Origin of the sequence: Microbacterium sp. Root280D1 (genome assembly GCF_001428975.1) — a bacterium.
GTDB lineage: Bacteria > Actinomycetota > Actinomycetes > Actinomycetales > Microbacteriaceae > Microbacterium.
In genome coordinates, this window is the sequence record NZ_LMJK01000001.1 from 1 (window position 1) to 110064 (window position 110064).

115 protein-coding genes and 1 tRNA gene (1 of these 116 only partly in view) are annotated in these 110064 nt (G+C 69.0%); 40 read left to right on the forward strand and 76 right to left on the reverse strand.

Translation table 11 applies throughout. The annotated features are described in order from the left end of the window. The coding region (locus ASE34_RS18065) for a hypothetical protein (RefSeq protein WP_235567387.1) at positions 1–187 on the reverse strand (187 nt) is incomplete at its 3' end. Positions 188–236: 49 nt separating this feature from the next. Between ASE34_RS18065 and ASE34_RS00010 the strand changes: the two genes are divergently transcribed. Next, positions 237–782 (forward strand): MarR family winged helix-turn-helix transcriptional regulator, encoded by a 546-nt coding sequence (locus ASE34_RS00010; protein ID WP_082586439.1) that lies wholly within the window; start codon positions 237–239, stop codon positions 780–782. Beyond that, on the forward strand, positions 779–1435 hold the full coding sequence (locus ASE34_RS00015) for a hypothetical protein (protein ID WP_056275225.1): 657 nt from the start codon (positions 779–781) through the stop codon (positions 1433–1435). The genes ASE34_RS00010 and ASE34_RS00015 overlap by 4 nt, the downstream gene beginning before the upstream one ends. Before the next feature lie 22 nt (positions 1436–1457). Here ASE34_RS00015 and ASE34_RS00020 read toward each other — a convergent pair whose 3' ends face one another. From ASE34_RS00020 to ASE34_RS00030, 3 genes are all read right to left on the reverse strand, one after another. Continuing rightward, on the reverse strand, positions 1458–1868 hold the full coding sequence (locus tag ASE34_RS00020) for an MmcQ/YjbR family DNA-binding protein (protein WP_056275229.1): 411 nt from the start codon (positions 1866–1868) through the stop codon (positions 1458–1460). A gap of 69 nt (positions 1869–1937) precedes the next feature. After that, positions 1938–2432 carry a hypothetical protein gene (locus tag ASE34_RS00025; RefSeq protein ID WP_056275232.1) on the reverse strand — a complete coding sequence of 165 codons (495 nt, stop codon included), beginning with the start codon at positions 2430–2432 and terminating at the stop codon, positions 1938–1940. A gap of 125 nt (positions 2433–2557) precedes the next feature. Beyond that, entirely contained in the window at positions 2558–5551 is a 2994-nt protein-coding gene (locus ASE34_RS00030; RefSeq protein ID WP_056275235.1) for an alpha-mannosidase, read from the reverse strand. Between the two features lie 189 nt (positions 5552–5740). On the opposite strand from ASE34_RS00030, the gene ASE34_RS00035 reads away from it, so the two are divergent. Then, the gene (locus ASE34_RS00035; RefSeq protein WP_053098044.1) at positions 5741–6772 is read left to right on the forward strand and encodes a LacI family DNA-binding transcriptional regulator; all 1032 of its coding nucleotides are present in this window, start codon (positions 5741–5743) and stop codon (positions 6770–6772) included. 30 nt (positions 6773–6802) lie between these two features. Here the strand turns inward: ASE34_RS00035 and ASE34_RS00040 are convergent, their stop codons facing one another. After that, complete coding sequence (locus ASE34_RS00040) at positions 6803–8113, reverse strand: glycoside hydrolase 5 family protein (protein ID WP_056275238.1); 1311 nt, start codon at positions 8111–8113, stop codon at positions 6803–6805. 212 nt (positions 8114–8325) lie between these two features. Here ASE34_RS00040 and ASE34_RS00045 point away from each other — a divergent pair, with 212 nt between their 5' ends. From ASE34_RS00045 to ASE34_RS00060, 4 genes are read left to right on the forward strand one after another with little or no spacing between them, the layout of a single operon-like run. Then, positions 8326–9627 carry an ABC transporter substrate-binding protein gene (locus tag ASE34_RS00045; RefSeq protein ID WP_072592042.1) on the forward strand — a complete coding sequence of 434 codons (1302 nt, stop codon included), beginning with the start codon at positions 8326–8328 and terminating at the stop codon, positions 9625–9627. Positions 9628–9669: 42 nt separating this feature from the next. Then, positions 9670–10557 carry a carbohydrate ABC transporter permease gene (locus tag ASE34_RS00050; protein WP_056275245.1) on the forward strand — a complete coding sequence of 296 codons (888 nt, stop codon included), beginning with the start codon at positions 9670–9672 and terminating at the stop codon, positions 10555–10557. After that, positions 10554–11489 carry a carbohydrate ABC transporter permease gene (locus ASE34_RS00055; protein ID WP_198032348.1) on the forward strand — a complete coding sequence of 312 codons (936 nt, stop codon included), beginning with the start codon at positions 10554–10556 and terminating at the stop codon, positions 11487–11489. The genes ASE34_RS00050 and ASE34_RS00055 overlap by 4 nt, the downstream gene beginning before the upstream one ends. Next, a complete protein-coding gene (locus ASE34_RS00060) occupies positions 11486–14797 on the forward strand; it encodes a GH92 family glycosyl hydrolase (RefSeq protein ID WP_056275248.1) in 3312 nt (1103 codons plus the stop codon). The genes ASE34_RS00055 and ASE34_RS00060 overlap by 4 nt, the downstream gene beginning before the upstream one ends. Positions 14798–14816: 19 nt before the next feature. Here the strand turns inward: ASE34_RS00060 and ASE34_RS18070 are convergent, their stop codons facing one another. The 8 genes from ASE34_RS18070 to ASE34_RS00100 all read right to left on the reverse strand — a co-directional run bounded on the left by ASE34_RS18070 (position 14817) and on the right by ASE34_RS00100 (position 24811). Then, positions 14817–16025: an endo-beta-N-acetylglucosaminidase H gene (locus tag ASE34_RS18070; protein ID WP_235567390.1), complete on the reverse strand. Its 1209-nt coding sequence runs from the start codon at positions 16023–16025 to the stop codon at positions 14817–14819. Positions 16026–16178: 153 nt separating this feature from the next. Further along, a complete protein-coding gene (locus ASE34_RS00070) occupies positions 16179–17810 on the reverse strand; it encodes a fucose isomerase (RefSeq protein ID WP_056275251.1) in 1632 nt (543 codons plus the stop codon). Between the two features lie 89 nt (positions 17811–17899). Then, the gene (locus ASE34_RS00075; protein WP_056275254.1) at positions 17900–18895 is read right to left on the reverse strand and encodes a LacI family DNA-binding transcriptional regulator; all 996 of its coding nucleotides are present in this window, start codon (positions 18893–18895) and stop codon (positions 17900–17902) included. Positions 18896–18950: 55 nt separating this feature from the next. After that, entirely contained in the window at positions 18951–20648 is a 1698-nt protein-coding gene (locus ASE34_RS00080; RefSeq protein WP_056275257.1) for a long-chain-fatty-acid--CoA ligase, read from the reverse strand. Positions 20649–20711: 63 nt separating this feature from the next. Further along, positions 20712–21581 carry a dihydrodipicolinate synthase family protein gene (locus ASE34_RS00085; protein ID WP_053098052.1) on the reverse strand — a complete coding sequence of 290 codons (870 nt, stop codon included), beginning with the start codon at positions 21579–21581 and terminating at the stop codon, positions 20712–20714. Beyond that, positions 21578–23233, reverse strand: a complete 1656-nt coding sequence (locus ASE34_RS00090) for a tripartite tricarboxylate transporter permease (protein WP_053098053.1) — start codon at positions 23231–23233, stop codon at positions 21578–21580. Before ASE34_RS00090 ends, ASE34_RS00085 begins: the two co-directional genes overlap by 4 nt. Then, complete coding sequence (locus ASE34_RS00095) at positions 23230–23766, reverse strand: tripartite tricarboxylate transporter TctB family protein (protein ID WP_056275260.1); 537 nt, start codon at positions 23764–23766, stop codon at positions 23230–23232. The genes ASE34_RS00090 and ASE34_RS00095 overlap by 4 nt, the downstream gene beginning before the upstream one ends. Before the next feature lie 76 nt (positions 23767–23842). Further along, entirely contained in the window at positions 23843–24811 is a 969-nt protein-coding gene (locus ASE34_RS00100; protein WP_056275261.1) for a tripartite tricarboxylate transporter substrate binding protein, read from the reverse strand. 163 nt (positions 24812–24974) lie between these two features. Between ASE34_RS00100 and ASE34_RS18300 the strand changes: the two genes are divergently transcribed. From ASE34_RS18300 to ASE34_RS00120, 4 genes are read left to right on the forward strand one after another with little or no spacing between them, the layout of a single operon-like run. After that, a complete protein-coding gene (locus ASE34_RS18300) occupies positions 24975–26135 on the forward strand; it encodes a PP2C family protein-serine/threonine phosphatase (RefSeq protein WP_082586440.1) in 1161 nt (386 codons plus the stop codon). Next, positions 26132–28093, forward strand: coding sequence for a glycosyltransferase family 2 protein (locus ASE34_RS00110; RefSeq protein ID WP_056275263.1), 1962 nt, complete (start codon positions 26132–26134; stop codon positions 28091–28093). Before ASE34_RS18300 ends, ASE34_RS00110 begins: the two co-directional genes overlap by 4 nt. Further along, positions 28077–28409, forward strand: a complete 333-nt coding sequence (locus tag ASE34_RS00115; RefSeq protein ID WP_053098057.1) for an STAS domain-containing protein — start codon at positions 28077–28079, stop codon at positions 28407–28409. The genes ASE34_RS00110 and ASE34_RS00115 overlap by 17 nt, the downstream gene beginning before the upstream one ends. Then, a complete protein-coding gene (locus tag ASE34_RS00120; protein WP_056275267.1) occupies positions 28399–28836 on the forward strand; it encodes an ATP-binding protein in 438 nt (145 codons plus the stop codon). Before ASE34_RS00115 ends, ASE34_RS00120 begins: the two co-directional genes overlap by 11 nt. A gap of 51 nt (positions 28837–28887) precedes the next feature. Here the strand turns inward: ASE34_RS00120 and ASE34_RS00125 are convergent, their stop codons facing one another. Together ASE34_RS00125 and ASE34_RS00130 are read right to left on the reverse strand one after the other, a co-directional pair. Next, positions 28888–29553, reverse strand: a complete 666-nt coding sequence (locus ASE34_RS00125; RefSeq protein WP_053098059.1) for a GntR family transcriptional regulator — start codon at positions 29551–29553, stop codon at positions 28888–28890. Between the two features lie 73 nt (positions 29554–29626). Continuing rightward, positions 29627–30067 (reverse strand): DoxX family protein, encoded by a 441-nt coding sequence (locus ASE34_RS00130; RefSeq protein WP_056275271.1) that lies wholly within the window; start codon positions 30065–30067, stop codon positions 29627–29629. 207 nt (positions 30068–30274) lie between these two features. On the opposite strand from ASE34_RS00130, the gene ASE34_RS00135 reads away from it, so the two are divergent. After that, a complete protein-coding gene (locus tag ASE34_RS00135) occupies positions 30275–30919 on the forward strand; it encodes a Pr6Pr family membrane protein (RefSeq protein WP_230100937.1) in 645 nt (214 codons plus the stop codon). Positions 30920–30982: 63 nt separating this feature from the next. Here the strand turns inward: ASE34_RS00135 and ASE34_RS00140 are convergent, their stop codons facing one another. The 5 genes from ASE34_RS00140 to dnaK form a co-directional block, all read right to left on the reverse strand. Next, entirely contained in the window at positions 30983–32404 is a 1422-nt protein-coding gene (locus tag ASE34_RS00140; protein WP_235567392.1) for an FAD-dependent oxidoreductase, read from the reverse strand. Between the two features lie 73 nt (positions 32405–32477). Next, positions 32478–32909, reverse strand: coding sequence for a heat shock protein transcriptional repressor HspR (locus ASE34_RS00145; RefSeq protein WP_053098063.1), 432 nt, complete (start codon positions 32907–32909; stop codon positions 32478–32480). A 56-nt stretch (positions 32910–32965) separates the two neighbouring features. After that, a complete protein-coding gene (locus tag ASE34_RS00150; protein WP_053098064.1) occupies positions 32966–33955 on the reverse strand; it encodes a DnaJ C-terminal domain-containing protein in 990 nt (329 codons plus the stop codon). A 7-nt stretch (positions 33956–33962) separates the two neighbouring features. Continuing rightward, positions 33963–34604, reverse strand: a complete 642-nt coding sequence (locus ASE34_RS00155; RefSeq protein ID WP_056275277.1) for a nucleotide exchange factor GrpE — start codon at positions 34602–34604, stop codon at positions 33963–33965. A gap of 2 nt (positions 34605–34606) precedes the next feature. After that, complete coding sequence (dnaK, locus tag ASE34_RS00160; protein ID WP_056275280.1) at positions 34607–36469, reverse strand: molecular chaperone DnaK; 1863 nt, start codon at positions 36467–36469, stop codon at positions 34607–34609. Positions 36470–36689: 220 nt separating this feature from the next. Here dnaK and ASE34_RS00165 point away from each other — a divergent pair, with 220 nt between their 5' ends. The 4 genes from ASE34_RS00165 to ASE34_RS00180 are packed head-to-tail and all read left to right on the forward strand — an operon-like array spanning position 36690 to position 39885. After that, a complete protein-coding gene (locus tag ASE34_RS00165) occupies positions 36690–37415 on the forward strand; it encodes a sirohydrochlorin chelatase (protein WP_056275282.1) in 726 nt (241 codons plus the stop codon). Then, on the forward strand, positions 37412–38170 hold the full coding sequence (cobA, locus tag ASE34_RS00170; protein WP_056275285.1) for a uroporphyrinogen-III C-methyltransferase: 759 nt from the start codon (positions 37412–37414) through the stop codon (positions 38168–38170). Before ASE34_RS00165 ends, cobA begins: the two co-directional genes overlap by 4 nt. Before the next feature lie 34 nt (positions 38171–38204). Beyond that, positions 38205–39164, forward strand: coding sequence for an NAD(P)/FAD-dependent oxidoreductase (locus ASE34_RS00175; RefSeq protein WP_230100933.1), 960 nt, complete (start codon positions 38205–38207; stop codon positions 39162–39164). 34 nt (positions 39165–39198) lie between these two features. Then, positions 39199–39885 (forward strand): hypothetical protein, encoded by a 687-nt coding sequence (locus ASE34_RS00180; RefSeq protein ID WP_056275289.1) that lies wholly within the window; start codon positions 39199–39201, stop codon positions 39883–39885. A gap of 13 nt (positions 39886–39898) precedes the next feature. On the opposite strand, the gene ASE34_RS00185 is transcribed toward ASE34_RS00180, so the two are convergent. Next, entirely contained in the window at positions 39899–40360 is a 462-nt protein-coding gene (locus tag ASE34_RS00185) for a DUF3817 domain-containing protein (protein WP_056275292.1), read from the reverse strand. A gap of 73 nt (positions 40361–40433) precedes the next feature. Between ASE34_RS00185 and ASE34_RS00190 the strand changes: the two genes are divergently transcribed. Next, positions 40434–41351 carry a helix-turn-helix domain-containing protein gene (locus ASE34_RS00190; RefSeq protein WP_056275293.1) on the forward strand — a complete coding sequence of 306 codons (918 nt, stop codon included), beginning with the start codon at positions 40434–40436 and terminating at the stop codon, positions 41349–41351. Between the two features lie 36 nt (positions 41352–41387). Here the strand turns inward: ASE34_RS00190 and ASE34_RS00195 are convergent, their stop codons facing one another. Next, a complete protein-coding gene (locus ASE34_RS00195) occupies positions 41388–42590 on the reverse strand; it encodes an MFS transporter (RefSeq protein WP_056275296.1) in 1203 nt (400 codons plus the stop codon). Between the two features lie 257 nt (positions 42591–42847). Here ASE34_RS00195 and ASE34_RS00200 point away from each other — a divergent pair, with 257 nt between their 5' ends. From ASE34_RS00200 to ASE34_RS00210, 3 genes are all read left to right on the forward strand, one after another. Continuing rightward, entirely contained in the window at positions 42848–43738 is an 891-nt protein-coding gene (locus tag ASE34_RS00200) for a serine protein kinase RIO (RefSeq protein WP_056275302.1), read from the forward strand. Between the two features lie 72 nt (positions 43739–43810). Further along, positions 43811–45223 (forward strand): MFS transporter, encoded by a 1413-nt coding sequence (locus tag ASE34_RS00205; protein WP_056275305.1) that lies wholly within the window; start codon positions 43811–43813, stop codon positions 45221–45223. 45 nt (positions 45224–45268) lie between these two features. Then, on the forward strand, positions 45269–46189 hold the full coding sequence (locus ASE34_RS00210; RefSeq protein WP_056275310.1) for a cation diffusion facilitator family transporter: 921 nt from the start codon (positions 45269–45271) through the stop codon (positions 46187–46189). Between the two features lie 24 nt (positions 46190–46213). Here the strand turns inward: ASE34_RS00210 and ASE34_RS00215 are convergent, their stop codons facing one another. Then, a complete protein-coding gene (locus tag ASE34_RS00215) occupies positions 46214–47692 on the reverse strand; it encodes an HNH endonuclease signature motif containing protein (RefSeq protein ID WP_056275313.1) in 1479 nt (492 codons plus the stop codon). Between the two features lie 151 nt (positions 47693–47843). Then, the gene (locus ASE34_RS18085; RefSeq protein WP_230100932.1) at positions 47844–48404 is read right to left on the reverse strand and encodes a MarR family winged helix-turn-helix transcriptional regulator; all 561 of its coding nucleotides are present in this window, start codon (positions 48402–48404) and stop codon (positions 47844–47846) included. A gap of 529 nt (positions 48405–48933) precedes the next feature. Here ASE34_RS18085 and ASE34_RS18315 point away from each other — a divergent pair. After that, positions 48934–49491 (forward strand): hypothetical protein, encoded by a 558-nt coding sequence (locus ASE34_RS18315; RefSeq protein ID WP_162253837.1) that lies wholly within the window; start codon positions 48934–48936, stop codon positions 49489–49491. A 99-nt stretch (positions 49492–49590) separates the two neighbouring features. Here ASE34_RS18315 and ASE34_RS00230 read toward each other — a convergent pair whose 3' ends face one another. The 3 genes from ASE34_RS00230 to dcd are packed head-to-tail and all read right to left on the reverse strand — an operon-like array spanning position 49591 to position 50840. Next, positions 49591–49806: a DUF2283 domain-containing protein gene (locus tag ASE34_RS00230; RefSeq protein WP_230100931.1), complete on the reverse strand. Its 216-nt coding sequence runs from the start codon at positions 49804–49806 to the stop codon at positions 49591–49593. After that, positions 49799–50233: a hypothetical protein gene (locus ASE34_RS00235; RefSeq protein ID WP_056275320.1), complete on the reverse strand. Its 435-nt coding sequence runs from the start codon at positions 50231–50233 to the stop codon at positions 49799–49801. The genes ASE34_RS00230 and ASE34_RS00235 overlap by 8 nt, the downstream gene beginning before the upstream one ends. A 1-nt stretch (position 50234) precedes the next feature. Further along, positions 50235–50840 carry a dCTP deaminase gene (dcd, locus tag ASE34_RS00240; protein WP_042536862.1) on the reverse strand — a complete coding sequence of 202 codons (606 nt, stop codon included), beginning with the start codon at positions 50838–50840 and terminating at the stop codon, positions 50235–50237. Positions 50841–50933: 93 nt separating this feature from the next. On the opposite strand from dcd, the gene ASE34_RS00245 reads away from it, so the two are divergent. The 3 genes from ASE34_RS00245 (at position 50934) to ASE34_RS00255 (ending at position 53882) form a co-directional block, all read left to right on the forward strand. After that, a tRNA-Gly gene (locus tag ASE34_RS00245) sits at positions 50934–51007 on the forward strand. A gap of 104 nt (positions 51008–51111) precedes the next feature. Next, the gene (locus ASE34_RS00250; RefSeq protein WP_056275323.1) at positions 51112–52941 is read left to right on the forward strand and encodes an AMP-dependent synthetase/ligase; all 1830 of its coding nucleotides are present in this window, start codon (positions 51112–51114) and stop codon (positions 52939–52941) included. A gap of 17 nt (positions 52942–52958) precedes the next feature. Continuing rightward, positions 52959–53882 (forward strand): DUF1295 domain-containing protein, encoded by a 924-nt coding sequence (locus ASE34_RS00255; RefSeq protein ID WP_056275326.1) that lies wholly within the window; start codon positions 52959–52961, stop codon positions 53880–53882. A gap of 36 nt (positions 53883–53918) precedes the next feature. Here ASE34_RS00255 and ASE34_RS00260 read toward each other — a convergent pair whose 3' ends face one another. The 5 genes from ASE34_RS00260 to ASE34_RS00280 all read right to left on the reverse strand — a co-directional run bounded on the left by ASE34_RS00260 (position 53919) and on the right by ASE34_RS00280 (position 57571). Next, on the reverse strand, positions 53919–54752 hold the full coding sequence (locus ASE34_RS00260; protein WP_056275329.1) for an anti-sigma factor: 834 nt from the start codon (positions 54750–54752) through the stop codon (positions 53919–53921). Then, positions 54736–55296: an RNA polymerase sigma factor gene (locus tag ASE34_RS00265; protein WP_150115128.1), complete on the reverse strand. Its 561-nt coding sequence runs from the start codon at positions 55294–55296 to the stop codon at positions 54736–54738. Before ASE34_RS00265 ends, ASE34_RS00260 begins: the two co-directional genes overlap by 17 nt. A gap of 33 nt (positions 55297–55329) precedes the next feature. After that, positions 55330–55995 carry a class F sortase gene (locus ASE34_RS00270; RefSeq protein WP_230100930.1) on the reverse strand — a complete coding sequence of 222 codons (666 nt, stop codon included), beginning with the start codon at positions 55993–55995 and terminating at the stop codon, positions 55330–55332. Further along, entirely contained in the window at positions 55995–56822 is an 828-nt protein-coding gene (locus ASE34_RS00275) for a DUF4397 domain-containing protein (protein ID WP_053098083.1), read from the reverse strand. The genes ASE34_RS00270 and ASE34_RS00275 overlap by 1 nt, the downstream gene beginning before the upstream one ends. Before the next feature lie 122 nt (positions 56823–56944). Beyond that, the gene (locus ASE34_RS00280) at positions 56945–57571 is read right to left on the reverse strand and encodes a stage II sporulation protein M (RefSeq protein WP_082586442.1); all 627 of its coding nucleotides are present in this window, start codon (positions 57569–57571) and stop codon (positions 56945–56947) included. A 94-nt stretch (positions 57572–57665) separates the two neighbouring features. Between ASE34_RS00280 and ASE34_RS00285 the strand changes: the two genes are divergently transcribed. After that, positions 57666–58268, forward strand: coding sequence for a TetR/AcrR family transcriptional regulator (locus tag ASE34_RS00285; RefSeq protein WP_053099284.1), 603 nt, complete (start codon positions 57666–57668; stop codon positions 58266–58268). 7 nt (positions 58269–58275) lie between these two features. Here ASE34_RS00285 and ASE34_RS00290 read toward each other — a convergent pair whose 3' ends face one another. Both ASE34_RS00290 and ASE34_RS00295 read right to left on the reverse strand, forming a co-directional pair. Further along, positions 58276–58593: a DUF2277 domain-containing protein gene (locus tag ASE34_RS00290; RefSeq protein ID WP_053098085.1), complete on the reverse strand. Its 318-nt coding sequence runs from the start codon at positions 58591–58593 to the stop codon at positions 58276–58278. A 102-nt stretch (positions 58594–58695) separates the two neighbouring features. Further along, positions 58696–59523, reverse strand: coding sequence for a helix-turn-helix transcriptional regulator (locus tag ASE34_RS00295; RefSeq protein ID WP_053099285.1), 828 nt, complete (start codon positions 59521–59523; stop codon positions 58696–58698). Positions 59524–59617: 94 nt separating this feature from the next. Here ASE34_RS00295 and hxlB point away from each other — a divergent pair, with 94 nt between their 5' ends. Together hxlB and hxlA are read left to right on the forward strand one after the other, a co-directional pair. Beyond that, positions 59618–60199 (forward strand): 6-phospho-3-hexuloisomerase, encoded by a 582-nt coding sequence (gene hxlB, locus ASE34_RS00300; protein ID WP_053098087.1) that lies wholly within the window; start codon positions 59618–59620, stop codon positions 60197–60199. A gap of 46 nt (positions 60200–60245) precedes the next feature. After that, on the forward strand, positions 60246–60869 hold the full coding sequence (hxlA, locus tag ASE34_RS00305) for a 3-hexulose-6-phosphate synthase (RefSeq protein ID WP_053098088.1): 624 nt from the start codon (positions 60246–60248) through the stop codon (positions 60867–60869). Between the two features lie 75 nt (positions 60870–60944). Here hxlA and ASE34_RS00310 read toward each other — a convergent pair whose 3' ends face one another. Next, the gene (locus tag ASE34_RS00310; protein ID WP_056275336.1) at positions 60945–61778 is read right to left on the reverse strand and encodes a class I SAM-dependent methyltransferase; all 834 of its coding nucleotides are present in this window, start codon (positions 61776–61778) and stop codon (positions 60945–60947) included. Positions 61779–61868: 90 nt separating this feature from the next. On the opposite strand from ASE34_RS00310, the gene ASE34_RS00315 reads away from it, so the two are divergent. Then, positions 61869–62570, forward strand: a complete 702-nt coding sequence (locus ASE34_RS00315) for a winged helix-turn-helix transcriptional regulator (protein ID WP_056275339.1) — start codon at positions 61869–61871, stop codon at positions 62568–62570. Here ASE34_RS00315 and ASE34_RS17695 read toward each other — a convergent pair. Next, positions 62567–62923 (reverse strand): hypothetical protein, encoded by a 357-nt coding sequence (locus tag ASE34_RS17695; RefSeq protein WP_157538026.1) that lies wholly within the window; start codon positions 62921–62923, stop codon positions 62567–62569. The two genes, ASE34_RS00315 and ASE34_RS17695, sit on opposite strands and share 4 nt — an antisense overlap. On the opposite strand from ASE34_RS17695, the gene ASE34_RS00325 reads away from it, so the two are divergent. After that, positions 62816–63712: an SDR family NAD(P)-dependent oxidoreductase gene (locus ASE34_RS00325; RefSeq protein WP_056275344.1), complete on the forward strand. Its 897-nt coding sequence runs from the start codon at positions 62816–62818 to the stop codon at positions 63710–63712. The genes ASE34_RS17695 and ASE34_RS00325 overlap by 108 nt on opposite strands. Positions 63713–63716: 4 nt before the next feature. On the opposite strand, the gene ASE34_RS00330 is transcribed toward ASE34_RS00325, so the two are convergent. The 8 genes from ASE34_RS00330 to ASE34_RS00365 form a co-directional block, all read right to left on the reverse strand. After that, a complete protein-coding gene (locus ASE34_RS00330; RefSeq protein WP_056275347.1) occupies positions 63717–64580 on the reverse strand; it encodes a hypothetical protein in 864 nt (287 codons plus the stop codon). Between the two features lie 87 nt (positions 64581–64667). Beyond that, positions 64668–64841 carry a CsbD family protein gene (locus ASE34_RS00335; protein ID WP_053098095.1) on the reverse strand — a complete coding sequence of 58 codons (174 nt, stop codon included), beginning with the start codon at positions 64839–64841 and terminating at the stop codon, positions 64668–64670. Between the two features lie 99 nt (positions 64842–64940). Then, complete coding sequence (locus ASE34_RS00340) at positions 64941–65153, reverse strand: hypothetical protein (RefSeq protein WP_053098096.1); 213 nt, start codon at positions 65151–65153, stop codon at positions 64941–64943. 44 nt (positions 65154–65197) lie between these two features. After that, the gene (locus ASE34_RS00345; RefSeq protein ID WP_056275349.1) at positions 65198–65812 is read right to left on the reverse strand and encodes a hypothetical protein; all 615 of its coding nucleotides are present in this window, start codon (positions 65810–65812) and stop codon (positions 65198–65200) included. Next, positions 65809–66393, reverse strand: a complete 585-nt coding sequence (locus ASE34_RS00350; RefSeq protein WP_056275352.1) for a DUF6286 domain-containing protein — start codon at positions 66391–66393, stop codon at positions 65809–65811. The genes ASE34_RS00345 and ASE34_RS00350 overlap by 4 nt, the downstream gene beginning before the upstream one ends. Further along, the gene (locus tag ASE34_RS00355; RefSeq protein WP_056275353.1) at positions 66390–66785 is read right to left on the reverse strand and encodes a hypothetical protein; all 396 of its coding nucleotides are present in this window, start codon (positions 66783–66785) and stop codon (positions 66390–66392) included. Before ASE34_RS00355 ends, ASE34_RS00350 begins: the two co-directional genes overlap by 4 nt. Further along, on the reverse strand, positions 66785–66973 hold the full coding sequence (locus ASE34_RS00360) for a DUF2273 domain-containing protein (protein ID WP_053098100.1): 189 nt from the start codon (positions 66971–66973) through the stop codon (positions 66785–66787). Before ASE34_RS00360 ends, ASE34_RS00355 begins: the two co-directional genes overlap by 1 nt. Next, on the reverse strand, positions 66970–67494 hold the full coding sequence (locus ASE34_RS00365; RefSeq protein ID WP_053099288.1) for an Asp23/Gls24 family envelope stress response protein: 525 nt from the start codon (positions 67492–67494) through the stop codon (positions 66970–66972). The genes ASE34_RS00360 and ASE34_RS00365 overlap by 4 nt, the downstream gene beginning before the upstream one ends. A gap of 222 nt (positions 67495–67716) precedes the next feature. On the opposite strand from ASE34_RS00365, the gene ASE34_RS00370 reads away from it, so the two are divergent. Both ASE34_RS00370 and ASE34_RS00375 read left to right on the forward strand, forming a co-directional pair. Beyond that, positions 67717–68292 (forward strand): isochorismatase family protein, encoded by a 576-nt coding sequence (locus ASE34_RS00370; protein WP_056275356.1) that lies wholly within the window; start codon positions 67717–67719, stop codon positions 68290–68292. A 10-nt stretch (positions 68293–68302) separates the two neighbouring features. Beyond that, entirely contained in the window at positions 68303–69205 is a 903-nt protein-coding gene (locus ASE34_RS00375) for an SDR family NAD(P)-dependent oxidoreductase (protein WP_056275359.1), read from the forward strand. Positions 69206–69220: 15 nt separating this feature from the next. On the opposite strand, the gene ASE34_RS00380 is transcribed toward ASE34_RS00375, so the two are convergent. Then, the gene (locus tag ASE34_RS00380; protein WP_053098103.1) at positions 69221–69586 is read right to left on the reverse strand and encodes a cupin domain-containing protein; all 366 of its coding nucleotides are present in this window, start codon (positions 69584–69586) and stop codon (positions 69221–69223) included. Between the two features lie 52 nt (positions 69587–69638). Beyond that, entirely contained in the window at positions 69639–70010 is a 372-nt protein-coding gene (locus ASE34_RS00385) for a DUF4406 domain-containing protein (protein WP_200955140.1), read from the reverse strand. 68 nt (positions 70011–70078) lie between these two features. On the opposite strand from ASE34_RS00385, the gene ASE34_RS00390 reads away from it, so the two are divergent. After that, positions 70079–70828, forward strand: a complete 750-nt coding sequence (locus ASE34_RS00390) for a DeoR/GlpR family DNA-binding transcription regulator (RefSeq protein WP_056275362.1) — start codon at positions 70079–70081, stop codon at positions 70826–70828. A gap of 6 nt (positions 70829–70834) precedes the next feature. On the opposite strand, the gene ASE34_RS00395 is transcribed toward ASE34_RS00390, so the two are convergent. Together ASE34_RS00395 and ASE34_RS00400 are read right to left on the reverse strand one after the other, a co-directional pair. Beyond that, the gene (locus ASE34_RS00395) at positions 70835–71506 is read right to left on the reverse strand and encodes a GOLPH3/VPS74 family protein (protein WP_056275365.1); all 672 of its coding nucleotides are present in this window, start codon (positions 71504–71506) and stop codon (positions 70835–70837) included. 121 nt (positions 71507–71627) lie between these two features. Continuing rightward, a complete protein-coding gene (locus ASE34_RS00400; RefSeq protein WP_056275368.1) occupies positions 71628–72272 on the reverse strand; it encodes an MIP/aquaporin family protein in 645 nt (214 codons plus the stop codon). A 211-nt stretch (positions 72273–72483) separates the two neighbouring features. Here ASE34_RS00400 and ASE34_RS00405 point away from each other — a divergent pair, with 211 nt between their 5' ends. The 3 genes from ASE34_RS00405 (at position 72484) to ASE34_RS18250 (ending at position 76054) form a co-directional block, all read left to right on the forward strand. Continuing rightward, positions 72484–73866, forward strand: coding sequence for an APC family permease (locus ASE34_RS00405; protein ID WP_053098106.1), 1383 nt, complete (start codon positions 72484–72486; stop codon positions 73864–73866). Next, positions 73853–74077: a hypothetical protein gene (locus ASE34_RS00410; RefSeq protein WP_053098107.1), complete on the forward strand. Its 225-nt coding sequence runs from the start codon at positions 73853–73855 to the stop codon at positions 74075–74077. Before ASE34_RS00405 ends, ASE34_RS00410 begins: the two co-directional genes overlap by 14 nt. A 171-nt stretch (positions 74078–74248) precedes the next feature. Then, positions 74249–76054, forward strand: a complete 1806-nt coding sequence (locus tag ASE34_RS18250; protein WP_056275371.1) for a sigma-70 family RNA polymerase sigma factor — start codon at positions 74249–74251, stop codon at positions 76052–76054. 205 nt (positions 76055–76259) lie between these two features. On the opposite strand, the gene ASE34_RS00420 is transcribed toward ASE34_RS18250, so the two are convergent. Both ASE34_RS00420 and ASE34_RS00425 read right to left on the reverse strand, forming a co-directional pair. Beyond that, the gene (locus ASE34_RS00420) at positions 76260–77276 is read right to left on the reverse strand and encodes a magnesium and cobalt transport protein CorA (RefSeq protein ID WP_053098117.1); all 1017 of its coding nucleotides are present in this window, start codon (positions 77274–77276) and stop codon (positions 76260–76262) included. 45 nt (positions 77277–77321) lie between these two features. Beyond that, positions 77322–78605 carry a serine hydrolase domain-containing protein gene (locus tag ASE34_RS00425; protein ID WP_056275374.1) on the reverse strand — a complete coding sequence of 428 codons (1284 nt, stop codon included), beginning with the start codon at positions 78603–78605 and terminating at the stop codon, positions 77322–77324. A 90-nt stretch (positions 78606–78695) separates the two neighbouring features. Here ASE34_RS00425 and ASE34_RS00430 point away from each other — a divergent pair, with 90 nt between their 5' ends. Further along, positions 78696–79019, forward strand: coding sequence for a DUF2470 domain-containing protein (locus ASE34_RS00430; protein ID WP_056277548.1), 324 nt, complete (start codon positions 78696–78698; stop codon positions 79017–79019). 55 nt (positions 79020–79074) lie between these two features. Continuing rightward, positions 79075–79722 carry a heme oxygenase (biliverdin-producing) gene (locus ASE34_RS00435; protein WP_056275377.1) on the forward strand — a complete coding sequence of 216 codons (648 nt, stop codon included), beginning with the start codon at positions 79075–79077 and terminating at the stop codon, positions 79720–79722. A 12-nt stretch (positions 79723–79734) separates the two neighbouring features. On the opposite strand, the gene ASE34_RS00440 is transcribed toward ASE34_RS00435, so the two are convergent. After that, positions 79735–81129, reverse strand: coding sequence for an ATP-dependent DNA helicase (locus ASE34_RS00440; protein ID WP_053098120.1), 1395 nt, complete (start codon positions 81127–81129; stop codon positions 79735–79737). Positions 81130–81288: 159 nt separating this feature from the next. Between ASE34_RS00440 and ASE34_RS00445 the strand changes: the two genes are divergently transcribed. Beyond that, a complete protein-coding gene (locus ASE34_RS00445; protein ID WP_056275381.1) occupies positions 81289–82362 on the forward strand; it encodes a hypothetical protein in 1074 nt (357 codons plus the stop codon). A gap of 18 nt (positions 82363–82380) precedes the next feature. On the opposite strand, the gene ASE34_RS00450 is transcribed toward ASE34_RS00445, so the two are convergent. From ASE34_RS00450 to ASE34_RS00465, 4 genes are all read right to left on the reverse strand, one after another. Beyond that, positions 82381–84390 (reverse strand): cytochrome c oxidase assembly protein, encoded by a 2010-nt coding sequence (locus ASE34_RS00450; RefSeq protein ID WP_082297919.1) that lies wholly within the window; start codon positions 84388–84390, stop codon positions 82381–82383. 85 nt (positions 84391–84475) lie between these two features. Continuing rightward, a complete protein-coding gene (locus ASE34_RS00455; RefSeq protein WP_042541574.1) occupies positions 84476–84763 on the reverse strand; it encodes an HU family DNA-binding protein in 288 nt (95 codons plus the stop codon). A 321-nt stretch (positions 84764–85084) separates the two neighbouring features. Continuing rightward, entirely contained in the window at positions 85085–85630 is a 546-nt protein-coding gene (locus ASE34_RS00460) for a helix-turn-helix domain-containing protein (RefSeq protein ID WP_082586520.1), read from the reverse strand. A 111-nt stretch (positions 85631–85741) separates the two neighbouring features. Then, a complete protein-coding gene (locus ASE34_RS00465; RefSeq protein WP_056277551.1) occupies positions 85742–86350 on the reverse strand; it encodes a TetR/AcrR family transcriptional regulator in 609 nt (202 codons plus the stop codon). Between the two features lie 125 nt (positions 86351–86475). On the opposite strand from ASE34_RS00465, the gene ASE34_RS00470 reads away from it, so the two are divergent. Further along, entirely contained in the window at positions 86476–87303 is an 828-nt protein-coding gene (locus ASE34_RS00470) for an alpha/beta hydrolase (RefSeq protein ID WP_056275384.1), read from the forward strand. 141 nt (positions 87304–87444) lie between these two features. Here the strand turns inward: ASE34_RS00470 and ASE34_RS00475 are convergent, their stop codons facing one another. The 9 genes from ASE34_RS00475 to ASE34_RS00515 all read right to left on the reverse strand — a co-directional run bounded on the left by ASE34_RS00475 (position 87445) and on the right by ASE34_RS00515 (position 96874). Beyond that, positions 87445–88269, reverse strand: a complete 825-nt coding sequence (locus ASE34_RS00475; protein ID WP_056275388.1) for an endonuclease domain-containing protein — start codon at positions 88267–88269, stop codon at positions 87445–87447. Positions 88270–88556: 287 nt separating this feature from the next. Beyond that, positions 88557–88862, reverse strand: a complete 306-nt coding sequence (gene rpsN, locus ASE34_RS00480; RefSeq protein WP_042540535.1) for a 30S ribosomal protein S14 — start codon at positions 88860–88862, stop codon at positions 88557–88559. Between the two features lie 3 nt (positions 88863–88865). After that, positions 88866–89036: a 50S ribosomal protein L33 gene (gene rpmG, locus ASE34_RS00485; RefSeq protein WP_017203558.1), complete on the reverse strand. Its 171-nt coding sequence runs from the start codon at positions 89034–89036 to the stop codon at positions 88866–88868. Next, a complete protein-coding gene (rpmB, locus tag ASE34_RS00490; RefSeq protein ID WP_042540533.1) occupies positions 89036–89272 on the reverse strand; it encodes a 50S ribosomal protein L28 in 237 nt (78 codons plus the stop codon). The genes rpmG and rpmB overlap by 1 nt, the downstream gene beginning before the upstream one ends. A 160-nt stretch (positions 89273–89432) precedes the next feature. Next, positions 89433–91553, reverse strand: coding sequence for an alpha-galactosidase (locus ASE34_RS00495; RefSeq protein ID WP_056275391.1), 2121 nt, complete (start codon positions 91551–91553; stop codon positions 89433–89435). A 63-nt stretch (positions 91554–91616) separates the two neighbouring features. Continuing rightward, positions 91617–92948 (reverse strand): ABC transporter substrate-binding protein, encoded by a 1332-nt coding sequence (locus tag ASE34_RS00500; protein WP_056275394.1) that lies wholly within the window; start codon positions 92946–92948, stop codon positions 91617–91619. Positions 92949–93036: 88 nt separating this feature from the next. Further along, complete coding sequence (locus tag ASE34_RS00505) at positions 93037–93942, reverse strand: carbohydrate ABC transporter permease (RefSeq protein WP_372984668.1); 906 nt, start codon at positions 93940–93942, stop codon at positions 93037–93039. After that, the gene (locus ASE34_RS00510; protein ID WP_053098126.1) at positions 93939–94868 is read right to left on the reverse strand and encodes a carbohydrate ABC transporter permease; all 930 of its coding nucleotides are present in this window, start codon (positions 94866–94868) and stop codon (positions 93939–93941) included. Before ASE34_RS00510 ends, ASE34_RS00505 begins: the two co-directional genes overlap by 4 nt. Beyond that, positions 94865–96874 carry a beta-galactosidase gene (locus tag ASE34_RS00515; RefSeq protein WP_056275397.1) on the reverse strand — a complete coding sequence of 670 codons (2010 nt, stop codon included), beginning with the start codon at positions 96872–96874 and terminating at the stop codon, positions 94865–94867. The genes ASE34_RS00510 and ASE34_RS00515 overlap by 4 nt, the downstream gene beginning before the upstream one ends. A 140-nt stretch (positions 96875–97014) precedes the next feature. Here ASE34_RS00515 and ASE34_RS00520 point away from each other — a divergent pair, with 140 nt between their 5' ends. Beyond that, positions 97015–98025 carry a LacI family DNA-binding transcriptional regulator gene (locus tag ASE34_RS00520; RefSeq protein WP_056275400.1) on the forward strand — a complete coding sequence of 337 codons (1011 nt, stop codon included), beginning with the start codon at positions 97015–97017 and terminating at the stop codon, positions 98023–98025. Here the strand turns inward: ASE34_RS00520 and ASE34_RS00525 are convergent. The 12 genes from ASE34_RS00525 to ASE34_RS00580 form a co-directional block, all read right to left on the reverse strand. Then, complete coding sequence (locus ASE34_RS00525; RefSeq protein ID WP_056275403.1) at positions 97965–98693, reverse strand: DNA-3-methyladenine glycosylase; 729 nt, start codon at positions 98691–98693, stop codon at positions 97965–97967. The genes ASE34_RS00520 and ASE34_RS00525 overlap by 61 nt on opposite strands. 4 nt (positions 98694–98697) lie before the next feature. Further along, positions 98698–100557 (reverse strand): Ig-like domain-containing protein, encoded by a 1860-nt coding sequence (locus ASE34_RS00530; protein ID WP_056275406.1) that lies wholly within the window; start codon positions 100555–100557, stop codon positions 98698–98700. Beyond that, complete coding sequence (locus ASE34_RS00535; RefSeq protein WP_235567394.1) at positions 100547–101338, reverse strand: TIGR03943 family putative permease subunit; 792 nt, start codon at positions 101336–101338, stop codon at positions 100547–100549. The genes ASE34_RS00530 and ASE34_RS00535 overlap by 11 nt, the downstream gene beginning before the upstream one ends. Continuing rightward, a complete protein-coding gene (locus ASE34_RS00540; RefSeq protein ID WP_150115130.1) occupies positions 101331–102365 on the reverse strand; it encodes a permease in 1035 nt (344 codons plus the stop codon). Before ASE34_RS00540 ends, ASE34_RS00535 begins: the two co-directional genes overlap by 8 nt. Then, complete coding sequence (locus tag ASE34_RS00545; protein WP_042540517.1) at positions 102362–102778, reverse strand: Fur family transcriptional regulator; 417 nt, start codon at positions 102776–102778, stop codon at positions 102362–102364. Before ASE34_RS00545 ends, ASE34_RS00540 begins: the two co-directional genes overlap by 4 nt. Positions 102779–102822: 44 nt before the next feature. Beyond that, complete coding sequence (locus tag ASE34_RS00550) at positions 102823–103701, reverse strand: metal ABC transporter permease (RefSeq protein WP_187249213.1); 879 nt, start codon at positions 103699–103701, stop codon at positions 102823–102825. Then, positions 103698–104552 carry a metal ABC transporter ATP-binding protein gene (locus ASE34_RS00555; RefSeq protein WP_056275410.1) on the reverse strand — a complete coding sequence of 285 codons (855 nt, stop codon included), beginning with the start codon at positions 104550–104552 and terminating at the stop codon, positions 103698–103700. The genes ASE34_RS00550 and ASE34_RS00555 overlap by 4 nt, the downstream gene beginning before the upstream one ends. Continuing rightward, positions 104549–105544, reverse strand: a complete 996-nt coding sequence (locus ASE34_RS00560; protein WP_056275413.1) for a metal ABC transporter solute-binding protein, Zn/Mn family — start codon at positions 105542–105544, stop codon at positions 104549–104551. The genes ASE34_RS00555 and ASE34_RS00560 overlap by 4 nt, the downstream gene beginning before the upstream one ends. Before the next feature lie 152 nt (positions 105545–105696). After that, the gene (locus tag ASE34_RS00565; protein WP_056275416.1) at positions 105697–107376 is read right to left on the reverse strand and encodes a glycoside hydrolase family 13 protein; all 1680 of its coding nucleotides are present in this window, start codon (positions 107374–107376) and stop codon (positions 105697–105699) included. A gap of 45 nt (positions 107377–107421) precedes the next feature. Further along, the gene (locus ASE34_RS00570) at positions 107422–108300 is read right to left on the reverse strand and encodes a carbohydrate ABC transporter permease (protein WP_053098134.1); all 879 of its coding nucleotides are present in this window, start codon (positions 108298–108300) and stop codon (positions 107422–107424) included. Continuing rightward, the gene (locus tag ASE34_RS00575) at positions 108300–109301 is read right to left on the reverse strand and encodes a carbohydrate ABC transporter permease (protein ID WP_235567395.1); all 1002 of its coding nucleotides are present in this window, start codon (positions 109299–109301) and stop codon (positions 108300–108302) included. Before ASE34_RS00575 ends, ASE34_RS00570 begins: the two co-directional genes overlap by 1 nt. Continuing rightward, positions 109298–110064: the 3' portion of an ABC transporter substrate-binding protein gene (locus tag ASE34_RS00580; protein ID WP_056275420.1), read on the reverse strand. The gene runs 577 nt beyond the window's last position; the window shows 767 of its 1344 coding nt (coding positions 578–1344); its start codon lies beyond the right edge, outside the window; it ends in the stop codon at positions 109298–109300. The genes ASE34_RS00575 and ASE34_RS00580 overlap by 4 nt, the downstream gene beginning before the upstream one ends.

The window sequence follows — 110064 nt, forward strand, 5'->3', positions numbered from 1 at the left end:
CCAGCGCGTCATCGGACAGCACCGTGTCGAGGTCGGCGATGACCCGATCCAGAAGCTCCGCAGTGCTGTTCATACCCCCAGTCAACCCCGGGCCACCGACATCCGAGACCCGAAACGACCTCGAATTACCCCAGATCAGATCCGTATTCCAATCTCCCAGAATGGCACAGAGCAGGGTGCATGCCATCAGGCGACGCCTATTGTGAACAGAGGTAACAATGTAATAGGGTAACCACATGGAACCCCTCTTCGTCGACCGCCTCCTTCAGATCGCCGACCTGTTCCAGAAGGACATGGCCCGCGCGTTCGCCGGCACGGATCTCACACCGACCCGTGTGCACCTCCTGTGGGTCCTGCAGCACACCGGTCCGTCGACGCAGCAGACCCTCGCCACCCTCTGCGGGGTGACACCTCGCAACATCACCGCTCTCGTGGACGCACTCGAGGGCTCAGGTCACGTCCGTCGCACCCCCCATCCCTCCGACCGCCGCGCCGTGCTGGTCGAGCTCACCTCGACCGCCCTCGAGACCATGTCGCAGATGCAGGAGGAGCACGCGCAGCTCAATGAGACGCTGCTGAACGCGATCGCCCCCGACGACCGCGCCGCGGTCGAGCGTGGCCTGACAGCTGTCGCCACGCATCTCGAGAACCTCGTCACCTCCGCGGCGAGCGCACCCGCACCCGCACCCACACCCGCACCCGTACCCACACCGGTGCCGACACCGGCCCCGGCACCGGCACCGGCACCGGCACCGACACCGACACCGGAGGGCACGCCATGACCGAGCATCTGCAGACGACCGCTCCGAGCCCGACCCCGATCGCGCGCATCCTCACCTTCCTCCATCGCGCATGGGTCGCCGAGCTTCGCGTCTACTCGAGCATCGCGCGGGCGATCGCCCGCCGTCCCGCAGTCCCGAAGGGCGGCACAGGGATCGGCTATCACCGTCCCGTGCTCACCGTGCTGTTCATCTTCATCGGCCTCTCCGCTGTCGAGATCCCGATCCTCGACCTGATCGTGCATCAGTGGCCCGTCGTGCGGATCACTCTGCTGGTGCTCGGGATCTGGGGCGTCACCTGGATGGTCGGTCTGCTGTGCGCGATGCTCATGCGCCCGCACGCCGTGGGGCCCGACGGCGTCCGGGTGCGCAGCGGACTCGAGCTGGACGTGCCGATCGGCTGGGCCGACATCGCGTCGATCGCGATCAGTCGTCGCGTCGATGAGCCCAAGCAGCCGCGGGTCATCGGTTCGGAGTACGCCGAGCGGATGCAGGACGAGACCAACATCGAGATCGAACTCGAACGCCCCGTCGCGATCCGGCTCCCCGGCCTCGCGCCGAAGGGCGGGACTCATCAGGTCGACCGCATCCGCCTGTGGGCCGACGACCCGCGCGCGTTCCTCGACGCCGCCCGCCCGTTCCTCGTCGCGGCCTGAACGAGGCCTGATCGCGGAGTGGTCAGTCCAACCCGCGGTCCGCGAGCCACTGCTTCGCGACGAGCACCGGAGCCCGCACCAGCCAGGCGTCCGCGATGATCTCCGCCAGCCGGTCGCGCTCGATCGCATCGAGCTGCACCAGCACACCGGGGTACCCGTCGAAGTGCGGAATGGAGAACAGTCCTTCGGGCTCTGCGGCGAGCAATGCCGCCTTCTCATCGAGGCTGCCGACTCGCACGCCCAGCACCGGTCCCTCCGGCCAGTCGAGCCCGAGGTCGGCGAGCTGCCGCAGATCGACCTTGCTCGGCCCGCGCACCCAGGCGATCTGACCGCTCGCCAGGCGCCAGGAGGGCTCGCCGGTGTGTCCGCCCACACGCTCGCTCACACCGGGCAGCGCGAGAGCGATCTCACGGACATCATCGACGGTCGCCATCCGCCCATCGTCCTCCCGTGAGGCGGCCGCCACAATGGCCGCATCCGCTCGCCGCCCCTCGGGTGGCGTTCAGCGCGAGTCGCGCTTCGCCTGTCGACGCGCACCCTGGGCGCGGCTCGAGGCGTCTCGTTTCACGCCACCGGTGGTCTGCTGATGCTCCCGCATCCGTCCCGCTCCTGCGCCCTCATCGAAGGGCGCCTCGGAGCCCGGTCCACTCCATCTGCCCTCACGGGCGCGGGCCAGCCTCTCGTCCTTGAGCTCCTCCGCCTGCTCATGAGCCACGCGGGCGAGTTCTGCGCTGATGATCGAGAGCGCCTCCTCGAACACATAGGCCCGGCCGCGGGCCTTGTCCGACCCGGCGGCTGCGGCACCTCGACCGCCCGCCTGCTCGACGCGCTCCGCCGCACCGCGCCGATAGTTCGTCGTGTGCTTGTTGCGGGCCCGCCTGACCCGTTTGTGCAGGGCGAGCAGGCCGTCCTCGTCGAGTTCCGCCAGTCGCTCAGGCTCGAGCTCGCGGATGAGGTCGCGCTCCTTGTCCTTCAGAACCCACAGGTACTGATCCATGTCGTACTCCTTCGGTCGGGGCTCCCCATCGGCCACTCGTGTAACCGAGTATCCGCTCGGGGATCCCCGCCCGCCATGGGTTCTTGCGCGGAGGATGCCGGTCGGAGGACATCCTCACGGCTGCCTCACCGCACGATGCGCAGCGTCCGCACCTCGAACGGCCGCAGGCGCAGCTCTCCGCCGACGCGCGGGTCGTCGATCGCATCCTCGATCAGCGAGACCTCACGGATCTCCCTGTGCTCGAAGTCGGCGACCAGCGAACCGACGGCGCGGCGACCGAGCGCCTCGTAGAGACGGACGATGACGTCACCGGAGCCATCGTCCGCGAGCTTCACGCCCGACACCACGATGCCGTCGCCGTCGACGGACACGAGAGGCGCGACTTCGCGCTCGCCGTGCACGACCGTCGGCGCGGTGTTGAGTCGGATCCCCTCGGTCGTCGCGATCGCCGCATCGGCTCCGATCACGAAGCCGATCGTGATCTCGTGGTGCCCGTGATCGGTGTCGGGATCGGGGAACCGCGGTGCGCGCAGCAGCGAGAGCCGCACGGTGGTCGCGACCGCGTCGTCCGAGACCTCGCGCGAGGTGTCGTACCCGTAGATCGAGTCATTGACGAGCGCTACACCGAAGTCCTGCTCGCGCACCAGCACGAAACGGTGCATCGAGGTCTCGAACTTCGCAGCCTCCCAGCTGGTGTTCGTGTGCGTCACCCGCGACTGGTAGCCGAACTGCGTCTCGGCCTCGGTGTGCGTGGCCTGGATGTCGAGCGGGAACGCCAGCTTGAGCAGCTTCTCGGTCTCGTGCCAGTCCACGTCGTTGCGCAACAGCACGGTGCGCTCGCCCGGCGCGAGCGTGATGGTCTGCTCGATCGTCGACTCCGAGAACGCCCGGGTCACGATGACGGTCGCGACCCCGTCGATGACGGATGCCGAGATCGATGCGACCGTGGTGAGGTCGTCGACGCTGTTGCGGTAGTAGCGATCGATGTCCCAGGCGTCCCACATGTTCGGGAAGTCCTGGTGCAGCTGGAACAGGTTCGCCGCCCGCCCCTCGGCCACCGCCTCTCGGCCGGACGCCTTGTCCACCGCCGAGACGACGAGTCCCTCGGCGGAGATCAGCACGGAGACCAGCTCGTTCTCGAGCCGCCAGCCGCCGTCTTCTCCTGCGAGCAGGACGGATGCCGGGGCCGGCGCCTCGACGAAGCCGGCGCCGAGGGCACGACCGCCGCCGACCGAGGTCGGCACGAACCGCAGCTCGCGCTCGCCTTCTCCGGCGAGGGAGCGGCGCGCGGCGTCGGCGAGCGCCTGCGCATCGGCGAGCACGCGCGAGAGGACCTCGACGGCCTCACGATGCACCCAGGCGATCGAGGTGCCGGGCAGGATGTCGTGGAACTCGTGCAGCAGCACCGTCTCCCACAGGCGGTCGAATTCGGCCTGGGGATATGCGGCGCCGGTGCGCACGGCATCCGTCGCCGCCCACAGCTCCGCCTCGACGAGTGCGTGCTCGCACCACCGGTGCAGCGCCTTGGTGGCGTGCTGGCTGGTGAGCGTTCCGCGGTGGAGTTCGAGATAGAGCTCGCCGACCCACACGGCCGGGTTCGGCAGCTCGGCCCTGGCCGCCTCGAAGAAGGTGTCCGGGTGCTCCCAGACGACCCGCGCGCTGCCCTCGAGGTTCTCGAGGCGCTTCGCCTTGCCGGTCATCTCGCGCGTGGTGCCACCGCCCCCATCGCCCCAGCCCACCGGTGCGATCGACCGCGACGTCACGCGGTTCTCCTTGAACTGACGAGATGCCTTGGCGACTTCCATGCCGCTCAGCTGCGAGTTGTACGTGTCCATCGACGGGAAGTGCGTGAACACCTGCGAGCCGTCGATGCCCTCCCAGAGGAAGCTGTGGTGCGGGAACACGTTCTGCTGATTCCACGAGATCTTCTGCGTGAAGAACCACTCGAACCCGGCCCGGCGCATGAGCTGCGGCAGCGCGGGCGAGTATCCGAAGCTGTCCGGCAGCCAGACGCCCTTCGAGCGGATGCCGAACTCGCGTTCGAAGAACCGCTGACCGAACGAGAACTGGCGCACGAGCGACTCGCCGGACGGCATCACGGTGTCGGATTCGACCCACATGCCGCCGAGCGGCAGGAATCGCCCGTCCGCGACCGCGGCCTTGACCCGGGAGTAGACCTCGGGCCGGTGCTCCTTGAGCCACGCGTACTGCTGCGCGCTCGACATCCCGTACAGGAAATCGGGCTGCTCGTCGATCAGCGTCGCCATCGACGACGTGGTACGGGCGACCTTGCGGATCGTCTCGCGCACCGGCCACAGCCAGGCCGAGTCGATGTGCGCATGTCCGATCGCCGAGATGCGGTGGGCGCTGGCCTCGGCGGGCGCCGCGAGCGCCGGCGCCAGTCGAGCTCGGGCATCGGCAGCGGTCTCGACGATGTGCTGCAGGTCGAGCACGTCGAGGGCATCGTCCATCGCCTGCAGGATCTGCATCCGTCGCGGCGAGGTCGCCGGCAGCTCGGCCTGGAGCTCGAACAGGACCTCGAGGTCGAGGGACAGCTCGAACACCTCCTGCTCGAAGACGGCGAGGTCGATGCGGCGGGTGCGATAGAGCGGTTCGCGGGAGGACGTGCGGATGTCGCCCTCCTGCGTCGGCAGGAAGGGGTGGTAGTCGAGCAGAACCGGGTTGGCGGCCGCCTCGAGGTAGAGCTCGACCGGCTCGTCGCCGTGCGCGGTCTCGGTGATCGGCAGCCACTGATTGCGTGGGTTGATGCTCTTCACCGGTGTTCCGTCCGGCCGGTAGACGAGCGCCTCGCACTGGAAGCCGGGCATGTTGATGTCGAACCCGAGGTCGATGACGGCCTCGACCCGACGGCCCGCCCAGTCGGCGGGCACTGCGCCGGTGATCTTGAACCAGGTCGTCGACCAGGCAGGACCCCACATGCTCGGCACGGATGCCGGGGCGAAGTCCAGTGCGAGCCCGTCAGCGGGACTGATCGGCTCGCCGGGGATCTGGTTGACCTCGACGGTGAGGGGGACGGCGGCCGAGTGGACGGCCGGGCGGATGCGCTCGTCGAGCACCCTCTTGACGCGGCCGACGGTGAGCGAGGTGTCGTCATGCATGTATCTGGTTCTCCGGGCTCGACGGTGAGTGGTGCATATGCGTTGTGCGCGACTGGAGCCCGATTCTCGGGCAGGTGCCGACAATGCTATCGGATTTACTAAAGCGATCTAGTGAATCTCGCACCGAGCGTGTCAGACCCCTGTCGTGCGGCTACCGAGCGGCTAAACCGATCAAGTAGTGTGAGGCCCATGACCTCGGCCAAACGCGTCACCATCGCGGACATCGCGCGCATGGCCGGAGTCTCGCCCGGAGCAGTCTCGTTCGCGCTCAACGGACGCCCGGGGGTGAGCGACGAGACGCGCCAGCGGATCCTCGCGATCGTCGAGGAGAACCACTGGCAGCCGAGCTCGGCGGCACGCGCCCTCGTGGGAGCCCGTGCCAACACGGTCGGCTTCGCGCTCGCACGCCCCGCCCGTTCGCTGGGCTCCGAGGCCTTCTTCACCGACCTCATCGCGGGCATCGAATCCCGGCTGTCGGAGAGCAAGGTCAGCCTGCAGCTGCGGCTGGTCACCGACATCGCCGAGGAGATGGAGGTGCATCGGCAGTGGCGCTCGTCGAACCAGGTCGACGGCATCATCCTCATCGACCCCCGCGACGACGACCCGCGCAGCGACCGGATCGCAGCCCTCGACGCCCGCGCCGTGTTGATCGGCTCCAAGCCCTCACCCGACGGAGCGGTGCCGAGCGTCTGGATCGCCGACGACGAGGTGGCCGAGACCCTCTTCTCGTACCTCGCCGCGCTCGGACACACCCGCATCGCCTACGTGGCGGGTCCCGCCGAACTCGAGCACACCCGGCTGCGTGCCGAGGTGCTCGATCGCATGGCTGCGGACGGCGTCTCGAGCGAAGTGATCACGACGGACTTCTCCCCCGCACGCGCATCCGCGGTCACGCGATCGCTGCTCTCCGCGAGGCCCCGCCCGACGGCGATCGTGTACGACAACGATGTGATGGCCGTCGCCGGCCTCCGCGTCGCTCAGGAGATGGGCCGCGCGGTGCCCCGCGACGTGTCGATCGCCTCCTTCGACGACTCCGTCATCGCCGGCCTGATCAATCCGTCGATCACCGCGATGACCCGCGACACGTTCGAGCTCGGCGAGCAGGCCGCGACACTGCTGCTGCAGCAGATCGTCGCCGGGACCAACCTCCCGAGCGCGCAGGGCCCGACGCCGACGCTCACCGCCCGCGAGAGCACCGCCCCGCCGACGGCCGCGTCCTGACGGAGCCCTTCGGCCGCTACGGCGTCGCGCTCAGCCGCTGACGACGGTGTTGACGGAGCCGTAGGGGTCGACACCGCTCGTCGACAGATCAGGACGGATGAGGTGACGGATGCCGCGCGCGGCGAGCGCCGCGTCGTCGCGCACCGTCTGAGACGTCACGAAGGCGGGGTCGAGCCCGCGCTCGCAGGCATCCACCCACGCCTGGAACACGGCACCGCCGGGGCTCAGCGCCGCCCGGCTCACCGGCACCTCGCGCTCGTCGACCTCGACGACGATGGCCGTGTCCCGCTCCGGCGTGGCCGCCCGTTCGCGCAGTTCGGGGATCAGCTCGGCGAACCGGCGGCCGATCGGCTTGGCCGCACCGCTCTGATCGACCAGGCCCAGCGAGTACTCCAGTTCGGGGAAGTCGCCGAGCTCGCGGCTCACATCGTGCGAGCACCACCAGGTCACGCCCCAGAGGTTCTCGGTGCGCACCGCGGATCGCAGGGTCGCCTCGAGGAATCCGGGCATCTCGCTCTCGTCGAGGCAGTTCGACGGAGCGCCGACCTCCTGCAGCCAGACCGGTCGATCCCGATCCGTCGCGAAGGCGCGCGAGAGCTCGATGAGGTACTCGGCGTGGCGGTCGGAGGCGACCGAACGGCCGCCGTAGCGCTGAGCCGTGCCGTTGAAGATCCAGGAGTGGATGGTGGTCATCTCGCCCAGCCGAGACGCGTGCGCGGGGGTGAAGCCGTGCCCGTCCATGTACCAGACCGCGTCGTACTCGCTGTGCACGTGCGAGAGACCGGGGGCCGCGCCCTCGGCCGCGGAGAGCAGCGACTCGATCCAGTGCCCTGCCTCGTCGATCGTCACGGGCCACGGGGACGGGTGCGTGTGCGCCGAGAACTGATTCGTCTCGTTGCCCAGCGTCAGGCCGAGGAAGTTCGGCGCATCGCGCAGCGCACCGGCCAGCGTCTGAACGAGGTCGACCTGCCCGCTGAGCGCCTTCGGATCGGTGAACATGTTGCGGTCGTGCCAGGTGTACAACCATGACGGGACGAAGTCGAAGCTCGACAGGTGCCCCTGGATCACGTCGACGCTGACGTCGAGCCCGAACTCGGCGCCGATGTCGACCATCGAGCGGACGTCGTCGATCGCCTTCGGGCGGATCAGAGTACGGTTCGGCTGCAGCACCGTCCACAACGGGAAGACCCGGACGTGATCGAGACCGAGCTCGGCGAGCGCCGCGAAGTCCCTGCGCACATCGTCGGGGGTGAAGTCGAACCAGGAGTGCATCCAGTCCTTCGACGGCGTGTAGTTCGCCCCGAATCTCAGGCGAGCATCGAGAGCGCGGCGCTGCGTCATGTGTCCGGACCTTTCCGACAGAGCCCTCCGACGAGGACGTGGTCGCACCACTATAACGCTTGAGCAACGGACCGCTACCCGGAATACCGCGGCCCGCCGATGCACGCAGCCTCGAGACCTTGACAGCGACGGGATCGGATGGTTTCATCTGCTAAAGCGTTGTAGTCCGTTGGACGGATACCGCCAATCGCCCGCCTCGAGGAAGAAGCACGATGAAAGTTCCCGCACGCATTGTCGCTCTGGCAACATTCACGATCGGCGCCATGGCGCTCGCCGGCTGCACCGGAGGCGGTGCCACATCCGGTGCCGACGGACCGATCGACACCTCCGGCGAGCTGAGCGGGACGATCCAGTTCCAGACCTGGTCGCTGAAGAACGAGAAGTTCACGCCCTACTTCGAAGACCTGATCGACGCGTTCGAGAAGGAGCACCCGGAGGTCACGGTCGAGTGGCTCGACCAGCCGGGCGACGGCTACCAGGAGAAGATCCTGAGCCAGGCGAACGCCGACACGCTGCCCGACGTGCTGAACCTGCCGCCCGACATCGCCTACCCGCTCGTCGCCGCCGGCAAGCTCGTCGACCTCGAGACAGCCGACCCCGACCTGAAGTCGGCATACAACACCGGCGCATGGGATGCCTACAGCCAGTACCCGGGTGTCGACGGCACGTACGGTCTGCCCTGGTACCTGTCCAGCGACGCATCATGGTGGAACCTCGCTCAGCTCGCCCCCTACGGCGTCACCGAGGACAACCTCCCGACGACGGTCGACGAGCTGCTCACCCTCGCGAAGGACGTCGCGACCGAGTCCGGCGGCAAGGTCCAGCTGCTGTCATCGATCCCGGCACTCGACACGTTCACGTCGGCGGGCATGGAGGTCATCAACGACGACGGCGAGTTCGACTTCAACACCGACGAGGCCGCGGCCATCATCGAGAAGTACGCCGACGCGTACGCGGCCGGAGCCATGCCGGCCGAGGCGCTGACCGGCGACTACGGCGGAAACGCCGAGGCGTACATCCAGGAGAAGGTGGCCTTCACGACCGGTGGCACTGGTTTCACGACCGACCTCGCGAAGGACGCGCCCGCGCTGCTCGAGAACACGGTCGCCACGCAGCGACTGGGCATCCCGCCGCTCTACGTGCAGGGACTGAACGTCTCGGCCGACTCCGACAACAAGGAGGCCGCCCTCGCGTTCGCCGAGTTCGCGACGAACGAGGAGAACCAGGTCGCGTTCTCATCGCTCGCCGTCGGCACCGCTCCCGGCACCTCCGCGGGCGGCGACGCCGTCGTCGAGAACATCTCCTCGTCGATCACCGACGAGAAGCAGCTCTCCGCGATCGACACCGTGTTCACAGCCATGGAAGACGCCAAGGCGATCCCGTTCCAGTGGACCTCCGACATGGCGACGTACATGACCCAGCAGATCGCGCTCGCCGTCAACGGCGAGGCCGACGCGCAGGAGCAGCTCGACAAGATCGTCGAGTACGCCAACGCGAACCGCGTGGACCAGTAAGCCATGAGCGCGCACACCAGCATCCGGAGCCGGAGGACGACCATGCGATCGCACCGGTGGTTCACCCCCTGGCTGCTCCTCGGCCCCGCCGTCGTCTGGGTGCTGGTGTTCGCGCTCTGGCCGTTCCTCAACACCGTCTTCCTGAGCTTCACGGACGCACGTCCTCTGCGGACTCCCGAGTTCGTCGGCGCCGCGAACTACGAGCGGATGTTCGGCGACGAGATGTTCTGGAACGCCCTCACCACGTGCATCATCTACGTGGTCGTCTGCGTGCCGTTGCTCACGATCCTTCCCCTGCTGCTCGCCCTGCTCGTGCAGAAGAAGCTGCCGGGCATCGCGTTCTTCCGCACCACCTTCTACTTCCCCGTCATCGCCTCGGTCGTCGTCGTCGCCCTGATCTGGACCTGGCTGTTCGACAGCCGCGGCATCATCAACCAGACGCTCGAGTTCCTCGGCCTCGTCGACAAGCCCATGGCGTTCCTCGTCGACCGGTGGCTGCTGCTCGGCTGCGCGATCCTGCTCACGGTGTGGAAGGGTCTCGGCTACTACATGGTCGTGTACCTCGCCGCGCTCGGCAATGTCGGCAAGGAGCTGCACGAGGCCGCCATGCTCGACGGCGCCGGCTCGTTCCGTCGCTTCCTGTCGGTGACGATCCCATCGGTGCGCGGAGCGATGCTCCTCATCGCGGTGCTCATCGCCGTCTCGGCGATGAGAGTGTTCGCCGAGCTCGACGTGCTCTCCAAGAGCACCGGAGGTCCCGGTGGATACGACATGTCGCTGGTCATGCTGATCCGCCAGGTCGGCTCCGGCCTGAACGGCAACATCGGCTACGCCTCGGCGATCAGCGTCGCGCTGTTCCTCCTCACCCTCATCCCGCTGGCCGCGATCGCCGTCATGAATCGCGAGAAGAAGGCGAAGGTCTCCGCATGAGCACCCTCACTCCGCCCCGCATCGACGACGACCGTCGCCCTGACGATCAGCCGGCTGCGACCACGCGCGAACCCATCTTCCGCCGCCGCGGTTCCGGCGACTTCAGCAAGCCGACGCTCGGCGGGCTCATCGGCCGCTATGCGCTGCTGCTGCTCGTGCTGGTGCTCGTCATCGGCCCGTTCCTCTGGCAGCTCTCGACGTCGTTCAAGGGTCCGCAGGAGAACATCTACTCGTTCCCGCCCAACCTGATCCCCCGCGAGCCGACGCTGCAGAACTACGCCACGGTCGCCGAGATCGTGCCGGTGTACCTCTACGCCTGGCACTCGCTGCTCGTCTCGGTGGGCACCGTCGTCAGCAACGTGGTGCTCGCGACCTTCGCGGGCTACGCTCTCGGATGCATGCGGTTCCGCGGCAAGTGGATCGTCATGGCCATCCTGCTCTCGACCCTGCTCTTCCCCGGCGAGGTCACGGTGACGAGCAACTTCCTCACCATCCGCTCGCTCGGCCTCGCCGACACCCTGTGGGGCGTGTTCCTGCCCGGCGCCATCAGCGCGATGAACGTGCTGCTCGTGGCCACCGCCTGCCGCATGATCCCGAAGGACGTGCTGGACGCCGCGACGGTCGACGGAGCGACGACCTGGCAGCGCATCCGTCACATCGTGTGGCCCAACATCCGCGGCATGGTCTCGGTGGTCGCGATCTTCGCCTTCATCGGCGCCTGGGACGACTACCTCTGGCCCCTCATCGTGCTCTCCGATCCGTCGAAGTACACGCTCACCGTCGGCATGGCCTACCTCAACAGCAGCTTCTCGGTCGACCCGCGCCTGATCGCGGCGGGCACCATGATCGCCCTCGTGCCGATCGTCATCATGTTCTCGTTCACGCAGCGGTTCTTCTTCAAGGGCGTGCAGGAGGGCGCGGTCAAGGGGTGAGCGACGCCCAGCTCACGCCCGCCGACGGACCCGCCGATCCTCCGTCGTCCCGCCCTCACTCCGGCGTGCTCCGCGGTGAGGTGTTCGCCTACTCGTTCGATCCGTCAGCGGGCGAACAGCGGATCGATGTTCCCGGACTCGCGGACGTCGCGATCAGCCCAGACACTCTGCTGCACTGGGCGTTCTACGCAGACGGCGACGCGGCGACCCTGGCTCCGCATGCCGCCCTCGCGGTGACCGTCGATGTCCGCGGAGACGGCGCGCGGCTCGGCGAGACAGCCGCCGTGCGTGACCGGTACGACTTCGCCATGACCGCCGATGCCCAGTTCGCGGCGCGCTGGAGCATGCCCGAGCAGTGGAACGCCGACACCGTGTCGCTGGCGCCGATGCTCTCCGGCTCGGCCCCGCGCACCTCCGCCACCGTCGAGCTGGTGCTCGGCAGCGGATCGCTGGCGGGGATGAGCGGACTGCCGCCGCGCGTCACGGGATTCGTGCAGGTCCTGGTCGAGGAGCAGGTCGAGCAGCAGCATGCCGTCGCCGACCCGCCACCGGTCGAGCGAGTGGACACTCGTCGCGGCAGCCACTCGGGCCCGCGCTTCTCGCGGGGCAACACCATCCCCGCCGTCGCCGTGCCGCACGGCTTCACCTTCGTCACCGCGGCGACCGATGCCTCGGACACGCGCTGGCCGTATCGGCCGAGCATCCACGACGATCCACCCGGGCGACGCCTCGAGGCCCTGCAGTTCTCGCACCAGCCGAGTCCGTGGATCGGCGACCGCTCGGTGCTCCAGCTCATGCCGTTCGACGGGCATCCGGCCTCCGAGCGCGCCGCGCGCCGCCGGTGGATCGCCCCGGGCACCGAGCGAGCACGCCCCCACGAGTACGCCGCCGATCTCGGTGATGGTCTGCGCGTGGAGATGACCGCGACGTCGCACACCGCCGCCTTCCGCGTGCATGGCGCAGACACTGACGCGATCGTCGGCTTCGTGATCGATCAGCCCACCGATGACGGCGAACTGCACTGGACCGACGGCGGTGGCTTCGAGGGGTGGACGCCCGAGGGATCCGAGGACTGGGGCAACTCCCCCCGCTGCTACTTCGCGGGCGCCGTGCTGCATGGCGAGGGCGACCCTGCGACGAGTCTGCACGGCGCCCTCGACGACGACGGACGGGCGCGGGTCGCGGGCTACGTCGCCGGCGACGGGTCGCTCGAGGTGCGCGTGGCCGTGTCATTCCTGTCGGTGGAGCAGGCCAGACTCAGTCTCGAGATCGAGTGCCCTCCGGGCATCGCATATGACGAGTTGCGAGCGGAAGCCGCAGCCTCCTGGAACCGGGTGCTGGGCCGCGTGACGATCCCGCCGCTCGACGCATCCGAGACCCCGTATCGCCGATTGGCCGACGAGGAGAATCGGAACCGGATCGCCGCCGCATTGCATCGGATGCACCTGTATCCGAACTCCGCCGCCGAGAATGCCGGCACTGCAGAGGCGCCGCGGCATCGCTTCGCCGACGTGTTCGCCCCACGCGCGCCGTTCGGGGAGAGTGAGACGAGCGCGCCGATCGTCGACGGCGAGCTCATCGTGAACAACGGCTATTGGGACACCTATCGCACCGAGTGGCCGGCGCTCGCGCTGCTCGATCCCTGGCTGACCGGCAGACTGCTCGACGGCCAGCTCGAGCAGTACCGTCGCGGAGGGTGGATGGCGCGGTGGAGCGCGCCCGGATATGTCGACAGCATGGTCGGCACCTCCAGCGACCAGATCTTCGCCGATGCCGCCCGGTGGGGCGTGGCGTTCGACCGGGCGGAGGCGTTCGAGAGCGGATGGCGCAACGCCTGCGAACCCGGGCCCGATGCTCGGCGCGGCCGCAAGGGCATCGCACGCGGACGCTTCACCGGCTACATCTCGTCCGAGGTGCCGGAGGGCATGAGCTGGACCGTCGAGAACGCGGTGAGCGACGCGGCGCTGGGCCGGTTCGCCGAGCAGCTGGCCCTCGAGGCCGAACGCGCAGCCGCTCCCGGCTCCGACCGCGATGCCGCTCGCTACCGCTCGTTCGCCCGCTATTTCGCCAACCGCGCACGGTCGTATCGCACACTCTTCGACTCGGAATCCGGGTTCCTCCGCGGCAGGGATGCCGACGGCGACCACGCCCCCGAGTTCGACCCGCGCACCTGGGGAGGCGACAACGTCGAGACGAACGCCTGGGGCATGTCGGTGGGCGCCGTGCACGACGGCGCCGGCCTCGCCGCGCTGCACGGCGGACGTGGGGCCTTCGGACAGCACCTCGACGCGCTCTTCGCCGAGCCGGAGACCGCCGACGAGCGATTCGGCGGGGCGTACGGCACCGTCATCCACGAGCAGCGCGAGGCGCGGGCCCTGCGCTCGGGCATGTGCGCGATCTCGAATCAGCCCGCCCATCACATCCCCTTCATGTACGCGTTCAGCGACCGGCCGTGGCGAGCCGGCGCGATCGTGCACGAGCTGGCCGGGCGTCTCTTCGCAGGCGCCCACATCGGACAGGGCTTCCCCGGCGACGAGGACAACGGCGAGATGAGCGCCTGGTGGCTGTGGGCCGCGCTCGGTCTCTACCCGCTCGAGCTCGCGTCCGGCGTGCTGCGGATCGGCTCGCCCCTCTTCGACGACATCCGCGTCGATCGCGCGGACGGCCGCCCGCTGCGCATCCGCTCTCATCGCCGAGAGCCGGGAGCGCACGTGCTGCAGCGTGCCCGGCTCGACGGGGTCGACCTGCCCAGGGCCGAACTTCCCGTCGACGCCCTCGTCGGGGATGCGCTCGCCGGGGATGCTCTCGTCGGGGACGTCGAGCTCGAACTGGTCTTCGGAACCGAGCCCGCGGATGCTCTCGAGACGGGTGAGCGGATGACGGATGAGATCGCGCCCTGGTGCCGCGATCTCACGGCAGACACAGGAGGCGTCATCGCGTCCGCATCCGTCATCGATGCGGACCGCCTGTTCGACGACGGCGACCCGAGCGACCGGAGCGACCCGAGCGGTTCGAGCGGCGTCGTCCTGGCGGCGGGCGAATGGGCAGGATGGCGTTTCGCCGAGCCGCGCGCGGTCTCCGATCTCACAGTGACGATGGCCACCGGCGCCCCGTCGTCTCGGCTGCGATGGGAGATCCTCGACGCGGACGGATGCTGGGCGGCGGCTCCGACCACCTACGACGCGGAACTCCCGGCCGATCGCACGACCCCGTTCGAGCTGGTGTCGCGCGTCGTGACCCCGGCGATCCGCCTGCGAGCGGATGCCGAGGTCACGATCCGTCAGATCGAGGTCTTCGACCTCGGGTGATGGCCTCGAGCGCGCGTCGTCACTTCGACAGGACGAACGAGAGCTCGGTGACGTTGCCGGCGACGTCGACCACCTGCAGAGTGTTCTCCCCCACGACCGCACCGAAGACACCGGGCTTCACGAAGTTCAGGTCGCTCCACGCGTTGTCCGCGAGGTCCTTGACGACCCCGTTCACGGAGAGCCGGTCGATCTTGCCTTCGTCGAAGAGCTTGTAGCTCACGCGCTGGTAGCTGCCGTCGGTCTCGACCTTGGTGAATCGCGCGCCGTCCTTGATCGTGACGGTCGGCGAGGTGGTGTCGCGAGGCGCTGCCCGGTACTCCGTCGCCTCGCCCTTCAGCGCCTCGGTGATGCCCGAGAGATAGGCCGACTGATCGGTCGCGGTGAGGTTGTAGGCGACATAGACGCCGTAGCCGTCGGCGACCGTGCGGGTCGCGAAGTCCTCCGCCGTCGCGGCGCTCGTGTTCGAGAGGTCGATCGCCGCTGCCCCGAGTCGGGTGCGGTCCTCCAGCCCCGGAACGGTGGGCGCGTCATAGGTCGGGTAGTACGGGTTCCAGGCGTAGTCGAGCACGCCGGCCGCGTCGAACAGCGTGAAGTCGGTCGTCGTGTAGCTCGGACCGATCGCATACAGACTGATGATCTTGTCGGGTCCGAGACGGTCGCGCAGCGCCGTGGCCAGCCATCCGAACGACTGCGGGTTGGGCTGCGGGGTGCCGTTCGCCCCGTATTCGGTCCACTCGTCGTCGAAGTCGATGCCGTCGAGACCATAGGTCGTCACGGCGTCGGCGAGCTGCGCGGCGAACGCATCCGCCTGCGCATAGGAGGTGAAGTTCGCGAATCCCGCACCCTGATGGTTGCCGAGCACCGAGAGCAGCACCTTGGTGCCGTTCTCCTGCACCGGACGGATCTGCGTCTCGGCGTCGTCGAGCGTCTCGGTGACCCGCTCGTTGAAGTGCAGGTACGCCTTCTCGCCGTCGTAGTTGATGTTGGCGGCGAAGATCATGGCCATGTCGATGGCGGCGTCTCCGGACTCGGCAAGGGTGTAGTCGGCGACGTTGGCTAAATCGTTCGAGTTCACCTCGACGTACACGGCGAGCTGCGGGTCGACCGGCTCGGTCGTGTCGGCGGCGGCACCCGTGGTTCCGGCGAGCATGCCGGCAGCAGCGGTGGCGAGCACTCCGAGACCGGCGATGCCCTTTCGGAACCGGTGATTCCTGACGTTCTGGCTCATGACTGATCGTCTCCTTCGGCGTCGTTGTCGAATCCGGTCGCGCCGTCGCGACCTGTCGCCGACTATAGCGCTTAAGTGATAGGACGGGAAGGCAGAGAAGAAGGGGCGGATGCCGCAGCATCCGCCCCTTCTCGACCGCCTGGATCCCTCCGCTCAGATGGTCACATCTCCGACGAGATTGACCTGGATGCCCATGCCCGCGAACATCGCGGCCTTCGCGATCAATGCCTTGTCGGCCGTCTCGGCGTCGGGCGCATAGACGAGCTGCGCGTGGTTGGCCTTGTGGCGGGCCATGAACTGGTCGCGCGAGATGCCGTGCAGCACGACGTGCGCGATCGGCCACTCCGGGTTCGTGGCATCCTTGCGTCGCTGCGTCTCCTCCGCAGGCAGCTCCACCACGGAGGCGCGGAAGATGTCGGCCTGCAGGATGCCGTCGGCGATGAACACGCGCGACAGCACGATCTCGCCCGGCTTCGAGACGCCGTTGATCGTGGCGCCGCCCGCAGGGAAGAAGACGTGACCCTGTCGCCAGCCCTCGGCGTTCTGCCATCCGCCGAGATGCGAGGCGGGCACCGAGCCCGAGATCTCGTAGACCCAGACGAACTCTCCGTCGAAGTCCTCGCCCCAGCGCACGTCGTGCAGGGTGTTGTCGGGCACCAGACCCATGGCGCGCCAGACGCGGTCGGTGACGAGGGCGTCGACCGCCACCCCTTCGTCAGCCTCGTTGAAGTGCGGGAAGGCCCGGCCGTCGTGCAGCACGCGCGAACCGTCGCGAGAGGTGACGGGAGGGCGCTCGGTCGAATTCAGGATGCCCTCGGCGAGGTCCGATGCAGGGACGAGGTCCTTCAGGCCCTGCTGGTACTGGATGCCGACAGCGTCGAGCCCGAAATCGTCGGCGATGCGGAGTGCGGCGATATACATCTTCAGCTGCCACTGCACCTGCTCACGGGTCAGCTCGGTGGCGGCATCCTCGCCGTAGCGGAAGGTCATGCCGGCGTCGATCAGCCAGTCGTAGGCGGCATCCGCCTCATCCTCGCCGACCTCGAGCATCTCGGCGTACAGCGCGGACTGCGAGAGGCGCTCCTTGTAGATGCCCGTCTGGTTGAGCAGCTCGTCGTCGAAGATCGCGTTGTACATGCCCATGCAGCCCTCGTCGAAGACGCCGATGATGGCCTTCTCGGCGCGCAGCTCGGCGGCGAGCGCCTCACCCAGCTGCTTCTCGGGGCTGTCCGGCAGCTCGGGCAGAGGACGCACATGCGAGGCGTCATGGGTGATCGACCCGATCTCCGTCCACTCCCTGATGCCGCTCGTGAACCAGTCGTCGGTGAAGTCGACCGACCAGATCGTGGAATAGGGCTTGCCCATCTTGGTGAGGCCGGCGTTGAGGCCGAGGAGTCCGACCAGGCCGGGCCAGTCCCCGGCGAAGTTCGCGACCGTGAGGATCGGCCCCTCGTGGGTGCGCAGTCCTGCGAGCACGTGGTGCGAGTACTGCCACACGGCCTCGGCGACGATCAGCGGAGCATCCGTCGGGATGCTCTTGAAGACCTCGAGGCCCATGCGCTGGCTCGAGATGAAGCCGTGGCCGGTCTCGGGATCGACGTCGTTGGCTCGGACGACGCTCCAGCCGAGCTGTTCGAAGACGCCGGTGACGCCCGCTTCGAGTTCGACCTGCACGGGCCAGCCGCCCGTGTTCGCGGCTTCGCGCAGGTCGCCGGAGGCGATCAGGTACGCGGTCTTCGGCGCGGACACCGGTCGGGATGCCGTCGTCGGCAGGGTATAGGTCATGACTCGCGTCCTCCTTGATCGCACGTGTCCTGCAACTGTACGTGAAATCGGTTTCAGCACGCAAGCAGTAGGACAGAGCGTCGTCTGCGTCAGTGCGTGGCGGTCGCGCCCGCGCGGGCGGGCTGGACCTCGGCCGGCAGCACCACGGTGCGCGACGGACCACCGGCCCCACCGATGCGCTCGAGCAGCATCCGCGCCGCCCGGACTCCCATCTCGCGTGCCGGGAGGCGCACGACGGTCACCGCTGTGGGCGAGAGGGTGGTGAACGGCAGCGAGCCGATCACCGCCACGCCGACCCGCGGCGGGGTCAGGCCGTGCTCCGTCAGCACCTGGATCGCACCGACGCCGATCAGGTTGTTCCCCGCCACCACCGCGTCCGGCGGCTCCGGGAGCGCGAGCAGCTCTTCCATGGCGCCCCTGCCTCCGTCGACGCGGAAGGTCGCGAAGCGCAGCAGCTCATCGGCATCGACCTCGGGGGCGCGCGCCGCGAGCGCAGACCGCCAGCCGGCAGCGCGCTCTGCGGCCGTGTCGATCCCCTCCGGACCGCCGATGTACGCGACCCTCCGGAATCCGGCGGCGAGCAGCGCTTCGGTGGCCGATGCCCCGGCCTCGCGATTGGCCATGACCACACCGTCGACGTCGTAGACCGTATGCCGATCGACGGCGACGACGGGGCGCCCCGTGTCGAGGATGCCGTCGAGCCTCGTGCGTTCGGACGCGGGGGCGATGATCACACCCGACATGTGCTCGGATACCGCGATCTGGAGGTAGGTCGTCTCCTTCTCGGGCTGCGAGTCGGAGTTGCAGAGCACGACCGAGTATCCGGCCTCGGACGCGACGTCCTCGACGCCTCTGGCCATCTCGGTGAAGTAGGGGTTCTCGATGTCGGGGATCACCAGCCCGATGACCTCGGACCTCTGCCGCCGCAGATTGCGAGCCGTGCGGTTGGGCGTGAAACGCAGCTGCTCGGCGGCCCGGCGCACCGCCTCGACCTTCGCGGCGGAGACGCTGGTGCCGTTGAACACCCGCGAGACGGTGGCGGGCGAGACCTGCGCGAGTCGAGCGACATCGTAGATCGTGGCCATCGGCACACTGTAACCGGTTTCAGGTCGCCACGGAGAGTTCGTCTGCGCCGGCGCGTCAGTCGGCCAGCATCCGATCCCGCACCTGCCTGCGCAGGACCTTTCCGATGAGCGAGCGGGGCAGCTCGTCGACGACCGTGATGCGCTTGGGCACCTTGTAGGGCGTCAGCCGCGTGCGGCAGAAGTCGCGCAGCGCACCGGTGTCGAGCACAGCTCCCTCGCGGAGCACGACCGCAGCGGCGATCTCCTCTCCCCCGCTCGACCGCGGAAGGCCGACGACCGCGGCCGCGACCACGTCCGGGTGCGCCTCGAGCGCGTCCTCGACCTCACTGGGCGACACGTTGAAGCCGCCCGTGATGATGAGCTCCTTGAGGCGGTCGACGATCGTGACGAAGCCGTCGACCGAGACCTCGGCGATGTCGCCTGTGCGCAGCCATCCGTCAGACAGCAGGACATCGGCGGTGTCGCCGGGACGGCGCCAGTACCCCTGGAAGACCTGCGGGCCGCGGATGAGCAGCTCGCCTCGTTCGCCGACGGGCAGGTCGACGTCGGTGTCGGCGGGGTCGACGACGCGGATCTCGGTGCTCGGGAAGGGCACTCCGACCGTGCCAGGGCGCCTGCTCCTGCCCATCGGGTTGCCGAGCGCGACGGGCGAGCTCTCGGTCATGCCATAGCCCTCGACGAGCAGACCGCCGGTGGCCTCCTCCCACCGCTGCACTGTCGCGACGGGAAGGCTCATCGCCCCGGAGATGGCGAATCGGACGGTCGAGAGGTCGATGGTCCCCCGCGATGCGGCTCGGGCGAGCTGGTCATAGATCGGCGGGACCGCGGGCAGGAACGTGGGCGGACTGGTGCGGGCCGCCTTCGTGACCAGGCCGAGGTCGAACGTCGGGAAGAGCACCAGCTTCGCGCCGATGCTCATCGCGAAGGTCAGGCACAGCGTCATGCCGTAGGCGTGGAACAGCGGCAGCACGCCGTAGAACGTCTCCTCGCCGTCGACCAGACCGGGCACCCATGCCTGGCCCTGCATCGCGTTGGCGCGCAGGTTCGCGTGAGTGAGGATCGCGCCTTTGGGCGTGCCCGTGGTTCCGCTCGTGTACTGCAGCAGGGCGGTGTCGTCGAGCCTCGGGCCGGCGACCTTGCGCGAGAGCGGCCGATGGTCGACCAGCTTCCTCCAGGCCACTGCTCGCCGTGTCCGCGGGGTGGCCGTCAGCTTCGCGCGCGCCGCGCGCGCCTTCGGGATGGGCAGGCGCAGCAGCATCCGCTGAGCGGCGGGCATCGCCTCGGTGAGGTCGACGCTCACGATGTGCTCGACTCGCAGATCGGAGGGGAACTCGGCGATCGTGTCGACCGTCTTGTCCCAGACGATCGCGACCTTCGCTCCGTGATCCTCGAACTGGTGCCGCAGCTCCCTCGCCGTGTAGAGCGGGTTGTGCTCGACGACGATCGCTCCCAGGCGCAGCGCCGCGTAGAACGCCACGACGTGCTGCGGGCAGTTCGGCAGCACGAGGGCGACCCGGTCGCCCTTGTGCACGCCCAGGCGCCTCAGCCCCTCGGCAGCGCGTGCGATCTGGTCGCCGAGCTCGCGGTAGGTCGTGACCGCACCGAAGAACTCGAGCGCCGGTCGACGAGCGAAAGCGGCGATGCTCGCCGACATCATCTCCGGCAGCGTCTGCGTCGGAGCGTCGATCTCGGCGGGCACACCGTCCGCGTAGGAGTCGAGCCATGGCCGGGATTCATACGGGGAGTCGGACATGGGTCCATCCTGCCCCGACCGGCTGTGAGCCGGCCCGCCCCACGCGGCGCGAGATGCGAGCGGCTAGCTGTGCGCCGCCACCACCTGCGCGACGGCGCGACGCTCGTCGTCCGTCGGTTCGGCGATCGCCATGCGGCAGTGGGTGTCGACCACATCGAGCACGCGGTAGGCCTCTTTCATCCGCGCCATGTCGCCGCCGATGAGCGACACGACATCGTCGACCGCGGCCTGAGCGACCGCGATGGCGTCGGCATCGCCGGAACGGCCGGCGTCGGCCAGGGCACGGAAGGGCTTCGGGGTGACCGAGGAGACGCCCGAGACGACACCCTGGGCACCCACCTGCACGGCCGCGATCAGGTCGCGGTCGGCGCCGGTGTAGAGGTCGAAGTCGGCGGGCACCGCGGCCCTGTAGGCGGCGATGTCGTCGAGCGACAGCTCGCTGATCTTCGCGCCCACGATGTTCGGCAGCGCGGCAAGCCGCGTCAGCAGCTCGACCGACACCGGATTCCCGCTGCGCGCGGGATAGATGTAGACGTAGAGACGACCGTCGCCGATCGCGCTCGACAGCGCCTCGTAGTACTCGAAGATCGACTCGTCCGTGGCCTTGAGGTAGTAAGGGGTGAGGGCGGCGAATTCGGTCGCACCCAGCCCCTTCGCGATCTCGACGAGACGCAGCGCCTCGAAGGTGCTCGGCTGGCCGACGTGCACGACGACGCGCATGCGGTCCTTCAGCTCGGCCAGCGCGGCCTCGACGATCGCCGCGAACTCGGTCGCGTCGACGGCAGGGAACTCGCCCGTGGTGCCGAGGACGAAGGCGCCCTCGTTGCCCGATTCGGCGACGAAGCGGAAGATCGCTCGCGATCCCTCGAGGTCGAGTGCGCCGTCGCTGTGGAAGGCTGTGGGCACGGCGGTGAGGATGTCGTAGCGGGTCACTTCTCGTTCTCCTTGGAGTTCTTGCGGGTCTTGCGCGGGCGCCTCGTGGCGGCCGGGACGCTGCGGACGGTCGACGTGAGCAGGTCGGGGTCGGCGGCGAGCTCGCCGTGCGCCTTCTCGATCTGCTCCCGGCTCTCGGCATCGAGGATCGAGTCCTCGAGTGAGCCGCGCTCGGCACGGGGTGTGCGTGCCGCGCGGATCGCCGGCATGACGATCGAGAGCACGGCGAGCGCGAGCAGCACGATCGCGATGGGACTGACGACCTCGAAGAACGGCCGCGTGGGCAGGATCGCCAGCGTGCGAGCCAGGTTCTCCTCGGCCAGGGGGCCGAGCAGCAGGCCGAGCACGATCGGCCCGGCCGGCACCTGCATCCGCTTGAGCAGCACTCCGATGACACCGAACACGAGCATCGTGACGACGGTCGACAGGCTGTTCGAGGTGGCGTATGTGCCGATGATGCAGAAGATCAGGATGCCGCTCCACAGGTAGGGCTGCGGCACATCGAGCAGCTTCACCATGCCCTTCATGCGCACGAGGCTCAGCCCGAGGGAGAGCAGGGTCGCGACGAGCATGATGCCCACGATCGAGACGACGAGGTCGGGGCGGTTGGTGAACAGCGTGGGTCCGGGGGTGATGCCCCAGATGATCATCGACCCGATCATCACCGCCATCACCGAGTCGCCGGGGATGCCGAGGGCCATCGTGGTCGTGAGGGAGCCGCCGAGCGTGGCGCTGGACGCGGTGTCGGATGCCGCGACGCCCTCGATCGAGCCCTTGCCGAACATCTCGGGGTGCTTCGATGCCTTGCGGGCTCGTTCCCATCCGATCAGACCGGCGATGTCGCCACCGGCTGCCGGGATGAGCCCGACCCCGAGACCGACGGCGCCGCCGACCGCGGTGGCTCGACCGCTCTGCTTCAGCTCGGCGCGATTCGGCCACCAGCGGCCGAGGCTCGAGATCGGGCGCACGTGCGACTTGCGATACGTGAGCAGCTGGTCGAAGAGCTCGGCGATGCCGAAGAGTCCGATGATCACGGCGATGAAGTTGACGCCCTCGACCAGCTCGAGCACTCCGAAGGTGAATCGCTGGTCCGCCGTGGCGGCATACGTTCCGACGGTGCCGAGCATGAGGCCGAAGAGACCCGCGAGGATGCCCTTGAGCATCGACTTCGACGAGATCCCGATCATGATCGCGATGCCGAAGACGACGAGCGCGAACAGCTCGGGCGACTTGAAGTAGTCGCGGGCGAAGCTGGCGATCGGCACGGCGGCGACGGCGAAGAGCACGAGGGAGGCGAGGATGCCGACGGCCGAGACGATCGCCGAGATCGTCAGCGCGAGACCGGCTCGCCCCTGCTTCGCCATCGGATAGCCGTCGAGAGTCGTCGCGATCGACGCGGGAGTGCCGGGGGTGTTGATGAGGATCGACGGCACGCGGTCGCCGAAGTTCGCGGCGACGTAGATCGTCAGCAGCACCGCGAGGCCCTGCACGGGCTCCAGCGTGAGCGTGAATCCTGCGGCGAGAGCGACCGCCATGGTCGCGGTGATGCCGGGGAAGGCGCCGACCATGAAGCCGAGCAGCAGCCCGACGAGCATGTACAGCAGGATCGAGATGTCGAGGAGCGAGTTCAGCCCCTCCATGAGCGCGTTCACAGCGGGATCCTCAGGAGCATGCCGAACACCACGTAGACGAACGCGGTGACGGAGACGGAGTAGATGATCAGGCTCAGCCACCGGCGGTGCCCGTAGAGAAGCATGAGAGCGGCCATCAGCACGGCGGCGGCGATCGGGAAGACCTCGATGCGGTAGCCGAAGAGGATGACGGATCCGAGCGACCACACCGCGATGAAGGCCCCGGCGATCAGCAGGGTGGCGATGACGCGGACCACGCCGCCCGGCTGGATGCGGTCGAGGTCTTCGCGGCCGGGAGCGGGGCGGGTGATCGCCAGAGCCAGGATCACGAGCGAGACGACGACCGCCGTGACCGCGAGGACCATGGGCCAGAAGCGCGCGTCGATCTGTCCGGGCAGTGCCTCTCGGCGCAGCGGGATCTGCGTGGCCAGGAAGAGATAGCCGGCGCTGAACGCCAGGGCGACGGCGCCGAAGACGATCTCGAGCGGTCGCGAGGGCGGTGCCCCCTGGTGCGCGTCCTGCTCGATCGCAGGAGTGACATCGGCGTGGGACATGGTGCTCCTTCCCTGGTCTGACGTGCGGCGACGGACTGCGGGGCCGGCGTGCGGCCGACCCCGCAGTCGGAGCCGGTCAGCCCAGGAGGTCCTTGAACAGGTCGAACTGCTCGTTCACGAACATCGTCCACTCGGCCGAGTCGCGGTAGACCACGAGGTTGCCGGCATCCTTCTGGAACTGCTGGTAGGTGTCGGACTCGACGGCCTCCTTGACGGCGGCCTCGAGCTCGCTCTTCACGTCATCCGGCAGGCCCTTCGGGGCGTAGATGCCGCCCCAGCCGCCGAAGACCACGTCTTCGCCGATTGCCTCGTCGGCTGTCGGCACGTCCTCGGCGTCGGGGTGACGCTCGTCGTTGAGGACTGCGAGGATGCGCACGGCCTCGCCCTGCGCGAGAGCCTCGCCCAGGCCGGACACGGCGGCGACGGTCTCACCGGAGGCGGCGGCGGCGACGGCCGTCGCTCCACCGTCGTAGGGAACCGGCGTGAACGCGGCGCCGGTCGCGTCGCCGAGGCCGATCGTCGCGGCCTCCCAGATGGAACCCGCGCCGGAGTTGGCGACGGTCACGGCGCCGGCCTCGGCCTGGGCGACCAGGTCTTCCAGAGTCTCGATGCCGCTGTTCGCGCCGACCGTGACGACACCGGGGGCGAGCATGATCTGGCCCAGCAGGTCGAAGTCCTCGGGCAGCACGTTCGCGCTCTGCGTGGTGTTGAGCATCGCGATCTCGACCGGGGCGAACCCGATGACGTAGCCGTCCGGATCCTGCGATCCGACGTATTCCATCGCGAGAGCTCCTGCCGCACCCGGCATGTTCTCGGGGATCACGCTGACGCCGAGGATGCCCTCGAGCTCGGTCGCGAGGGCACGCGACGACAGGTCGGATCCACCGCCCGGGTTCGCCTGGATGATCAGACGGATGTCATTCTCGGGAAAGGCGGATTCCGCGTCTTCACCCTCTTCGACCTTCGTGCAGGCCGACAGGACGAGAGCGGTGGCGGCGACGGCCGCGAGAGCGGCGGCGGCCCGGGTGATGCGCTTGCGGGGCATCTTTGCTCCTCTACGTGGGTCGACCTTGTTGTCGACCCCCTGACCGTATCAGTGTTGACTGTTAACAGTCAACACTGATACCGGTATACAACTCTCCGCCACCGCCTGTCATCCGCGCCCCGGCAGGTGCGAGTATGAGAGCAGCTACGAGGGGAGCGGAGCAATGTTCGATGAACGCAGACGCCAGCAGGCACTGGAGGAACTCGGGATCCTGGACACACCACGGGATGAACGAGTGGATCGGGTCGCCAGGCTGGCTCAGCAGATGTTCGGTATGCCGATGGTGAGCGTCTCGCTCCTGGACGGCGACCGCCAGTGGCGCAAGTCGGAGATCGGACTCGGCGGGCGAGAGGCGCCCCGACAGGATTCGTTCTGCGACTACACGGTCGGCCAGGACCGCACGGTGGTGATCGAGGATGCCAGCGCGACCGAGAACTTCGCGGCGAATCCGTTCGTGGTCGGTGATCCGCACCTCCGGTTCTACGCCGGGCACCCGCTGCACGCACCCGGCGGCGAACCGGTGGGAACGCTGTGCGTCCTCGACACCGAGCCGCACACCTTCTCGGAGGCGCAGCGCGACCTGCTGCGCGACCTCGCCTTCTGGGTGCAGACCGAGCTCGCGGCCGACGCCGAGCTCGATCAGGCCACTCTGATCCAGAGCGCGCTGCGACCGCACTCGCTCCCCACCATCGCCGGCTACACGATCGCGGGCGGGGGCGCCTCGCGTGGCCGCCTGGCGGGCGACTTCTACGACCTCCGCCTCCACGGCGGCGCGCTGCGCATCACCCTCGCCGACGCGATGGGCAAGGGCACGGGTCCCGCCATCGTCGCCGCGGGCGTGCGCGCCTCACTGCGCACCGCTCCCGAGCGCAGCATAGCCGAGGCCGTCGCCGACGCCGACCGGCTGCTCGAGGAGGACCTCTCCGATACGACGATGTTCGTGACGGCGGTCCACGCCGAGCTGCAGCCCGAGACCGGCGATCTCGAGGTGATCGACGCCGGGCACAGCCTCGCGTTCATCCTCCGAGCCGACGGCTCGTGGGAGCACCTTCGCTCGACCGGCCTCCCCCTGGGGATGGGCGCCGCCCTTCCGGACCAGGATGCTCGGGAGTCCCGGAGCACGCGCCTCGAACCCGGAGACGCCTTCGTGTGCTGCAGCGACGGCCTGCTCGACGTGCTCGACGCCGATGACCCGTTCGCCCACGTGGCCCGCGTGCTCGACGCGCTCGGTCCCGATGGGGCGATCAACGAGGCGCTGCAGCTCATCTCGGACGATCGAGCGACCGACGACATCACCGTGGTCGTGGTGCGGCGCGACGCATGACCGCCCGCTTCGCCGCGATCCGCATCATCGCGGTGCTGTCGGTGCTGCTCGGTGTGAACTACGTCGCGTGGCGCTGGCTCGAATCGGTGAACTGGTCGGCGTGGTGGATCGCCGTGCCCCTGGTGATCGCAGAGACCTACAGCCTGATCGACACCTTCCTCTTCTGTCTCACGATGTGGCGGGCCAAAGAGCGGCCGGCTCCCGTGTCGCCGCCTCAGGGCACGGTCGACGTGTTCATCGCGACGTACAACGAGCCGATCGAGCTCGTGATGACGACCGCGCGAGCAGCGCGCGGGATCGCCTATCCGCACACCACCTGGATCCTCGACGACGGTGCCCGACCCGAGCTCGAGCGGGCCGCCCGCGACGCCGACATCGGCTACCTCACCCGCTCCGACGACTGGATGGGCAAGCCCCGTCACGCGAAGGCGGGCAACCTCAACAGCGCGCTCTTCGAGACCGACGGGGAGTTCCTCCTCATCCTCGACGCGGATCAGATCCCCGATCCGCTGATCCTGCACCGCACGCTCGGGTACTTCGCCGACGACCCGGAGGTCGCCGTGGTGCAGACCCCGCAGTGGTTCGTCAACGTCGACGAGGCCGATCCGCTCGGCAGCCAGGCGCCGCTGTTCTACGGCCCGATCCAGCAGGGCAAGGACGGCTGGAACGCGGCGTTCTTCTGCGGATCGAACGCCGTGCTCCGTCGCGACGCCCTGATGCAGCTCGGCATCATCGGCTACGTGCGCGAGGTGACGGACACCGCGGCTCGCGCGCTGCGCACCTCCGAGACCCTGGTCGAGAAGGAGATGCGCTCGGCATCCGATCCGGAACTCCGTCGCGAGCTTTTCGCACTGCACGTGACGATCGGCCAGAGCCGTCGTGATCTCGCCGGCGGGGCGCCCGTGCGCGAGGTCGCCGACGCGGTGCGGGCTGCGGTGCACAACGCCTCGGTGATCCTGGTCGCCAAGGATCTCGCCGGCATCAGATCCGACCTCGCGGAGCTGGGCTCCCTGCCGATCGCCCACGATGCGCAACTCGACGCGATCGTCGTCGACGAGGCGGGCCTGACGGCGCTCGCCCAGTCGGATCTGTCGCCGATCACTGCTCTCGACGCCGTACGAGCGCTGCTCGACGCTCTCCGCCTCGACCGCGGCGACGAGGCGCAGCCGATCCTTCCGCTCGCCACGATCTCGGTCACGGAGGACATGGCCACCGCGATGCAGCTGCACTCGCTCGGCTGGCGCAGCGTCTACCACCACGAGATCCTGGCGAAGGGCCTCGCGCCCGAGGATCTGCGGACGATGCTGACGCAGCGCCTGCGCTGGGCACAGGGCACGCTGCAGGTGATGCTGCGCGACAACCCGCTCGCGAAGCGCGGACTGTCGATCGGGCAGCGGCTGATGTACTTCGCCACGATGTGGAGCTATCTCTCGGGGTTCGCCGCCGTGATCTATCTCACGGCGCCGGTCGTCTACCTGGTGTTCGGCGTGCTTCCCGTGACCGCCTGGTCGGTCGACTTCTTCGTGCGGTTCCTGCCCTACTTCCTCGTCAACCAGCTGCTGTTCCTCGTGGTCGCCAAGGGGCTGAGAACCTGGCGCGGGCAGCAGTATTCGCTCGCGCTGTTCCCGGTCGGGATCCGCGCATGCTGGACGGCGTTCGCGAACGTGGTCTTCGGCCGCCCCCTGTCGTTCGCCGTGACGCGCAAAGACGGACGGGATCCGCGAGGAGTGCCGTGGCGCGAGATCTGGCCGCAGCTGACCGCGATGGTCGTGCTCAGCGTGGCGCTCGTGATCGGCATCACCCGCGTCGTCATCGGAACGGGCGACGGCACCGGCACCCTGGTCAACACGGTGTGGGTGCTGTACGACCTCGTCGTGCTCAGCGTCATCATCCAAGCCGCCCGCTACCGCGGACCGGCCCGAACCCTCGAGGAGGAGAACCATGGATCTCAGCACTGACATCAGGGACGGCTTCGCCGTGATCTCCCTGTCCGGACGCCTCACGGCGACGGGAGCACCGCTGCTCCGCAAGGCGGTGAACGACCTCGTGGCCGGAGGCGAGTCGAGGATCGTGATCGACATGGCCGACCTGCAGTTCGTCGATTCGTCGGGGCTGGGAGCCCTCGTCGGCGGTCTGAAGAGCGCCAGGGTCGCCGGCGGCGATCTGCGCATCGCGGCAGTGCCCGAGGCGGTGCGGACGGTGCTGCACCTGACGAATCTCGACCGCGTGCTGCTCGACCACCCGACACCCGAGACGGCGTTCGATGGGCGTTGAGGAGCGCCGGGCGCACGTCGCGGGCCTCGCCGGCCCCGCCTTCGTCGAGCACGTCCTCGACGCCCTGGACGCCCTCTGGGAGTCCGCCCCGCATGTGGCGCCGGAGGACCGCACGCTGTTCGCACTGGCGGTCAGCGAGGTGTCGACGAACATCGCCACGCACGCTGACGCGCAGGGCGAGCCGGATGTCGGCATCACCGTCGAGGTCGACATCGAGGTCGGCTCCGACGACCTCGTCGCGACCTTCGTCGACACGGCCGATCCGGCCAGGATCGACTGGGATGCGGTCACGATGCCCGGCGTCGACAGCGAGAGCGGACGCGGCCTCGCCCTGTCGAGCGCTGTGCTCGACGATTTCGAGCACAGCGGCGATGCGACCGGCAACACCTGGGTGCTGCGTCGTCGCCTGACGCCTCCTCCCGCCTGATCCGGACGGAGATCTGTCGGAGACCGTCAGAGATCCGACGCGCAGGCGCCGTCAGGCGGGTCGGTCGGCGAGCTCGCTGAGCATCCGGTCGCGTGCGCCGTCGAGGTGGGCCGTGAGCACCGCCGCAGCCTCGTCGGGGCTGCCGGAGCGCATCACCTCCATGAGCTTCATGTGGTCGTCGGACGACTCGTGGAGGTCGTCGTCGTGGTTGATGGTCACCTCGAGGAGCGACGCGAAGGTCGGCAGGTACTGACTCCACGCGCCCTGCAGACGCGGATGGTCGGCGAGGACGTAGATCTCGGAGTGGAACTCGAGGTCGGCGGCGACGAAGGCGGCGTGATCGCCCCTGTCTGCGGCCTGACTCATGCGATCGACCGCAGCCGCCATCGATGCCCAGCGCTCGTCGTCCTCCACCCTCATGGCGCGCGACAGCGCGAGCTGCTCGAGGGCGCCGCGCAGACTGTAGAGCTGATCCACGTCGTCCTGCGAGAGCCCGGTGATGTACACGCCCCGAGGGCGCTGCACTTCGACGAGCTTCTCGAAGCTGAGCTGGGTGAGGGCGTCGCGGATCGGCCCCCTGCTCACCGAGAACTCCTCGGCGAGGGCCTCCTCGGTGATGCGCGCGCCGGGCGAGAGCTCGCCGCGCACGATGCGCTGACGCAGGACCTGCGCCACCTGCGCGCCGAGGGACTCTCCGCGCTTGACGGTCTGTGTCACGGTGACCTCCTGTTAACTGTTGACAGGATACACACCGACGGGGGAACGCCCCGTGGGGCGCTCCCCCGCATGCTCAGCTGAGCCAGGCGGGAACCCGACCGCGCAGGAAGGCGCCGTCGAGCGAGAAGCGGCCCGCGCCGGTGAACGCGAGCGCGAGGGCCGCGACGCCGAGAACCGCTACGAACTCGTAGCCGCCCTCGCCGACCCAGAGGCCCGCCGGAAGGTGCACCGCGAACAGGGCCACGATCATGTCGATCGCGAGCAGGATGCCGACGGGGCGTGTGAAGAGTCCCAGCGCCAGCAGGATGCCGCCGATCAGCTCGATGAAGGCGACGACCGGAGCCGCGATCTCGGGCAGAGGGATGCCCATGCCTGCGAAGCTGCCGATGGTTCCGGGGAGGGTGTACTCGAAGATCTTCTGCGCCCCGTGAGCGGCGAAGACGGCGCCGACCACGACGCGGAGGACGAGCAGTCCCAGCGAGGCGGCGGCAGAGGGGCGGGTGGTGTTCGTCATGAGGAGGTGTTCCTTCGTGGCAGGACACCGCGCGCCAGGCGCGGAGCAGGGGCGATCCCTGCATCCACGCTATGAAGACGACTTTTCCGTCTCCTGTACGAGTCGCGGGGCAGACGCCCGCCCCGTTCTCTTCCGTAGACTCGCCGGATGGCATGATGCGCGATATACGGGAACATCGGGCACAGCCGGAAAGGGGCAGAGGCGAAGGTGAGGGCACGATCGGTGTTCGGCGTGCTGCGCCTGACGACAGCAGCCGTCTGCACCGTCGCCCTCGTGCACCGCCTCTTCTGGGGTCTGAGCTCGCGGACGATCGCCGGCGAGAACTTCTTCGCCTATCTCACCGTGCAGTCCAACTGCGCCCTCGTGGTCGTGCTGCTGATCGGCACGGTGCTCGCCTTCATCCGGGCGACGGACCCCCGCTGGTTCACCGTGGCTCTGGCCCTCGTGCTCACCTGGACCATCACGGCAGGGCTCGCCTTCGCGCTCATCGTCTGGCAGGCGGGTCTGCGCGGCATCCGCGTCGACGTGCCCTGGTCGGACCAGGTGCTGCACTTCTACCTGCCGGCCTGCACCGCCCTCGCCTGGGTGCTCACCCCCGGACACCGCGGGGTGCCGTGGTGGGTGGTGCCGACGGCACTCACCTTCCCGCTCGCCTGGGGCGGCGTCACCATGTGGCGCGGACCGTCGGTGGGCTGGTACCCGTATTACTTCCTCGACCCGCGGCAGGTGTCCGGCCCGCCCGAGTTCCTGATCACCAGCGCAGTGGCCCTGGCGATCTTCGCTCTCGTCGCGACGGTGATCGTGCTCGTCAGCAGGATGCGACGGCGCGGCCACGAGCGGCCGGAGGTCTGAGCACGCTCGAGCCGGCGGGATCAGGCTCGCGTGCTCAGGCAGGGGGCGAGCAGGCTCGTGCGATCAGGCAGGGGCGCTGAGGAACGGCGCGAGCGAGGCGATCGCGGCCTCGACCGCCTTCTGGTCGTTCAGCTCGGCGAATGTGCCCGCCGCTTCTCCGCCGACGATGCCCACCACGACGTTCTCGCCGGTGGCCGGTGCGAGGTTGATCCACGTGCGGATCAGCGCATCGCCGCCGACCACATGCCAGAGCGTGGCGGCGGAGGCATCCGCTGCATCGGCGCCTTCCTCGGGCTCGGGCTCGGGCTCGGGCTCGGGCTCGGCCACGATCAACGGATCCTCGAAGCGCAGCCACACCGTCTCGATGCGCCCCATGCCGAGTTCGGCGATCGCTCCGCGGTGACCGAAGGGCAATGCGGGAGAGAACTGCAGGCCCTCGCTCTTCAGCACACCGAGCGGCACCGTGATCAGCACGCGGTCGAACGACAGCGATTCGCCCGAGGCGATGCCGAGGCTGACTCCCGCTTCGTCGTAGGCGACGCGACTGACCGGCGACGAGAGGCTCAGCTTCGCACCCTCGAGCAGCCCCTCGATCGCCGGGGTGAGGTCGCCGAGTGGCGCCAGCATCTCGTCGACCGGCAGTCGCGGGGGGAACCACGTCGAGACATCGGACGCATCGGCGCCGGCACTGGCGGCCACCGAGGCGAGCAGTGCTGCCAGCGCCGGCTCCTCGAGGTCGGCACCCGCCGCCGCGAGCGCGTCGTCGAGAGACGCGTCGGTCAGGCCCTGCTGGGCAGTCGCTATGGCGGCCTGCACCGGCTCGATCGGCACCGGCTCGACGTCGCCGTCGGTCGACCGCCACAGCGAGCCGGTGACCGGAACCGTGCGGATGTCGAGGGCGTTGAGAGCGTCGAGCAGGACGTCGTCGGAGGACCCGAGCAGCCAGCCGCCCAGCTGAGCGGGGAACGGCCAGGCCTTGTCGTCGACCACGGACTGGACGCGTCCGCCGACGCGGTCGCGGGCCTCGAACACCGTGACCTGCAGCCCCTCGGCGACGAGGCGAGCTGCGGCGGCCGCACCCGCGAGTCCTGCACCGACGATCGCCACACGCTCACCGCTGTCGGCCGCGCGGAGGAGCTGATCGGCGGCCCGGTCTCCAGATCGGAGCGCAGCCGCGATCGTGCCCGGCGCGTCGACATCCGTCGCCTCGCCGGAGATGAACAGGCGGTCGTCGATCGGCTCGGCCAGCGCCTCGCGGGCACTCGCCTGCGTGCCGACGGGAGTGAAGCTCGCGGCGCCCAGCGCGAACGGGTCGGTCGTCCAGGAGCTGCGGGCGAACGCCGCGGGCGTGATCGACCCGGCGGTCGGCTTCGGAGTCGGCGAGCGATCGGGCGTGGGAGACGGCGCCGGCTCGGGCGTGCAGGAGGCCAGCAGGACTCCCAGGACACCGGCTCCGGCGCCGATCAGCAGTGTGCGACGCGTCATCCTCATCGTGTCGCAACGATACCGCGCGCGGGTGGACGACGCGTGCCGGCTGCACCCTGCGAGCCGCGAGCTGTCAGCCCCGGCCGCTGCCCGGATGCCAGAGCACGACCTCGGCCGATCGACGCATGCGGCGACCACTGGGCATCGGGATCACACCGGCGGATCCTGCTGCGAAGACGCGCATGCCCGGGCGGTTCTCGCGCTCGGCGCGCAGAGCGGCGTCGAGTTCGGCGACGCGGCGGCGCAGCATCCGGTTCTCGTCTTCGAGGTCGAGAAGGCGTGCGATCGCAGGAAGGCTGACGCCTTCCGACGACAGCTGAGCGACTTCGCGGAGCTGCTCGATGTTGCGGGTCGAATATCGGCGTGAGCCGCCGGACGTCCGGCCGGGCACGACGAGCCCGATGCGGTCGTACTGTCGCAGGGTCTGCGGGTGCAGCCCCGAGAGCTGGGCGGCGACGGCGATCGCGAACACCGGGGTGTCGGCATCCATGTGCTGGTCAGCCATGTTCCCTCACCTCTTCCTCGGTGTTCGCGTTCGTCATCATCAGGTGTTGCGGTTCTCTAGCGGCGGGCCTTGGCCATCAGGTCGGCCCGCGGATTCTCCGAGGGCTCGAGCGCCTGGAACTTCTCCAGCGCCTCCCGAGCGGCTTCATCGAGGTGCGACGGCACCGCGATCTGCAGCTCGGCGAGCAGGTCGCCGGTGCCCTTCGAGGTCGTGACCCCACGCCCCTTGACGCGCAGAACGCGTCCGGACGGCGTACCGGGCGCGACACGGAGCTTGACCGTGTCGCCGCTCAGAGTGGGAACCTCGATGGTCGCGCCGAGGGCGGCCTCCGTGAAGGTCACCGGCACGATGACGCGCAGGTTCAGCCCCTCACGGGTGAAGACGGGATGCGGTCGCACAGCGATCTGGACCACCACGTCGCCGCTCTCGCCGCCGTCTGGCGAGGGACGCCCGCGGCCGCGCAGCCTGATCTTCTGACCGTCAGCGACGCCCGCGGGGATCTTGACCTTGAACGGCTTGCCGTCTTCGCCCTGCAGGGTGATCGTCTCGCCCTGCACGGCCGTCACGAAGTCGAGCGTGGTGCGCGCCGTGACGTCGGCCCCCTTCTGGGGTCCGCCGAAACCGCGGTATCCGCCGGAGGTCTGCCCGAACCGACCGGAGCCGAACGAGCCGCCCTGACCCTGGTTGAACATCGCGAAGATGTCCTCGAAGTCGGCGGACTGCTGCTGCCCGCGCCCCTGCTGCCCGAACCGGCTGAAGACGTCTTCGAAGCCGCCCGCGCCCGCGCCGCTCGCCGTGAAGCGTGCGCCCGAGCCCATCGCGCGGATCTCGTCGTACTCCTTGCGCTGTTCGGCGTCAGAGAGCACGGAGTACGCCTCGCTGACCTCTTTGAACTTCGCCTCCGCCTTCTCATCACCCTGATTGGAATCGGGGTGATACTTGCGAGCGAGCTTGCGGTACGTCTTCTTGAGATCAGCGTCGCTGACGTCCTTCGTGACCCCGAGGGTCTTGTAGAAGTCCTTGTCGAACCAGTCCTGGCTAGCCATCGATCACCTACTCTGCGGGTACGGCGACGACGACCTTCGCGGGACGCAGCTCGACGTCACCGAGGCGGTAACCCACCTCGACGACCTCGAGCACCGTGGTCTTGTCGGCGCCCGGGGTGGGCTGCTGGAAGATCGCCTCGTGACGCTGCGGGTCGAATTCCTCGCCCTTCTCGCCGTACGAGACGACACCGAGACGCTCGACGACCGCACGCACCTTGCCGGCGATGACGGCGAAGGGAGTCCCCTCGACCAGGTCACCGTGCTGCGCGGCGCGGTCGAGGTCGTCGAGCACGGGGATGAGGCCCTTGGCGGCCTCGCCCTTCGCGCGCTCGATCTCGACCTGGCGCTGCTCTTCGGTGCGGCGGCGGTAGTTGGCGTATTCGGCCTGGAGGCGCTTGAGGTCGTTCAGCAGCGTCGACTCCAGGTCGGCGAGCACAGCATCCTCTGCTGCAGCCTCGCCGGTCTGGGTGGCGCCGAGGATGTCATCGACCGTCAGATCGTCGGGGGCGCCGTCGACCGGCGCCTCGTCGGATCCTTCTGCGGCCGCGGCCTCGCGCGAGTCGGGATTCTGCGGCGCGGGGCCGGATGCCTGAGCATCCGACCCCTCGCTGCGAACCTCGTCGTCACCTTCGAAGTTCTTGTCCGTCATGATTACTTCTTCTCGTCCTCGTCGTCGACGACCTCGGCATCGATGACGTCCTCGTCGGAGGAGGTGTCATCGGCCGGAGCCTCGCCCGCGGCGTCGGCGCTCGGAGCGCCCTCTGCCTGGGACTGTGCGTAGATGGCCTCGCCGATCTTGCCCTGCGACTGGTTCAGCTTGTCGAACGCGGTCTTCACGGCCTCGTCGTCCTCGCCGGCCAGAGCCGTCTTCAGAGCGTCGACGTCGGCCTTGACCTCGGTCTTGACGTCTTCGGGCAGCTTCTCGTCGTTCTCGGTGATCAGCTTGTCGATCGAGTACGCGAGCGTCTCGGCCTGGTTGCGGACCTCGGCGGCCTCGCGGCGCGCCTTGTCCTCAGCCGCGTGCTCCTCGGCCTCGCGCACCATGCGCTCGATGTCCTCCTTCGACAGCGACGAGCCGCCGGAGATGACGATCGACTTCTCCGTGCCCGTGCCCTTGTCCTTGGCGGACACGTGCACGATGCCGTTGGCGTCGATGTCGAACGTGACCTCGATCTGTGGGATGCCGCGGGGAGCCGGGGCGATTCCGGTGAGCTCGAACGTTCCCAGCGGCTTGTTGTCGCGGGTGAAGTCGCGCTCGCCCTGGAAGACCTGGATCGCGACGGACGGCTGGTTGTCGTCTGCCGTGGTGAAGGTCTCGCTGCGCTTGGTCGGGATGGCCGTGTTGCGCTCGATGAGCTTGGTCATCATGCCGCCCTTGGTCTCGATTCCGAGGCTGAGGGGCGTGACGTCGATGAGCAGCACGTCCTTGCGCTCACCCTTGAGGACACCGGCCTGGAGGGCTGCGCCCACGGCGACGACCTCATCGGGGTTGACGCCCTTGTTGGCCTCCTTGCCGGTCTCGCGCTTGACGAGCTCGGCGACGGCGGGCATACGGGTCGATCCACCCACGAGCACGATGTGATCGATGTCGGCGACCTTGATGCCGGCTTCGCGGATGACATCCTCGAACGGCTTCTTGGTGCGGTCGAGGAGGTCCTTGGTGAGGTCCTCGAACTTCGCGCGGGTGATGGTCTCGGAGAGCGAGACGGGGCCCGACTCGGTCAGCGACAGGTACGGCAGGTTGATGCTGGTGCTGGTCGAGGAGGAGAGCTCCTTCTTGGCCTGCTCAGCCGCCTCCTTGAGACGCTGCAGAGCGATCTTGTCGCCCGAGACGTCGACGCCCGTGGTCTCCTTGAACTGCTTGATCAGGTGGTCGACGAGACGCTGGTCCCAGTCGTCACCGCCGAGGCGGTTGTCACCCGCGGTGGAGCGCACCTGGATCGTCGAGAAGTCGTCGTCCTTGCCCACCTCGAGGAGCGAGACGTCGAAGGTTCCGCCACCCAGGTCGAAGACCAGGATGAGCTCGTCTTCCTTGCCTTTGTCGAGGCCGTAGGCGAGGGCTGCGGCGGTCGGCTCGTTGATGATGCGCAGGACGTTGAGGCCCGCGATCTCACCGGCCTCCTTGGTGGCCTGACGCTCGGCGTCGTTGAAGTACGCGGGGACGGTGATGACGGCATCCGTCACCGTGTCGCCCAGGTAGGACTCGGCGTCGCGCTTGAGCTTCTGGAGGATGCGCGCGGAGATCTCCTGCGGCGTCCACTTCTTGCCGTCGACGTCGAACGTCCAGTCGGTGCCGACGTGACGCTTGACGGATGCGATGGTGCGATCGACGTTCGTGACGGCCTGGCGCTTGGCGGTCTCGCCGACGAGCACCTCGCCGTCCTTCGTGAATGCGACGACCGAGGGGGTGGTGCGGAAGCCCTCGGCGTTGGCGATGACCTTGGGCTCGCCACCTTCGAGGACACTGACGACGGAGTTCGTCGTACCGAGGTCGATTCCAACAGCACGTGCCATGTGATTCTCCTTTGTTGCTGAGGTTGATGTGGGTCTGGAAATCCGGGGCGATCAGGGAAACCTGAGTCGCGATGACTCAACTGTACTCCGACCTCCCGAGGCTGTCAAATGAAGTTGATACAACCCGGCTCAACTTTGCGACCAGGCGCGCACATTCGCGCCCGAGGCGCCGCGAGATCCTCGAAACACCGTCGTCACACGGCTCGCCTACAGTCGCACCATGAGCCGCCCCATCCTGCTCGCCGTCTCGCACGGCACCTCGGATGCCGAGGGTGCCCGGGCGATCGCCGACCTGGTCGATGCGGTCGCCGCCGCGCTTCCCGACGTCGAGGTGCGCAGCGCCTTCGTCGACGTGCAGCAGCCCGATGCCGCCGACCTCCTTCCGACGATCGAGGGGCCGGTCGTGATCGTGCCGCTGCTGCTGTCGCGCGGCTTCCACGTGCACCACGACCTGCACGGGATGGCGGCGAAGAAGCCGGACGCCGTCGTCAGCGACGCGATGGGACCCGACCCCCGGCTCGCCGAGGTGCTCGCGGATCGACTCGCGGCAGCAGGTGCGGCCTCCGCCACGTCCGCCGACGCGGCACGGCTCGAGCCGGTGATCCTCGCGGTGGCGGGCTCTCGCGACCCCGCGTCGGTGACGGATGCCGAGGCCATGGCCTCCCTGCTCTCGCTGCGACTCGGCGCGAAGGTCGAGCTCGCCTATCTCGCGGCCCGGCAGCCCGACCTGCCCTCATCGATCGCCGCGCACCCCGACGCGGTCGTCTCGACATATCTGCTCGCGCAGGGCTTCTTCTTCGACCTCACGATCAGGCAGACCGCAGGACGCTCCGTCACCGCGCCCCTGCTCGACGGCGTGACGGTGCCGCAGCCGCTGATCGACCTCGTCATCGCCCGATACGACGAGGCGGCGGCTCGACTGCCCGCCACTGCCGCACGGGCATGACCCCGGACACGCCCTCCCGGGTCGGCACGGTCACGCTGGTCGGTGCCGGACCCGGCGACGCGGGCCTGCTGACTCTGCGCGGTCTGCGTGCGCTGCAGCAGGCCGACGTGATCGTGGCCGACCGTCTCGGAGCCCGGGCCGTGCTCGCGCAGCTCGCCGAGGACGGAGTCCTGCTGGATGCCGAGGTGGTCGACGTCGGCAAGCTCCCCGGTCACCACCCGGTGCCGCAGGACGGCATCAACGCACTGCTCGTCTCGCTGGCCGGGGACGGGCGCCGCGTGGTGCGGCTCAAGGGCGGCGATCCGTTCGTCTTCGGCCGCGGTCGCGAAGAGCAGCTCTTCTGCGAGGCGGCCGGCATTCCCGTCGAGGTGGTCGCCGGGGTGACGAGCGCGGTCGCGGTGCCCGGCCTCGCCGGCATCCCGCTGACGCAGCGCGGAATCGCCGAGACGTTCACCGTCGTCAGCGCACATGATCAGATCGTCGCGCTCGGTGGCGGACGCGACCACACCGTCGTGCTGCTGATGGGCGTGAACACGCTCGGCCATTCGGCGCACGTCCTCGCGGCCGGCGAGCGCGGCGGGGACTGCCCCGTGGCGATCATCGAGGACGGGTTCGGCGCACGGCAGCGCGTCACCGTCGGCACGCTCGCGACGATCGCGCATCTCGCCGCCGAGCGGCAGGTGCGCTCCCCCGCGGTCGTGGTCGTCGGCGACGTCGTCATGCTCAGCCCGCACGCCGAGGCCACCGCGAGTTAGGCGACCCTCAGCTCCGAGATGGCAGACTGAGGACGTGCGAATTGCTGAGGCGGACACCTACGACGTGCTCGTGATCGGCGGCGGCCCCGCCGGCCTCTCCGCCGCCCTGAATCTCGGCCGTTCGCTCATGCGGGTGCTCGTGGTCGACGCCGATCGCCCGCGCAACGCCGCCACGCTGAACTCCCACGGCTTCCTCACCCGTGACGGAGTCGCCCCTCACGAGCTGCGTCGCATGGCCCGCGAAGAGCTCGCCGCGTACCCGAACATCGAGGTGCGCACACGCGTCAGGGTGCTCGAACTCCGCAGAACGGATGCAGATGCGGATGCCGATGCGGCCGGCGGGTTCACGGCATCCGTGGGGCGCAAGGATCCCACCGACGTGGTGACCGCCCGGACCGTGCTGCTCGCGACGGGCCTGCGCGAGACCCTCCCCGACGTCCCCAACCTCCGCGGCTTCTACGGCATCAGCCTGTTCAGCTGCGCCGCCTGCGACGCGTGGGAGCTGCGCGGCCGACGACTCGCGCTCATCGGCGAGACCCCCGACATCGCCGAGCGAGCCCGCCTCATCGCGCGCTGGACCGAGGATCTCACGATCTTCACCCTCGGAGCCGACACCGTCAGCCCCGCCGAAGAAACCGAGCTCGCCGCCTCCGGGGTGGCCGTGCAGCGGCTTCCCATCGCCGAGCTCGTCGGCGACCGCGGCCGCATCGAGGCGATCAGACTGACCGACGGCACCGTCGTCGCGGTCGAGGGCGGCTTCGTGCGCCCCGAGTGGGAGACCGATCTGTCGTTCCTCCGCGGCTTCGCACCTGCCATCGACCACGACGGGCACCTCGTCACCGACCGGTCGGGGCGCACCGACGTCCCGGGGCTCTACGCCGCCGGCGATGCGGCGATCCCCGGCCCTCAGCAGCTGATCGTCGCCGCGGGGGCCGGCGCGAGGGTCGCGTCCGTGATCGTGCACGACGCGGTCGGGATCGCGACAGCGCACTGACTCGGTGCCCGCACCGAGGGCTAGGCTGACCGGCATGACGCGCATCTCGCAGGTCTCGCCGCTCGTCCGCCTCGCCGCCGCCTCGGTGGTCGCGCTGGCCGTGCTGCCGCTCAGCGGGTGCCTGTATGCGCAGATCCCGGTGAACGTCCCCGACGGCGACGGACCCGATCCCTCCCCGACCGCGATTCCGTCCGAGCAGCCCTCCGACGAGCCGTCCGGCGATCTGCCGTCGTCGATGACCTTCGCAGACGGCGCAGACATCCCGGCGAGCGCCTACATCCAGTGGGGAGATGGCTTCGTCGTCGACGACGGCTGGAAGATCGTCAAGCCGGACGACGGCAACGGAGGCTGGACCTACGGCACGGTCGACGACACGTGCACCGCGCAGTTCTGGCAGGGGCTCATCCCCGACGTGCCGACCGTGGCCGGCGATGACAGCGTGAGCTCCGATGCGATGCTCGCCGTCATCCTGGGCGAGGCGGATGCCGCCGCGATCACCCCGCTGTCGACCACCGGAGGCTTCAGCTACCAGGTCGGCGGCAATGCCGAGGTCGAGAACCGGCAGGTCCTCGGGCAGGAGGCCGACCGTCAGTGGGCGATGGCGGCGCGCGCCTTCACCGCGACCGGGGTCGGACTCTACGTCATCGTCGACTGCACCGGCGGCGACATCGACGCGACGATGGCCGAGGTGATCGACAAGAACGCCGTCGTCATCTCGTGAGCCGGGCCTCGGCTCACTTGCCGCCGGGCGGGCCGACCAGCAGCAGGATCACGTACAGCGCGACGATGCCGACGGCGAGCAGGATCGCGAGCACCCACGGGCGACGCAGGAACCAGCGCATGAGGCGGTCGTACCAGCGCGCGTCGCGCGGGTCGTCGGTCTGCTCCAGGCGCCAGTCGCCGGCCAGCCGACCGGTGCGGTGCAGCCAGATCTCCATCGGGATGGTCGCGTAGGGCACGATCGCACTCGCCACGGCGAGGATCGCGACGCCGAGGTGCCAGCGCTGGTTGAGCGCGACGAGCACGGCCGTCGCCGCATAGGCGAGGAACACGAACCCGTGGATGCCACCGCCCACCGTCACGACGACGCCGGGCGCACCGGCGGCACGGGCGATGATCGCCGAGATCAGAAGGGTCCAGGTGATCGCCTCCGCGATCGCGAGAACTCGGAACAGGCGGTCGGGTGTGCGGAACACGGGACTCCTCGGGTGGGGGGGGTTCCTTCAGCGTATCCGGAATAGCTATGAGGGCCCGGGCGTTGCCGAAGGCATGGTGACCGTCGACTCCGCAGCCCTCGGGCAGGTGCTCGACGCCGTCGACCTCCGCGTCGGTGTCGCCCGTCGCGTCGCACTCGCCACCGGCGGCATCCTGCCGATCCCCTCAGGTGCCGCCACCCTCGTGTACATCGCATCGGGTTCGGTGCACGGGCACCCCCCGCTGACCACCGGATGCCGCCTCGACGTAGACGACGCGGCCCAGCTCGTCGCGGTGGACGATCGCCCGCTGAGCGCGAACCTGTTCGCCGGAGACGCGTTCCTGACGCTCGGCCGCGCCGCGATCGCCCTCGAAGCCGACGGGACGGCCGACCTGGTGGTCGTCGACCTGGAGTTCTCGGACAGCGCCTCGATGATCGCCGCGCTTCTTCCCGATCCGATCACCGTCATGTCGTTCGCCGCTCTCGAGCCGGCGGCGGCCGCGCTCGCCGGCAGCATGGGCCCCTCCGACCCCGCCACCTGCCCCTCCCGTCAGGGCGATCCCGTGATCTGCCGGATGATGGCGCAGACCGTTCTGCTCTCGGTCATCCGTGCCTGGGCGGCGAACGGCTGCGCACCGGCCGGCTGGCCCTCGGTGTCGAACGATCCGTTCCTCGACCGGGTGGTCGAGGCGATCCACGAGCAGCCCGGACGCGACTGGACGGTCGAGCGCCTCGCGAACGTCGGCGCGATGTCTCGGTCGGTGTTCGCCGAGCGGTTCCGCAGCGCGATCGGACGCTCACCCGCCGACTACGTCACCGAGGTGCGCGTCGACGCGGCGAAGCGGATGCTGAGCGAGGGCCGCGCGATCAGCGAGATCTCGCGCGAGTTGGGCTACGCCTCGGATGAGGGTTTCAGCCGTGCGTTCCGCCGCCGCACGGGGATGACACCGTCCGCCTGGCGGGCATCGCAGCTCACCGCCGTTCCGGCCTGAGCCCGGCGACCGCCCTGCCGGGCACGGCGAGACGGGTCAGAGCCGCGCCGCCGCGGTGCTCATCCGGTTCGACGCACCGAACAGCACGGCACCGAGCAGCAGAGCCGCCGCGCCCACGACGTAGACGACCTCGACGCTCAGCGTGTCGACGAGCAGGCCGCCGACACCGGCGGCGATCGTGATGGCCCCCTGGAACCCGACGACCACGAGGCTGCCCCCGGCCTCGAGGCGATCGGGGGTGCGGTGGCCCACCCAGGTGTTGATCACGAGCAGCCAGGACGAGAAGAAGAAGCCCCAGACGAGCACGACGATCGCGATGCCGAGGACCGATCCCGACAGGAAGATCATCGACAGCACCGCGGCCGCGATCACGAGCGGCGCCAAGACGGCGAAGAAGGCGAACGTGCGGTCGATGAAGAACCCGAGGCCGAGGTTGCCGGCGAGACCGCCGACGCCGAAGAGCGCGAGCAGCAGGATGATCGTCGAGCCGTCGACCTCGGGGATGCGCTCGAGAGCCAGTCGCACGTACGTGTAGGCGAGGAAGTGCCCGAGCACCACGAGCACGTGTCCGACCATGCCGAGCGCGATGCCGGGGCGGCGCACCGTGTCGACCAGGAGTCGGATGCTGGACGCCTGCTCAGCCGGCACCGAGGGCAGCACGAATCTCAGCGCGACGGCCAGCAGCACCATGAGCACACCGGCGACCGCGAACACCGTCTGCCAGTCGACGATCTCGCTGAGCATCACGCCCAGCGGCACTCCGGCGACGGTCGCGAGCGAGACGCCCGCGGACGTGAACATGACCCCCCTGCCGAGGTGCTCCGGGCCGGCGAGGCGCACGGCGACCGTGATCGACATCGCCCAGAACGCGCTGATCGCGGCCCCGAGCAGGAATCGGGCGAGGAGGACGATGATCAGGTTGGGCGCGACGGCGACGATGAGGTTCGACACCGCCGCGGCGAGCGCCATCCAGACGAGCAGCGATCGACGGTCGAGGCGGGGGAAGATGAGTCCCACCGTCGGTGCGACGATCAGGCCGACGAGAGCGGTCACCGTGACGGTCTGTCCCGCCTGACCGGGGGTCACGCCGAGCGCATCGGCCATCTCGGTGAGCACGCCGTTCGGCAGGAACTCCGCCGTGACGAGCAGGAAGCCCATCAGCATGAGCACGATGAGCCCGCCGTAGCGGATGCTCTCGGTGCGGGCGGTCGTCACGGGCACGGGCGCGGTCGTCGTCATGGTTCCACACTCGCAGCGCTGCGGCCCCTCCGCCCGACGCGGCGTCCACGGCATCCGACCATTCGTCCGGATCGGGTCTGGACACCGGTCGGCTCCGCACCCTAGGCTCGACGACGCACCGGGGTTCTCCCGGAAGGCCAGAGCGAGAGGAGTGGATGACATGACCACCGTCTCTGTCGTGCCCTTCGCCGACATCCTTCCTCTCGAGGCCTCCCGCTCCTGATCCGCGCGTGGCCTCCCTCTTCAGGAGCCACACCGTGTCTGATCTGTTCGCTTCTTCCGAAGCATCCTCTTCCCGTCTCTCCGGTGCGTCGACCTTCGACGCCTCCCCCTTCGAATCGGTCCCGACGTTCGCCGATGTCGAGCCCGGCGACGGCCAGCGCTGGACCACCTGGCCGGCGATCACCCCCTCTGAACGTGGGCCGCTGCCGTGGCCGGCCTGGGTGGTGACGAGCGCGGGCGCGCTCGACACCGAACTCGGCATCCTGAAGACCGGCAAGGAGGCCGACGTGTTCCTGCTCGAACGGGCGGTGCCGGATGACCCCGCCCAGCGCACATTGCTCGCCGCCAAGCGCTACCGCGACACCGATCACAGCAGCTTCCACCGCTCGGGCGTCTATACCGAGGGCCGCAGCACCAGGAACACCCGCGACACCAGGGCGCTCGCGAAGAAGAGCGAGCACGGCCGGGCGGTCGCCGCCCTGCAGTGGTCGTTCGCGGAGTTCGATGCGCTGTGCCGCATGTGGGAGCTCGGCGCGCCGGTCCCCTACCCCGTGCAGGTCAACGGCACCGAGCTGCTGATGGAGTTCATCGGCGACGCGAGCGGGGTCGCGGCACCCCGCCTGGCGGCGGTGCGCAGCGACCGGGACGAGCTGGCCGGTCTGTACGACCAGATCGTCGACCTGATGCGGATCTTCGCTGCGGCGGGCTTCGCCCACGGCGACCTCTCGGCGTACAACCTGCTCGTGCACGACGGCCGGGTGCGGGTGATCGACCTGCCGCAGATCGTGGACATCATCGCGAACCCGCGGGGCCTGGATCTCCTGCACCGCGACTGCGTCAACATCTGCGACTGGTTCACCCGCCGCCGTGTCGAACGCGACCCCGAAGAGCTGTTCGCCGAGCTGCTCGCCGCGTCGTACGCGTGAGGGCGGCGCGCCTCGCACCGGCACCCGGCGCGCCGTCACCGTCCGTTCACCCCGCGCCGCCAGACTTCGAGCATGAGCGATTCCCCGCAGAGCGGCGCGGTGCCCGAGCCCGCTGCGACGGCCAACAGCGGCGCGGTCGGCGTGATCGGCCTCGACCTGCGCGGCGAGACACCGGCCCCGAAGAAGCAGGTCTACTCGTGGGCGCTGTGGGATTGGGCGACGCAGCCTTTCAACACCGTCATCCTGACCTTCATCTTCACGGCCCTGTACCTCACGACCGAGGCTTTCCTGCCGGCGTCGATCGCGGGCCTCGACGCCAAGGATCCGATCCGCGAAGCCGCTGAGGCCGATCTCGCCTCGGGGCTCGGCCTCGGGTCGACGATCGCCGGCATCGCGATCCTCCTGATCGCGCCGGTGCTCGGTCAGCGAGCGGATGCCGCGGGGCGCCAGAAGCTCTGGCTCGGGATCGGCACCGGCGCGCTCGTCGCCTGCATGTTCGGCCTGTGGTTCGTCGAGCCGACGCCCGCGCTGTTCTGGCTGGGCGTCGCATTGATCTCGGCCGGCTCCGTGTTCGGCGAGATCGCTGCCGTGAACTCGAACGCGATGCTCGTCGGCATCGCGAACCCCAAGACCGTGGGCCGCATCTCGGGGCTCGGATGGGGGTTCGGCTACATCGGCGGGATCATCGCTCTCGTCCTGGTCGTCATCTTCTACATGCTCGACTGGTTCGGCCTGCCGGAGGACGGGGGGCTGCCCTTCCGCATCATCGCCGTCGGCTGCGCGATCTGGGCGATCGTCTTCTCGATCCCGATCTTCCTCAACGTGCCGGAGCCGTCGCTCGGGCGCCCCGAGCGCAAGGTCGGCTTCTTCGCCTCCTACGGACTTCTCGTGAGGGACGTCGTCGGCCTCTACCGCAACCCCGAGACCCGTCAGACGTTCTGGTTCCTGCTGTCGAGCGCGGTGTTCCGCGACGGACTCGGCGGCGTCTTCGCCTTCGGGGCCGTCATCGCCAGCCAGGTGTTCGACTTCGCCTTCCTCGATCTCGTGATCTTCGGCATCGCCGCGAACCTCATCGCGGGCGTCTCGACGATCATCGCCGGCCGCTACGACGACCGCTTCGGGCCGAAGCGCATCATCCTCATCTCGCTCGCCTCGATGGTGATCGCGGGGCTCGCCGTCTTCTTCCTCGTGGATGCGGGCACGGTCGTGTTCTGGATCGGCGGCCTGTTGCTCTGCGCATTCGTCGGTCCCGCGCAGGCGGCATCCCGGTCGTTCCTCGCCCGCATCACCCCGGCCGGGCGCGAGGGCGAGATCTTCGGCCTCTACGCCACGACCGGGCGGGCGGCGAGCTGGATGGCATCCGGTGCGTGGACGCTGCTGATCGTGCTCTCGGGGTCGACGTCGTACGGCATCCTGGGCATCGTGCTGGTGCTGATCGCCGGGTTCCTCCTGCTGCTGCCGGTGAAGGCGACACAGCGGGCCTGATCCGATGGCCCGCGGACGTCGCAGCCCCGGGAATAGCCTGACCGCGTGACGGTCATCATCGCTTTCCTCGCCAACATCCTCGTCGCGATCGCGAAGACGGTCGCGGCCGTGATCACCTCTTCCGCGTCGATGGTCGCCGAAGCCGCGCACTCGTGGGCGGATGCCGGCAACGAGATCTTCCTCCTGATCGCCGACCGCCGTGGTGCGCGGGCGAAGGATGCCCGGCATCCGCTGGGCTACGGGCGCGCGGCGTTCGTCTGGTCGTTGATCGCGGCGTTCGGCATCTTCACCGCCGGCTCGATCGTGTCGATCATGCATGGTGTCCAAGAGCTGTCCGAGACCGGCCCGGTCGAGAGCCCGACCGTCGCGTACACCGTGCTCGGCATCGCATTCGTGCTCGAGGGCGCGTCGTTCACGCAGGCGATGGTGAAGTCTCGGCGGTTGGCACGCGAGCGCGGATCGTCGACGTGGGACTACGTGCTCGACACCAGCGACACGACGCTGCGGGCGGTGTTCTTCGAGGACCTGGCGGCTCTGATCGGCCTCGTGATCGCGGCCGGCGCGATCGCGATGCACCAGGTCACCGGCGTCGCCGCATGGGATGCGATCGGGTCGATCCTCGTCGGCATCCTGCTGGGTGTCGTGGCGGTCATCCTCATCGGGCGCAACATCGCGTTTCTGGTGGGCTCCAACGCGTCGCCCGCGCTGCGTGATCGAGTCGGGCGGGCGCTGCTCTCGTCTCCGCAGATCCAGCGGCTCACGTATCTGCACATCGAGTACGTGGGCCCGAACCGCCTGTTCATCGTCGCCGAGGTCGACCTGACCGGTGACGCGCGCGAGCACGATGTGGCTCGAAGCCTGCGCGCGATCGAGCGGCAGATCGAGGCGCACGACGTCGTCGAGACGGTGGTGCTGTCTCTGTCGGTCGACGACGAGGAGTCCCTCGAGTTCGGGGCAGCTGTCTGAGTTCATCCGGCACACGCGAAGAGTTCATCCGGCACGCGCGAAGACGGGCGGCCGCCGCGTTCTGCCCTGCGCCGAGGCGCTGAGTCTTGGGGTGCGCCATTGCTGTGCGGGGTCCCACCACCTCGGCCCTCGCACCTGCGGAATGCCGTCATTCATCCGGATCTCCCACCCGGACGTTCCCAGACTCCGGTGGTGCCACCAGCACAACGGCACCCCGTTGTCGGTGTGCGTCGGCCCGCCCCTGGCGTGTTCGGTGACGTGATGGATCTCGCACCAGGATGCCGGGACATGGCACCCGGGGATGAGGCATTCTCTGTCGCGGGCGATGATCGCGCGACGTTGATGCACGGTGAACACCCGATCGGTCGTCGTGATCCCGACGATCCGACCCTCGTCGAGGAGAACTCGCTGGATGGTGCCGGAGCATCCGACGTGGGAGGCGACACTCAGAGGCAGTTGGCCCCGCGCACCGCTGACGCTCGCACGCCCGGTGCCGTTCACGAGGTCGTTCGCATCCACCGTCACGACCAGCACCGGTGCGGCGCCTCCGAGTGCGGGCATATCTCGATGACGGGCGGCGATCGCCAATGCCGCGGCGAGAGCATCATGACGCTTCTGCGCCGGCGTGCGGTCATCGATGACGGCACGCGGATCGGAGTTGTACGGATCCTCGTCGCCGTCTGCCGCATCGCCGTCTTCCGCGTCACCGCGATCGGCCGCGGGCGTGAACGCGACGCCGGGCATCGGCGGCCCGTCCCCCTTGGGGTTGTTCAGCGCATCGAGGATCAGCTCCAACTGCGCGGCGACCTCGGGCGTCAGGTATCCCTTGATCGACCGCAGCCCGTCTCGCACCCGCCCGAGGGTTATCCCCCGACGCCGGGCAGGCTCATCACCCGGCCCGTCTCCATCAGGGTCGAGCAGCGCGACCAGCGTCTCAGCAAGCAGCTTCAGCTCATCGAGTGTGGGCGCCGGGCCACGGACCTCCCCGTCGGGGCCCGCCTCGGCGTCAGGTCTGATGCCGCGAGCCGCGCGAGCGAGACACGTGTCGGCGTCGAGCCGATCAGCGGCACCGATGCGATGCGACACCTTCTCGATCGGCTCTGTCGCGGCGAGCATCCCCGCGACTCCGATCACCCCATCGAGCAGCGCCTCCCGCAGCGCCGGCCAGCGAGCAGGCAGCCGATCGCCGGACACCAGATTCACGTCCCGGCGGACCAGAGCGACCACCTTGCCGACGCGCGTCGCCTCTCGCACGTCTGTCAGCAGGGTGCGCTGCAGCAGTTCGTTCTGAGTGCGGCACCCCGTGGCATGCGGGAAGTCCACCGCATCCCCTGCGGCGATCGTCTCGACCACCACGGCTTCGACCCGCCGGAACGCCGCGCTCGCAGCCTGCAGCACCTCGACCCGTTCTGCATCCGTAAGCCCCGCGAGCGCGTCGTCGGACAGCACCTGATCGAGGTCGGAGACGACCTGATCGAGAAGGGCACGAGTGCGGGATGACATGACTCCATCACACACGGGGCCACCGACATTCGAGCCCTGAAGTCAGCCTCTTTTCGGCCAGGTCAGAAGCATATTCCGGAACACTGGACATGCATTCCGGAACACCGGCGAGCGCCTACCCACACCGACCGCCAGTACCGCCACGCGCTAGTCAGTTCTCCCAGTTGTCGGCGAGCTTGTTCAGCAGCGTCGCGAGCTGATCGCGCTCCTCATCCGTGAATGCGGCGAGCGCCTTGCCGAGCGCCTCCCGCCGCTCGCCGCGCATGCCCCGAGCGACCTTGCGCCCTTCGTCCGTCAACGCGATGCGCGTGCGCCGCGCGTCGTCGGGGTCGGCCTCGCGGCGCACGAAACCGTGAGCGACCCCCTGTTGCACGAGCCGCGAGGCCCGGGGCTGATCGACTCCGATCGCCGCGCCGAGATCACTGACGCTGAGAGGAGCGGATGCCGCGGCGAGCGCCTCGAGCATCCGCATCCGCGCCGGGCCGCCGAAGCGTCCGGACGGGTCGTTCGCCCACGGCGGCATGCCGGGGTGCACAGGGTGCCCGCGTCCGTGACTCCCCTGCTCGAAGTGGTCAGGGTGGGGTCCGCCGTGCCAGCCGTGCGGCCCGCCCATCCCTCGCGATCCGCGACCACGGTCGCCGGGGCGCCTTCCGCGAAGGCGCGACAGGGCGCGGGCGATGGCCTCGGCGGGGTCGTTCTCTGGGGCGCTCACAGATCGATTTTACATGCGACTTGACATGGATCTGCACTACATGTCACACTACATATACATGCATAGTGACAAGCACATGCTCCATGACATCTAAGGACTCCACCCATGAACACCTCTGACACTCAGAACACAGACAGCACCTCCCGCCCCTTCGGCTACTGGCTGAAGGCCGTCGACCGCCTGATGGCGGCCGAGTTCGACTCCGCTTTCGACGGCGAGCATGCAAGCCGCCGCGACTGGCGGATGCTGAACATCATCGACGGCACCGCGCCGGCCCGCCGCCCCCTCAACGCACACAAGCTGCACAGCCTGGTCGAGCGCGGCTGGGTCGTCGCCGACACCGACAGCGACCGCGGCTGGACGCTCACCGACGACGGCCGCGCGGCGAAAGACCGCCTCAGTGCCGTCGTCGACGGCATCCGCGCCAAGGTCACCGACGCGGTCGGACCCGAAGACCTCGAGACCACACTGGCCACGCTCGAGCAGATCGCTCGCGCGTTCGGCTGGGACGAGCAGACGCCGCTTCCTCGTGGACGCGGCCGTCGCCGCGGCTTCGGCCGCCACGGTTTCGGACCCGGATTCGCCCCGGGGCGCGGTTTCGGCCGCCACCACCGACACCCGTTCGGACGCGATCACGGTGTCGCACCCGACTTCGCGTCCGAGCGCGAGCACGACCACGAATCGGATGCCGAGTTCCGCCGCCGCGAGTGCGGTCACCGCGGACACCCGGGCCACGACCGCTTCGCGGACGCACGCCGCTCACACCACGGCCACCACGGCCACCCGCGTGACATCGCGGAAGACCGTGACCACCGCCATGGTGGTCACGGTCACGGTGGGTTCGGAGACGTGCGCCACGGCGAGCACCGCGTCGCCCGCGCGGCGCAGCACGCCTACGAGCGCGGCTTCGACGCCGGCTTCTCCCGCGGCCGCGACGCCTGAGGCGTCACACCCGCATCCGCTGCACCCAGAACGCCCCGTTCGCTTCGGCGAACGGGGCGTTCCCGCGCGTCGGAACCGCACCCCGAGGCAGCGCATGCCAGGAGAACAGCGCCGACCCCGTCGCGAGCCGCGGAGAGGCGCCTAGCGCAGAGCGGGCAGAACGACCTCGTCGACGAGCTGCACCACCGCATCCGATTCGAGTGCGCGCCGCCGCAGGCTGACGCTGCCGAACGCCGCGCGAAGGTCAGGCGCCCGGTTCTTCCGGGTGGAGCAACCGGGAGGCACCGAGAATCTCGATGCCGAGCAGGTGGCCGTCGCGATCGAAGTCGAGAAACAGCTCACCGGAGATGTCGTCGGGCAGGTTCACCGCGACGGTTCTCGCGACCTCGCCATCCGCGATCGCTGCGCCCACCGTCACGTACGCGGCGTCGACCTCAGGGTCGCGTCGCAGCTCACCCACGCCACAGAGTCGCGGCGGCGGCGGCGACATCCGGGGCACCCGCCGACTGCGCGAACGACACCGTCGTGCCGAGGTAGACCGCACCGGCGATCGCCGCCGCGAGCAGCACGATGAGGAATCCGAAGATCACCGCCGACAGCGCGCGGTATCCCCCGGATGTCGGCACCTCAGGTGCCACCGACGGCTGCGCCCAGTCGTCGGCCACCGGCGCCGGCTGATCGCCCGTGAGGATCGCCGGCTTGGGCCGCGACCGGCGAGTGCTGGGAAGCATCGCCTCGGGCGGAGGCGGCGGAATGACGGCATCCGGAATCTCGGACTCCGCGGGAGGCGGCGGGATCACCGCATCCGGAACCTCGGACTCGGGCGGAGGCGGCGGAATGACAGCATCCTCCGGTCGGATGTACGGATCTCTGCTGTCACTGCTCATCTCAGCCCCCTACGGCTCCGACGTCGGTCGTGCCGACGTCCGTCTTGTGGAAGTTCTGGAACGAGCGGGATGCGGTCGGCCCGCGCTGCCCCTGGTAGCGGTTGCCGTACGGGCCCGAACCGTACGGGTTCTCGGCCGGCGACGTCAGCCGGAAGAAGCACAGCTGACCGATCTTCATTCCGGGCCACAGCTTGATGGGCAGCGTCGCGACATTCGCGAGCTCGAGCGTCACGTGCCCCGTGAACCCGGGGTCGATGAAGCCGGCGGTCGAGTGCGTGATCAGCCCCAGGCGACCGAGCGACGACTTGCCCTCGAGGCGAGCCGCGATGTCATCGGCCAGGGAGACCTGCTCGAACGTGGCACCGAGCGCGAACTCGCCCGGGTGCAGGATGAACGGCTCGTCGGGGTCGACCTCGATCAGCCGAGTCAGCTCCGGCTGATCGACCGACGGGTCGATGAACGGGTACTTGTGATTGTCGAAGAGACGGAAGTACCGGTCCAGCCGCACATCGATGCTCGACGGCTGGATCATCTCCGGCTCGTGCGGATCCAGACCGATGTGGCCGGAGGCGAGTTCTGCTCTGATGTCGCGGTCGCTGAGAAGCACGGCCCCAGCCTAGTTGGCACACGCCGCCGACACTTTGGCCATGACGGATCAGGCGGGTAGGCTTGCGTTCACCTGCTCCTCGGATGCAGGTGCGGGGCTGTAGTTCAATGGCAGAACTTCTGCTTCCCAAGCAGATAGCGCGGGTTCGATTCCCGTCAGCCCCTCCACAGGACCCCCGGCTCGCCCGGGGGTTTTCTCTTGCCATCCGTTTCCTCCTCCGCTCCGAACAGGAGCAGATGGGCCCGTTCTCGTGCGCCCGAGAGGAGTTCCGATGCTCGAATCGTCGACCCCGCCGCTCGCCGACCTCGACGGGTACCGCAATGTCACCGACCTGCTGGTCGCGCGAGTCACCGCAGCTCCCGACCACGTCGCCTTCGAGGTCAAGGGAGCGAATGTCGGTGACGCGTGGCGCCCGATCACGACCCGCGAGTTCCTCGGCCAGGTGCGCGCTCTGGCCAAGGGCTTCATCGCCCAGGGCGTGCGGGCCGGTGATGCCATCGCGATCATGGCTCCGACTCGTTACGAGTGGGCCGTCGCCGACCTCGCCGCCTGGTACGCCGGCGCTGTCGTCGTGCCGATCTACGAGACGTCCTCGCCCACGCAGGTGAACGCGATCATCGCGGACGCGGATGTGCGTCTGGCCATCGGCGGCACCTCGATGCACGCGGTGCTGCTGCAGTCCGCACTCACCCACACGGAGCGGATCACGCTCGGCGCCTGGACGATGGATGCCGCAGTGTCCGGCACGCTCTCCGATCTGGTGGCGCGGGGCACCGCCGTCACCGACGAGGAGCTCGAGGCCCGCAGGGCGTCCGCCACGCAGGACGACCCCGCCACCATCGTCTACACCTCGGGCACCACGGGCGAGCCGAAGGGGGTCGTGCTCACGCACCGGAACTTCCTCGGGCAGGTGCTCAACATCGCCGCCGCCTACCGCGAGATCGTGAACGAGCAGGGCAACACCGTCATCTTCCTGCCCCTGGCCCACGTGCTCGCGCGCGGCCTGCAGCTGATCTGCCTCGCCAGCGGGATGCGCATCGCGCACCTGTCCGACCCGTCGACCGTCGTCGCGACCCTTGACACACTGCGCCCGACGTTCCTCGTCGTCGTGCCGCGCGTGCTGCAGAAGATCGAGGCGGCAGCCGCCGCCAAGGCGTCCGACAAGGGTCTCACCGCCGTGTGGGAGAAGGCTCGGGCGACGGCGATCGCGTGGGGCCGGCGTGCCGAGCGGGTCGACGCGGGCCTCACCCCCGGAACGAGCCTCGGGCTGCGCCTGCGTCACCGCCTCTACGACGCCGTCTTCTACCGCCGCCTCCGCGCTGTGATGGGCGGGCGGGTCGACTACATCCTCTCCGGCGGAGCAGCGCTCGACTCGGAGCTCTCGCTCTTCTTCCGCGGCATCGGCGTCCCTGTCATCGAGGGCTACGGCCTGACCGAGACGACCGCGCCCCTCACCGGCAACCTGCCCGGTCGCATCGCGTCGGGCAGCGTCGGCTCGCCGCTTCCGGGACTCACGGTGCGCATCAGCGACGAAGGAGAGGTGCTGGCCCGCGGGCTCGGTGTCTTCAGCGGCTACCGCAACCCCGCGCACGACGACGGCGCCTTCATCGACGGATTCTTCCGGACGGGCGACCTCGGGCGCCTCGACGACCAGGGCAGGTTGATCCTCGACGGCCGCCTCAAGGACGTGATCGTGACCTCGAACGGCAAGACGGTGGTGCCGACGCGCTGGGAGAGCGCGGTCGAGGCGGATCCGCTCGTCTCGCACGCGGTGATGGTGGGCGAGGGCAAGCCGTATCTCTCGGCGCTTCTCGTGCTCGACCCCGAGCAGACCGTGGCCTGGGCGGCATCCGAAGGCGTCAGCATCCCTCCGACCGCCGAGGCCGACCTCCGCGCCGTGACCGACCCGACCCTGCGCGCTCGCCTGCAGCATGCCGTCGACGCCGCCAACGCGCTCGTCGCTCGCAGCGAGCAGGTGCGCCGTTTCAGCGTCGTGTTCGCCGACCTCGACGACCGCGGACTCGTCACCCCGACCATGAAGCTCAAGCGGAGCGTCGTGCTGCATCGCGCAGCCCTCACCGTCGAAGACCTCTACCTCTGACAACCGGAAAGAACACCATGTCCTCCCCCACCTCCTCCGCACCGAAGTCATCCCGGTCCTCGCTGATCGCGATCATCGTCGCCCTCGTCATCGGCGCCCTCGTCGCACTCGCCGGCAGCCAGGGCGGCGCGACCGTCGGCGGCATCCCGCTGTTCGCCATCGCCGTCGCCGCGGCCTTCGCGATCCAGATCCTCGCCTTCATCCCCGCGATGCTGCTGCGCACCGAGCGGTTCTTCGACCTCACCGGCAGCCTCACCTTCCTCGCCATCTCCGTGGCCCTCGTGCTGATGACGCCCATGCCCGATGCCCGCAGCTGGATTCTCGCGGCGATGGTGATCCTGTGGGCGGCACGCCTCGGATCGTTCCTCGCGATGCGCGTGCACAAGGCCGGATCCGACGGCCGCTTCGACGAGATCAAGGGATCGCCGGTGCGCTTCCTGCAGGTGTGGGTGATCCAGGGCGCGTGGGTGTCGATCACGGCGGCAGCGGCGTGGATCGCGATCAGCACGGATGCCGCCTCGCGAGCGCCCATCGGATGGCTGACCGTCGTGGGCATCATCGTGTGGGTGGCCGGGATGACCGTCGAGATCGTCGCCGACGCGCAGAAGTCCGCTTTCCGCGCCGACCCGCGTCACAAGGACGAGTTCATCCGCACCGGACTGTGGTCGCGTTCGCGCCACCCCAACTACTTCGGCGAGATCGTGATCTGGGTCGGCGTCTTCCTCACCGCCGCGCCCGTGCTCGGCGGATGGCAGTGGGTCGCGATCCTCTCGCCGCTCTTCGTCATCCTGCTGCTCACGCGCGTGAGCGGCATCCCGCTGCTCGAGGCTCGCGCCGAGAAGAAGTGGGGCGACCGCGCCGACTACATCGAGTACCGCGAGAGCACGCCCTCGCTGATCCCGCGGCTCACGCGGCCCGTGGTCCGCGAGCACGCGGCGTAAGATCGCCGTCGCGCGAGGGGCGCTCGCGAGCGCCTCTCACGCGAAGTCGAGCTCGCCGCGCACGATCGAGTCGCCCGAGTGCGCAGGATCGCCGTCGACCGGCTCGAAGGAGATGTCGACCAGGCGGTACTCGTCGAGGTCCACACTGTCGGGGACGCGGAACGTGCCCGAGGACTCGTCGAGCACCCCGAGGCTGATCAGCGCCTGTCCGTCCTCGCGGATCAGCCACACCTCGCGGTAGTCGCCGGCGACGAGCTCGTCGCCGTCGAGGGTCACCGTCAACGTGCGCCGGCCGTCGCCGTCGTCGTCGATCCGGGCCTGTCCCTCCGCATCGGGGTGGTCGGGGAACGCGGCGAGCTCGGCCGAGGCGATCACGGCAGAGGAGGGCGTGAGGGTGCGGGCGATCCAGACGCCGGCGCCGATCGCGACGACGAGCGCCATCGACGCGGCGAGGATCCACGCCGTAGCCGACGAGCGGCGGCGTGGACGGACACGAGACCGGTGTCGCGGCGCAACCGCTTTCGCAGCATCCGCCTCAATCGCTGTCGCCGGACCGGCCGCCGGGACCGGTGCCGATGCAGCCGGTGCCGATGCGGACTCCGACTCCGGCGGGTGGACGTCGGATGCCGGGTCGGCAGCAACCGCCGAGGTCAGCCCGAGTTCGCCGTGGATCCTCGACCAGACGTCGGCGGGCGGGGATTCCAGGTCGCCCTCGACGACGCTGGAGCGCGCCACGAGCGCCACCCGCGACATCGCAGCGACCTCGGCGGCACAGTTCTCGCACTCGACGAGGTGTTCCATGTCGGCGTCGGATCCGGCCGGTTCGCCCATCGCGATCAGGGCGATCTTCTCGTCATCGAGATGTGACACGGTTCACCTCCAATCGGTCGCGCATGCGGGCAAGGCTTCGGCGGATATGGCTCTTCACGGTGCCGAGCGGCATCCCCATTCTGCGTGAGATCTCTTCGTGGGTCAGGTCATCGTAGAAGGCCAGTCGCATGACGGCCTGTGCATCCGGCGCGAGCTGCTGGAGCTCGCTCGAGAGCAGCAGCGTCTCGGACAGATCGATCGATTCGGAGACGAGGGCGTCGGGCGGAGTGAGTCGTTCCATCTCGGCCTGCAGCTGCTGCACCTTGGCGCGCGCCTCGAACGTGTCGGCGATCCGGCGCCGCGCGATCGTGATCAGCCAGGTCGACAGTCGCGCCTTCGACGAGTCGTATCCGGCACGCGAGTTCCACGCCGACACGAAGGTGCGCTGGGTGACATCCTCGGCATCCCCCCGATCGCCGAGCGAGCGCAGCGCCAGGGTGAAGACGACCGGCGACCACCGCCGGTAGAGCTCCGCGAGCGCCTGCTCGTCGCCCGCGACGAAGCGCCTGTCGAGCGCCGCTTCGGCTTCGGTGGTCTCATCCACCCGGAGTCTCCTCTCCATGGTGATCACCCCGCCTCATCGCGGGACCGCCACCGCGACCACGTTATCGCGGTAGTGCCCGGTCTGGCTGTCGAAAGGTCCGCCGCACGTGACCAGCACAAGGGCCGAGGGGCCACCACGCTGGAAGAGCTCGTCGGTCGGCAGTGCCGCCTTCTCGTAGTAGGTCAGCGACTGCACCACGAACTCGCGGCTGGTGCCGTCGGCCGCCGTGATGAGGATGGTCTCGCCGGCGGGCACGTCCCGCAGGCGAGCGAGCGGTCCGATCGGATAGTCGATCGCGTCGACGTGCGCTGCGATCAGAATCCGGCCGCTCGTGCTCGTGGCATCCGCTCCGTATCGATACCAGCCGGCGATGGCCGGGTCGACGGGCAGTTCCATCTGTCCGGTGTCGGCCACCCCGACGTCCGTCACCGGCATGTCGATGGCGAGCGACGGGATGGCCAGACCCACGGGAGCGACGGATGCGGTCGGGGTGGGGAGAGCACCCGGCCGCACGGCGACGTCTCTCGCGGGAGTGGGAGGGACGGGCGATGGAGTCGTGGGGGGCGACTCCGTGGAAGGAGGGAGATCCGCGCCCGCCCCTCCCGGTGTGCATGCCACGAGGCACGCCGCGGTGACCAGGGCGCCGAGCGTCATGATGACGCGGCGCAGACGGGCCGTCCGCAGCGTGCCTCGGAGCATCAGCGCACCGTCTGGCGGCGACGGACGATCAGGCCCGCACCCACGGCGGTCGCGATCGCGAGGGCGACGAGACCCGCCGAGAGGAGGGCGTTCGCCGAGGCATCCTGCTCAGCGAGGTAGCCCGCGGTGCCGGAGGGCACTCCGTCGGGGTTCGAGTGGAGTCCCGAGATCGTCTGAGCGGCGATCGCGAGGTTGCCGTCTTCGGCGCTGCCCCACGCGTAGACGATCGTGTTGACGCCCTCTTCGATCGCGACGTCTGCCGGACCGATGACCGGGTCGGTCGTGCCGGTCAGAGCGACGGCGGCCGACACGGTGCCCGCGGGAAGGTCGAGCTTGGCCTCGTTCGGGTTCGTGAGGTTCTCGATCACGGGCGATCCGCCCGCGAGGATGTCGACCGCGGGCGCCGCGGCGGTGTGACGCACGGTGAGTCGCCCCTGGCCGGGAGCCGTCTGCGAGATGTCGTTGGTGAAGAGGTTGAGACCGGGTTCGCCCGCTTCGGTCAGGTGGGCCACGGCGGTGTAGTTCCCGCCTGCTTCGAGAGCGAGGGTCGCGGGGCCGAGGATGGGCGCGCTGGCGTCGGCGGCATCGGGAGCGGTGAGCGCCACCTCGTACGAACCGGCGGGCAGCTCGAGCGGTCCGGCGAGGTCTCCGGGCGCGAAGTCGTCGAGGGTGAGCTCGCCGTTCACGTACACGTCGACGGGGGTGTCGGGGATCGCGTGCAGCACCGAGAGCTGTGCGGCCTGGGTGGTGGCGGCGCCGGCCGGCATGGCCAGACCGAGAGCGGTGATCATTCCGACGGCGAGGCCGGCGGCGACTGTCTTGCGCATCTGTTCCTCCTGTACCCGGACCGCCCTGTGCGGCCCTTCATAGGAGTTGTTCTCCGGGAGCGCCGGGTTTGGATGCACCTGGATGAAGATTTCTCAGATCGCCATGTCGATGTCCGTTCCGGCTATCCGAGCAGCCACTGCTGCAGGGGGTATACGAAGTAGAGCAGCGAGAAGGCCTCGTAGAGCGCCCCGATGATGAGCAGCGCGAGCGCGGGGAGGCTCAGCCAGCCGATGTGCTGGAGTCCGCGCAGGTAGGCCGTGCGTCGATTCCGCGCACCGATCGCCTGTGGGCGAACCCAGTATCGGCCCAGCAGGAACGCGCCCAGCAGCAGAAGGATGTAGGCCTGCAGCTCGATCACGAGAGTCAGCGAATGCGGGATCAGCGCGACCCACCCCTCCGGCGTCGTCGGCACGAGGGTCACTCCGGTCGTCACCGACCAGACCGCGAACGTCGCGAGTCCGAGGAACGGCACGACGAGCGAGGGCAGCAGGATCGTGAGGGCGCCGAGCCGCAGGGTGTTGACCGCCAGGATCGTCAGCGCGAAGAGCCAGGGACTGCTGAGCAGAGAGGTGACGAGGCTCGCTGTGCCGTCGTCCTCCAGCGCCTGGGCGCGGCCGGCGACCAGGTCGGGGAAGAGCAGCCCGAGGATGAAGCCGATCGCGAAGGTGCCGTAGGCGAGCGCATTGAGAAGCGCGTAGACGCGGAGGTTCGAGCGGATGATCTGGAAAGGCCTGCGGATGAGTGTCATGGGTGCTCCCGTCGATGGACTAACACGGTGTGTTAGTGAGGGACGCACGCCACGCTAACACACTGTGTCACCGGGGGTCGTGGAGAATGGGATGATGACCGCCGACCCGAGCATGCTGCCGACGAAGGACCGCATCCTGCACGCGGCACTCACGATGTTCGGCGAATCACGCGGCGCGAAGCTCAGCGTCCGCGCGGTCGCAGCGCGGGCCGGTGTGAGCACCGGGTCGTTGCGGTTCCATTTCCCGACGCAGCGGGCGCTGCTCGACGAGGTCCTCCGCGTGGTCTACGAGGTGATCGCACCGGACGACCCGATCCATGACGAGTCGCTGACGGCGAAGGGGCGGCTCCTCGCATGTCTGAGGCAGGTGCTCGCTCCGTCCGGAGTCGGGGCGCAGGCACGCGAGGCAGCCACGATCCTGCACCGGACCTTCATCGAACCCGAGCTCACGGACGAACTCCGTGATGCCTACCTGGCCATCGAGCGCGAAGGGCAGCGGAGGGTCGAGCACTGGCTGTCCGTCCTCGAAGACGAAGGCTCGCTCCCGGCAGGAGACAACGCCACGCGCGCGCGTTTTCTCAACTCCGTCCTCGCCGGCCTGGCCCTCGAACGGGCGCTCCCCTCGGACGAGTCGATCCTCGAATCCGAGACGAACACGCTCACGATGGCGGTCGATGCCGTGTTCCGCGACGACTAGCGAGGGCTCAGTCCGCCGCCGCCTTCGCCGCGCGCTTGGCCTCTTGGAAGACCCGGATCGCCTCGTACCGCTCGGCTGAGCGAGCCTGTCGCTTCTCGCGCTGCTCGTCGCGGTCCTTCGGGGGTGCGGTCGTGACGAGGTCATCGAGCAGATGTCGCACCGACTTCTCGATCTCAGCGACAGCACGGTCGAACACCTCCCTGTTGGCGCGGGAGGGGGCGTTGGCACCCGAGATCTTGCGCACGAACTGCACCGCGGCCTCATGGCATTCGTCATCGGTGGCCGGTGGGGCGAGGTTGTTCAGAGGAACGATGTTGCGGCACATGCCTGACAGGGTAGAGCGCTGAGCGCCGGAGTCAAGAGGCATCGGACCGACGACTTCCCCACCTATCCTTCCGAGCAGGCACAGCCCCACCCGAAGGGGTGGTCAGCCGCGCACGATGGCCGCGAGCTCGGCGCGTGACGCCGCCCCGGATTTGCGCAGCAGGTTCGACACGTGGAACTTCACCGTGTTCTCGCTCACGTTCAGCGTCTCGGCTATCTCGCGGTTGCGGCGCCCCGCCGACACCAGTCGCAGCACATCGCGCTCTCGCGGGCTGGCGTCGATCGCATCCGGCAGATCGCCCGGCTCGGCCGGTGGATCGAGAGGAAGGCGGATGCCGACTTCCGACCCCCATCCGGGTGTCGAGGCCACCGACAGGTCGCCTGACAGCGCAGAGACCTGCTCGGCGATCGGGCGAAGTGCGTCGTCGTGCGTCGTCAGGTCTCCTCGGCCGTCGTCGCGGATCGCGATCAGCAGGTTCAATCCGTCGCAGTCCCATTGGATGCGCACGCGTCGCGTCTCTCCGCGGTCGACGATCGCCAGCACGGTGCTTCTCACGATCGAGCGCGCAGAGTGGGCGATCACCCCGGGGAGCGCGCGACCGTTGGCCGGGGGCTCGACGAACTGCACGTCGAGTTCGCTGTATCGCACGAGCGGGCGCAGATCGCCGCGCAGACGCTCGAAGGCGCCCGTCACCGGCTCGAGTCCTGCTCCCTGCTCATCGTTGTGCGTCCGCAGTCCGACCAGTGCACCGGCCGCGACATCGACCGCGATCGTGCGTGCCGCCCGGTCGTCGAGCCGCTGCGAGCGCAGCGTCGCGAGCAGGGATTCGAGGGTGAGGGCGTAGCGGTCCCGCTGCTCGGCGAGGGCGAGCGCGTGGTCTGCGGCCAGTCGGCGTGATCCCGCCGGCCCAGCATGCTCTTCGATGCTCATGATCACCTACTCTATTCGTCCCTCTCCCTTCGGGTAGGTGGAACGGTCCCGAGGCGGGAGCGCCCGAAGGTCGCGCGATCGCAAGAGTGGAGACATGCCTCTCACCGCCACGATGTCGCCCGGCGCCGCCATCTCCCTCATCGCCAACGAGCTGCTCCGCGTCGCGGAGCGCACGAGCGTCGCGAACGCGCATCAGCTCATCGATCTGGCAGACCTCGTCGTAGATGCCCGGCGCGTCTTCGTGCTCGGAGCCGGCCGCTCAGGGCTCGCCCTGCGAATGACCGCGATGCGCCTCATGCACCTGGGACTCGACGTGCATGTGGTGGGCGACACCACCACTCCGGCAATCGAGGCCGACGACCTGCTGCTGACGGCGAGCGGGTCGGGAACGACGGAATCGATCGTGCGAGCCGCGCAGCGCGCCTCGTCGGTCGGGGCGCGCATCGGCGCGCTCACGACCGCAGCGACGTCGCCCCTGTCAGAGCTCGCCGACGTCGTCGTGCGGGTGCCTGCCGCCCAGAAGCTGGACCGCACGGCCGACGCCTCGCACCAGTACGCGGCGAGCCTGTTCGAGCAGGCGGTAGTCGTCATCGGCGACGGGCTCTTCCACGCCCTCTGGCAGCGCCAGGGCACCAGCGCCGACGACCTCTGGCCGCGCCACGCGAACCTCGAATGAGCGGCTGCCGCCCCACCATCCACCCCGCAGAACGAACGGAACACCCATGAAACTGCAGTTCGCCATCGACACGCTCAGCACCGAGAAGGCCCTCGAGCTCGCCGCCGCCGCGGCCGCGCACGTCGACATCCTCGAGCTCGGCACCCCGCTGATCAAGAGCGAGGGCCTCTCGGCGATCACCGCCCTGAAGAGCGCCCACCCCGACAAGGTGATCTTCGCCGACCTCAAGACCATGGATGCCGGTGAACTCGAGGCCGACATCGCCTTCGGCGCGGGTGCGGATCTCGTGACGGTGCTCGGCGTGGCCGACGACAGCACGATCACCGGCGCGGTGAAGGCCGCGAAGAAGCACGGCAAGGGCATCGTCGTGGATCTGATCGGCGTCGCCGACAAGCCCGCCCGCGCGCAGCAGGTCATCGGCCTCGGTGCCGAGTTCGTCGAGATGCACGCGGGTCTCGACGAGCAGGCGCAGGACGGCTACTCGCTCGACAGCCTGCTCACCGACGGCACCGCATCCGGCGTCGCCTTCTCCGTCGCGGGCGGCGTCAACGCCTCGAGCATCGCCGCCGTCCAGGCATCCGGGGCGCAGGTCGCCGTCGCGGGCAGCGCGATCTACAGCGCCGAGAACGTCGGAGACGCCGCCGCCGAGCTGCGCGCCGCGATCAGCTGACGACCGCACAGAGAGGGGCCGACCGGCGATGCCCGGTCGGCCCCTTCGTGCGTCGAACGCCCCGACGGCGCCGCTCTAGACGACCCGCGCCGTCACAAGCAGATACTCCCAGTCCATTCGACCGTCTTCGAGGTGGCGGTCGCCGAGTGCGGCCAGGGCATTTTCCAGCTCTGCTCGCCGCTGTTCGTCGTCGCCGATGCCTCGGTACGCCGCCGCGGTCGGGCCGTAGAAGTCCCGGAAGAAGTCCCGGAACTCCGCACCCGACGCGAACCTGTCGACCGACAGCTGCCGACGCTCCGTCGACAGCTCGGCCACGCGGTCTCCGAGGAGGGCGCGCACGTGCTCCTCGTCACCCCAGAGCGGCGGCGGCTGCACACCGGCAGGCGGCGCGGGGACGAACTGCTTGAGCGTGGCGAACAGCTGTCCGACGAACCCCTCCGGCGTCCAGTTGATCAACGCCAGCCGTCCATCGGCGCGCACCACCCGCGTCAGCTCGCCGGCCGCCACCTCGTGATGCGGCGCGAACATCACGCCGACGCACGAGAGCACGGCATCGAAAGAGTCGTCTGCATAGGGCAGCGCCTCGGCATCCGCCTCCTCGAAGGCGAGTTCGACGCCCTGCCGTGCAGCATCCTGCCTGCCGATCTCGAGCAGCTCGAGCGTGAGGTCGCTCGCGACCACGGATGCGCCGGTGCGCGCAGCTTCGATCGACGCGTTGCCGGTGCCGGCGGCGACGTCGAGCACCCGATCGCCCGGCCCGATGCGGCTCTCGGCGACGAGCACGCGACCGAGTTCGGGGATCACTTCGCGCGCGACGGCCGAATAGTCGCCGAGCGCCCAGACGACTCTGTGCTTCGCCTTCAGCGCGCGGTCGGCGTCGGCCTGGAGGTCGGTGGTGGTGGTGTTCATGGTGGGCTCCTCTGCCTTGTGATCCTCACGCTACGAACCCCGCGCAGACCGCTCTAGTATCCGATCTGTACCGGGTCTATCGTGAGGTCCGTGGGCGCCCCCTACTATCAGTTCTGCCCCGTCGCCAAGGCGATGGAGCTGCTGGACGAGCGGTGGACGATGCTCCTGCTGCGTGAGCTTCTGCTCGGCACCGAGCACTTCAACGAGCTGCGCCGCGGCCTCCCCCGCATGTCGCCGACGCTGCTGTCCCATCGACTCGACCAGCTGCAGCGTGCCGGCCTCATCGAGCGGATCACCCAGGGTGCTGACGTCCGCTACGTGCTCACCGTCGCGGGTGCCGAACTGCGTCCGGTCGTCGAACAGCTCTCGGCGTGGGGGGTGCGCTGGATCGGCGAGCTCGGAGACGCCGACCTCGACCCCAAGCTGCTGCTGTGGGACATGCACCGCAATGTCGATCACGGCACCGTCCCCGATGCGCGCACGGTGATCGCACTGAATTTCACGGATGCGAGTCCGGCGCAGCGCCGGTGGTGGCTGGTGATCCACGACGGCGAGGCCGACGTGTGCGACGCCGACCCCGGGTACGACGTGTCGGTCGAAGTGCGCTGCACGCTCCGAGCGCTGACCCGGTTCTGGCGCGGGGACATCGAATGGACGACGCTGCTGCTCGCCGAAGACGCCACCGCGACCGGCCCGAGCGACCTGCGGCGAGCGCTGCCGTCGTGGTTCATCCGCCCGGGATATGCCGCGGTGCCGCGGGTGGGTGCGCCGGTGGGGGCGGGCCGGGTCTAGACGGTCGGACGGATGCCGGCGAGCATGATGTCGAGGAAGAGCTGCCTGTCTCCGGCCTCCCCGATGCGCACTGCATGCTCGATTCCGCACACGAGATGCTCGATCTGCACGATGGACAGATCGGGTCGGATGATCTTCTCGTCGCGCGCCCTCTGAAGCACCCCGTCGAATGCGGCGAAGATCTCGATCTTCATGTCGCGCACGGACTGTTCCTCATCGTCGGGTGAGAGCAGACCGGACGCACGATCGTCGTCACGGGCGCGACCGCGGGCATCGGCTACTTCGCGGCGGAGCAGCTCGCCGCGGCGGGCGCCGATGTGGTGCTCGCGTCGCGATCCGAATCGAAGCTGCACCTCGCCGAGGCATCCATCCGCGGCCAGGTGCCCGGAGCCTCCGTGCGGAGCGTGCTGATCGACCTCGCCTCGCTCGACTCGGTGTCTCGCGCGGCCGACGAGCTGCGCGAGCTGCCCCGCCTCGACGGAGTCCTCCTCAACGGCGGCGCCATGACGGGCTGGCGCGGTGCCCCCACGGCCGACGGCCTCCCCCCGATTCTGGGAACGCACGTGATCTCGAACGTCCGGCTGCTCGCCGGCATCCTGCCGTCCTTGATCGCCACCGGAGAGGCGGAGGGCGTCGCCAGCCGCATCGTGCACACGTCGACCGGCTTCGTGTCGCAGTTCCGGCTCGACGTGGATGACGTCAGGGCGACCCCGCGCAGCGCCATCGCGGCCTACACGAAGGCCAAGACGGTGACCGAGGTGTTCGCCTTCGAGCTCGACCGCCGCCTGCGCGCCGCTGTCCTTCCCGTCGCCTCGCTCGTGGTGCGTCCCGGAGTGGGCGTGGACGCCAAGACGCCCGAGCGCACCGGCATCCACGACGCCTCGACCCCGGACCGGCGCAACCCCTACACGCCCTGGGCTCAGGGAAAGGACACCGCCGCCTGGGCTGCGGTGCGCGCGCTCGCGGATCCCGCCGCGCAGGGCGGCGAGTACTACGCGCCCGCGGGGCGGCTTCGCGGACTTCCCCTGCGAGTCGAGCCGCTCGCCCGCACCCACACCCCTCCTGCTGAACTCGCGCAGAGCGTATGGGACCAGCTCGAAGAACTCGCGGGCGTCCACTTGTCGCTGCCGATCCGGCGTTGACCCGCTACTCCTCGCCGCTGTCGAGGAATACTCCGACACGGCCGCCGTCGAGCACGAACTGCAGCGCCACGCCTGACAGGAAGCGCTCGGCGAGCTCGTCGGGGGTCTCGGAGTCGAACGGCACCGCGACGGTCGGCGGGAATGCACCCACGCCGCACGCCGCGTACCGTTGGCCCTCGAAACTCCAGGACGTCTCGGTGAAGTCACGCACATCGGGCAGCTGGTCGTTCCTGACGGCATTGAGACAGACGTTCTCCGACGAACGCTCTCCCGAGTCGGCGTACCACCCGGGCGTCAGGAAGACCGTCAGGCCGGAGAACTCGGCCGATGCCGCATCCTTCTCCGCGCCGAACCACCCCGGCGCGATCATTCCGGATCGCGTGAGCTCGAGCGTCTCGATCTGCGGCGCACCCGCAGACGACGACACGGGCGGTACCACGGCGAAGGCGTAGGCGATCGACGCCGCGAGCGCGGCCGACGCCGCCACGGAGGCCACCCACAGCGGTGCTCGCCACCTCGCCAGGCGCCCCGGCCACCCGGTCACCTCGTGCGACGCCGCGGGCGCGACCGGCTCGTCCCACGTGGACTCGTCGTCCAGTCGGTCGAGCAGGTCACCGCTCTCGCGCGATGCATCGGCCGAGGGATGCACCACCCGCAGCTCGGCGCGCTCCGAGTCGGCAACGGAGTCCAGAACGGGCGCTGAGCCAGCGGCCTGGGATGCCGCCGCGCCCCCGGTCGACGCCGCGCTGCGCGAGGATTCGAGCTCCTCGAGTCGGCGGACCGCGGACGGGTCGCTCGCGATGTCAGCACGCGGACCGTAGGCACGAGCCCGTAGCTCGCGAAGCTCGTCATCAGCGGCAGCATGCATCCCCGGCATCGTCTCACGGCATCCTCGCCGCGCACAGCAACGGGCGGATGGAGCGTGACACCGCTCCATCCGCCCGCGCCGGGGGTCTTACTTCTTGAATGCGTCCTTGACGTTCTCGCCGGCCTTCTTCGCGTCGGCCTTGACCTGGTCGGCCTTGCCTTCGGCGGCGAGCTTGTCGTTGTCGGTCGCGTTGCCGATCGCTTCCTTCGCCTTGCCGGCGATGTCCTGAGCGGCGTTCTTGATCTTGTCATCGAGTCCCATGAGGAGCTCCTTTCGTGAGGGTGATCGTGACGGCGGGAGGATTCCCGTCGTCTTATCGCCGTTGCGTGTCGCGACCGACGATAAGTCTGTGGAGGGGTGTCAGCGGCGGACCTTGTCGAGTGCCTTCTCGGCCGCCTTCGCCGCCTTCTTGGCTGCCTTGGCGCGTTCCTTCTTCGCCTTCGGGTCGTTCCACATGCGCACCAGCTGGTGCCGCACGGACTCGCCCTTGTTCACCTGCACGGTCGCTGCCCGACTGCCCACGACGTAGGCGACGAAGGCGATGGCGCCGATGAGGAGGATCTTGTTTCGCATGGTGCTGTCCTGCTTCCTGGGGTGGTGGGGGCGAGGTCCGAGGTTCACGACAGACGTCGCTGGTCGTGCGCGAGCCGCGCCCGGAGGCCGGTGTGGATCGAGACGAAGGTCGCGCTCTCGCGGCCGGTCAGGGTGGCGAGGTTGGTGAGCAGCTTGTCGATGTGGTCGACCAGCTCACGCGGATCGGTGTTCTGCCGGGGCGTGACGGCCACATGCAGCACCGGCTCTCGACGGATGTCGTTCGCGGTGACCTGCGACGACAGGATCTCCGCTCTCCCGGCGAGGGAGTTCTTGACGGCATCCGACACGAACGACTCGGTGACCGTGACACGTCCGAGCGGGTTCTGTGCTCCGCTCGAGCGGAAGGCGGTCTTCGACCGGCGGCCCGAGATGCTGGTGAGGGCGACGATGAGCAGCACGATCACGATGACGATCGCGGCCACTGCGCCGATGCCGATCCACGAGAGGCTGCCGCCGGCGATGGCCGTGGCGGCGATCGCCTGGTCGAGCCATGAGCGGGCGTCCGTGCCGGCCGACGTCCAGATGTCGGTGGCGGTCGGCCAGCTCATGATGGCGATGCCGAGAGCGCCCAGTCCGAGGAAGAGCAGGCCGATGATGAGCAGCAGGGTGCGGTTCAGCGCACGATTGGTGTTGTTCACAGCTCGTCTTCCTTCTCGTGGGGGCGCTCGATGCGCACGCGGGTGCGGACGCTGCGGGTCAGCCGGTAAGTCTGCAGCTCTGCCTCCGTGGCCGACTGCACGGCGCCCTTGTCGAGGGGGATGCCCGCGCCGGGGCGCACGGTGACGTCGACACTGCGGTGGCCGACTCCGACGGTGATGCTCTCGCGAGCCAGGCCCGTCTCCTCCGAGAGGTGCTGGGCGAGCGCGCTGGCGATCACGCCGTTGTCGACGACGACCACCCTGTCGCCCGCCTCGAGGGTGTGCCGTGACAGGCGACCCGGAGTGACAGCCAGCACGACGAGCACGACGCCGATCAGGGCGAGCACGACGCTGCCCGCGATCACGAGTCCGGCCGGCTGTGCGGTGGGCAGGCCGACCAGCCATCCGCCCGCCGCGGCGGGACCCAGCAGGAGAGCGGGCTGCGCCGCGAGGCTCAGCACGATCTCGAGCCCGATGTAGGCGAGGGCGAGGATGAGGAGGATGACCGCGACGAACATCGCGACGGTGCGCGGCGAATGCGTCTCGCGTCGGACGACGCGACGAAGAACCGGGGTGCTCATCGCACTCGTCTCCTCTCTGGGATGGTGGCACCGGTGATGGTGAGGGTGATGCGGGTCACGTCACGTCCGAGAAGACCGCTGAGACTCTCCTGCAGCTGCTCCTGCAGCTGACGAGCTCGGTCGAGGACGGGGACGCTCTGGGAGATCGCGACGGTGTCGTCGAGATCGGGGACGGGAAGCGGGGTCGCTATGCGCACGGCGATCCCGCCCGGGTGCTCGGCGACGTCGACCTTCACGTCACCGCGCGGCACACCGATCAGGGTTGCGGACGCCTTCTCGGTGACCGTGCGGTAGACGCGTTCCTTCACGTCGATGCGCCCAGGGACGGTGGCCTCTGCGGTGGCGGCCCGCGCGGGGCCGCCACCGGCGACGAGGTGCTGGTCGACGCGCATCAGGAGGTGCGCCGCCCTGTGAAGGCGTCGGCGAGACCGCGGACGTCGAGCTTGCCGGAGGCGATCCGGCCGATGACGGCTCCGACGCCGGCGAACAGGGCCATGAGGAGGAATCCCCAGAACCCGAACAGCAGAGCGGCCAGGGCCAGGAGTGCGCCGATCAGGGCGCCTGTGGTGGTGGGGGTCATGAGACTCGCGACTCCTCGTTCTCCTGGTTGTCGTCACCGGGGACGTGCACGTCGTTGACCTCGACGTTGACCTCGACGACCTCGAGACCGACCAGGCGGCTGATCGCACCGGCGACGGCGGCGCGCACGTTGCTCGCGACCTCCTGGATCGGGGCGGGGTACTCGACGACGATGGTCAGGTCTGCGGCGGCCTGCGTCTCGCCGACCTCGACCTTGACGCCCTGCGTCAGGTCGGTGGCGTTGACGGCGTCACGGATGGCGCCGAAGGCACGTGCTCCGCCACCACCGAGCGCGTAGACACCGGCGACCTCACGGGCGGCGATGCCGGCGACCTTGGCGACGACGCCGTCGGCGATGACCGTCTTGCCCGCGGCATCCGAGTCGGCGGGGACGCGCGACGTCGAGAAGGCCGACGTGCGGTCGACGCGCGAACCCGAGGCAGCCGGCTTCGGCGCGGTCGACGTCTGAGCGAGCTCCTTGTCGGCGGGGCTGGTGGGGGTGTTCTGATCCTGAGTTGCCATGACCATTCCTTCGTCTCACGATGTGCCGGCCGGGCCGTGGTGGCTTCGCCGGGAGCGTGTGTGGGTCGCTCACAGATAGGACGAGCGCCGAGCGGGATTCGTCACAGATTCGTCGGGAGAATCTGCGAGACAGCGCCCGAGCGGCGATCGACGGCAGAGAACACGCGGTCGCTGGCCGTGCAGGCACTGGCCGTCGCGGGCCGGGACCGCGAGGATGATCGGATGAGCCACGACTCCCCCGCCACCGCCCTGCTCGTGATCGACGCGCAGGAATCCTTCCGCCAGCGACCCGACGAGTGGGCGGCCACCGCCAACCCGGGCGTCATCGACAACGTCTCCCAGCTCGTCGCGTACGCGCGTCGGTCGGGAGACGCCGTCGTGTGGGTCACGCACTCCGAGCCGGGCAGCGGAGGAGTCTTCGATCCGGCCAACGGCTTCGTCCGGGTGGTCTCCGACCTCGACCCGCAGAGCGACGAGACCGCCGTGACGAAGACCACCGTCAACGCGTTCACATCGACCGATCTCGAAGATCAGCTCCGGCGCCGCGGCGTCGGCCGAGTGGTCGTCTGCGGCATCCGCACCGAGCAGTGCTGCGAGACGACGGCCCGGATGGCGGCCGACCTCGGCTTCACGGTGGAGTTCGTGACGGATGCGACGACGACCTCGGCGATCGAGGCGACGGACGGGCTCGCGGCCGTCTCGGGTGACGAGATCATGCAGCGGACCGAGAGCATCCTGGCGGCGCGCGGATTCGCGACGATCGTCCGCACGGCCGACCGGGTGGGTGTCTCCGCCTAGGTTGGAGGACATGCCCTCGCCGCTCGCGCTCCCCGACCTCACCGGCCACACGATCCTCGTCACCGGGGCGAACGCGGGCATCGGATACTGGTGCGCGGAGATCCTGGCCACGCAGGGTGCCAGGGTGCTGCTCGGATGCCGGTCGGCAGAGCGCGCACAGGTGGCCGTGTCGTCGATCCGCGCGCAGGTTCCGGGTGCCGACCTCGACATCGTGCCGGTCGATCTCGGGTCGTTGGCGAGCGTCGCCTCGGCGACGGCATCGCTCGACGAGCGGCTCGATGCGGTGATCTGCAATGCCGGGGTCAAGGCGGCGGATCGCAGCGCCCGCACCGCGGACGGACTGGACCTCATGGTCGGCACCAACGCGATCGGACACTTCGCCCTGGTCGCCCAGCTCGACCGTCTGCTCGCCGACGACGCTCGGGTCGTGGCCGTCGGATCGCTGGCGCATCGCTTCGCCGAGATCGACCCCGGCACACTCTCTCAGCCGTGGACGGGTGCGTCGCTGCGTCAGTACGGCCGCTCGAAGGCCGCCCTGATGGCCCTCGCCTTCGAGCTGAACCGCCGGTGGCGGGGCACGGCGCGGTCTGCGCTGTGTGCTCACCCCGGTTACGCCGTCGATCCGCTGACTCCGCACCGCGACGGACTCGCCGCGGTCTCACCTCTGACGCGCGCCCTCGCGTCGGTCAGCCGTCCGCTCGTGCAGGGCAAGGATGCCGGGGCCGCGCCGATCCTGCATGCTGCCGTCGCGGCCGATGCCACCGGCGGCGATTATTGGGGTCCGGGCGGGCTGCTCGAGTTCCGCGGGGCGCCGAAGCGGGTCGCCGCGAGCGCCCAGGTGCGGTCGGTCGACGTCGGCGCGGAACTGTGGTCGGTCGCCGAGCACCTCTCGGGCGTGCGCTTCACGATCTGACGATCTGACGGCGGATCAGGCGAGCTCCTGGAGTGTCGCGGTCATGTCGCCTCCGGCGTCCCCGGTGTTGACCGTTCCCTTCGGCTCGAACAGGATCGCGTGCACCTCGTCCGTCGCCTTCGGGCAGTGCTCGACCCCGCGCGGCACGACGAAGACGTCGTTCGGGTGCAGAATCACGTCGCGGTCGCGGAGCTGGATGGTGAGCTGGCCGCTCACCACCATGAACAGCTCATCGGTGTCGGGGTGGGTGTGCCAGACGAATTCGCCCTGGAGCTTGACGACCTTGACGTCGTAGTCGTTGACGCTGGTGAGCCGGTGCGGCTGCCAGTGCTCGGTGATCGCCGAGAGGGCGTCGTGGACGTTGCGCACATCGTCTGTCATGCTCACGAGCCTAGCCACCGGCCGGCCACGGCCCCCTCCCGATGAGCAGCGCTCAGGCGGCTTCGGCATCCCTCGACGGGATCTCGTCGATCGATCGATACACGGGCAGCCCGCGCTCGAGCGCGATCTCGACGTCCTTGTCGGCGCCGGCGGAGTCTCCCGGCAGGCGCAGCACCGCGTCGCAGTGCTGCAGCAGTCGGTGGGCCGTCTCGTACATGACGTCGCCCTCGGCGGCATCCGTCTCGTCCATGCCTCGGAGGATCGGCAGGGCGACCCATTCGCCGATCATCGGCACGTGGCCGAGACGGTGGATGGGGGCCGCGACCTCTTCGAGGGCCTCGAGGTTGCGGGCGATCAAGGCGGGGTCGCCGCCCGTGCCGGAGCGGTAGGGGCCGGCGATGAGAATCAGCAGTGGTGTGTTCATGGAGAAGACTGTAACGTTAACCGTGCAGGAACGTGCAACTTCGTGAATGAACGGGATGGGAGCTTCGGATGCTGAGTGCGCAGCGAAAGGATCATCTGCGCGAGATCCTGCGCAGAGACGGTCGCGTGGTGGCGAAGGACGTCGCCACCGATCTCGGCGTCTCCGAGGACTCGATCCGTCGCGATCTGCGCGAGCTCGCCGACACGGGCGAACTCGTCCGCGTCTATGGCGGCGCTCTGCCGGTTCCGCCGGCCGATCGGCCCGTCGACGAGCGCTCGTCGCTGGCCACCGAGAGCAAGGAGCGGGTCGCCCGCCGCGCCGTCGAGCTGATCCTGCCGGGCTCGACGATCGTGCTGGATGCCGGAACCACGACGCTCGCGATGGCCCGCATGCTGCCGTACGGCGCCGACCTGACCGTCATCACCCCCAGCCCGGCGATCGCCCTCGCCGTCGCCGAGCACTCCGACGCCCGCGTCGTGATCATCGGCGGCGAACTCGCCCGCTTCTCGATGGTCGCGAGCGGCCCCCTCGCCATGGAGGCCGTGCAGCATCTCGCCGCAGACCTGTTCTTCCTGGGCGTGACGGGCGTCGATCCCGTCCACGGCCTGACCACCGGCAACCTCGACGACGCCGCCACCAAACGCGCGATCGCCGCGCGCTGTGCGCAGACCTACGTCCTGGGCAGCGAGGAGAAGATCGGCGCCATCTCGCGCTTCCCGGTTCTGAACGTCGACGCCATCACCGGTCTCGTGGTCGACCCTCAGGACGCGAACCCGGTCATCGGCGATCTCGCAGAGGGCATGCCGGTGCTGCGCTGACCGGTGTCAGGTGATGGTCGCCGCCACGATCGTCGGCGTCATGATCGCCACCATCGCGGCCGTGATCGCATCGTTGACCGCCTTGGCGACGGCATCCCCTGCCCGCGATCCTGCCGTGAGCTGCTCGATCCGCTTCTTGAGGTCGCGCGAGGACAGCCCGCCGCACTCCTCGCGCAGGATCGCGTGCGCCGCGTTGAGATTCTGCAGGATCGCAAGCAGCGCCAGGTCGGCCTGCGTCGGAGCACCCGTTCCGGCGAGCACCGCGGCGAGCCGCGCCCTCAGCGCCTGCTCGGGCGTCGAATCGGATTCGGGAGTGCGTGCCGACCCCCAGCCGAAGAATCCGCGCTCCCCTCTGACGAGCACGCCCTGCACGATGAGCGACTCGACCACGATCTCGAGCGGATCGAGCTTGGGGCGCACCACGAGCGACTGCAGCCGCTTGCCGCGCAACGGCACGAGGCGCTGCAGTGTCGTATCGAGGATCGGGTTGCCCGTCGGGTCGGTCGACACGATCTCGACGACAGGGTTCTTCTCGTCCGACACCGCGATGCGTCCGTGCAGGGCGAGGTCGACGATCACGGCCGCGATCTCGCCGTACAGGCGGTTCACGCTCACCGCGCTCTCGACGCGGCCATCAGGCCGGAGAAGCAGCATGTGGAGTTCCTCGACGATCAGCATGCATCCACGCTATGACGGGCCACCTCACGACGGCATCCCCCGGACGGATGATTCCGGAACACCCCCCACACGCACGAACGCCGCGCCCTCCGGAGAGGACGCGGCGTTCGATGAAGAGTGGTTACGCGCCGATCTTCTTGGCATCGTCCGCGTTGAGCACGCGGAAGAGCAGAGCCGCGATGACCGCGCCGACCACGGGGGCGACGATGTAGAGCCACAGCGAGGCCCAGTCGAAGTACCCGCCGACCGAGAGGCCGAGTGCCACCGCCGGGTTGAAGCCGCCGCCCGAGATCGAACCGACGGTCGCTGCGCCGACGAACACCGTCGCCCCGATCGCGAGGCCGTAGAACGAGTTGCCCTCGGTGTCCTTCGAGGTCGCGGTGTTGAGCACGACCCAGACGAGGATCAGCGTGAACAGCGCCTCGACGAAGAAGGCGGGTCCCACCTCGACGACCAGAGCCTCGCCACCGGCGGGCCACACGGCGAAGCTGACCAGCGCGGCGAGCGCGCCACCGACGAACTGCGCCACGAGGTAGGCGATGAAGTCGACGACGCTGAGGCCGCCACGGAGGAAGACGCCGACGGAGACCGCCGGGTTGAGGTGAGCGCCCGAGATGTGGCCGGTCGAGAAGACGAGCACGGCGAGTGTGAAGCCGATCGCGAGCGGAGTCAGCGGGCTCTCGCTGTTGACCGCCGCGATGATCGTGAGGACGAAGAGGAACGTGGCGATCGCTTCGGCGAGCGCCTTTCGGGGAGTACCTGACATGAGAAGTGCTCTTTTCTGAGAGGTGAGGGAAGGCGACCCCCGTCCGCCTGCGCACTCCAGCCGACGCACCCTCCGATAACGCCCCCGAATCTAGCGACGGCAGTCGGAGTCCGGGCGTACGCCGCGCTGGCGCCTGTGAAATACCTGAATGCGATGCGACGGCATGTCAACCCCGTCGCCACATCGGCACGCTTGTCCGTACTGTTCCGGGATGACTTCCGACACCGCCACGACGCCGGAGGAGCCCACTCGCCTGCGTCGCGCCATCACCGGCCCCCTGCTGTTCGCCTTCATCCTGGGCGACGTGCTCGGCGCCGGCATCTACGCCCTGATGGGTGTGCTGTCCGAGAAGGTCGGCGGGATGCTGTGGGCACCGCTGCTTCTCGCTCTCCTGCTCGCGCTGCTGACCGCGGGGTCGTACGCCGAGCTGGTCACCAAGTACCCGCGCGCCGGCGGGGCATCCGTCTTCGCGGAGCGCGCCTTCCACAGCCCCGTCGTCTCGTTCCTGGTCGGGTTCAGCATGCTCGCGGCCGGCGTGACGAGCGCCGCGGGCCTGGCGATCGCGTTCGCCGGCGACTACCTCGGCACGTTCTTCGACCTGCCGACCATTCCCGTCGCGATCGTCTTCCTCGCGATCGTCGGAGCACTCAACGCCCGCGGCATCCGTGAGTCGCTCGGCGCGAATCTGGTGATGACGGCGATCGAGCTGAGCGGTCTCGTGATCGTGATCGTCGTGGTCGGGATGTTCGTGGTCGGCGGCGGCGGCGACGCCTCGCGGCTGACTCAGACGCCCGAGGGGACGCCCGTCGCCCTGGCGGTCCTGTCGGGAGCGGTGATCGCCTACTACTCCTTCGTCGGCTTCGAGACCTCGGCGAACATGATCGAAGAGGTCAAGAATCCGCGGCGCACCTATCCCCGAGCCCTCTTCGGCGCGCTCTTCACCGCCGGTGCGGTGTACGTGCTCGTGGGGGTCGCGAGTTCCATCGCACTGCCGGCGTCCGAGCTGCAGGAGTCGAGCGGACCGCTGCTGTCGGTCGTCGAGGCCGCGGGTGCCAGCATCCCCTCCTGGCTGTTCAGCCTGATCGCCCTGATCGCGGTGGCGAACGGTGCACTGCTCACGATGATCATGGTGAGCCGCCTGACCTACGGGATGGCCGAGCAGAACCTGCTGCCCGCCGTGCTCGGCCGCGTGCTGCCGAATCGAAAGACCCCGTGGGTGGCGATCCTCACCACGACCCTCGTCGCGATGGGACTCACGCTCGTCGGCGATCTGGCGACGCTCGCCGAGACCGTCGTGCTGCTGCTGCTCTTCGTCTTCCTCAGCGTCAACGTCTCGGTGCTGGTGCTGCGACGTGACCGCGTCGAGCACGATCACTTCCGCATCTGGACGGTCATCCCGGTGCTGGGCATCGCCTCGTGCATCCTGCTGCTCACCCAGCAGCGAGGGGTCGTCTGGCTGTTCGGCGCGATCCTGCTGGCGGTCGGCGCCGTGCTGTACCTGCTCGCCCGCTGGGGCCGCAACCGCTCCGACCGCCGCGACCACGACGGAGCCCCGTCATCCACCACCACGAAGGAGAACGATGAGCACGCCTGACCTCACCCCCGACGCCGACGACGCCATGACGAGCGAGGAGAAGCGCCACGACCAGCTGACCGCGGCCCCTGATGCCACCGAGGCCGATGCCGCCCCGCGCATCGAGGTCTCGGAGCACGACGGGAACACCCGCATCGACATCCTCCCCGATGCCGCCGTGCGGCCGGGACCTGGACCCGGGGTCGAGGTCGACGACGAGCCCGAGCAGTAGCCGGAGCGGCGGCGAGAACGCGCGCGGGATCGCCCCCGCGATACTTCAGCGTTCCGATATATCACGACTCACCCCTCGAAAGCAAGCTCTGAGCGTATGCTGACTCCGAGACCGCCTCCGCGGTCTCGGAGTCGGTGACCCGGACCCCGTCACCACGATCGGGGGGACGCCATGAGCATCACCACAGATCCGAGCACCGACACGCGGTCGGATGCCGAGCTCGCCGACGCGACGCGCAGCGGAGACGCCCGAGCGTTCGCCGTGCTGTGGCAGCGCCATTCCGAGGCGGGGCTCCGCGCGGCCCGGGCAGTGACGCGTTCCATCGACCCTGACGACCTCGTCAGCGAGGCCTTCACGAAGACGTTCAGCGCGATGCAGAACGGCGGCGGACCGACCGATGGCTTCCGGGCGTATCTCTACGCCGCCATCCGCAACGCCGCCGCGACGTGGGGCGGCAAGCAGAAGGACATCCCGATCGAGTTCATCGAGGAGATCCCCGATGAGGCCCCCGACGCGATCGAGCAGCTGTCGGACAAGACGATGCTCGCGGCGGCGTTCAAGAATCTGCCCGAGAACCACCGCACCCTGCTCTGGTACCTCGAGGTCGAGGGCATGAAGCCGCGCGAGATCGCTCCGCTGATGGGACTGACTCCGAATGCCGTGTCGGCGCTGGCTCTCCGCGCTCGCGACGGATTCCGCCATGCCTGGCTGGATGCGCTCATCGCCGACCCTTCCCGTCCCGAGGAGTGTCGCTGGGCGTGCGGGCGGCTCGTGCGCCGCTCTCGCCGCCCGGTGAGTCGGCACGAGCGCCCCCGCCTCGAATCCCATCTCGAAGGGTGCGCCGGCTGCACGATCATCGCGCGAGACATCGACACGGCCTCGTCGAAGCTGCGAGCCGTGCTGCTGCCCCTCGCACTCGGCAGTGCCGGCGCCGCCGCCTACGCCGCTCTCGAGCCCGGCGCGGCAGCGAGCGCCTCCGTCATCGGACCGTCCGCCGCCCTGCGGACCCGCCGCGTGCTCACCATCGGGATCGCCGCGGGAAGCGCGGTCGCCCTTGCGGCGACGGTCGCCGTGGCGATGGTCGGCCCCTGGTCGCAACCCGCGGCAGACGGCGACCGTGGTGAGGCGTCCGGGCCCGCCGCCCGACCAATCGCCCCGACTCCCGGTGCCACACCCGCGACGGACGACGACACGTCACCGACGCCCCCACCTGTCGCACCGCTCATTCCTGCTCCGGTGGAGCCGCCAGTGCAGCCGGTCGTCGAGACGACTCGGCAGGACACACCTGTGCGCGCCGTTCCGGAGCCGCCGAGCGCCCCGGTGGCCGCACCGCCGGCGGCGGGCCCTCCGGCGACCAGACCCCCCGTAGCGACCCCGCCGGTCGAGGTCCCGCCGGTCGAGACCCCGCCCGTGTTCGCGATCGGTCCGGACGGGTGGGACACCAGCAGTCCCCTCGCTGTCTCGGTGAGCGGCACCGGCATCCCCGGCAGCACGGTCGCCGTCATCGACGAGCTCGGCTCCGTCCTCGCCCAGGCGACGGTCGACGGCGACGGTGAGTTCACGCTCTCCGTCGCGGGAGGCGAACTGAGGCAGGGCATGACGCTCACGGCCCAGCACACCTCACCCTCCGGCGACGTGGGCCTCAGCGAGCCGGTCGGACCCCTCGCATTCCCCGTGCCGGTCATCTCTGGCGATCAGCCCCGCCCCCACCTCGAGCGGGGGGATGCTGACGCCGACGGCGAGCAGGACGACGCGCTCGTCACTCTCGAGGGCATCCCGGGCGGCTGGGTGCAGGTCGCCGTCGACGGCGTCGTGGTGCCCCACCTCATCGCCATCGACGAGGTGACCTCCGACGACTACATCCCCGACATCCACCTCGGATTCCACCTGCTCACCCTGCGATACGTCGATGCGGAGTCGGGCGTCACCGGTCCTGGAGCCGACTACGCGGTCGTCGTCACCCCGGGCGGCAAGTGACGTCCGGGCACGGATCCGACCGGAATATTGGTTGCGGCGTCAGGAACGGGCGTCGTCAGCGTCTTGATAGTGGGACGAGAAGCCGGCCCTGGGGACCTGAGTCGACTTCGTGTCCGAGAGCTCGCGTTCCCCTACGGACGCGGCACTAGCGGGTGGGGCTGCTCCCCAGTCCCACCCGCATTCCCTTCCGCACCCGTGTGGGGGCCTACAGCCAGCCCTTGCGCTTGAACGCCCAGTAGAGCCCGACGCCCATCGCCAGCATCAGAGCGACCGCCATGGGGTATCCGAGCGTCCAATGCAGCTCGGGCATGTGGTCGAAGTTCATGCCGTACACCGTGCCGACGAGCGTCGGGGCGAACAGGATCGCCGCCCAGCCCGAGATCTTCTTGACCTCGTCGTTCTGGCGGATGCTCAACTCGGTCATCCGCCGCATCTCCTCGTTCTGCCGCCGCGCCACGATCGTGGACTCGACGGTCAGCGCGTTGTCGAGCACCGTGCGGAAGGTGTTCGCGCGCTCCGACACACGCAGGGTGTGGTCGAGCACGTCGCGCAGGTACCGCTGCAGTTCCTCGTCGACCTCGTACTTCGTCGAACCTCGCAGCAGCGAGTCCAGCATGCCCGCGAGAGGCTGCACCGCGCGCTGGAAGTCGATCACCTCACGACCGAGTTCGTAGATGCGCTGCGTCGCGTCGACCTCGTCCTCGAAGAGCTGGCTCTCGATCTCGTCGATGTCGTTCTCGAGTCCCGACAGCACGGGTGCGTACTCGTCGACGACCTCGTCGAGGATCGCATAGAGCACCGCCTCCGGACCGAGCTTCAGCAGACCGGGGTCGTCTTCGAGTCGGCGTCGCACCCGCCCCAGGTCGGGAGACTCCGCGTGGCGGATCGTCACCACGAAGTCGGGCCCCACGAGCACATGGATCTCGCCGAACTCGACCTCCTCCGCGGCATCCAGATACCGGGCGGATCGCAGCACCATGAACAGCACGTCTCCGTACCGCTCGAGCTTCGACCGCTGGTGACCCGAGAGCGCATCCTCGACGACGAGAGCGTGGATGCCGAACTCGTCGGCGACCTCGCGGATCTCGGCTTCGCTCGGCCGGTACAGACCTATCCAGCTCATGCCGCCGCGCTCGCGCAGCACCTCGAACGTCTCACTGAGGCTCCGCGGATTCTCGGTGCGGACCCCGTCGACGTAGATCGCGTTGTCGATGATCGCCATCGGCGTTCCCTTCGTCGGTATGCCGCGGCGGTCGTGCGCCGGGCCCTAGGCGGCCGGCGGTGCGACGCAGGCGACCGCCGAGTCCGTGATGGCCTGGTGATACTGCTCGGCCGTGAACGGAAGCCCGAACTCGGGAGCGGTCTCACCCGCGGCTGCAGGCACCTTGGAGGCGATCGCCGCGAGCTCCCACGCCAGGTACATCGCGGTCGTCGCGCCGGTCGTCGAGTTGTTCAGCGACACCGCGACCGTGAAGCCCGTCTCGGGGTCGGAGAACGCCGACGTCTGATACCCGGGAGTCCAGCCCGCCTGTCCGACCATCGAGCCGACGAGCAGAGCGCCGCCCGTGGCCTGGAGCCAGGAGGGAGCCTGGGGGCCCTGCGGCAGGGGAGCTCCGAAGCGGTTCGGCTCGTCCTTCGTGCGCAGCTTCTGCGCGGCTTCGGCCTGGGCGTACCGACCGAGATCCTCGATCGTCGACACGACGCCGGAGTCGGTGTAGCCGGTGCTCGACGAGAGCGTGGTGATGTCGACCGGGGCAGCACAGTCGTACCCGCCTTCGACGGGCGTCAGGTAGTGCCCGTTCATGACCGGTCCGTCAGAGGGCGGGGCCGGGGCCGGCGAAGGCAGCGACGTCGCCGAGAGACCGAGCGGCTGGGTCACGTACTCGGCGATCAGCTCGGACGCCGTGCGGCCGGACGCCCGCTCGAGTGCGAGTCCGAGCAGCAGGTAGCCGGCATCCGAGTTCGTGTAGGTCGTCTTCGGAGTGGTGCGTGGGGCGCCGAGGCCGTACGCCGCAAGCTCGAGGGGTGCCCACACGCGCTCGGGGGTGGTGAGCCATGCGGCCTGCGCGGTCGCCTCGGACGAGCCGACGCCGCTCGTGCTGTTGCACAGGTCGAGCAGCGTGATGTCCTTCATGTCAGCGACGCCCGAGACGTGGTCGGGCACGGGGTCGTCGAGATCGACCACGCCGTCATCGGCCAGACCGTAGAGCACGTCGCACGTCATGAGACGCGTCATGTCCGCGATCCGGAAGGACATGTCGGTGCTGATCTCTTCGTCGCCGCCGGGGGTCTGGGCGCCGAGACCGGCGACCCAGCTGCCGCTCCACGGAGCCCACACGCCCACGACGGCGCCCGAGGCACCCGATGCGGCGAGCGCGTTGGTGATGGCCGCCTCCATGGCGGCGACCGTGTCGTCAGGCAGAGGGCCGTCGACCTGGGACGGAGGCTGGTAGCTGAACTCCGGTTCGGCCGTGCAGCCGGTGAGGAAGAGCCCGAGCGCGGCTGCGCCGGCCACTGCTGCGCGGAACGTGCGCGACGAGAGAAGCTGCATGAAAGGGGACCCCCGGAAGACGTGTCTCCCGAGTCTAGAACGCCCATCCTGAAAGAAAGGCATCACCGAACGCCGTTTAGGGTGATCACCATGCCCCACACGTTCGATGCCGACGTCGTCTCCGCGATCCTCCGCCACATGAACGGCGACCACACCGATGACAATCTGCTCATCACGCGCGCCTTCGCGCCGGCCGGAGGGTCTCAGTCGGACGAGATCACCGACGCCGTGATGACGGACCTCGACGGCGACGGCGGAGTCTGGAAGGTCACCCGCTCCGGCGAGGCCTCAGAGCTTCGCATCCCCTGGCCCTCCGGTCCGATCACGGAGCGCCCCGCCGTGCGCCGCGAGGTCGTCGCGCTCTATGATCTCGCCTGCGAGAAGCTCGGGGTCGAGCCGCGTCCGCACGCATGACGCTCGGCTCAGCGAGGGGTTTCCTTTCAGGTTAGGCGACCCTTACACTGGGCACATGTCCGAGATCCTCTCCTTCTCCGCAGCCCTCCGTGAGCGCTCCTCCGGTTCGCACTCGCGCAGCGAGGGTGCCGGCTTCATGTCCGACCTGCTCAAGGGCGAAGGATCGCGCGAGGACTACATCGCGCTCGTCGCGCAGCACTACTTCATCTACGAAGCCCTCGAGGGCGCGGGCGAGCGCATGCGCCAGGACCCCGTGGCATCCGTCTTCCTCAGCGACAAGCTGACCCGCCTGCCCGCGCTCGAGGCCGACCTCGAGTTCCTCCTCGGGGCGCACTGGCGCGATGTGATCGTCGCGCTGCCGACCACGCAGCGCTACGTCGAGCGCATCCGCCAGGTCGGGGCGACCTGGGCCGGTGGCTTCTTCGCGCATCACTACACGCGCTACCTCGGCGATCTGTCGGGCGGCATCTTCATCGGACGCGTCATGGCACGCCGCTTCGGCTTCGAGACCAACGGCATCGGCTTCTATCTGTTCGACGACATCGCCGACCCGTCGGCGTTCAAGGACGTCTACCGCGAGCAGCTCGACTCCGCCCCCTGGGACGACGCCGAGCGCGAGCGCGTGATCGACGAGGTCCTGCTCGCCTACCGGTTCAACACCGAGCTCTTCGAAGACCTCGACCGCGCACGCGTCGCCGCCTGACGACGAACGGGCTCAGCCCTTCCCGACCTCGGGAGTGGATGCCGCGAGCCACGCGTCGCGCATGAAGCGGCGCACATCCTCGTCGACGCGGATGTCGCTCGGGCGCAGCGCCCTCGACAGGTAGAGCCCGTCGAGGGACGTGAGCCGAGACAGCGCCACATAGGTCTGCCCTGGAGCGAAGGCGCCTGAGCCGAGGTCGATGATCGCGCGGTCGTAGGTCTTGCCCTGCGACTTGTGGATCGTGACCGCCCACGCGAGGCGCAGCGGGAACTGGGTGAACTCGGCCACGACGTCACGGCTCAGCTTCTTGGTGCTCGGCTCGTAGGAGTATCGGAACCGCTCCCAGACCGCGGGCTCGACATCGACCTCTTCGCCGTCGATCTCGACGCGCACGGTCTCTCCGAGGATCCGCACGACCGTGCCGATCGTGCCGTTCACCCACCGCGGCGGCTCGCCCGACATCGAGGTGTCGTTGCGGAGGAACATCACCTGCGCGCCGATCTTGAGCTTGAGCTCCGACTCGGCCGGCAGCGACGCCTCGCCCTTCCCGAACTCGCCGCTGACCTCGGCACGCGCCGTCTGCTCCTTGCCGGGCAGCGCTGCGAGGTGGCGGCTGTTGATGGTGTTCACGATGTCGTTGCGGGTGGCGAGGGTGATCATCGGCACCTCTCCCGGCTCCGGGTCCGGTGGTGTGCGCGCGCCCTGCGTGTTCAGCACTCCCGCGATCTCCGCGGTGACCCGCCCGTACCGCACCGCGTTCAGCATCGCCTTGAAACCGTCATCCGACTGCCGGTGGATCTGCACGAGCTCGCGCACGTGCAGCTCGGCCCGGGTGTCGACGGCGAACAGTCCCCCGTCGTCATCGTCACCCTCACCGCCGGCCGGACCCGCCCAGACCTTGGCATCGAAGAACCAGAACGAACGGTAGTGGTCCTTGACGTAGCGCAGCTCGTCGCCGCGCGGCGGCACGGGAGCCAGCTGATACGGATCGCCGAACATCACGATCTGCACTCCGCCGAACGGGATGCCCCGCTTGCCCCGCGCCTGACGGAGCGAACGGTCGATCGCATCCATCAGGTCGGCGTTGACCATCGAGATCTCGTCGATCACGAGCGTCTCGATCGCATTGAGGATCCGTCGCGTGTTGTCGTTCTGATCGATGTCCGAGTCGCCGATCAGTCCGATCGGCAGCCGGAACAGGGAGTGGATCGTCTGACCCTCGACGTTGAGCGCGGCGACGCCGGTCGGCGCGCAGATGGCGATCTGCTTCTTCGTGTTCCACGAGAAGTACTGCAGCAGCGTCGACTTGCCGGTGCCCGCTCGACCGGTGATGAAGACGTGCTCGCTGGTGTCCTCGATCAACCGGAACAGCTCTTGCTGCTCTTCGGACAGGGCGGGAAGCGACACGGTTCTCTCACACGGACGGAGGCGGGAATGCACGGCGAGACCGTGCCTCCCCATGCTACGTGGCGGCGCCGCCCGGCATCCGAGGAACACAGCGATCGCGGCCGACGCACACCGACTCACGCACGGCGTCGTCCCAGGCCACGCTTCTAGACTGACGCCATGCAGCAGGTCGAGACGAAGGCGCCCCGGCGCTCGCGCCTCGCTGCCGATCTCGCGCTCCTCGCGGTCATCGGCCTCGTGCTCGTCGCCGCTCTCGGTGCAGGTGGAGCCACCCTGTACCAGCAGTTCTACGGGCCGTCGGCGTTCGTCGTGCGCTACCTCGACCTGCTCTCGGAAGGACGAGCGGCTGACGCTCTGCGCGTGCCCGGCGTCGCGATCGATCGGGAGACCCTCGAGATCGCCGGCATCGGAGCCACCGCGTCGGAGGCGCTGCTGCGTCACTCGGCACTCGCGCCGCTCACCGACGTCGAGGTGCAGTCGGAACAGGCCGACGAGTCCGGCAAGACCGAGGTGACCGTGTCGTACGAGGCGAGCGGGCACGCCGGCACCACCACCTTCACCGTCGAGCAGGACGGCTGGGCGGGGGTCACCCCCAACTGGCGCTTCACGACGAGCCCGCTGGCCGTGGTCGAGCTCACGGTGCGCGGTGCCGATCAGTTCGCCGTCAACGGCTTCGAGATGGATCGCCGCCAGGTCTCACCCGCCGGGGCGGAGGCCGCACCCCTCGATCCCCTTCCCCTGCTGGTCTTCACGCCGGGGCTGTACTCGGTCACCGTCGACACTGCGATCGCGGAGTCCGAGGGCATCGGCGTCCTCGCCGACACCCCGCTCGCCACCACGCCCGTCGACGTGCAGACCGAGCCCACCTCGGACTTCGTCGCGGTGGTGCAGCAGCGGGTCGAGGAGTTCCTCACCGCCTGCACCACGCAGGAGGTGCTGCAGCCGACCGCCTGCCCGTTCGGCCTCGAGGTCTCCAACCGCCTCGCCTCGCTGCCGAAGTGGTCGATCGCCGCACAACCGCAGGTGAGCGTCGTGCCCGACGGCGGACACTGGAAGATCCCTCCGACGGATGCCGTCGCGCACGTCGACGTCGAGATCCGCTCGCTCTTCGACGGCTCGGTTCAGGAGCGGTCGGAAGACGTCCCGTTCCAGGTGAACGGATCGATCACGATCCTCCCCGACGGCAAGGTGTCGATCCGGGTCGGATCCCCCGACGAGGAGTCCACGGGCTGACGCCCGCCGGGAGCACGGTCACCGCGCGTCGCGCTCCGCCTGACGCAGGTCGCGCTCGGCGAGCGCCGCGAGCTTCTGGTTGTACTCCTCGAGCTCGGCCTCGCCCGTGCGGTCTGCATGACGGTCGCGGCGCTTCTGCAGCTTGGTGTCGCTGCGGCTCCACTGGATCGCCACGGTGATCGCGAGGATCAGGGTCGGGATCTCTCCGATCGACCACGCTATGCCGCCGCCGATGTACTGATCCTCGATGGGCGTCGGGCCCCAGGTGCGCCCCATCGACCCGAACCAGTCGGCGACCATCAACCCCTCCTGCATCATGATCGCGACGCCGAAGAAGGCGTGCATGGCCATGATGGCGATCAGGGTGATGAGGCGCCCCGGGTAGGGCAGACGGTAGGGCACCGGGTCGGCGCCGACCAGGCTCAGCACGAACAGGTAGCCGGAGATGAGGAAATGCGCGACCATCCACTCGTGGCCGAGGTGCTCGAACATCGACCAGCGCACCAGGTCGGTGAAGTAGAACGCCCACAGCGACAGGATGAAGATGCCCGCCGCCACGAACGGGTGGGTGACGACCTTCGAGAACGGCGAGTGCACGGCCCACATGATCCATTCGCGACCACCGCGGGTGCCGTCGTCGCGCTTGTGGATCGCTCGAAGGGCCAGCGTGACCGGCGCCCCCGAGACCAGCAGCAGCGGGATCGCCATCGACAGCATCATGTGCCCCAGCATGTGCACGCTGAAGAGATACTCCTGATACGCGTTGATCGGGCCGCCCGTGACCCAGAGCAGCATCAGCATTCCCAGCACCCAGAACACGGTGCGGTGGATCGGCCAGCGGTCACCACGGAGCCGCAGTCGGCGCACGCCGGCGAGGTAGAGGAAGAGGCCGAACCCGGCGGCCACCAGCCAGAGCACGTCGATGTCCCACGCCGTGAACCAGCGGTCGATCGTGAACTCCGGCGGCAGCGGGGAGCGGGTGAGGTTCTCGGCGGGGGTCTGCACGAACGCCGCCTCCTCGCCGGTGGGCGGGGGCGTGCGCGCGAGCGCGGCGGCAGCTCCCGAGGCCAGACCCATCAGAGCGACCTCGCACAGCACCAGCATCCAGAACCAGCGCGCGGCTCCGTCGTCCTCGAGCCGAGGGATCAGGCGGGTGCGATACCAGGCGCCCAGCATTCCCATACCGACGAGGAGCACGACCTTCGCGAGCAGGATGGTGCCGTACGGCGTCCAGAGCTGCGAGATGTCGCCGAATGAGACGACGGAGCGGGCGAGACCCGAGATCGCGACGACGGCGAACGCGGCGATCGCGAGACTCGAATAGCGGCTCACCAGCTGCGCCGTGCCCACGCCCGAGCGGTCGCGCAGGATCACGACGAGCAGCAGGCCGCCGAGCCACACCGCCGCGCCGATCGTGTGCAGCAGGATCGAGTTCACCGCGATGTTGTGACCGGCGAGCTCCCCGGAGTGACCCTGCGTCGCCAGCGGAAGGAAGGATGCCGCGGCGAGGATCGCCGTGATGAGCGTCGGCGTCCACGTGCGCCACGCGAACGCGAGCACGGTGATCACCGAGCCCATGATGGTGGTGATCAGCCAGGACTGACCGAGCGGCAGCTGCAGCAGGAATCGTCCGAGCTGCTCACCGAACTCGCGCTCGGCGCTCAGCTGCGGGTTGAAGGCCGCCATGAAGGTGAAGAATCCGCTGATGCCGGCGGTGACCGTGAAGACGGCAGCGCCGGCCGAGGCCGTGTTGAGCGCCGTGTCGAATGACTTCTCCTCGCTGCGCAGGGCGAACAGCGCCAGCACGAGCGAGCCCAGCATCGCCGCGGCCGCGATGTTCATCACGAGCTTGACGATGGGGGTGGCCCAGCGCACGAAGGGACCCGGATCCTGCAGAAGCAGCGGAGCCGCGCCTCCGCCGATCACGAGGGCGAAGATCACGCCGATCAGTCCGGTCGCGAGCAGGATGCCGATTCCGGCCGCGCGATACGCGGAGCGGGTCGGGGTCTGCACGGCGCGGGCACTCACCCCTCCAGCCTAAGCCGCGGATCGGGGGAGGACGCACGAAGGCCGCCCCCGACGGATCGGGAGCGGCCTTCGAAGAGGTGCGGTCTTACTTGACGGCAGCCTTGAGCTTGGAACCAGCGGTCACCTTGACGCGGTGGCCGGCCGGGATCTTGATCTCGGCGCCGGTCTGCGGGTTGCGGCCCGTGCGAGCTGCGGTCGCGACCTGCTCGAACGAGATCCAGCCCGGGATCGAGACCTTGCTGCCCTTGGCAACAGCGTCGGAGACCGAGGAGAACAGCGCGTCGAGGACACCCGAGACGGTGGCCTGGCTCTGGCCGGTGGCAGAAGCGATGCTCGCGACGAGCTCGGTCTTGGTGATGGACTTGTCAGCCATGTCATCCTCCAGCGACGAGGTTCCCGTCGCATCGTTGTGGTTCAGAGGGCTGCTGCCCTCCGTTGGTCGAGTGACCGCCTTGAATGTACCAACCACCACCCACATTTCCGCGTCATTTCGCGGGTTTTGGGCTTTTCGGCGGCGTGTCGTGGGGCAGAAGTGACGAATGTGACTCGTGGGGCATCGATTTCAGCGCGCCCGTCGGCCTCATCGTGGGAAGGAGATCTCTTGCCGCGAAGGGGCGGAATCACCGTTCGATCCTTGCGTGAGAGAGATCTCCTTCGCTCGGCGCGCGCAGATCAGCCCGGGCGACGACGCGTCTCAGGTCGGTTCGGCCGTCGTCGTGGCGGTCGGGGATGCGTCGTCGGCCGTGGCGGAGGCCATCGCGGCGCGGCGCTTCGCACGACGGGTGCGGGTCTCCTTCGACAACGGGTACCGGGCGTCCAGCCGGGGCTCGAGGACGATCCGACGCAGCGCAGTGAGGATCACGTACCCGCCCACCCAGTAGGACAGGAACAGCACGAGTCCATACGAGAACGTGAAGCTCAGCAGCGTGCACACGATGCCGATGCCGACATAGAGCCAGGTCCAGGCGTGGGCGATGCGATCACGCGCGGCCTGCTGGTCATCCGTGCGCTGCTGCAGCGAATCGACCCGGCTGCTGAGTGCCTCATCGTCGATCGTGGCGAAGAGGTCCCGCACCGGCACCTGCAGCGCATCCGCGACCAGAGACAGCGTCTCCAGGCTCGCATCCTGTCCGGCTTCCAGGCGCTGCACGGTCCTGAGTCCCACGCCGCTCTCGGTCGCCAGTCGTTCCTGAGTCCACCCCTGCGCCTGGCGCAGTTCCGTGATTCGTGTCGTGTTCATGTCCTCCATGCTCTCCAGCGGCCCCGATCCGCCGCCACGCCACCGAGCCGCCAGTCAGCCGCCAGCTGGCCGCCATCGACCCGCCGCCCCGTCGCCGTCGCCGTCGCCGCGTCAGAGCGGGCGGTGGGCGGCGACCACCGAGCGTGCGGTGCGCTCGAACGCCGGCGTGACCCGCTCGTCTCCGTCGAGGTACCCGCCGACGAGCGCGGCGTCGCGCAGCAGCACGAGGGACGCCGCGACATCGACGGGGCTCTCGAGGCCGGCCTGCTCGGCGACGGCCTGGAGCGTCGAGCGGAACCACTCCCGGTGCTCGTCGATCAGCAGACGGACGGCACCGTCGGCATCCGGATACTCCGCTGCCGCGTTGATGAACGGGCAGCCACGCGTGTGCCGGAGGCGGATGTCGGCGGCGATGCCGTCGATCACGGCGTCGACCAGCTGCGCAGGATCCGTCACCGCCTCGCCCGCGTCGGCGAACATCGCGCGGAGCATCTCGTCTTCGTTGCGCAGGTACGCGAGGACGAGGTTCTCCTTGCCGCCGAACTGGTTGTAGAGCGTCGCCCTGGTGACCGCGGCCTCATCGATGATGCGGTCGACGCCGACCGCATGGATCCCCTCTTCGTAGAAGAGCCTGGTGGCAGTGTCGATCAGCCGGGTGCGGGCTGCGCTGGGCCGCTTCGGAGCCGTCGTCGGAGCGGAGGTGGGAGTCGTGGTCTTCATGATGATCCCTCTCATCGTGTCATCCGATTCGGGTTTTCGGGAATAGGTTGTGCTAGATAGAACGTTCGGTCTACTATCAGCGTAACGCACTCGCACCGGGCGGGGCAGACACAGGAGAAGAAACGATGAACAGCACCGACAAGACCCCGATCGTCCTGATCCACGGACTCTGGATGACGCCGAAGAGCTGGGACACGTGGGCCGAGCGGTTCCGCGCGCAGGGCCACGAGGTGATCATCCCGGGATGGCCCGGGATCGACGACCGCTCCGTCGAGGACATCCGCCGCGACCCGTCGGCCCTCAAGGGGATCGGCCTGAAGCAGATCGCCGACAACTACGAGCGCATCATCCGTGCGCTTCCGGTCAAGCCGATCATCATGGGCCACTCGTTCGGCGGCGTGCTTACCCAGATGCTCGCCGACCGCGGCCTCGGCGCCGTCTACGTGGGCGTGGCCCCGGGACAGACCGCCGGCGTCACCGCACTGCCCCTCTCGACCCTGTGGACCGGAACGCCGATCCTCTCCAACCCCTTCGGCATCAACGGAGCCAAGCCGCTGTCGAAGCGCCACTTCCACTTCACGTTCGGCAACGACCTCCCCCGCGCAGCATCCGACGCCCTCTGGGAGGAGTACGCCGTGAACTCCTACAACAAGGTCTTCTTCGAGGGCGTGACCTCGGTGCTCAACGAGAAGGGCGGAGTCACCCACGTCGACTACGCACGCGCCGACCGCGCCCCGCTGCTCGTCATCACCGGCGAGATCGACCACGTCGTGCCCCCGGCCATCGGACGCGCGATCGTGAAGAAGTATCACTCGTCCGGCAGCACCGCCATCGTCGAGTACAAGGAGTATGCGGGCCGCACCCACCGTCTCGTCAGCCAGGACGGCTGGGAGGAGATCGCCGACTACGCGCTCACCTGGGCGGTGGAGCACGCGACAGCATCCGTCGCCTGATGCGGGGCGCTGCGGCGCCTCGGAGCGCATCCGCGATACGGAGAGCGCCTCGATGTGCGAAGGAGATCTCGCGCAGCGAAGGACTGGATGACGCATTCGGTCCTTCGCTGGGTGAGATCTCCTTCTCTGCAAGCGAGGACATCAGCCGAGATGCCTGCCCTGAGCGACCGCATCCATGATGATCGCCTGCACTTCTGGCCAGCGAGCCATGATCTGCTCGTACCCGAACCGCAGCACGTGATAGCCACGGAGCATGAGCTGTGCGTCATGCTCGATGTCAGCCGTCCGCTGTGCTCCGACGTGTGTCGCTCCGTCGATCTGAATCACCAGGCGCTCGCCGATCAGGAGGTCGACACGGTATCCGTGCAGCCACGCCTGCTGCACCATCGCAAGACCCAACCACCGCAGCCTCGACACGAAGATCGTCTCGAGACCCGAGTCCGAGAAGGGCCTGGCGGATTCGAGCAGCTCCCGGGCGGCGGGCGGCAGCTCGAATCGCGACAGCACACGCTCGTCGACGAGCCCCTTGTTCAGAGCCGACTCCCAGATCACCAGGGCGGTCTCTCTCGGCTGGCAGCGCGCCACCACGACGAGGGTGTTGACGAGCCCGTCGACGGTGGAGTCGGGGTCGCGCTGAACCACCGGGCGCGACCAGTGGACGACGACCTGCGACGGCACCCGCACGCGGGCGGCATTCGGGCGGGCAGCCACGTGGACGGACGATGCGTTCGGCACCCACAACCCCATGCGCTCGGCTGCGGTGACGCAGGTGATGACGACCCCGCGAGTCGCGGCGCCCACGACGATCGGGTCGGCGTCGGGCAGCGCAATCCATCCTCGACGGATCGATCTCACCGCACCGAGCTCCTTCGCACGGCGCAGTGTGTGAGCGCTCACCCCGAGTGACCGAAGTCGCTCGACGCGCGCGACCCCACCCTGACGTTCGAGCTCGGTGACCGCATCCATCAGGCGATACTCCCCCGTGGTCGGCTTCCGAGGAGGCCGCGCACCCGGCCCCTGTAGAGAACCGTGAACTCGGCCCCTCGGTGCAGAGCGACTGCTGCGAAGGAGATCTCATGCAGTGAAGGAGCGAATGGCGCAGCATCCCCTTCTCAGCGAGAGATCCCCTTCGCAGCGAGCGCCGCAACACGAGTCGCGGATGCCGGGATGCGGATGCCGGGACACAGGCTCGGGCATAGCGAAAGGGGCGAGGATCCGAAGATCCTCGCCCCTTTCGGCTTGTCTGCTGAGACTTACCAGCTGGACTTGGTGACACCGGGCAGCTCGCCACGGTGTGCCATGTCACGGAAGCGGACGCGCGAGACGCCGAACTTCGTGAGGACACCGCGGGGGCGGCCGTCGATGACGTCGCGCGAACGCACGCGAGCCGGCGACGCGTTGCGCGGCAGCTTCTGCAGGCCGACGCGTGCGGCCTCGCGGGCCTCGTCGGTGGCGTTCGGGTCGACCAGGGTCTTCTTCAGCTCGGCGCGACGCTCTGCGTAACGCTCGACGATGACCTTGCGCTGCTCGTTGCGAGCGATCTTGCTCTTCTTAGCCATTGATCAACGCTCCTCTCGGAATTCGACGTGCTGACGGATGACCGGGTCGTACTTCTTGAGCACGAGGCGGTCGGGGGTGTTGCGGCGGTTCTTCTTGGTCACGTACGTGTAGCCCGTACCTGCCGTGGAGCGCAGCTTGATGATCGGACGTACGTCCTGAGCCTTCTTGGCCATTAGAGCTTCACACCCTTCGCCTGGAGGTCCTTGACCACGTTCTCGATGCCGCGGACGTCGATCACCTTGATGCCCTTGGCGGACACGTTGAGCGTGATCTTACGACCGAGCGAAGCGACGAAATAGGTCTTCTTCTGCACGTTCGGGTCGAAGCGACGCTTCGTCCGGCGGTGCGAGTGCGAGACGTTGTGACCGAAGCCGGGAACAGCTCCTGTCACCTGGCACACTGCTGCCATGATGTGACTCCTTCTATACCGTGAGACCGGACGGTCTCACCCAAGATCCCTTGTCTGCGCGCCACCCCGCATCGCCGATCTCTCGGCCGAAGAAGGGGAAGCACGCGAACTACGCACAGGAGTGTGCGCAGACAAAGAGTCAGTTTAGCACGACCCCGAGTCAGACCCGAACGACCTCGAGCAGCAGCGCCGCCCCCGGCGCGAGCAGGGGCAGGGGCACCCCGACCGCCTCGAAGAACGCGCCGGTCGCCTCGATCCCGGCATCCAGCCAGGCGGGGTCCGAGACCTGATGCCGCGTCGCGGTGCCCAGCTCGTCCCGCACCCGCAGCCGGTAGCGCCCGCCGGGCTGCAGTCCGGGGATGCGGGTGCGCGGCGTGAACGCGTCGACCGACGCACCCTGCCGCACCCACGCGAACACACCGCGCGAGCCGTCGACCGCGACGACGCCGTGCAGCAGCGTCTCGTCGTCGACCTCGTCGCTGCGCACGGTGACCCCGGAGTGCAGCAGCGGCCGCAGCTCGCGATAGAGCGCCGTCCAGCGGGTCAGCGCCTCCCGCTCGTCATCCGTGCACCGCGTGATGTCCCACTCGATGCCGGCGTGCCCGAACAGCGCGGTGGCCATGCGGAACGGCAAGGATGCCGCGCGATGCGTCGTCTCGGCGACCGGCGGACCGACGTGAGACCCCACGACCTCCGGGGGCACGAGAGTGCCTGTCCAGCGCTGGATCTGCTGCCGTTCGATCGGATCGTTCGAGTCCGAGCCCCAGACGCGCTGGGTGCGCTGGAGCACCCCGAGGTCGACGCGGGCTCCGCCGCTCGCGCACGACTCGATCTCGAGAGAGGGATGCCGCTCGCGCAGCGCGTCGAGCAGGGCGTAGAAGGCGGCCGTCTGAGCATGCACGGACGCGCGGCCGGTGTGCGGCGACACCGCGGCGTGCAGGTCGCGGTTGTGGTCCCACTTGATGAAGTCGATGCCGATCTCGGAGACCAGGGCGTCGATGCGCTCCAGCAGGTGGGCCGCAGCATCCGGGTTCGCCAGGTCGAGCACCTTCTGATGCCGCCAGGTGGGCGCGTCGGGCGCGGCCTGCAGCACCCAGTCCGGATGCTGCGCGGCGAGGTCGGAGACCGGGTTCACCATCTCAGGCTCGAACCAGAGACCGAACTGCATCCCGAGACCGTGCACCTGATCGGCGAGCGGCCGCAGCCCCTCCGGCCACTTGGCGTCGTCGATGAACCAGTCGCCGAGTCCTGATCGGTCGTCGGGCCGTCCGCGGAACCATCCGTCGTCGAGCACGAACCGCTCGACGCCGACGGATGCCGCAGCCTCGGCCAGCTCGATGATCTTCGCGGGGTCGTGGTCGAAGTACACGGCCTCCCAGGTGTTGAGCACGAGAGGGCGCGGCGTCGTGGGGTGTGCGGAGAACGCGCGGACGGTCTGATGCAGGCGGGCCGACACGGAGTCGAGCCCGCTCTCGCCGTAGGCGAGGAACACCTGCGGCGAGACGTAGGTCTCCCCCGCGCCGAGCCGGATCTCGCCGGGCAGCAGCAGTTCTCCCCCGCCGAGCACCGCCCCGTGAACGCCGGCACCCTCGGGAAGACGCTCGACGCCGACTTCGAGGTCCCCGCTCCACGCGACGTGCGCGGTCCACAGTTCCCCTCGGCGGAAGCCGAACCCGTCGGTGCCGATCGCGGTCAGGTACGGGGCGTCGTGGCCACCGCGACCGCGGCGCACCTGACGCAGGTGCGCTCCGTGGCGCAGGGCGCCTCGCTGTGGTCGCCGCTCGCCCGTCCAGCGTCCGGTGTGATCGAGCACCTCTGTCGCATGCGCGGGGATCGGCAGCAGGATGCGCGCGGCGAGCAGGTCGAGCGGCTCGGCAGCATCCGCCGTGCTCGTCACCGACACCTGGGCGGTGAGCACGCCGACGGCATCCAGCTCGAGATCGAGGACGACGGATGCGCCGGCCGCGGGATCCGCGAACTCCCCGCGCAGCGATGACTCCGTCGCCTTCCACCCGGTCGAGCGCAGCAGCGGAGCGCTGTGCAGCCCGCCGCGGTGCCACGCGAGCGCCGGGGCGCCGGACCATCCGTCGGCTTCGACAGCCAGCAGCGGGACGGTGCGCGAGGCGTCGAACGAGCTGAACGTCACAGCCCCGGTCGACGACACGGCGAGTGCGTCGAGGTCGGCGGTGTCGAGCGCCGCGCCCCAGTGCAGCAGTCGCGCACTCGTCGTGTCGATGACGACGCTGACGCCGGCCGAGGTCAGGTGGACGAGTTCACTCATTGCCGCTCCAGACGAAAAGGGGGAGGCCCGCCCGTGAGCATACGGGCGGGCCTCCGAGGGGTGTTACTCCGTGACGGGGATCGATGCGGCCTTGAGCGCGTCGATGGTCGCCGTCTGGCCCTTCTCGATCGCGTCGAGCAGAGTGCCGTTGCCCGAGACCGCGGCCTTGAAGCCGTCGGACACGTCCGAGTAGGTCTGGGTCATGGTCGGGCCCCACGCGAAGTCGGGCGAGACCTGGGTGGCGGCGTCGGCGAAGACGTCGTAGATCTTCTGTCCGCCGTAGAACTCGACGCCCTCGGCGTAGACCGGCAGCTCGAGACCGGCTGTCGTGGCCGGGTAGAGGTTGGCGGCCTCGGCGAGCGCGGTCAGCGCCTCATCCGACGTGTTGAGCCACAGCGCGAACTTCGTCGCCTCGTAGACGTGCTCGCTGCCCTTGAGGACAGCGGTCGACGACCCGCCCCAGTTGCCGGCCGCGGTGCCGCCGGCCTCCCACTGCGGCAGCGGTGCGACAGCCCAGGAGCCGGCGGTGTCGGGGGCTCCGCTGGAGATCGAGTTGGCGCCCCAGACGGCGGAGTTCCAGGTCCAGACCTGACCGGAGTTGTAGGCGTTGTTCCACTCGTCGGTCCAGGCGGGAACCGTGGCGACGAGGTCGTCGTCGAGCATGCTCTGCCAGAAGTCGGCGACCGTGGTGGTCGCGTCGTCGGCCAGCGACACCGTCCAACCCTCGTCGTCGCTCGAGAACCACTGAGCGCCGTCCTGCCAGGCGAAGCCGGCGAACTGGTTGATGTCCGACTGCGAGAAGTTGGTGATGTATCCGCCGAGGTCACGGATCTTCACGGCCGCCTCGCGGTACTCGTCCCACGTGGTGGGGATCGCGATGCCGTTCTGCTCGAACAGGTCGGCGCGGTAGAACAGCGCCATGGGGCCGGTGTCCTGCGGAACGCCGTAGACGCCCTCGGTGCCGAGGGTGACCTGTCCCCAGGCCCAGTCGACGAACTGGTCCTCCGCGGCGACGACGTCCTCACAGCCGCTGAGGTCTTCGAGGCCGTCCTGCACGAGGAAGTTCGGCAGCGCGTCATACTCGATCTGACCGAGGTCGGGCGCATCGCCGGCCTTGATCTGGTTGAAGAAGTTCTGGTACGTGCCGCCGTTGCCGTTCGGGCCGGTCTGCACGTCGACCTGGATCTCGGGGTTGGCCTCGTTCCAGATCTCGACGACGTCTTCGATGCCGGGGATCCAGGAGGTGAACTCGAGCGTGACGTCGCCGTCCGCCGGGGTGCACGCGGCGGCTTCGCCGCCGGTGCCGGAGCTGTCTCCGCCGGACGCCGAGCAACCGGCGAGCGCGAGTGCCGAGATGGCGATGACAGCGGCTGCCTTCATCTTCGAATGCTGCATTTCGATCCTTTCGTGGATGCGATGGGGGTGGTGCGGTAGGGATGGTGCGGTGGTGCGGGCCGCCCGGTCGGTCCGGGCGGCCGCCTGCTCACTTCAGGGCGCCGGCGCCCAGTCCGTTGCGCCAGAAGCGCTGGAGCAGGAGGAAGGTGACGATCAGCGGGATGACCGACAGCAGAGCGCCGATCAGCACGAGACCACGGAGTTCCGGCAGCTGGTTCAGCTGGTTGTTCCAGTTGTAGAGACCGAAGACGACCGGGAAGAGGTCTTCGGATCGCAGCATGATCATCGGCAGGAAGAAGTTGTTCCAGATGGCGACGAACTGGAAGAGGAACATCGTCACCAGCGCGGGCGTCATCAGTCGGATGCTGACCGTGAAGAACGTGCGGATCTCCCCCGCGCCGTCGAGCCGACTCGCCTCGAGCAGTTCGTCGGGAACGGAGGAGGCCGCGAAGATCCGCGCCAGGTAGACGCCGAACGGACTCACGATCGACGGCAGGAACACCGACCAGAACGTGTTGGTCAGCTGCGCCTGGCTGAAGATGAGGAACAGCGGCAGCGCGAGGGCCGTGGCCGGAACCAGCACTCCGCCGAGCACGATGTCGAACATCAGGTCGCGGCCCGGGAACCGGTACTTCGCGAGGGCGTAGCCGGCCATGGCGGCGAGCAGGGTCGCGATGGCACCGCCGAGCGCGGCGTAGAGCACCGAGTTCAGCAGCCAGCGCAGGTAGACGCCGTCGCGGTAGGCGAACAGCTCGGCGATGTTGTCGAGCAGGTGGAAGTCGGCGAACCACAGCGGGGCGGTGGTCAGGATGTCGCCGGTCTCCTTGCTCGACGCGACGAGCAGCCACCACAGCGGCAGAAGGAAGTAGACCGTGAACACGGCCATGATCAGCATGGCGCCGGTGCGGGAGATGCCCGATTCGCGAGCACCCTTTCCGCGCGGGGCCTGTGCGCGCGAGCCCCGACCGGGGGCGACGATCGTCATGGTGCTCATGCGTTCTGCTCCTTGCGCTGCATGTACTTCATGAATCCGAACGACAGCACGAACGTCGTCACGGCCAGCACGACCGAGAAGGCGGCCGCGAGGTTGGTGTTCGGGATGGATGCCGTGGCGTAGACGGTCATGTTCGGGGTGAACGTGCTCGTGACCGCCGAGCTGAACGAACGGAAGACCTGCGGTTCGGCGAGCAGCTGCAGCGTGCCGATGATCGAGAAGATCGCGGTCATCACGATCGCCGGGCGCACCAGCGGGATCTTGATCGACCAGGCGATGCGCCACTGTCCGGCGCCGTCGAGGATGGCCGCCTCGTAGAGCTCCTGCGGGATCGAGAGCAGCGCCGAGTAGATGATCAGCATGTTGTAGCCGACGTAGACCCACGTCACGACGTTCGCGATCGACCACAGCACGAGGTCTGCCCCGAGGAAGTCGATGTTCTTGGTGATCGCGGTGAACGGCGAGAGGTTGGGCGAGAACAGCGAGCCCCACATGATCGCGGCGATGACACCGGGCACCGCATACGGCACGAAGAACGCGAGGCGGAAGAAGCGCTTGCCGCGGACGAGCGGCGAGTCCAGCAGCAGCGCGAACAGCAGGGCCAGGCCGAGCATGACCGGCACCTGCACGACGCCGAAGGTCAGCATCCGCCCCATCGATGCCCAGAAGGCCTCGTTCTGGAAGACGAGCACGTACTGCGTGAAGCCGCCGAACACCTGCTCGGCCTTGCCGAAGGTGCCGTCGCGCTCGACCACGAGCAGGGACTGCCAGAACGCGTAGGCGATGGGGACGACGTAGAACAGCGCGAACAGCACGCCGAAGGGCACGATGAGGAACGCGATGGCGCCCTTGTGCGGGATCCGTCGGCGGCGGCCCGGCGCCTTCGGCGCTGAGGCGACCGCCGGAGCGGCGAGCGTGGTGGTCATACATCCTCCTTGATGATGCGGACCGCACCGGCCGGCACCAGGCCGGTGGCGCGGGCGTCGGTGACGAGGTCGTGACCTGCGGCCGCGACCTCGGCATCCGTGGATCCGTGATTGATGACGAACAGGAACGAGCCGGCATCGCCGGTGCGGCGCACGATCTCGACGTCGGGTCCGGCGCCGGGGACGGGCGCGACACCCGCGGATGCGGCGAGCCGTGCGATCAGTGCGCGGTAGTCCTCGCGAGCGGGCTGGGTGCCGAGGAACCAGGCCTCGCCCGCTCCCGTCGCGCGCCGCGTGATCGCGGGGTGTCCGGCGGCGGGGCCGTCGACGAACGACGCGATGACCTCGGCATCCGTGGCCTTCAGGCGCTCGCTCCACACTGTCGCGGTCGTGCCGTCGGTCAGGGTGACGGTCTCGTCGGGACGCAGGGGCGTGAACTCCTCCGAGCGGATGCCGAGCAGGTCGCGGAACGCGCCGGGATAGCCGCCGGTGCGCACTCTGTCTTCTTCGTCGACGATGCCGCTGAAGAAGGTGATCAGTGCTGTCGCGCCGTTCTCGACCGCGCGGGCGATCGCCGCGGCATCCGCATCGCCGATGAGGTGCAGCGCGGGGACGATCAGCAGGCGGTGGCCGTCGAGGTCGGCGCCGGGGCGCACGACGTCTGTCGTGACGCCGGCATCCGCCAGCGCGGCATGCGCGGCATGCACCTGGCCGAGGTAGGTCAGCGCCTCGCTCGGACGGCCCTCGTTCTCGCTGGCCCACCAGCTCTCCCAGGAGAAGAACAGTGCGGCGTCGGCGACGACGCGCGTCCCGGCGACCTCGCCCAGGCGATCGAGGAGTCCGCCGAGCGCGACGACCTCGCGCCACTGGTCGGAGTCCTCGCCCGCGTGCGGCACGAGTGCCGTGTGGTACTTCTCGGCGCCCTGGGTCGACGCCCGCCACTGGAAGAAGCAGATGCCGTCGGCGCCGCGCGCGATGTGGGCGGCGATGTTGCGCTGCAGCTCACCGGGAGCCTTGGCGAGGTTGTAGGGCTGCCAGTTCACTGCGCCGGTCGAGGTCTCCATGAGCAGCCACGGCGCACCCTGGGCGAGGCCGCGGGTGAGGTCGGCGGCGAACGAGAGCTCGCCTCGCGCGTCGTCGAGGCGACGGTCGAGGTAGTGGTCGTTGGCGATCAGATCCATCTCGCCCGCCCACGACCAGTAGTCGAGGTTGCGGATGTGCGCGGTGACCATGAAGTTGGTCGTCACCGGCACGTCGCTCCGCTCGCGCAGGATCGCCGCTTCGGCGCGGTAGAGCGCGAGCTGCTCGTCGGAACTGAAGCGCTGGAAGTCGAGGATCTGCCCCGGGTTGCGCAGCGAGAGGGCCTGAGCGGGCACCCGCACGTCGTCGAAGTCGCTGTAGCGCTGGCTCCAGAATGTCGTGCCCCACGCGCGGTTCAGCGCGTCGATGTCGGCGTACCGCTCGCGCAGCCAGCCACGGAAGGCCTCGGCGCTCGTGTCGCAGTAGCAGAGCGCGTTGTGGCAGCCCAGCTCGTTCGACACGTGCCAGAGCGCGACGGCCGGGTGGTCGCCGTAGCGTTCGACGACACGGGTGACGACCTCGGCGGCGTACGCGCGGAAGAGGGGCGAGCTCGGGCAGTACCCCTGACGACCGCCCTGCTGGAAGACGGTCCCGTCTTCGCCGACCGGCAGGATCTCGGGATGCTGCGCGGTGAGCCACGGTGCGGGCGAGGCCGTGCCGGTGCCGAGGTTGATGCGGATGTCCGCGGCGTGCAGCAGCGCGATGATCTCGTCGAGCGCCGCGAAGTCCCACACTCCCCTGGCGGGGTTGATCGACGACCAGCCGAAGATGTTGATCGCCACGAGACCCACGCCTGCCTGCTGCATGAGCCGCACGTCGTCGGGCCAGACGCTGCGGTCCCACTGCTCCGGGTTGTAGTCGCATCCGAAGACGAGGCCGCGCCCTGCGGAGAGGGTGGCGATGCGGTCGGACACAGCGGCGGCCATCGGTGACGCTCCTTTGCGGATCATGTGTGCACGTGCACAGTTCGCTGCGTCGAAACAGCGATCGGGATTTCTGTGAACGTGCACACATCGTCGCATGTCGTGGCGAATCCCGTCAAGTCCGGGTCGCTAGGCTGTCGATCATGAGCACTTCGGCCCGTCGTCGCAGCACCGTGCACGATGTCGCGCGCGTCGCCGGTGTCTCCAGAGGAACCGTCAGCCGCGTGATCAACGGCGGCTACGTGTCGGACGCCGCGCGCACCGCGATCGAAGAGGCGATCCGAGAGGTCGGCTACGTGCCGAACACCGCCGCCCAGAACCTCGTGCGACAGCGCACCCAGGCCATCGCGTTCATCGTGCACGAGCCGCACGCTCTGTTCCTCGAAGACCCCAACATCGGCGCGATCATGCTCGGCACGAACGAGACTCTCTCCGAGGCGGACTACCAGATGGTCTGCCTCGTGGTCGACTCGGTGCGCGACACCGAACGCGTCGCGCGCTACCTCAACGGCGGGTTCGTCGACGGCGCTGTGATCGTCTCGGCCCGAGCGCAGGATCCGATCACCAAGGCCGTGATGCGACTCGACCTGCCTGTCGCCTATGTCGGCCACCCACCCGACGTCGATGCCGCCTGGGTCGGCGTCGACAACCGCGGCGCCGCGCAGGCCGTCACCTCACGTCTGCTGGCGACCGGTCGCACGAGGGTCGGCATGATCGCCGCCGCCCTCGACCGCGACTCGGGCACCGATCGACTCGCCGGATTCACCGACGCTCTCGGCGACGACTTCGATCCGGACCTCGTCGAAGAGGTGCCGCTGTACTCCTACGCCGACGGAGCCGCCGCCATGAGGCGACTGCTCGACCGAGCACCCGACATCGACGGAGTCTTCGCCGCGTCCGACGCGGTGGCCGCCGGAGCGATGTGGGCGCTGCGCGAAGCGGGACGGCGTGTGCCGGATGACGTCGGCGTGGTCGGCTTCGACAACAGCACGTGGGCGACGCGCACCACCCCGCTGCTCTCGACCGTCGACCAGCCGGCCGAAGGTCTCGGGGCCGCGGCCGCGGCATCCGTCCTCGCGCAGCTGCGCGACGATCAGCGTCCGCGCGAAGGGATCATGCTGCCGACGCCCGTGGTGTGGAGAGACTCGGCCTGAGCGCCCCTCCCCCAGCGGAACGGCGAGACCGTCGGGTCGCCGGAGATCCAGAAGCGCCAGGGGAATGCCGCGGTCCCGGCGATGCCGGCCACACCGACCCTCGGCCCGGTCGCCACATCGGTCACCGGTTCGTCACGCAGCCACAGCTCGGCGCGGGCGCCCGCGAACTCCGCTCCGGTGATCGCGTCGATGCCGTCGTGGATCGGATGCCGCAGGCCCGCCGACTGGCCGAATCGACCGGGCCCCCGCGCGAGGTCGCGCAGCGCAGTCGCCGTCAGAGGGGGCGTCGCACGGCGGCGCACCGCGACGGCATCCGCCCCGTGCACCACCTCGCCCGCACGCAGCAGGATCCCGCCCGCCTGACCCTCGGGGCCCGAGACGACGTTCACGCACGAGTGGATGCCGTGACTCAGATAGACGTACAGGTGCCCCGGCTCGCCCCACATCGTCGCGTTGCGTGCGGTGCGCCCCATGCGCGCGTGCGACCCGGGGTCGGCCGCGGGTCCCGTGCCCTGCCCGTGATAGGCCTCGACCTCGGTGAGTCGGAGTCGCACCTCGGAGCCGGCCACGACGGTGCGCAGCTCGCCGCCGAGCAGCAGCGGAGCGGCCTCGACCGGCAGCCCGCTCAGCTCGGCGCGGGTCGCTCGGTGCAGGGCATCCGTCGGCATGGGCTCAGAACTGTGGGGCCGTCTGGCACCACGAGGCGTCGAAGCCGGTGAGCGCCACGATCTCGTCACCCGTGCGCAGGTCGAGCAGGTGCGTCTCGAGGTTCTCGGGCAGCGGCAGCAGCATCTGGTCGTAGGGGTTGTCGGCGAGCTCCGGCGCTATGACGACCGCGGCGTACTGGCCGCTGGGCGACGCGCAGGCCTGCAGGATCGAGTCGGTCGAATCGACCTCGACGAGCGGTGTCGCCGCGCCCTCGTCGTTGACCCGGATGACCGCCTGACCGACGGGCAGACCGTTCTCGTCGCGCGACACCACGTGGCGCAGCGTGCCGCCGGGGTACGGCGTGATCGTGATCGCGGTGCCGTAGTCGGGAGTCGATGCTTCGAGCGGCACCTCCGACCCGTCAGCGAGGTTCAGCTCGACCACCGTGCCGTCGAGTCGCTCGACGATCGCCGTGTACGTGCCCCGCGAGATGCCCTGGATGGTCGTCGCGAGTCCGAGGGACTGCACTCCCGCATCGGTCGAGCGGTCGACCAGCGAGAGCGCACCGTCGAAGTCGATGAAGAGCACGGCGGAGCTGTCCGGCACGAACTGCCAGACGAAGATGTTCGCCTCCTTGCCCCCGACCTCGGTCACCACCGGTTCGTCGTCGCCGCTCAGCGATTGGGTGACGAGCACGCTGGCGCGCCCCTCCGTATCGCTGAGCTCCTTGTCGGAGTAGCTGTAGCCGACCAGACCCCCGCGGTCGGAGACCTGGATCGCCCCGACGTATCCGACACCGGGCAGCTCGAGCTCGCGCTGGTCCGTCCCTTCGCGGTCCATCACGAGCAGCTTCGAGCCCTCGTCCTCCTCGACCGAGACCACGAGCTGCGACGACGTCGCGCGGAAGTCGTTGATCTTGTCGGCCGCGAACACGGGCTGCGCCTTCTCACCCGACAGGTCGGTGCGGAAGATCTGGTCGTTCCCGTCGGGGTCTCGGCGCAGCAGGAAGATGTGGGATGCCGGAGTCGAGAAGCTCGTCGACAGCGTGGCGCTCGGGCCGCCTCCGGCGCCGACCGCATCGGCGACCTTCACCGTGTACTCGGTGTCATCGTCGAGCGGCACGGTGAAGCGGATGCCGATGCCGCGGCCCGCGGCGTCGAGGGTGAAGGGCACGGCGGGATCGACCGTCACCTGCGATTCGTCGATCGCGGCGAGGGACTGGTTCGCGGTGAGGATGACCCGGCTGCCGGAGGTCTCGATGGCCTCGGTCGGGTCGACCTGCACCTCGGTGATGCGGGGTCCCTGGGTGAGGCTGACGACGCCGAGTCCCGCCCCCACCAGCACGAGGATGCCGAGCACAGCGCCGAGCGCCAGCAGGAACCGGCGGTCGCTCGGGGTGTCGGACTTCTCGGGCTTCGCGGGCTTCTCGGGCCTGGCGGGCTTCTCGGGCCTGGCGGCCTTTGCGGGCTTGGCGGCCTTCGCCGGCTTGGGCTTCTTCTCGGCCTTCGGCTTCTTCTCGGCCTTCGGCTGCATCGGCGCCGGGGGCGCGTAGTCGGTCGTGGAGTGAGCCGCGAACGACGTTGTGGACTCCGCATCAGGCGGGACGAAGGTCGAACGCGTCGGCCGTTCGCCGCCGGCCCCGCGAGCCCCGCGAGCCGCAGGCGAGACGACAGGCGTGTCGGTCGCAGGAGACGTTCCGGCTCGCTCTGCCCCGCCGCCCTCGTCCGGCGATTCGGCGGTGGGTGCGGCTGCGCCGGCGTCGCTCACCGACGGCGACGGGGAATCCGCGGCAGCAGCGGCCGCTTCCGCCTCGCGGGCGGCGCGCAGCTCGGCGCGCGTGCGCGGCACCGCCGGGAGGTCGGGGCGCTCGTCGTCAGTACTCATACGGGTCCTGAGGCTCGTCGATCGCGGTGACGGTGGTGGGCTCGACGTGCAGCGAGCCGTCGGCATCCGCCTTGACCGTGCCCTCGACCTCGACCCACTGGCCGGTGTCGAACTCTCCCGCATCGATCGTCACCGGCAGCGTCGCCGGCTGCGCGTCGATCACGCAGTGCGTGATGACGAGGCGCGTGAGGTTGACGCCGTCGGCATCCGTGGGGGTGACGAAGCCGGTCAGCGTGACCGTCTTGCCGTCGTAGGCGGCGGTGTTGGTCGCCGTCGCGAACACGCTCGCCCAGTCGCCCACCCCGAAGGTCGCGGTGTCGGCGACCCCGAGGGTCACATCGTCGGCCCCGGCGAACAGCGCGGTCTGCTCTCCGACCCGCGACATCGCCAGCTCGACCGACAGCGATGCGGGCGGCAGCACGAGCGCTGCGATGACGACACCCGAAGCGACGACACCTCCGGTGACCGTGCCCACCAGGGCGAGGCTGCGGCGAGGCGACGGCTCGGCATCCGCATCCGTGCCGTGTCCGTGATCGTGTCCGTGGTCGCCTTCTTCGCCGAGCGGCAGGGTGCACGACCAGATCGCTCCGGCAAGCGTCACGACGGCCGCGGCGCAGGCGAACCACACCGACTCGGGGCTGATGTAGAGATTCAGGCGACCGGTCACGCCGAGTCCGAGCGTGACGACCGAGATCACCGTGGCGAGACCGATGCCGAGCCAGCGGGTGCCCAGGGCACGGGCGCGCGAGCGGGCCTGCGTGGGGTGCGCGTGATCAGACAAGGACGTTCACCCCGATCCCGATCGCGAAGGCGGCGAACAGCACCACGCCGACGATCCCGACGAGGGTGCGGGTGGTGAAGGTCGTGCGCATGAGAGCGAGCATCTTCACGTCGACGAGCGGGCCGACGAGCAGGAACGCCACGAGCGCGCCCGACGAGAAGGTGGAGGCGAACGACAGGGCGAAGAAGGCGTCGACGTTCGAGCAGATCGCGACGGTCATCGCGAGGGCCATCATCGCCAGGATGGACAGCACCGGGTTCGAGCCGATCGCCAGCAGCACCTCGCGCGGGATCAGCACCTGCACCGCTCCGGCGAGCGCCGATCCGATCACGAGCGCGGGCATCACGGCGCGCAGCTCGACGAGGAACTGCGTGAGGCTGCGGCGCACCGGTGTGCCGTGCTCGTGCGTGACGCGGTCGCAGGTGTCGATGAACCGCTGGGTGAGCAGCGAGTCGGGCGAGGGGTGGCGGCTGTAGATCCAGCCGATGAGGTTGGCGATCAGGTATCCGCCGATGAGACGGGCCACCAGGATGCCGTCATCGAAGCCGAATGCCGCGTGCGTGGTGAGGATCACGATCGGGTTCACGATCGGGGCGGCGATCAGGAACGTCAGCGCCTCGGCCGGTGCGAGCCCGCGCATCATGAGACCGCGGGCGAAGGGCACGTTGCCGCACTCGCAGACCGGGATGAGCATGCCGAGCAGCGACAGCACCGCACGCCGGGCCCATGCGCGCTTCGGCAGCCAGCGGTGGATGACGTCGGCGGGCAGCCACACCTGGACGACGATCGACAGCAGCACGCCGAGGATCACGAACGGCAGCGCCTCGATGAGCACGCTCAGGGCGAGGGTCAGTCCGTCCTGAGCCCTGCTGGGCAGGCTCGCGGTGAAGAGCGACGGAAGGAACCGGTCGATCAGGAAGAGCGCGAGCACGATCGCGGCGCCGAGGCCGACCCCGATCCACGGCGATCGCGGCGATCGGGAGGGCCGGTGCGAGTGCACCGTCCGTGGAGCGGCCTGGGTGGTCACGCGTTCGCTGCCTCTTCGGCGTCCCGCTTGTTGGTGCAGGAGGCGCACAGCCCGAAGATGTCGACCACGTGCGCGGCATCCGTGAAGCCGTGGAGGGCCGCGGTGCGGTGCGCCCACTGCTCGACGTCGGTCGCCTCGATCTCGACCGTGAGTCCGCAGTTGCGACAGATCAGGTGGTGGTGGTGGCCCTGCGTCGTGCAGGCGCGGTAGAGCGCCTCGCCTTCGGGGCTCTGCAGCGAGTCGGCGTCGCCGGCTGCGGCGAGTCCGGCCAGGGCCCGATAGACCGTGGCGAGGCCGATGCCGGTGTTGTCGTCGCGGAGCGAGGCATGCAGATTCTGCGCGCTGACGAATCCTCGCGCGTCGGCGAGGGCTTCGCGCACGCGATCGCGCTGCCAGGTGTTCCGCTGAGCCATACCCACGATTCTAGGCGCGCCGCCCTTGCCGGGCCCTGGGAACGTCAGGCCCGCACGCGGCGCACGCCGCCTCGGGCGCGCTGGATGATCCAGCACACGACGTAGATCGTGAACGACAGGGTCGTGATGTACGGACTCACCGGCAGCGTGCCCGCGAGGGCGAGCAGGATGCCGCCGACGGCCGACACGAACCCGAAGAGCGCCGCGAGCAGAGGCACCGCGACCGGCCCTGCCGAGACGCGCATGGCGGCCGCCGCGGGAGTCACGAGCAGCGCCATCACGAGCAGGGCGCCGATGATGTGCACGCTGACCGCGACGATCAGACCGAGCAGCACCATGAAGAGCAGGCTCACCGCGCGGGTCGGCACACCGCGGGCCGCGGCCGACTCGGGGTCGAGCGAGTCGAAGCGCAGCGGGTTCCACATGAGCAGCAGCCCGAGCAGCACGACGATGCTGATGCCGAGCAGCCAGCCGAGGTCGGGGCTCGAGACCGAGACGATCTGTCCGGTCAGCAGACTGAAGCGGTTGGCGCTGCGCCCGTCGTAGAGCGACAGGAAGAGGATGCCGAGGCCGAGGCCGAACGGCATGAGCACCCCGACGATCGAATTGCGATCTCGGGCCTTGGCCCCTAGGACGCCGATCAGGATCGCCGCCACGAGCGCACCGCCGAGGGATCCGACGACCACGCTGCCCCCGAAGAGCAGCGCTGCGGCGGCACCCGCGAACGAGAGCTCGCTGACGCCGTGCACCGCGAACGCGAGGTCGCGCTGCATCACGAAGACGCCGATCAGTCCGCCGACGATGCCGAGCACCGCACCCGCGATGATCGAGTTCGCGAGCAGGGCGACGAGCTCGCCGTAGTCCTGGAACGAGAACACGTCACTCCAGTCGACCGCAGGCACGATGCCGGTGATGACGGTCATGCGGCACCTCCGTGGTCGTGGTCGTGGTCGTGCAGGTGGTGGGGCTCGGCATCCGGCACCCCGACGACGACGAGTCGGTCGCCGGCGCGCAGCACGAACACCGGGGTGCCGTAGAGCTCGGTGAGCACGCGGGTCTGCAGCACCTCTTCGGGGGTGCCGAGCACGAAGCGACCGCCGGCGATGTAGAGGATGCGATCGACGCGGCCGAGGATCGGGTTGATGTCGTGGGTGACGAACAGCACAGCGGCGCGGCGATCGCGACGCTGGCGGTCGATGATGTCGGTGATCGCGACCTGGTTCGCGAGATCGAGGTTCGACAGCGGCTCGTCGCACAGCAGCAGGGCGGGTTCGTCGGCGAGCGCCTGACCGACGCGCAGTCGCTGCTGCTCACCGCCCGACAAGAGGCCGACCCGGCGGTCGGCGTAGTGCGCGGCTCCGACCGAGGCGAGCAGCTGATCGACCTTGGCCTTGTCGCCGCGGTGCGGGATCGGGAAGCCGAAGCGGCTGCCCTGCACGCCGAGCGCCACGAGATCGCGGGCTCGCATGCTCGTGTCGGGAGCCAGCGAGCGCTGCTGCGGGATGTATCCGATGCGCGGGTTGCCCTTGCGCACCGGCCCGCCGGCGACCGAGATCTCGCCGGCCGACAGCGGCTGCAGGCCCAGGATGCTGCGCAGCAGCGTGGTCTTGCCCGAACCCGACGGTCCGAGCACGGCGATGAACTCCCCGGGCTCGACGGTCAGGTCGAGGCCCGACCACAGTTCCCGGTCACCGCGCTGGAGGGCGGCTCCCCGCACCTCGAGCACGGGGTTCGACTTCTCGGCTCCTGCCCGCGCGTCGGCGGCGGCGCTCACGACTGGAGCGCGTCGGCGAGGCTCTGGATCGCGTCACTCATCCACTCAGAGTACGACGATCCTTCGGGCAGCAGCTCCGTGAACGCGACGAGAGGGATGCCGGCGGCGGTCGCGGCATCCTCGACGCGCTGCGTCTCGGCCCCGCCGGTCTGCGCATTGGTGAGCACGGCTGCCACGTCGCCGCTGTCGACGACGTTCAGGGTCTCGAGCAGGGTCGCGGGGGCGACATCGCTGCCCTCCTCGACCGACTCCGCGAATCCCTCGGGGGTCACATCGGTGAGTCCGGCGGCGGTGGCGATGTAGCCGGGCAGCGGCTCGGTGATGATCACATCGGCGCCGGCGGCATCCGTCTTGAGGGTCTCGAGGTCGACTTCGAAGCCCTCGAGGTCGGCGACGATGTCCTCGGCGTTGGCGGTGAACTCCGCCTCGCCGTCGGGGTCGATCGCGGCAAGCTCATCGGCGATCGCCTCGACCACGTGGATCATCGTGTGCGGGTCGAACCAGACGTGCTCGTTGAAGCCTTCGATGTGATTGTGGCCCTCATGCCCCTCTTCACCCTCGGCGTGGTCGTGATCGTGCTCTTCCTCGGTCGCGCCCTCCTCATCGGAGTGACCGTCGTTGCCCGGGAAATCGTGCGAGAACTCGACGGCGGTGACGATGTGCGGGTCCTGGGCATCCTGCAGCAGGGTGTCGATGAAGCCGTCGTAGCCGCCGCCGTTCTCGATCACGAGGTCGGCCTTCTGCACCGTCAGGCGGTCACGGGCCGAGGCCTCGTACGAGTGCGGGTCCTGCGTGGCCGAGGTGATGATCGAGGTCACGTCGACGCGGTCGCCGCCGATCTGCTCGGCGAGCGAACCGTAGACATTGGTGCTCGCGACGACCGTCACCGCTCCGCCGTCGCCGCCCTCTCCCGCAGCGGGGGTGGTCGAGCATCCGGCCAGCGAGAGTGCGGCGACGGATGCGAGGGCGAGGGCGACGAACGGCTTCTTCATGTCCCCACTCTAAACGCTAATGAGAACCATTATCAAATCGGCGGGCTGGGGTGGCACGCTTCACGATCGATTGCAGGGCCGACGCACGGATGCAGGACGAGAAACCGTGTTCTCGCCCTGCATCCGTGCTTTCGTCCTGCAATCAAACCAGCTCAGCCGAGGAGACCCGGCGCGATCCACACGGCCGAGTCCGCCGGGACCGCCCCGTCGACCACCGTGCCGAGGACGACATCGGCGGCATCCGCTCCGAGGTCGAACGGCTCGGTGCCGAAGTTCGTCACGATCTGCCAGCCGTTCGGGCGAGCGAAGCGCAGCACATCGGGCCGGCCGGTCTCGATCCACTCCAGGCTCTCCTCGGTCTGCAGCTCGTGCCGCAGCCGCAGCGCCTCCCGGTAGAGCGAGAGCGTCGACGACGGATCGGCGGCCTCGACATCGACCGCGGACTCGGCGAACCACGCGGGCTGCGGCAGGTGCGCCTCGGCGGATCCGAAGCCGAACGACGGTCCGGATGCGGTCCAGGGCAGCGGCACGCGGCATCCGTCCCGTCCCAGTCCGTCGAAGACGGCACCACGGAAGAACGCCGGGTCCTGACGCTGCTCGGGCGCGACGTCGGCGACCTCGTGGAGGCCGAGCTCCTCGCCCTGATACAGGTAGGTGCTGCCGGGGAGGCCGAGCAGCAGCAGCGTCGCAGCGTGCGCTCGGCGAAGACCCGCCTCGCGATCGAGCTGATCCTCCGGCCCGCCGGCCGCGACCCACTCGACCCCTTGCTTCACTCCGGTGCGCCCCTCGAGCGGCGCGAGACCGTAGCGCGTCGCGTGACGGGTGACGTCATGGTTCGACAGCACCCACGTCGTCGACGACCCCGTGGCCTCGGACTGCGCGAGGTTGTCGGTGATGATCGTGCGGAACTGCGTCGCGTCGAAGTCGGCGACCAGCAGGTCGAAGTTGAACGCCTGCCCGAGCCCCTCAGCCGAGGCATACCGTGCGCGGCGCTCGGGAGTGCTGACCCAGGCTTCGGCCACGGCGGTGCGGGGCGGGTCGTACTCGTTGAAGACCCGACGCCACTCGGCGTAGATCTCGTGCACGTCGTCGCGGTCGTGCAGCGGATGGTTGCCGTCGTGCGGGAGCAGCTCGAGATCGGCGGTGCTGGGCAGCGGCTCGGTCAGATCCTTCGTCAGCATGTGGGCGACATCGATGCGGAAGCCGTCGACCCCGCGGTCCGACCAGAAGCGCAGCGTCGTCAGGAAGTCCTCGCGCACCTCCGGGTGGTCCCAGTTGAAGTCGGGCTGCTCGGGGGCGAAGCTGTGCAGGTACCACTGGCCGTCATCGACCCGCTCCCACGCCGATCCGCCGAACGCGGCGGTCCAGTCGGTCGGCGGCTCCGCGCCGTCGGGACCGGATCCCTCGCGGAAGATGTACCGCTCGCGGGCCGCCGAGCCGCGGCCCGCGGCGAGCGCCTCCTGGAACCACTCGTGCAGGTCGGACGAATGGTTCGGCACGATGTCGACCACGACGCGGATGCCGCGCTCGTGCAGCGCCGCGACCATGTCGTCGAAGTCGTCGAGCGTGCCCAGGCGCGGATCGACGTCGCGGTAGTCGGCCACGTCGTAGCCCCCGTCTGCCAGGGCCGACGGATAGAACGGGCTGAGCCACACGGCGTCGATGCCGAGGTCGCGCAGGTAGTCGGCCCGCGAGACGATGCCAGGGATGTCACCGAGGCCGTCGCCGTTCGCATCGGCGAAGCTGCGGGGGTAGATCTGGTAGACGGCGGCCTGGCGCCACCATGCGGCCGTCGTGTCGTCGCGGGTCTCGGTGAGAAGCGCATCGGTCATGAGGGGTGTTGCTCCTTCGTGTTGCGGTCTGGGGTGTGCGACGTGTCAGCCCTTGACGGCGCCCTGTGTGACGCCCTCCATGACGAAGCGCTGCGTGAACAGGTAGGCCAGGATCGCCGGGGCCATCGCCATGAGGTACGAGGCGAACGACACGTTGTAGTTGTTGCTGAACTGGGTCTGGAAGAGGTTCTGCCGCACCGGCAGCGTCTGCAGCGCGGGATCGGAGATGATCAGCGACGGCATCATGAAGTCGTTCCAGGCGTAGAGGAAGGCGAAGATGCCGACCGTCGCGCTCATCGGCGCCAACAGCGGGAAGATCAGCTGCCAGAACGTCTGCCAGGTGGTGGCGCCGTCGATGCGGGCGCTCTCTTCGAGCTCGATCGGGATCGACCGCAGGAACGCGGTGAACAGCAGCACGCTGAAGCTCAGCTGGAACATCGTCGCGAGGATGATCACGCCGAACGGGTTGTCGAGTCCCACCCAGCCGGTGAGCTGGATCTGCGGCAGCGCCACCACGGGGAACGGGATGAACATCGCGGCGAGCAGGTAGAAGAACGACCAGCGGAACAGGCGGTGGTCCCAGTTGCGGACGATCGCGTACGACGCGAAGGCCGCGAGCACGATCGTCGCGATCACGGTGCCGGCCGTGACCAGCAGCGAGATCCCCGCGCCGACCGGGAACTTCGTGAGATTCCAGGCCTCGACGAACCCGTCGATGCTGAAGGGCGCCGGCAGCGAGAACGCGTTGCCGTCGACCGCCTGACCCGTGGTCTTGAACGCCATCGAGATCGTGACGTACAGCGGCAGCAGCACGGTGACGGCACACAGGATCAGGATGATCGTGCCCGACCAGTTGACACGCTCCATGCGGACGCGCGGCTTCTTGCCCGAGGTGGGGATGGTGGTGAGTGTCTGCGTCGACATCAGAGTGCGTTCCTTCCGCGGGTCAGCGAGAGCTGCAGCAGGGAGATGAGCACGGCGACGATGAAGAAGATCGTCGCGTTGGCCATCTGGTAGGCGTAGTCACCGCCGTTGAAGCCCGCGATGATCGTCATCGCGACGCTGCGGGTGGCGGTGCCGGGACCGCCGTTGGTGAGGCCGACGATGATGTCGTAGGCGTTGAGGAAGCCCTTGAAGCCCAGGATGACGTTGATCACCACGTACCCCGCGACGAGCGGAAGCGTGATGCGGAAGAGCTGCTGCCTCTTGTTCGCTCCGTCGATGCTGGCTGCCTCGTAGACCTCGCCCGGCACCGAGAGCAGGCCGGCGATGTAGATGAGCAGTGTGCCCGGAACCGCCTGCCACGCGGTGACGATGACGATGGCCACCCACGCGAGATCGGGATTCGCGAGCAGACTGGTCGAGAGCCACGGGATGCCGGTGGCGGCGCCCGCGGCAGGGATCGAGTTCGAGAACAGGAAGTTGAAGACGTAGGCGATGATGATGCCCGAGATCACCATGGGGATCACGAAGATCGTGCGCAGCCCCGTCTTGAACCGGATGCGGGAGGTCAGCCCGACCGCCAGCAGGAACGCGATCACGTTGACGACGATCACCGTGGCGATCGAGAAACCGAACGTGAACAGGTAGCTCTGCAGGATGGCCGGGTCGCTGAACATCGCGATGTAGTTGGTCAGCCCGTTGAAGCTCCACTCGCCGATGCCGATCGAGTCGGTGAAGCTGAAGAAGATGCCCATGATGCCGGGCACGGTGATCGCGAGCGTGAAGATGACCAGCGTCGGCAGCAGGAACAGGTAGTAGATCGGCTCGACCTTGCGGGTGCGGCGACCGAGCTTGCGGGCGCCTCCCGTGATGATCGCCGTGGTGTCGGTCGTGGGGGTGTTGGGCTTCGTGATCGTGCCCGCCGTCGGCCTCGACGACGAGGGGTTGGGGGCTGCCGGGTTGGGCAGAGCGGTGTTCGTCATGGCGTGGACTCCTCTATCTCGCCGGATGCTGAGTCCTCACCGGAGGCGTTGTCCTGGGTCGACGGGATGGGAGCGCGGAACGCGATCCTCGCCCAGTCGGCATCCATGGTGCGCAACGTGGAGGTCGGGGACGCGCCCAGCACCATCGCCTGCGCGTAGTTGAAGACCGGCAGGGTTCGGGGCACGAGCACCGAGGGTCCCTGATAGATCTGGCCGTTGTCGTAGTACTCGATCATTCCCTCGATCCGAGGGTCGTCCGGGGCCGGTGCGTCCTTCGTCGGGGTGAACCCGAGCTGCGACGCGTTGTAGGCCTCGATGTTCTCGGGCTGGAACAGGTACTCGAGGAAGTCACCTGCTGCCTCCTGGTGCTGCGACCCCTCGGGGATCATCGCGGCGAGGTCCATGTTGACGCGCACGCCGAGGTCGGCGGGATCGCCGGTCATCGGCAGCGGGAAGGTGCCGAGGTCGAGGTCGGGAGCCGTCTTCTCGATCTCGCTGAACGCCCACGGCCCCTGCAGGTACATCGCCGCCTCGCCCTTGCCGAATGCGAGATTGCCGTCGCCGTATCCGCGGCTCGCGGCATCCGCGTTGGTGTACTCGGTCGCGAGGGTCATCATGCGGTCCATGGGCTCGGCGAAGTCCTTCTCGAACGACACCTCGGAGTCGGGACCGACCTCGGTGCCCTCCTCCGCGAGGGTGTCGAAGAAGTCGATCACGTCGACCGAGCCGCCGGCGGTGTAGTCGTACCAGCCCTGCGCGACGG

Excerpts from the sequence above, each read along its gene's own strand:
- ASE34_RS00010 (WP_082586439.1), top strand. The coding sequence starts at position 237 with ATGGAACCCCTCTTCGTCGACCGCCTCCTTCAGATCGCCGACCTGTTC.
- ASE34_RS00015 (WP_056275225.1), top strand. The coding sequence starts at position 779 with ATGACCGAGCATCTGCAGACGACCGCTCCGAGCCCGACCCCGATCGCG.
- ASE34_RS00020 (WP_056275229.1), bottom strand. The coding sequence starts at position 1,868 with ATGGCGACCGTCGATGATGTCCGTGAGATCGCTCTCGCGCTGCCCGGT.
- ASE34_RS00025 (WP_056275232.1), bottom strand. The coding sequence starts at position 2,432 with ATGGATCAGTACCTGTGGGTTCTGAAGGACAAGGAGCGCGACCTCATC.
- ASE34_RS00030 (WP_056275235.1), bottom strand. The coding sequence starts at position 5,551 with ATGCATGACGACACCTCGCTCACCGTCGGCCGCGTCAAGAGGGTGCTC.
- ASE34_RS00035 (WP_053098044.1), top strand. The coding sequence starts at position 5,741 with ATGACCTCGGCCAAACGCGTCACCATCGCGGACATCGCGCGCATGGCC.
- ASE34_RS00040 (WP_056275238.1), bottom strand. The coding sequence starts at position 8,113 with ATGACGCAGCGCCGCGCTCTCGATGCTCGCCTGAGATTCGGGGCGAAC.
- ASE34_RS00045 (WP_072592042.1), top strand. The coding sequence starts at position 8,326 with ATGAAAGTTCCCGCACGCATTGTCGCTCTGGCAACATTCACGATCGGC.
- ASE34_RS00050 (WP_056275245.1), top strand. The coding sequence starts at position 9,670 with ATGCGATCGCACCGGTGGTTCACCCCCTGGCTGCTCCTCGGCCCCGCC.
- ASE34_RS00055 (WP_198032348.1), top strand. The coding sequence starts at position 10,554 with ATGAGCACCCTCACTCCGCCCCGCATCGACGACGACCGTCGCCCTGAC.
- ASE34_RS18070 (WP_235567390.1), bottom strand. The coding sequence starts at position 16,025 with ATGAGCCAGAACGTCAGGAATCACCGGTTCCGAAAGGGCATCGCCGGT.
- ASE34_RS00070 (WP_056275251.1), bottom strand. The coding sequence starts at position 17,810 with ATGACCTATACCCTGCCGACGACGGCATCCCGACCGGTGTCCGCGCCG.
- ASE34_RS00075 (WP_056275254.1), bottom strand. The coding sequence starts at position 18,895 with ATGGCCACGATCTACGATGTCGCTCGACTCGCGCAGGTCTCGCCCGCC.
- ASE34_RS00080 (WP_056275257.1), bottom strand. The coding sequence starts at position 20,648 with ATGTCCGACTCCCCGTATGAATCCCGGCCATGGCTCGACTCCTACGCG.
- ASE34_RS00095 (WP_056275260.1), bottom strand. The coding sequence starts at position 23,766 with ATGTCCCACGCCGATGTCACTCCTGCGATCGAGCAGGACGCGCACCAG.
- ASE34_RS00100 (WP_056275261.1), bottom strand. The coding sequence starts at position 24,811 with ATGCCCCGCAAGCGCATCACCCGGGCCGCCGCCGCTCTCGCGGCCGTC.
- ASE34_RS18300 (WP_082586440.1), top strand. The coding sequence starts at position 24,975 with ATGTTCGATGAACGCAGACGCCAGCAGGCACTGGAGGAACTCGGGATC.
- ASE34_RS00110 (WP_056275263.1), top strand. The coding sequence starts at position 26,132 with ATGACCGCCCGCTTCGCCGCGATCCGCATCATCGCGGTGCTGTCGGTG.
- ASE34_RS00115 (WP_053098057.1), top strand. The coding sequence starts at position 28,077 with ATGGATCTCAGCACTGACATCAGGGACGGCTTCGCCGTGATCTCCCTG.
- ASE34_RS00120 (WP_056275267.1), top strand. The coding sequence starts at position 28,399 with ATGGGCGTTGAGGAGCGCCGGGCGCACGTCGCGGGCCTCGCCGGCCCC.
- ASE34_RS00130 (WP_056275271.1), bottom strand. The coding sequence starts at position 30,067 with ATGACGAACACCACCCGCCCCTCTGCCGCCGCCTCGCTGGGACTGCTC.
- ASE34_RS00140 (WP_235567392.1), bottom strand. The coding sequence starts at position 32,404 with ATGACGCGTCGCACACTGCTGATCGGCGCCGGAGCCGGTGTCCTGGGA.
- ASE34_RS00145 (WP_053098063.1), bottom strand. The coding sequence starts at position 32,909 with ATGGCTGACCAGCACATGGATGCCGACACCCCGGTGTTCGCGATCGCC.
- ASE34_RS00150 (WP_053098064.1), bottom strand. The coding sequence starts at position 33,955 with ATGGCTAGCCAGGACTGGTTCGACAAGGACTTCTACAAGACCCTCGGG.
- ASE34_RS00155 (WP_056275277.1), bottom strand. The coding sequence starts at position 34,604 with ATGACGGACAAGAACTTCGAAGGTGACGACGAGGTTCGCAGCGAGGGG.
- dnaK (WP_056275280.1), bottom strand. The coding sequence starts at position 36,469 with ATGGCACGTGCTGTTGGAATCGACCTCGGTACGACGAACTCCGTCGTC.
- ASE34_RS00165 (WP_056275282.1), top strand. The coding sequence starts at position 36,690 with ATGAGCCGCCCCATCCTGCTCGCCGTCTCGCACGGCACCTCGGATGCC.
- cobA (WP_056275285.1), top strand. The coding sequence starts at position 37,412 with ATGACCCCGGACACGCCCTCCCGGGTCGGCACGGTCACGCTGGTCGGT.
- ASE34_RS00180 (WP_056275289.1), top strand. The coding sequence starts at position 39,199 with ATGACGCGCATCTCGCAGGTCTCGCCGCTCGTCCGCCTCGCCGCCGCC.
- ASE34_RS00190 (WP_056275293.1), top strand. The coding sequence starts at position 40,434 with ATGGTGACCGTCGACTCCGCAGCCCTCGGGCAGGTGCTCGACGCCGTC.
- ASE34_RS00195 (WP_056275296.1), bottom strand. The coding sequence starts at position 42,590 with ATGACGACGACCGCGCCCGTGCCCGTGACGACCGCCCGCACCGAGAGC.
- ASE34_RS00205 (WP_056275305.1), top strand. The coding sequence starts at position 43,811 with ATGAGCGATTCCCCGCAGAGCGGCGCGGTGCCCGAGCCCGCTGCGACG.
- ASE34_RS00215 (WP_056275313.1), bottom strand. The coding sequence starts at position 47,692 with ATGTCATCCCGCACTCGTGCCCTTCTCGATCAGGTCGTCTCCGACCTC.
- ASE34_RS00235 (WP_056275320.1), bottom strand. The coding sequence starts at position 50,233 with ATGAGCAGTGACAGCAGAGATCCGTACATCCGACCGGAGGATGCTGTC.
- ASE34_RS00250 (WP_056275323.1), top strand. The coding sequence starts at position 51,112 with ATGCTCGAATCGTCGACCCCGCCGCTCGCCGACCTCGACGGGTACCGC.
- ASE34_RS00255 (WP_056275326.1), top strand. The coding sequence starts at position 52,959 with ATGTCCTCCCCCACCTCCTCCGCACCGAAGTCATCCCGGTCCTCGCTG.
- ASE34_RS00270 (WP_230100930.1), bottom strand. The coding sequence starts at position 55,995 with ATGCTCCGAGGCACGCTGCGGACGGCCCGTCTGCGCCGCGTCATCATG.
- ASE34_RS00275 (WP_053098083.1), bottom strand. The coding sequence starts at position 56,822 with ATGCGCAAGACAGTCGCCGCCGGCCTCGCCGTCGGAATGATCACCGCT.
- ASE34_RS00280 (WP_082586442.1), bottom strand. The coding sequence starts at position 57,571 with ATGACACTCATCCGCAGGCCTTTCCAGATCATCCGCTCGAACCTCCGC.
- ASE34_RS00285 (WP_053099284.1), top strand. The coding sequence starts at position 57,666 with ATGACCGCCGACCCGAGCATGCTGCCGACGAAGGACCGCATCCTGCAC.
- ASE34_RS00290 (WP_053098085.1), bottom strand. The coding sequence starts at position 58,593 with ATGTGCCGCAACATCGTTCCTCTGAACAACCTCGCCCCACCGGCCACC.
- ASE34_RS00295 (WP_053099285.1), bottom strand. The coding sequence starts at position 59,523 with ATGAGCATCGAAGAGCATGCTGGGCCGGCGGGATCACGCCGACTGGCC.
- hxlB (WP_053098087.1), top strand. The coding sequence starts at position 59,618 with ATGCCTCTCACCGCCACGATGTCGCCCGGCGCCGCCATCTCCCTCATC.
- hxlA (WP_053098088.1), top strand. The coding sequence starts at position 60,246 with ATGAAACTGCAGTTCGCCATCGACACGCTCAGCACCGAGAAGGCCCTC.
- ASE34_RS00310 (WP_056275336.1), bottom strand. The coding sequence starts at position 61,778 with ATGAACACCACCACCACCGACCTCCAGGCCGACGCCGACCGCGCGCTG.
- ASE34_RS00330 (WP_056275347.1), bottom strand. The coding sequence starts at position 64,580 with ATGCATGCTGCCGCTGATGACGAGCTTCGCGAGCTACGGGCTCGTGCC.
- ASE34_RS00335 (WP_053098095.1), bottom strand. The coding sequence starts at position 64,841 with ATGGGACTCGATGACAAGATCAAGAACGCCGCTCAGGACATCGCCGGC.
- ASE34_RS00340 (WP_053098096.1), bottom strand. The coding sequence starts at position 65,153 with ATGCGAAACAAGATCCTCCTCATCGGCGCCATCGCCTTCGTCGCCTAC.
- ASE34_RS00350 (WP_056275352.1), bottom strand. The coding sequence starts at position 66,393 with ATGAGCACCCCGGTTCTTCGTCGCGTCGTCCGACGCGAGACGCATTCG.
- ASE34_RS00355 (WP_056275353.1), bottom strand. The coding sequence starts at position 66,785 with ATGCGCGTCGACCAGCACCTCGTCGCCGGTGGCGGCCCCGCGCGGGCC.
- ASE34_RS00360 (WP_053098100.1), bottom strand. The coding sequence starts at position 66,973 with ATGACCCCCACCACCACAGGCGCCCTGATCGGCGCACTCCTGGCCCTG.
- ASE34_RS00365 (WP_053099288.1), bottom strand. The coding sequence starts at position 67,494 with ATGGCAACTCAGGATCAGAACACCCCCACCAGCCCCGCCGACAAGGAG.
- ASE34_RS00370 (WP_056275356.1), top strand. The coding sequence starts at position 67,717 with ATGAGCCACGACTCCCCCGCCACCGCCCTGCTCGTGATCGACGCGCAG.
- ASE34_RS00375 (WP_056275359.1), top strand. The coding sequence starts at position 68,303 with ATGCCCTCGCCGCTCGCGCTCCCCGACCTCACCGGCCACACGATCCTC.
- ASE34_RS00380 (WP_053098103.1), bottom strand. The coding sequence starts at position 69,586 with ATGACAGACGATGTGCGCAACGTCCACGACGCCCTCTCGGCGATCACC.
- ASE34_RS00385 (WP_200955140.1), bottom strand. The coding sequence starts at position 70,010 with ATGAACACACCACTGCTGATTCTCATCGCCGGCCCCTACCGCTCCGGC.
- ASE34_RS00390 (WP_056275362.1), top strand. The coding sequence starts at position 70,079 with ATGCTGAGTGCGCAGCGAAAGGATCATCTGCGCGAGATCCTGCGCAGA.
- ASE34_RS00395 (WP_056275365.1), bottom strand. The coding sequence starts at position 71,506 with ATGCTGATCGTCGAGGAACTCCACATGCTGCTTCTCCGGCCTGATGGC.
- ASE34_RS00400 (WP_056275368.1), bottom strand. The coding sequence starts at position 72,272 with ATGTCAGGTACTCCCCGAAAGGCGCTCGCCGAAGCGATCGCCACGTTC.
- ASE34_RS00405 (WP_053098106.1), top strand. The coding sequence starts at position 72,484 with ATGACTTCCGACACCGCCACGACGCCGGAGGAGCCCACTCGCCTGCGT.
- ASE34_RS00410 (WP_053098107.1), top strand. The coding sequence starts at position 73,853 with ATGAGCACGCCTGACCTCACCCCCGACGCCGACGACGCCATGACGAGC.
- ASE34_RS18250 (WP_056275371.1), top strand. The coding sequence starts at position 74,249 with ATGAGCATCACCACAGATCCGAGCACCGACACGCGGTCGGATGCCGAG.
- ASE34_RS00420 (WP_053098117.1), bottom strand. The coding sequence starts at position 77,276 with ATGGCGATCATCGACAACGCGATCTACGTCGACGGGGTCCGCACCGAG.
- ASE34_RS00425 (WP_056275374.1), bottom strand. The coding sequence starts at position 78,605 with ATGCAGCTTCTCTCGTCGCGCACGTTCCGCGCAGCAGTGGCCGGCGCA.
- ASE34_RS00430 (WP_056277548.1), top strand. The coding sequence starts at position 78,696 with ATGCCCCACACGTTCGATGCCGACGTCGTCTCCGCGATCCTCCGCCAC.
- ASE34_RS00435 (WP_056275377.1), top strand. The coding sequence starts at position 79,075 with ATGTCCGAGATCCTCTCCTTCTCCGCAGCCCTCCGTGAGCGCTCCTCC.
- ASE34_RS00445 (WP_056275381.1), top strand. The coding sequence starts at position 81,289 with ATGCAGCAGGTCGAGACGAAGGCGCCCCGGCGCTCGCGCCTCGCTGCC.
- ASE34_RS00455 (WP_042541574.1), bottom strand. The coding sequence starts at position 84,763 with ATGGCTGACAAGTCCATCACCAAGACCGAGCTCGTCGCGAGCATCGCT.
- ASE34_RS00460 (WP_082586520.1), bottom strand. The coding sequence starts at position 85,630 with ATGAACACGACACGAATCACGGAACTGCGCCAGGCGCAGGGGTGGACT.
- ASE34_RS00465 (WP_056277551.1), bottom strand. The coding sequence starts at position 86,350 with ATGAAGACCACGACTCCCACCTCCGCTCCGACGACGGCTCCGAAGCGG.
- ASE34_RS00470 (WP_056275384.1), top strand. The coding sequence starts at position 86,476 with ATGAACAGCACCGACAAGACCCCGATCGTCCTGATCCACGGACTCTGG.
- ASE34_RS00475 (WP_056275388.1), bottom strand. The coding sequence starts at position 88,269 with ATGGATGCGGTCACCGAGCTCGAACGTCAGGGTGGGGTCGCGCGCGTC.
- rpsN (WP_042540535.1), bottom strand. The coding sequence starts at position 88,862 with ATGGCTAAGAAGAGCAAGATCGCTCGCAACGAGCAGCGCAAGGTCATC.
- rpmG (WP_017203558.1), bottom strand. The coding sequence starts at position 89,036 with ATGGCCAAGAAGGCTCAGGACGTACGTCCGATCATCAAGCTGCGCTCC.
- rpmB (WP_042540533.1), bottom strand. The coding sequence starts at position 89,272 with ATGGCAGCAGTGTGCCAGGTGACAGGAGCTGTTCCCGGCTTCGGTCAC.
- ASE34_RS00495 (WP_056275391.1), bottom strand. The coding sequence starts at position 91,553 with ATGAGTGAACTCGTCCACCTGACCTCGGCCGGCGTCAGCGTCGTCATC.
- ASE34_RS00500 (WP_056275394.1), bottom strand. The coding sequence starts at position 92,948 with ATGCAGCATTCGAAGATGAAGGCAGCCGCTGTCATCGCCATCTCGGCA.
- ASE34_RS00505 (WP_372984668.1), bottom strand. The coding sequence starts at position 93,942 with ATGAGCACCATGACGATCGTCGCCCCCGGTCGGGGCTCGCGCGCACAG.
- ASE34_RS00510 (WP_053098126.1), bottom strand. The coding sequence starts at position 94,868 with ATGACCACCACGCTCGCCGCTCCGGCGGTCGCCTCAGCGCCGAAGGCG.
- ASE34_RS00515 (WP_056275397.1), bottom strand. The coding sequence starts at position 96,874 with ATGGCCGCCGCTGTGTCCGACCGCATCGCCACCCTCTCCGCAGGGCGC.
- ASE34_RS00520 (WP_056275400.1), top strand. The coding sequence starts at position 97,015 with ATGAGCACTTCGGCCCGTCGTCGCAGCACCGTGCACGATGTCGCGCGC.
- ASE34_RS00525 (WP_056275403.1), bottom strand. The coding sequence starts at position 98,693 with ATGCCGACGGATGCCCTGCACCGAGCGACCCGCGCCGAGCTGAGCGGG.
- ASE34_RS00530 (WP_056275406.1), bottom strand. The coding sequence starts at position 100,557 with ATGAGTACTGACGACGAGCGCCCCGACCTCCCGGCGGTGCCGCGCACG.
- ASE34_RS00545 (WP_042540517.1), bottom strand. The coding sequence starts at position 102,778 with ATGGCTCAGCGGAACACCTGGCAGCGCGATCGCGTGCGCGAAGCCCTC.
- ASE34_RS00550 (WP_187249213.1), bottom strand. The coding sequence starts at position 103,701 with ATGACCGTCATCACCGGCATCGTGCCTGCGGTCGACTGGAGTGACGTG.
- ASE34_RS00560 (WP_056275413.1), bottom strand. The coding sequence starts at position 105,544 with ATGAAGAAGCCGTTCGTCGCCCTCGCCCTCGCATCCGTCGCCGCACTC.
- ASE34_RS00565 (WP_056275416.1), bottom strand. The coding sequence starts at position 107,376 with ATGACCGATGCGCTTCTCACCGAGACCCGCGACGACACGACGGCCGCA.
- ASE34_RS00570 (WP_053098134.1), bottom strand. The coding sequence starts at position 108,300 with ATGTCGACGCAGACACTCACCACCATCCCCACCTCGGGCAAGAAGCCG.
- ASE34_RS00575 (WP_235567395.1), bottom strand. The coding sequence starts at position 109,301 with ATGACGAACACCGCTCTGCCCAACCCGGCAGCCCCCAACCCCTCGTCG.